Here is a 115,343-nt window from a genome sequence, read left to right on the forward strand (position 1 = left end):
GACCGGAAGATACCACTCCCATTCAGGTGATAACCGATGGCAGTGAACCTAATACCGCCAACTTTGCTCAGGGGTATGCTGAAGGTATCTGGCAAATCTGGCAGCGAAATCAGGCTATCGATCGAGGAGAGACGCCTCAGGGGTTAATCGATGTTCAGCTACGCTACTGGTTTAACCCTTCAGCCATTAGCCGCAATTTTATTATTCCCGGCGCTATCACCATTATTATGACGGTGATTGGCGCGATTCTCACCTCGTTGGTCATCGCCCGTGAATGGGAACGCGGTACCATGGAAGCACTACTTTCCACTCAGGTTACCCGGGGAGAGTTACTGCTATCCAAGCTAATTCCTTATTACTTCCTCGGTATGATTGCTATGGCACTGTGCGTGGTGGTGGCGGTACTGGTCATGGACGTGCCCTATCGGGGGTCATTACCGATCCTGTTTGGAATGAGCAGCCTGTTCCTTGCCAGCACGTTGGGTATGGGGCTACTAATATCGACCTTAACCCGCAACCAGTTTAACGCCGCGATGGTGGCGCTGAATGCCGCTTTTTTACCGGCGGTGATGCTATCCGGCTTCATATTTGAAATTGACAGCATGCCAGAGGTAGTACGAGCGGTAACCTATATCATTCCCGCCCGTTACTTTGTCAGCACCTTACAAACCCTGTTTCTGGCTGGAAATATTGGCCCCATTCTGTTTATTAATCTGCTGTTCCTGATTGCATCTGCGGTTTTCTTTATTGGGTTAACGGCACTGAAAACCAAACGGCGTCTGGACTAATCAATGATGCAAGATACTCTCATCATACTTCACCGCATGTTGTCACTGATCGCCAAAGAGCTACAGTCGCTGCTGCGCGATCCGCAAACCAGAGCCATTCTGGTACTGCCGGTATTGATGCAGGTGATTCTGTTTCCGTTTGCTGCTACGTTAGAAGTGACCAACGCCAGCATTGCTATCTACAGTGAGGATAACGGTAAATCTTCCATTGAGCTAACCCAGCGGATTGCCAAGGCCAAAGCCTTCAGTAATGTCATTCTGCTGCGCGGTTCGCAAGAAATAGAACCGACCATTAATCAGCAAAAAGCATTGTTGCTGGTACGCTTCCCGGCAGATTTTTCCCGCCGTATCGAATCGGGCCAAAATACACCGCTGCAAATTATTCTCGATGGCCGCCGCTCTAACAGCGCACAAATTGCTGCCAACTATATTCAACAGATTATTAAGCAATACCAATTAGAAATCAGTGCTGGAGTACCTAAACAGAACAATAGCCAATTAGTGATGCGAAACTGGTATAACCCAAACTTGGATTACAAATGGTTTGTAGTGCCATCGTTGATCGCCATGATTGTTACCATCGGCGTACTGATTGTGACCTCACTCTCCGTAGCCCGCGAGCGGGAACAGGGAACTCTGGAACAATTGTTAGTTTCTCCACTTACCACTTGGCAAATATTTATTGGTAAGGCCGTTCCAGCAATGATTGTGGCGATGTTTCAGGCCTCTATTGTGCTGATCATCGGGATCTTTTTCTATCAGATCCCCTTCGCCGGATCGCTAATGCTGTTTTACAGCACCATGCTGATTTACACCCTGTCACTGGTAGGTTTTGGCCTGCTGATCTCTTCGCTGTGCGCTACGCAACAACAAGCATTTATTGGCATGTTTGTATTTATGATGCCGGCCATTCTGCTATCCGGCTATGTAACACCGGTAGAGAATATGCCGGTGTGGCTACAAAACCTCACTTGGATTAACCCAATCCGCCACTTCACCGATATCACTAAGCAGATTTACCTGAAAGACGCCGATTTCTCGATTATTTGGGGAAGCCTGTGGCCGCTGTTGGTCATTACTGTTACCACGGGGAGCATGGCTTATTGGATGTTCAGGAGAAAGATTAGCTAACAGGTATTTGTAGAAGAGAGGTTTTTAACAAAGTTAATCATCGGGAGAGGCCGCCGCTGGGGTCGACTTGGCGCAAGCCAACGAAGTACCCCTAGGCGGACTAGGCCGATGCACTCCGTAGCTGAGTTATGGCCCAACCGACCGAGCACTACGCCAATATAAGCACCATGCCATTACGGCCGGAATATTCATCGAAGCTAATATCGATATTACTCTTCAACCAGCAACTGCCCGATATTCCCGCGATCCGCCAGTTCCAGATTCTGGCTATAGTACATAAACGGGAAATGCGGCGACGATGGTTGGTTAAACTTCACCAACAATTCAACTTTGCCTTCAACCCAAACGGTATCTTTCCAGCCACTGTCTTCCAGCGAAGGATTCGCGCCATTAACTGAGCTGACAAAAAACGAAGCACCCTGAACATGGAATGCCTGAGGTTTAGCGGTGCTGACAGTCCAGCGCTCCCAGGTGCCTAGCTTCACTTTAGTATCAATACGCAGTGGATCCCAAATAGCACCATTGATACCCGGAACATCACTGCCCAACACGAATTCGCGAGAACGGGCGATGCTACCGTCTAATACATCCACCGACTTCAGACTAGCTGGGAGCTTATCCGTTACCAGCGCCATTAGCCCCGTTGGTTTAATGGTCAACACCAGTGATGAATTCAGAATGCTCGATGGTTCAAAGAAGCTACGGAGTCGATCGACAATACTGGCAGAAAGCCCGGCAGAAATGGATACTTCGTCCCCTTTTGACATATCAATCAACACTTCTCGACGCTCACCCGGAGCCAAATTCAGTTGAGAAACAGCAACCGGAGCCGTCAACAGGCCGGTATCATTTGCAATCAGATGAAATGGCCGATTATCACTTAATGTCAGGGTATAGCGTCGGGAATTTGAGGCATTCAACAAACGTAATCTGACCCAGCCGCGGCCGACCTCAACATAAGGTCCACTAACGCCGTTGGTGAGTAAAGTATCACCCAAAAAACCCAACTCACTGGCACCACTATTGGAATATTCCGACTGACCAAAAGAACTAAAGCGCTTATCCTGCAGAATAACGGGAAAATCATTAACCCCATACTGATTAGGAATCGCCAAACCGCGACTAATATCATCTTCAATAATCCACATACCGGCTAGACCGTTGTAAATATCAGAAGCAATCTTATTTGGCGTAATCGCGTGATACCAGCAGGTTGCAGCCTGCTGACGAACAGGAATAATCGGGGCCCAATCCACACCCGGTGACATCATACGCGCTGCATTTCCCATTAAAGTACCAGGAACCTGAAGCCCGCTCACCGTTACAGCGGCCGGATCGCTTAAGCGATTACTGTAGACCATCTTAACGTCATCACCATTGCGAACCCGAACCGTGGGTCCTAAATAGCGGCCATTAAACCCTAAGGTACTCACTCGGGCACCGGAGATAAATTCCCAATGGGCACGTTGAAGAGAAAGATAAAGCGGCTGACCCTTGCGGGTTTCCAGCAGAGGAGGGACAGGCAATGCCACCTGAGGTGCTGCGGCAAACGCCGGAGAAACCATACTCGCACCCAACGTGGCACCCGTCGCCTGCAACAAGCGGCGGCGGCTAATTGGTATCATTTTGTTGTTAATCTTAGCAACCATTCAAACAACCTTCGTGTATAACAGCTAAAGGGACCAATCCCGATCCGCTTTGTATTGTCAGCGTCAAAAAATATCACGCTAATGTATTGGTATCACGTTATGCAAAACAAAATGGCAGGATCGTCGATTTGCACTGGCGATAAACGCCAGCACCCACATTACAATCACTGCCGTACAAATTACCAATAAGGGTAATAAACGTTATTAATGTTGACGGTCGGCTGCTTCACGTTCAGCAACTTCCTGATCCAGCAGAGCCAACTTTGCCGTCATGACGTCATGACAGTGTTGTGCCAGTTCGCGCACCTGATCTTTATCATAGCTGCTGGTATCAATAGGAGACATCATCTCTACAATCGCATGACCATTATTCCAACGGTTCAGCTTTATCTTACCACTAGTACTGGAAACGCAAATCGGCACAACCGGTACACCCGCAGCAATAGCCGCATGAAAAGCACCCGTTTTGAACGGCATTAAACCGCGCCCTCTGCTGCGTGTACCTTCCGGGAACATCCACACCGAGATATCACGTTTTTTCATCTGCTCAATAATTTGGTAAATGGTACCGCGAGATTTTGTTTTATTATTGCGATCAATCAAAATATTGCCAGTCAGCCAATAGAAGGGGCCAAAGAAAGGAACCCACAGCAGACTTTTTTTACCCACCGTCACCGTTCTTGGCTGTACGGCAGCAGCCGCCGTTACCATATCGTAATTATTCTGATGGTTGGCAATATAAATACAATTTCCGTCAGCTTTAACCTCTGGATTAACGCGCGTTTCCACCGTTAAGCCAAATACCGGTGCCAGACGACCAAACAGTCGACCGAAAGTATAGGAATGGCGAGGGTTGCGCGGGCTAAAAAGACAATATAACGAGCCAACCAGACAAACCAGAATGCAAAATGGAATAACAATCAAAGCACGCAGAATAACTAACATATAAACCTCATTCATTTATAGCCGATAAGTATACCGACTTATAAAGAAAACGCACTGATTCCAATAATAAGTCAAATGAGGGAATCGATTTTATTTCAATCACTCATAATGCAAAAAATCCTCCCTTTTGCTGAATCAGTATCTCACTATTCAGAGGAAACCCCGTTTAATCGCATCATCAGTGGGAAAACAGTGATTGCAGAAACGAAACAGGCTGCTCTGTAAACAGAGCAGCCTGAGTTTTCATCCATATTTCCGCAGCCAAATCACTCGGTGACCGGTGCCTCTTCAACTGGTGAAGGAGGGGTTTCAACATCAATATCATCGATACGTTGCAACCCTCGAGGTAACAGCGTTCCTTTACGTCCCCTTTCAGCGCGGAATTTCTGCAAATCTTCCGGCCGCAGTAGCAGCTTACGTTTACCTACGTGTAGCGTCACGGATGATTTCGCCGTCAGGATAAATAAATAAGCAATCCGATCTTCACCTGCGGCAGCCTGTGCCGAAGGAATAGAAATAATCTTATTACCTTTACCTTTCGACAACTGTGGCAAATCACCGACGGGGAACAGCAGCATTCTGCCAGCGGTAGTAATGGTTAACAGCAGATCGTCTTCACTGTTGACTTCCAGCGGCATTAGCACTTTGGCATTATCCGGCAGAGTAATCATCGTTTTACCGTTACGGTTACGAGCCACCAGATCTTCAAAGGTACAGATAAAACCATACCCAGCATCCGATGCCATCAGTAACTTCTGGTCGTCAGCGTGCATTAACACCTGCTCAACCGTTGCGCCCGGCGGCGGAGCGAGTTTGCCGGTCAACGGCTCACCTTGTCCACGCGCAGACGGTAACGTCAACGGATCCAGTGCATAGCTGCGTCCGGTTGAGTCAATAAACACCACTGGCTGATTACTCTTACCGCGAGCAGCGGCTTTGAAGCTGTCGCCAGCGCGATAGCTCAGCCCCGATGGCTCAATATCATGACCCTTGGCACTACGCACCCATCCCATATCAGAAAGAACAATGGTCACCGGCTCTGAAGGAACAATATCATGTTCGCTCATTGCTTTAGCTTCAGTACGTATCACCAGCGGTGAACGACGATCGTCACCGTAGGTTTGTGCATCCGCTAGAATCTCTTTCTTAATCAGCGAGCTCAGCTTACGATCGGAGCTCAACAGACCTTGTAGGTATTCGCGCTCTTTTTCCAGCTCGGCTTGCTCACCGCGAATATTCATCTCTTCCAGTTTGGCAAGATGACGCAGTTTCAATTCCAGAATCGCTTCGGCCTGAGTATCACTGATGTTAAAACGCTGCATCAATGCCGGCTTTGGCTCATCTTCGGTACGAATAATCTCGATCACTTCATCAATATTCAGGAAGGCCGCCAGTAACCCCTCCAAAATATGCAGGCGTTTCAGTACGCGCTCCAAACGGTGATTCAAACGACGAACCACCGTATTACGGCGGAAAATCAACCACTCCGACAGGATCTCAACCAGATTTTTCACCGCAGGGCGACCATCTAGACCCAGCATATTCAGGTTAACGCGGTAACTTTTTTCCAGATCGGTGGTGGCAAACAGATGATTCATCACCTGTTCCAGATCGATACGGTTAGAACGAGGGACTAACACTAGGCGAGTTGGATTCTCGTGATCTGACTCATCGCGCAGATCCTCCACCATCGGCAGCTTTTTCGCCCTCATCTGGCTGGCGATCTGTTCCATCACCTTAGCGCCAGAAGTTTGATGCGGAAGCGCAGTAATGACGATATCGCCATCCTCTCGCTTCCACACGGCTCGCATACGAATCGAACCTTTACCGCTCTGATAGATTTTTCTGATTTCATCCTGTGAGGTGATGATTTCAGCTTCTGTTGGATAGTCTGGCCCCTGAATTTCGGTCATCAGATTATCTAGCGTGGCGTTGGGGTTATCCAACAGCATCACTGCGGCATTAGCCACTTCACGCACGTTATGCGGAGGGATATCCGTTGCCATACCAACCGCAATACCGGTAGTCCCATTCAACAGAATGTTCGGCAAACGGGCAGGCAGCATTTTAGGCTCCTGCATCGTGCCGTCAAAATTTGGTACGTAGTCTACGGTTCCCTGACCCAGTTCACCCAACAGCAGTTCGGCATATTTAGACAGGCGAGATTCGGTATAACGCATGGCGGCGAACGACTTAGGATCGTCCGGTGCCCCCCAGTTTCCCTGACCGTCTACCAACGGGTAGCGATAGGAGAATGGCTGCGCCATCAATACCATCGCTTCATAACAGGCGCTGTCGCCGTGAGGATGATATTTACCCAGCACGTCACCCACGGTACGTGCCGATTTCTTAAACTTAGCCGCGGCATTCAGCCCCAGCTCAGACATTGCATAAACGATACGACGTTGTACTGGCTTCAACCCATCGCCAATAAAGGGCAATGCGCGATCCATAATGACGTACATTGAGTAGTTAAGGTACGCATTCTCAGTAAACTGGTGGAGCGGTTGGCGTTCCACACCGTCGTGAGTTATATCACTCATAGAATTACTCTTTCCTTTCCCGTTTTCATTTAAAGCATTGGCTAGACAAAAACGGGGTTCAGATACCGATATTAAACATCAAGTTCCACACGATCGCCTTTTTCCTGTAACCAGTTACGGCGATCTTCTGAACGTTTCTTCGCTAACAGCATATCCATCAGGGCCATAGTGGTTTCGCTGTCTTCAAGGGTTAGCTGAACCAAACGACGGGTATTTGGATCCATCGTGGTTTCACGCAGTTGTAGCGGGTTCATCTCACCCAACCCTTTAAAACGCTGTACGTTTGGTTTGCCTTTCTTGCGTTTTAGCTGCTCCAGCACGCCCTCTTTTTCCTGTTCATCCAGCGCGTAGTAAACTTCTTTTCCCAGATCGATACGGTACAGCGGCGGCATCGCCACGTAGACGTGTCCCTCTTCTACCATCTTACGGAAATGGCGAACAAACAGCGCGCAAATCAGGGTAGCAATATGCAGACCATCGGAGTCCGCATCCGCTAGGATACATACTTTGCCGTAGCGTAGTTGGCTGAGGTCGTCACTGTCTGGATCAATACCAATCGCCACCGAGATGTCATGAATTTCCTGAGAAGCCAGAACCTCATCGGAAGAGACTTCCCAAGTATTCAGAATCTTACCCTTCAGCGGCATAATCGCCTGAAATTCGCGGCTACGCGCCTGCTTGGCTGAACCGCCCGCAGAATCCCCTTCCACCAGAAACAGTTCGGTAACGCTTAAATCTTGTGATGAACAATCTGCCAGTTTGCCCGGCAAAGCAGGCCCACTAACCAGTTTTTTCCGCACCACTTTTTTTGCCGCCCGCATACGCTGCTGGGCGCTGAAAATGGCCAGTTCGGCTAACTGCTCCGCCGCCTGCACGTTTTGGTTCAGCCACAGGCTGAAGGCATCTTTAATAATGCCGGAAACAAACGCTGAACTTTGACGAGACGATAAACGCTCTTTGGTTTGACCGGCAAACTGCGGATCCTGCATTTTCAGGGAAAGAACGTAAGCGCAGCGATCCCAAATATCTTCCGCACTCAGCTTTACGCCACGAGGCAGCAGATTGCGGAATTCGCAAAATTCACGCATCGCATCCAGCAACCCCTGACGCAGGCCGTTAACGTGAGTCCCCCCCTGCATGGTTGGGATCAGGTTTACGTAGCTTTCGCTCAGTACTTCCCCCCCTTCCGGCAGCCATAACAGCGCCCAGTCCACCGCTTCAGTATCACCAGCAAAAGCACCGACAAAAGGTTTTTCTGGCAGTGTTATCAAGCCATTTACTGCTTCCATCAGGTAATCGGTCAAACCATCCTGATAGCACCAGCGCTGCTCGGTACCATTCACTTTATCGGTAAAGATAATCTCAACGCCAGGGCAGAGAACGGCTTTCGCCTTTAGCACGTGCACTAGGCGAGAGACAGAAAATCGTGGGCTGTCAAAAAAGCTAGGATCCGGCCAAAAGTGAACGCTGGTGCCGGTATTACGGCGACCACAGGTACCGATAACCGCCAGATCCTGCACTTTATCACCGTTTTCAAATGCAATGCTGTATACCTGCGCGTCACGACGCACCGTCACTTCCACACGGGTAGACAGGGCGTTAACTACCGAAATCCCTACTCCGTGTAGACCACCGGAAAACTGGTAGTTTTTGTTAGAGAACTTACCGCCTGCATGTAAGCGACACATGATAAGCTCAATCGCCGTTACGCCTTCTTCAGGATGAATGTCGACAGGCATACCGCGGCCGTCGTCGATCACTTCCAGCGACTGGTCTTCATACAAAATAACTTCAATTTTACTCGCGTGACCGGCTAACGCCTCATCAACGCTGTTATCAATAACTTCCTGCCCGAGATGATTCGGACGAGAGGTATCGGTGTACATGCCGGGACGGCGTCGTACTGGTTCAAGGCCGCTGAGCACCTCAATGGAATCAGCGTTATAACTGGATTGGCTCATTGTTTGGTTTCTGGATAAGTTTCAGGGCATAAAAACGATCATTGTTTATTATCGGTGTAAACCGGCTAACCTTCCATAGTATGGCAGGCCGAAGCTACTTATTTAGCATTTAGCCGCAGCAAGCCCTAAAAAATCAACAATCGGGGAAAAATAGTGATCAAAGCTGACAAAACTGTGGTTCCCACCGGACTCCACCGTTTGTCGACAAGAGGTGTAGTAAGTGACCGCCTGACGATAATCAAGCACTTCATCTCCAGTCTGTTGCAGTAGCCACAAAAGGTCCGGAGACTCCAGCGGTTCTATCTGCATTACTTTGAGGTCGTAAACATGACGTGACTCTACCACATATTGCTGTCCGGTGTAGGGATTCTGATACTCGCCAATATATTCCTGCAGCCACTCAAACGGTTTTACTGCTGGATTAACGACTACCGCAGGCAACATAAAACACTGAGATAACCAAGTAGCATAATAACCACCCAACGAGGAACCAACAATCCCCAGAGGCTCTCCCACACGGTCCAGTACGATTTGCTCCAGTAGCTCTGCCGCTTCCGCAGGAGAAGCCGGTATTTGTGGAATCAACACCTCAATATGCGGATGGTGCTCCGCCAACCAATGCTTAAAATTAACGGCTTTAGCAGACTGAGGTGAACTATTAAACCCATGTATATAAAGCAGAGTCGTCATCAATAACCATCCGAGTTCATGTCAGGACGGAATACATCGCCCTCAAGGCGGCATACCGTAGTTTCAATGGAACCATCAGAATAGAGATCGAGATAACGCCAGCCCGGCGCTAAGTCATCAATAGTAAAGTTAGTACAGTGGGGTTTAAATTGCACACAAGTAGAAGGAGATGCCAGAACCCGCCGTCCATGCCAGTCAAGATCGAGATCCTGATGGATATGTCCACACAACAAAGTTTTAGCCTGAGGATGTCTGTCGAGTACTTCCGCCAATATATGGGAATTACGTAGGCTATGTTGATCCAGCCAAGTACAACCCGAAGAGTGAGGATGGTGATGGAGCAAAATCAAAGCATGACGGTCGCTGTATTGTGTGAGTGAGCGATCAAGCCAGTGCAACTGATATTCACTCAGCTCACCGTGGGGTACACCTAACACCTGACTATCCAGTAAAATGATGTACCAGTCTTCGCCAAGCAGCACCTGCTTTGAAGGAAGTATCTGTGCCGCAGCCATAGCGTCAACCATCGCCGGCTGAAAATCATGATTCCCCGGCAACCACACGCATGGCGCAGGTAAAGTCGCAATACCTGTGGTAAAACGTTCATATGCGGCAAAGGAGCGATCCTGAGCCAAATCACCCGTTGCGACGATTAAATCGTAATCGTGCCCCCTTTCGGCGATGGCACGTAATACCGCCTGATAACTTTTCAGGGTATTCACCCCCAAAAGTGTTTCATCAGCACCAGCAAATAAGTGAGTATCAGTAATCTGCAAAACTCTCACTTTAGACCCACGCGCTAAAGGGAGTTGAAAAAGGCTTTCCAAGAGATTTCCTTCAAAAGGCTTAAGTTAGTAAGCTCCTGCTTTCTAAGTGTTTAACAAATTGGAACAGACATTGTTCCTTTCACCAGACAAAAGCGCAACCAGTCCGCCAAAAATTGGTTAATTTGGTGTTTTTCGTCACGCTGGTGTAATTTTTTATTAGGATAATCATAACTTGCTTTAAATCTAAAGATCTGTTGACTAGAACACACTTCTGCAACTAACGCGTCATGGTAAAGCCGCACATTTAAGCAGGGCATGCTCCAATAACTCACTTTAGGAAAAACTTGCTTAATAGAGACATAAGAGGTGTAACGGGTAGATTCAAGCGTTTCAATGCGATACACCGCTCCGGCAACTTGCAGTTCCACCTGACTTCCTGGCCTATCATCACGGGGAATCAGGCGTCGCAATTGAGCATAATTGACTTCCGTTAAGCGCATCATGGCAGGAAAATCTGGTACATATTTCTTTTTCATTTCACCCTGCCCATTGCTGTTTTTTATACGAAACCAATCCTAACACTCGATTTTAACATCATTTTTATCAGTACAATTATTCTATACTTCCGTCTCATATCAGGCGGCCTATTATTATTCGAGAACCACCCAGAAATAAAGAATCAATTAGTCAGGAAAAGTAAAGGGGAAGAGTTAACGTTTATCGCGTTCTGCCAAATATGCCTGGGAGTTATCAGGCATAATATAATAATGACATTGACGAAAAATACCGCGGTGTTACGTCCTTATAGCCACCATAATATTATGGTTAAATATGTTCGTAATTAACCTCACAATAAAAACCTTTCATATCGCTGCCGCCAGAAATCAGCCTGTAACTGATAATTTGGTCATTTGCTTTTCTGGAATAAAACGTAAAATTAGTGTGTTGCATCAGAGAAACAAACGACATGAAATGCATCTTAATAGTATGAATGTCAGGTTGTCTTAACATCACCTCAATGTAGTATTTGTTATCAATTACCTCATAGCTAAATTCAACGACCTTCTCATCCAGATGGAAAAAATCGTGAATTTCAGAATCAATCCACGGATCGGTAATTAGCTCAATGCTGTTAATAATATTATCAACAATCTTATTGGCCACAGAACACCCCCTCTCATAATTATTCCTTTTATATTAGCAGTATCCGAATAATTTAACAGGAAACCGCAGAATAAAATCTCTGCGGCATAAAATCACTGATTGCCCGATTGTTAATTCTGCCATTCGGTACGTAAAGCTTGATAATTTAGTTGTAACCACTGCAATGCAATAATTGCCGCCGCATTATCAATAATACCCTCGGTCACCCAATGGTAAGCCTGTTCGCGGCTGACGACATGAACACGAATGTCTTCATGTTCTTCCGCTAAACCATGAATGCCGCTGGCTTTCGAAGAATCAACTTCGCCCACCATAATTGACGATCGCTCGCTGGCTCCACCCGGGCTGGCTAAATAACTGAGAACCGGCTTACAGCGACCGATAACAATACCCGCCTCTTCTTGCGCTTCGCGACGCACCACTTCTTCAATATTTTCATCAGGTTCAATCATGCCGGCAACTAACTCTAACAGCCAGGGGCTATCGCTGGTTTCCAGCGCAGCAATACGGATTTGCTCGATCAATACTACCGCATCGCGAACCGCATCATAAGCCAGCAATACCCCGGCATGGCCGCGTTCAAAAATCTCTCTGACCACTTCACCGCTCATGCTGCCATCAAACATACGGTGGCGAAAACGGTACTCCGTCAATGAAAAAAAACCGCGAAAAAGTGGCTTTCGTGAAATAATTTCCACATCATCCTTACCTAACGTCACGGGCACAGATTGAGATAACTTCATTATTTCTTTCTCTTTTAGTCGATAAATGGTCTTATAGCGTCTATCAAGTTGGCTACGCCAGATAGCTCCAACAGATAAATGCCCAAAATAGGTAAATTTTCTGTAAAAAATGCCGAGATGGCACATAAAGCTACCTCTATTATAAGGAATACTCTGGTAGAATTTGCGACTATATTTAATATCTGACCGTAGCTATCAGTCAAAACAACATTACTGCTGTACAACAAGGACCGCCCATGAAAAAACTGCTTCCTTTGATTATTGGTCTTAGCCTAGTTGGCCTTAGCACTTCAAGCTATGCCGAAAATTTAATACAAGTTTACCAACAGGCTAAAAGCAATAACCCTGACTTACGTAAGTCAGAATCTGATCGTGATGCAGCCTACGAAAAAATTAGTGAATCCCGCGGTGCCCTGCTGCCTCAATTAGGATTAAATGCAGGTTATAATATTAACCGTGGTTATCGTGACAACAGCGGCAGTAAAAGTGATGTTACCAACGGTACTTTGCAATTAAGCCAAACTATTTTTGATATGTCTTTATGGCGTCAGCTTAATATCACTGAAAAGCAAGCCGGTGTTCAGGACGTTTCCTATCAGGCTCAACAGCAAACGCTGATTCTCGATACCGCTACCGCTTATTTTAATGTATTACGCAGTCTGGATATTCTTTCTACTACTGAAGCGCAGAAAGATGCACTTTATCGTCAGTTAGATCAGGCTCGTCAACGTTTTAACGTAGGCTTGGTTGCGGTTACTGATGTGCAAAACGCTCAGGCACAATATGACCAGACGCTAGCCGACGAAGTGACCGCCCGCAACAATCTGGAAAACTCTCTGGAAGTTCTTCGCCAGATTACCGGAATGTTCTATCCGGAACTGAGCTCGCTGGATACCGCTCGTTTCAGCACGAATCGTCCGAATAACGTTAACACGCTTCTACAGGAAGCAGAAAGTCGCAACCTGAACCTGTTAACTGCTCGACTGGCTCAGGATTTATCACGCGAACAGGTTAAACTGCAAGAAACGGGTCATATGCCAACCGTAGCATTTACCGCATCCAGTGGGTTATCAAACAATGACTATCGTGGTACCAGCACCATTGGCCCAGAAGATAGTATCAATGGTAACACTACCGCTGGCTTTACTTTGAGTTTCCCACTATTCAGTGGTGGTCAAACAAGTTCCCGTGTTAAGCAGGCGCAATATAATTATATTGGTGCCAGCGAAGCGCTAGAAAGTGCGCACCGCTCCGTAGTGCAGATCGTACGTTCTTCTTACAATAACGTTTCTGCGTCTATCAGCTCAGTAAATGCTTATAAACAAACTGTTGTTTCTGCCCAGAGTTCATTAGAAGCCACTCAGGCGGGTTATGATGTAGGTACTCGTACCATCGTGGACGTGTTAAACGCTACGACTACCTTATATAACGCTAAACAACAGCTTTCTAACGCACGCTATGATTATCTGATTAATCAGTTAAACATCAAATATGCGTTAGGCACATTGAACGAAAACGATTTGGATTTACTCAATAAAACGCTGGGTAAACCAAACTCGACGATTCCGGTCATTAACGTTAAAGAATAAACCTTTATTACCCCTCGTCGAACATCTCTGTTCCCCCGGACTCAGCGAGTCCGGGGGAATTTTTTATCTTCCTTTAGCGAAAATAGTGATTCAATACACACTTCTCTCGCCAAACACCAAAATTGTGGCTAGCGTGTCGATCTTTGCTTTAGTTTATCGCTTATTTCGCCTATCCTACAGGGTATACCTATAAAGGGATGTTTCCTGTCAAGTGCTACGTTTTCTACCAAATAGCCAATATATTTATGTTCTTTTTATCCTTCCTACCGTAATGAACATAGATAAGCCGTTTTTTTTCAAATTAGCAGCGCTGGCAGCAATATGATTTTTGTATTTTACTCTGGGACTGATAACTCATGAAACGCACTAAACATATCAACCGTGACTCTTTTCGTAAATCCTTCCGTACTTATCGTTTAGCTCCTGTTGCGCTGGCAATAAGTGCCGTATTGATGCTGTCGGGCTGTGAACAGGCTGATGAAAGTGTATCCCTGTTCCAGAATGCGGATGAATGTAAACAAAGTAACCCATCAATGGGCGAGCAGTGCACCATTGCTTATAATCAGGCTCTAGAAGAAGCCGCGAAAACTGCACCAAAATACGCAACGAAAGAAGATTGCATAGCTGAATTTGGCGAATCCCAATGTACTGAAGCACCTGTTCAGGCGGGTATGGCAGCCCAACCACAACAAAGCAGCATGTGGATGCCTTTGATGGCCGGCTATATGATGGGCCGTATGATGGGCGGCGGCTATGGTCAATCCCCACTGTTTACCTCTAAGGCAGCCGGCAGCCCGGCTAACGGCAAATTTGTTGACTCAACGGGCCGTAGCTATGGCAATGCAACCACTGGCAGAACCATGAAAGTGGATAAGAGTGCACTGGCACCTAAGCCAGCTACCACAACAACCGTTACCCGCGGTGGCTTTGGCGATTCGGTCGCTAAACAAAATAGCATGTCACGTAGCAGTGCATCTTCGAACAGTTCATCAACAAAAAGTCGTTCATTTGGTGGCTAAGGTTAATTTTTAATGATTCGTCAATCTATTACCGAACGCCCAAACTGGCGTGAAGTCGCTGCTGAATACGGGTTTCATTTTCACACTATGTATGGCGAACCCTACTGGTGTGAAGATGCCTACTACCAGTTCTCACTGGCTCAAATTGAAGAGCTAGAAAACACCACCGCAGAGTTGCACCAGATGTGCTTGCAGGTGGTAGAAAAAGTGGTTAACAGTGAAGAACTGTTGACCAAATTCCATATTCCTAAACACTGCTGGGATTTTGTTCGTACTTCATGGAAAACTCAGCAACCGTCACTCTATTCTCGCCTCGACTTGGCCTACGATGGTAAAAGTCCAGCCAAGTTGCTGGAGAACAATGCCGATACGCCGACCTCTCTGTATGAAACGGGCTTTTTCCAATGGATGTGGTTGGAAGACCAGGTTAATGCAGGTAATCTGCGTCACGATGCCGATCAATACAACAGCTTACAGGATAAGCTGATTGAACGTTTCTCCGCGCTGAAATCGCTACACGGTTTTAATCTGCTACATTTTGCCTGCTGCCAAGATACCGAAGAAGATCGTGGCACCGTACAGTATTTACAGGACTGTGCTAACGAGGCAGGTTTAGCCAATCAGTTTATGTTTATTGAAGAAATTGGCTTAGGGGAAAAAGGCCAATTTACTGATACCGACGATCGGGTTATCAGCAATCTGTTCAAACTCTATCCTTGGGAGTTTATGTTCCGGGAAATGTTCTCCACCAAGCTGACCGATGCTGGCGTTCGTTGGTTAGAGCCTGCATGGAAAAGCATTATTTCCAATAAAGCCCTGCTGCCTCTACTGTGGGAAATGTACCCAAATCATCCAAACCTGCTGCCGGCCTATTTCGCTGGAGAAGCGCATAATCTAAACCACTATGTTTCCAAACCGCTATTCTCGCGGGAAGGTGCCAACATTCAGATTATCGAAAACGGTCAGGAAGTCTGTAAAGTCGATGGGCCTTACGGCGAAGAGGGAATGATCATCCAGCAATTCCACCCGTTACCGCGCTTTAATGACAGCTACACCCTAATTGGTAGCTGGCTGGTAGATGATGAGCCTTGCGGTATTGGCCTACGGGAAGATCATAGTTTAATAACGCAGGATCTTTCGCGGTATTATCCGCATATTATATTAGATTAGGCCCTTTGCTCTTGACCTTAAAGAGCACTGGAATTCAGCTGACTGCGCCGGTGCGTTAAGGCCGAACGAAGGAAGAAGGAAGTCGCTACAACGCGGTCTACCGCGTTGTACAGCGCTTGCGCTGGCCCGCAAGGGTGAATACATCATGAAATGATGTATTCATAGCGCGACCTGAATTCGTGTGCGAAGGCACGGGTGTGCAGAGGGTATTCGCCTTTAATACCCTCAGCTCGGCCGCCGCACGAAACTCAATTTGAACTCATTTCCTTTAGTGGACGAAACTAACCCCGGTTCTAATTAGCTATCCCACTTTAACCGACAACATACTCAACGATCCCATTACGATACCATCCACCGGTATGCTCACAGGTTCGTTATATTCCCGTGCTCCCAGCACATACAGCAACGGTAAATAGTGTTCTGGTGTCGGGCAGGCCAGATATGCATCCGGGTTATCGATAAAGTTAACTAATGGATGGTTATCCCCCTGCCAGCTCAAGTTATCGCGTACAAAACTGTCGAAGCGTTCAGCCCAATCAAAAGGCTGCTGGTTACCCTGCCATCTTGCCATTCGCAGATTGTGTACCACGTTACCGCTGGCAACAATCATGACGCCTTCACGGCGTAAAGCAGATAATTTTTTCCCCAGTTGGTAGTGATAAGCAGCCGGCTGTGTGGCATCAATACTTAACTGAACCACCGGAATGTCAGCATCAGGGTACATTTTGATTAATACACCCCACGAGCCATGATCCAATCCCCATTCGGTCATATCGGCAATAACAGGAACCGGTGCCAGTAATTGTTGAACTCGTGCCGCCAGTTCAGGTGAACCTTCTGCTGGATATTGAGTATCAAATAGCGCCTGCGGGAAACCACCAAAGTCATGGATAGTTTTGGGATGATCCATTGCCGTAACTGCCGTTCCACGGGTATACCAATGGGCCGAAACCGCAAGAATCACTTTAGGACGCGGTAAGCTATTACCCAAATTGCGCCATGCTTGAGTATAACTATTTTCTTCCAGTACGTTCATCGGGCTACCGTGCCCCAAAAACAGGGCAGGCATTACGTTGCTGTTCATTATTCTTCCTCTGTTTTTAGTTCAGGTTGATTATCCTGATAGCTGATGCTATTTACTTAAGGGAGATTAACCGAATCAGAACCTCAATTCGGGATTAAAATTAATTGTTCGTTATGATGGATTTGTGTTGTAACAATAGGTGATATCTTAAGCTTTATCCTGTTGTTTAAAAGAGGATAAGCCTGACAGATACCGTCAAAAAAATTGAATAACCACCAATTTATTCGCCCTATTAAATAAATTGCTATTGTATATTCGATATTTCCATCAGGTTTGCTATCATCGCTGATGATAATCATTCTCATATAAGGAATTCTATGTCAGTTCCATTAATTCTTACTGTACTTGCCGGAGGCTCTACCTTTATAGGTGCTTTTCTGGGGATAATTGGTCAAAAACCATCAAATCGCGTACTGGCGTTCGCACTAGGTTTTGCCGCTGGTATTATGCTGTTAATCTCCCTGATGGAAATGCTGCCCGCGTCACTCAATACGCCAGGAATGTCACCGGTATTGGGGTACAGCATGTTTATTATTGGACTACTTGGCTACTTCCTACTGGACCGCATGCTGCCCCATCAACATGCTCACGATCTGACACCCGGTAAAATACCCTCTCGTAATCTGAAACGTACTGCCATTTTGCTAACCTTAGGCATCAGCCTACACAACTTTCCTGAAGGTATCGCCACCTTCGTGACCGCCAGTACTAATTGGGAACTGGGTTTAGGAATTGCGCTAGCGGTCGCGATTCATAATATTCCTGAAGGTTTAGCGGTGGCGGGTCCGGTGTATGCTGCTACGGGCTCAAAGCGCACGGCATTGATCTGGGCGGGTCTTTCTGGCGTTGCTGAAATTATTGGTGGCCTGTTTGCCTTCTTGTTACTTGGTCCGAACGTTTCGCCGATAATTATGGCTTCGATTATGTCGGCAGTTGCTGGGATTATGGTAGCGCTATCGGTTGATGAACTGATGCCGTTAGCCAAAGAGATAGATCCCAATAATAATCCAAGTTACGGTATTCTTTGTGGTATGTCAGTGATGGGATTGAGCTTAATGATGTTGCAGTTGTGGACTGTTGGGTAATTTATTCTTTTTTGGGTTTTTTATTAGCATCTGAGGATATTCCGGCCGTAAAAGCAATGTGCTTATATCACCTTAGTACCCGGCCGGGGAGCATCTGTATTTAGCCTCTGAGTGCGTCGGGCCAAGCCCGATGATCAATTCCATCAGTCATAATAGAAGCCGCATTAGCGGCTCAGACTGCTGACCAACCTAATAAATTAGCACCTGTAAATATTCCGGCCGTAAAAACGATATTGCCCAAATCACCTTCGTGCTGGGCCGGAAGATCGTCTGTACTTAGCTGTTGAGTACGGAGGGCCTGGCCGGGTTAGGGGCAGGGTGAAACACCGTAAGGTGTTTCACCCTGCGGGCCAGCGCAAGCGCCAAGTCGACCCCAACACCCGTCCCTCCCGTCGATTAGCTATCTTAAGAGCTAAACTGAACTAGCAGACTTTGTCATCAGTCATAATAAAAGCCGCTAATGCGGCTTTTATTATCAATATAACAATCAGCTGGCTTTTCTGGCCTGCTGCTCAATATACATCACCAGATCTTCAATAGTGACCACCGGCATATTATGTTGTTTACCAAACTCAATAACCTGTGGTGCATTTGCCATGCTGCCATCGTCGTTGGTAAGTTCACAGAGTACACCTGCTGGTTTAAATCCAGCCAGAGTAACTAAATCGATTGTCGCTTCAGTATGACCACGACGAGTTAATACACCACCGGTACGGGCACATAATGGAAAAACGTGGCCCGGGCTGTGCAGGCTGTTGGCCGTTGCGCCATCAGCAATAGCGGCACGAATCGTGGTAATACGGTCAGATGCAGAAACGCCGGTTGTCACCCCTTCAGCCGCTTCGATAGTGACGGTAAACGCCGTCTGATAGCGGCTAGAGTTAGCCGGAACCATCATCGGTAGATCCAGCTGTTCACGGGTTTGTTCGTTGATACACAGACAAACGATACCACTGCCATGACGAATGGTCAGTGCCATTTGCTCAACGGTCATGGTTTCAGCGGCAAAAATCATGTCGCCTTCGTTTTCACGGTTTTCATCGTCAAGTACCATAACGCCACGACCGTCGCGCAATGCATCCAGCGCAAGTTCAACGCGAGCAATTGGGGTACCGTATTCGGAAAGTAATGTCTGATTCATGGTAAAATAACCTCTTAATTAATATGGATTACCAGAATCAGGGCAGCTTAGGAAGCAGGCGAAAAGCCTAAAATAACGTAAGGCGAGCGAATGCCCGACCATTGTCATTACTCTCTCCCATCCGGACTATAACCGTCGGCCCCGGAATTACACCGGATCTGCTGACCTTGAAGCTAACTTTCATCAGATTCAAGCGCTCGCGGGCTTTCATCTCGCCATCAGGCTTAATGATTTACCGCCGGTGGGGATTTCCACCCCGCCCTGAGAATAAGCGTGTTCACTATAACGCTTATTAATATCAGCGGCAATATGGACAGGGCAATCTTAGCCTCTGAATTTGACAGACCCAAGACACACCACTATCAAATGTTTATACTCTGCAAAACAAGCGGTAAACTAAAGGCTATCTCTTAATCAATGGGATTAAATAAGATGCCATCAACCCTCAAAGGTAGACCAATGATCGACCCGAAAAAAATTGAACAGATAGCCAAACAAATTCACGAGTCAATGCCAAAAGGTATCCGCGAACTGGGCGATGAAGTCGAGAAAAAGATCCGTCAGGGGCTGCAAAATCAGTTGGCAAAACTGGATGTCGTCAGCCGTGAAGAGTTTGATATTCAGACTCAGGTTCTGCTAAGAACCCGCGAAAAGCTGAATGCACTGGAAAAGCGGCTGGCCGAGTTGGAAGCCAGAGGCAATCAAGAATAGTCGTGATTTCTGAGCGCATTAGTGAAATCTCTCGTCTTCACTAATGCGTATAACGCTATTCTGCAGGCACTTCTGAAGCGTGTTTTCTCCGTGGCAGTATTAACCACAATAGGGCAAACATCACTACGGCATACAGCGTTTTCCAGCCAATCATCATCAGTAATAAAACACACAGCGCAGTACCGATAAACGACATCACTCTGGCGCTTCCCTTCAACAGGCGGCAACCTGACAGCATGCAAAGCAAATAGATGAACACAAAGATGCCATTGGCATAAACGATCAGTTCATCCAGCGCCAGAGAGAAATAGTCCGCCGCCAATGATGAAGCCAGGCAGCACAACAAAACTAACGACAATGCATTCAGCGGTGAGCGAGAGCGGGAAAGTTGTGCGACCCAAGCTTTGGGTTTCTGCTCATAAGTTTGCGACCACACCAGACGCGCAAAGCTTTGAGTATAAATATTCAAACTGGCAAAGCACGCCAGATAGCCAATAATACAAGCCACCCATAGCGCATGTTGACCAAATAGTTGAACCACGATTGAGGGCAAAGAAACTGATGCTGCCATCTCCCCACCGTAAGAATGAAATGCCAATACCGCAGCGGTACAACTCCAATAAACGCCACCAGCAACCAGCATTCCAATCAGCAAAGCGCGGGGAAAGTCACGTTCTGGGTTGCGAAACTCTGCGGCCAGATGGGCAAAAGCCTCCAAGCCAACAAAGCACCAGAACATCACCGCCAATGCACTAAACATCGGGCTGGCTGATAATGAACTCAGCGCTGGCCATTGGATGGAACCCGGCGTAATTTCTCCTTTCCACCAGATAGCCACCACCATCGCCACAATCAGACCCGCGATGATCACCTGCACATTGGCACTGGAACCGGCGCTACGCATTCCCAACAATAGAATAGCGAGCAAGGTTCCCAACTGAACCAACAACAAACCTGAATGCTCCAGCCCAAATGCTGCCTGCCAAAAACCTGACGCTATTTGTAATGCTGCGGGTAACCCCACTGGAATCACGGATAAAAACAGCCAACCGGTTACCCTCGCCATATGAGGGCCAAATGCCAGACTGACAAAATGTGCCGCACCACCAGCGTTAGGGAAATAACGCCCCAACGCGGCAAACGCGATAGCAATAGGGAAAACCAGAATAATTAGAACAGGCCAGGCCCACAGGCTGCCAGAATCAGCTATCTGCGCGGCCAATGCAGGCACCGCAAATACGCCCGTTCCCAGCAACGATGTTGAGAGTAATCCAACGCCCTGAACTAACCCCAGTTCCTGCTTTAATCCACTCATTGAGGTTAATTATCCGCGTTCCATGATAGTTTTAATGATATTGCTGGTTGAACAGCCATCTTCAAAATTCAGAACGCGCACATCACCACCTGCCGCCCAAACTTCTTTACTGCCGGCAATGTCTTCCGGCTTATAGTCACCACCTTTAACCAACAGGTCAGGCAGAATCTCGGCAATCAGCCGCTGAGGCGTATCTTCTTCAAAAGAAACCACCCAATCCACTGCCTCTAATGCTCCCAGCACAATCATACGTTGCGCCAGAGGGTTCACTGGGCGAGTTTCCCCTTTTAAACGACGGGTGGAAGCATCACTGTTAACCGCCACAATCAAGCGATCCCCCAATTTCCGAGCGTTCGCCAGATAAGAAACGTGACCGGCGTGCAAAATGTCAAAGCAGCCATTGGTCATCACCACTTTTTCACCGCGTTGGCGAGCATGGGCAACTGCTTGTTTCAACTGTTCTTCATTCATCACGCCAAAACCGGTATCTGCTCTGCCACGGATGGCATTTTCCAGCTCAATAGGTGATACCGTTGATGTTCCCAGTTTACCAACTACCACACCGGCTGCGGCATTGGCCATAAAGCAAGCTTCTTCCAGCGTCAGGCCAGCAGCCAGACTCACCGCCAGCACACCAATTACCGTATCACCGGCACCGGTAACATCATAGACTTCCTGCGCCAGAGTCGGCATATGGAAAGGATCTTTGCCCGGCTGTAACAGTGTCATACCGTTTTCTGAGCGAGTGATCAGCAATGCACTGAACTCAAATCGTTCAATAAGTGCCATACCGCGGCTAACCAATTCATCTTCGCTTTTGCACTGGCCTACGACGGCTTCAAACTCTGTCAGATTAGGCGTTAACAGCGTAGCACCACGATAACGCTCAAAATCAGTACCTTTTGGATCGATCAGAACCGGAACACCCGCTACACGTCCCAGCTCAATCAGTGACTGAACCGAAGCCAGCGCGCCTTTAGCATAATCAGACAGCACCAGCGCCCCTAGACGAGGCAAAGCTTGCTGTACTCGATCCAAAATCGGTTGAGAATCGACGTTCTCAAAACCTTCTTCAAAATCAAGGCGCAATAGCTGTTGATTGCGGGAAAGCACACGCAGCTTGGTAATTGTTGGATGAGAAGCAACCGCCACAAAATCACACTTAACGTTGACTTCACTCAGTTTGCTGTTTAATACACGTGCAGGTTCATCTATTCCAGTCAAACCAACTAAATGAGAAACACCGCACAGAGAGGCGATATTCATTGCGACGTTTGCCGCGCCTCCGGGACGATCTTCTACCGTATTGACCTTAACCACCGGCACCGGAGCCTCAGGTGATATTCTGCTGGTTGGCCCATGCCAATAGCGATCGAGCATAACATCACCGACAACCATTACGCTGGCACGGCTAAAATCAGGCAACATGACTTTCATCCCATACTCCATAAACGAGGACAGCATATATTGTTAGGCAGTTTATCATAATCACATCGTAAAATAGGAATGAGATAAAAATACCGTTAAACTGATATAAACGCCGTTAAACTATTGGACAATAATTTTCTAATTCGATTTGTTATGCCAAAAAATCAAATACTCCCGGAATTTACCCGTCAATTGTTACATCCACGCTACTGGCTGCTCTGGTTCGGTATCGCTTTTTTATACCTGATTGTTTTGCTGCCCTACCCTTGGATTAGTAGCCTAGGGCGCGGTTTAGGTCGCTTTGCTATGCGTTTTATGACACGCAGAAAAATGATCTCACGCCGCAATATTGAGCTTTGCTTTCCGAATATGACTGAGGCGCAGCATGAAGCCTGGATGATTAAAAACTTTGAAGCGACCGGATTAGCGGTATTTGAAACAGGCATGGCCTGGTTCTGGCCCAATTGGCGTATCGAAAAGTGGTGTAAGATTCAGGGAATTGACCATCTGGATGTGGGTATCTCGGAGAAACGTGGAGTATTGGTGATTGGTATACACTTCCTAACCCTTGAGCTCGGTGCGCGAATTATTGGTATACATCGCCCCGGCGTGGGGGTATATCGCCCTCATGACAACAAACTCATGGACTGGCTACAAACCTGGGGAAGACTACGTTCCAATAAATTTATGCTCGACCGTCGCGATGTAAAAGGCATGATTCGCTCACTCAAAAAAGGCGAGCTGGTTTGGTACGCGCCGGACCACGATTATGGCCCGCGCAACAGCGTTTTTGCCCCTTTCTTTGCGGTGGAAAAAGCGGCCACCACGATTGGCACCTCAATTTTAGCCCGTATGGCCAATCCGCTGTTGGTTCCGTTTATCCCTAAACGGAATGATGATAATCAGGGATATACCTTGATTGTCCAGCCTCCATTAGAAGGCTTCCCAACGGATGATGAAATTGCAGCCGCCATCTTTATGAATCAGGTGATTGAGCAGCAAATCCTGCTGGCCCCAGAGCAATATATGTGGCTACATCGCCGGTTCAAGACCCGTCCATCGGGTGAAGCATCTTTATATCAATAAGTTATCGCTCTCAGCGAAATCGGTACTGAGAGCGATATATTTACTCGGCTAACCACTTACGCCAGCTCTGGTTAACCTGCACCCTTTCCTGCTCAAACCTTCCAGTTGGTACTTGCCCTGATTTGTCCTGTAATGCCAGACGATGGATCTCATCACGCATCGTGACATACGCTTTAGTTAAGGCCATCGCTTCCTGCTCGTCCATAATCTGATAGTTACCCATCAGTTCAAAAATCCTGACGTTATCAGACCAATGCGTGAGCCGAGGTTGTTGATGTGCATAACGCAGCACCAAATACTGAGCGATAAACTCAATATCCGTAATCCCCCCCTCATCGGTTTTCAAATCAAATAAATCAGCATTTTTATTACCGAGGTGACCACGCATTTTTTCCCGCATCTCGCGCACTTCTTGTTTTAGCTGTTGTTCATTGCGTTCAAGGCAAAGTATTTCATGACGAGCGTGGTCAAACTCTTTATGCAAATGGGGATCGCTGTAAACAATGCGAGTACGTACTAACGCCTGATGCTCCCATGTCCATGCTTCATTACGCTGATAGTCTTCAAACGCACTGATAGTACTGACTAGCAGGCCTGATTCTCCGGATGGCCGTAGGCGAGCGTCTACCTCATACAAAATACCGGAAGCCATGCGCGCACTAAAAAGATGCATAATCCGCTGCCCTAGGCGTAAATAAAACTGGCGGCCATCAATACTGCGTTCGCCGTCAGTGGCGACGTTTTCCGGGCAATCCACCAGAAACACCAGATCCAAATCGGAAGTGTAGCCCAACTCAATACCCCCCAGTTTGCCATAGGCCACTACGGCAAAACCGCGACCTTCACGATCGTATAAATGGGATGGCTGACCGTAGCGCGCTGTCATCTGGAACCATGCCTGCTGAACCACCGCCTCAATAATCGCTTCAGCCAGATAAGTTAAGTGGTCACTTACTTTCATCACCGGCAGTGCCCCGGCAATATCAGCAGCGGCAATACGTAACAAATGAGTCTGCTTAAATTGACGTAATGCTTCCAGACGCTGCTCTTCATCCTCTTCAGGCACTCGCAGTAAAAACTGACGCAGTTCATCACGATAGGCACTCAGCGGAACCGTTTGATACAGCGAGTTAATATCCAACAGCTCATCTAGCAGAATAGGATAGTGAGCCAGCTTACTGGCCACCATCGGTGACGCAGCACAAAGCCGGATAAGGTGAGTCATGGCGGAGGGATACTCCACCAGCAGTTCCAAATAGGTAGTACGAGTGACAATGCTCAGGATTAAATGGGTAAGACGCGGTAATACGCTATCAGCGTCCTCGCGCTGACATACTTCAGACAACAACCTTGGCATCAGTTTATCGAGTACATCGCGACCTCGCTGACCAATCGACCGTTTATCAATATCATGGCGAAATTCTGCCAAATGTTCTCTCACACGCTGTCGTGGCTCTTCACCTAATTGAGGCATCAATTGAGAGAGTTCACAGGCATCCAGATCGTCCAGCCATAGCGGGCTGTAACATAAGCTGTCGGAATCTTCTTCTGCATCTGGCGTATCATCACCAATAAGATTGGCAAAAATCTCTCTGACGGAAGCCATATGTTGCCCCAATTGTGACAGCATGGCTTCCCAACTAGCGCTCCCCATACCGGCCGCCAGACGAGCTTGATCCAAAGGATCCACGGGCAGTGTTTGCGTTTGCTGATCGGCTATCGCCTGCAACAAGTTTTCCAGTCGACGCAGGTAGAGATAACTCGTACTCAGGATGTCTGCCTGCTCTTGGGTTAATAAATCCAAATCAGCGATGACCTTGAGCGTAGGCAGCAGAGAATTATCCTGTAAGCTAGGCTCACGCCCGCCGCGAATCAGTTGAAATACCTGAGTAATAAACTCAATTTCACGAATGCCACCAGCTCCCAGCTTGATATTATCTGCCAGACCCCGACGGCGAACTTCTCGGGCGATCATCCCCTTCATATTACGCAATGACTGGATCACGCTGAAATCAATATAGCGACGGAAGACAAAGGGTCGCAGCATCTGCTTTAGCTCTTCACTGTAGCTATCCTGTCGGTCGCCCATAATTCGCGCTTTTACCATGGCGTAGCGTTCCCAATCTCGCCCCTGCTCCTGATAATAATCTTCCAGAGCGCTAAAACTGAACACCAATGGTCCGCTATCACCAAAGGGGCGTAAGCGCATATCTACCCGATAAACAAAACCTTCCTGAGTAATCTGATCCAACGCTTTAATCAGCCGCTGCCCCAATCGAGTAAAAAACTGGGCGTTATCTAACTGGCGGCGGCCACCCTGAGTTTCTCCATTTTCTGGATAGGCAAAAATCAGGTCAATATCCGATGAAAAATTAAGTTCTCCCCCCCCAACTTGCCCATACCTAAAATAAACAACGGCTGCGGATTTCCACTACGGTTGGTTGGCGTTCCCCACTCCCGACAACAAAGGTCGTACAACCAGTCGCGGGCGGCGATAATCAGCGTTTCCGCTAATATGCTTAACTGACTCAAGGTTTGTTCAGTATCACACCGTTTTAAACTCTGCGCCCAAGAGATGCGAATCATCATTTTACGCCGAAACAGACGCAGAACCTGCAACAAATGAGTCTCATCAGTGACGTCAGCCAGAACCACCTGAAGCCATTGCTGATAGTATTCAGCATCTGTAGCACAAGGCGGATGTTGATGAAGCTCATTCCACCACTCAGGATGCTGAAGTAAGCCCTCACTGACAAAATCGCTGAGGGCTAACGCTACGCCATCCTCTAGGCTAAACTGAACCGTTTGAGCCAAACATTCAGCCAACTCAGACTGACGTTTAATCCGGAGTGCTTCAAGTAGTGGAAAATGAGACAACATAGGGTGTCCTTACAGAAGGTAATTAGGCTGCGGGTTATACATGTTGAGAACTGTTTAGCCAGAACAGTGGGTATTCCATCGCATTGCGGCGCAGTGTGTCACGATCGCCTTGGGCCTGGAACAGTTTCTGCCAGACGTCAATATAAGGCAGTGACAGTTCGTCATCATAAGCCCCAGAAAGCAGATAGAAATTGATAATCTGACGTTCCAAACGCGGCTGCTGGTCGTTATATCCCTCATTACTTAATGACTTATTGAACGCCTCTTTCAACTCCGACTTACAGCGGGACAACATAATATCGGCAAAACGCTTAAATGAACCGGCCAGCTTTTGCTTTCCTTTATCATCGACAAAAATACGCCACCCTTTATTCATCACCCAAGCCATCAGCGCCAACTTCAGTTGCAAATATTCCGGCTGATAACAAATGGATTCCGCCTGTTGAGTCACTTCGAGCTGCTGCTCCAGTTCGGTTAAACGTTCACGTAGTGGGGCCGTGGCTTTGCGAGGGATAATTCCACCAAACAACGCCAAAATTTGGCGTATTGCCGTTAGACTATGGATAACCGCCGACTGGGCCAGTGGTTCGCCTGCAAACCAGCAGGCTTCATTATGCTGCCAGTAAGCAAATACCCACTCCAATGCGCCTTCTAACCCTTGCTCAACCGTAGCCCGTTCGTGCACGGTCAACACGTTCATCGGCGTAACCGCTATGGAGGTATCACCGTTTAACAAACGGTATCCCCGTGCCGCTTTACTTTGGCTACCTAAACGCAACCCTTTTACGCTGGTTAATTGCTGAGCCAAGGTCAACATATCCGCCGCATTACCTTGCTTCAGCTCCATCTCCAGTTCGCTAATCGCTTCACTGGCGTCGCCCGCTGTAATATGGCCTTGGTCGATAGCAATCTCTATCAGGCTTTGCTGAAACTTAACCAGCCAGCTCTGGCGTTTGAAATCCGTAGTAAAGAGCGGTTGTAGCTTTGTTAGTATGGCTGATACATCAACGTCAGTAGGCCAAACGTCGGCCGGTAATAAAGAGATGTCCAACTTGTCGGAAGGTAATGGAATATTATGTTCGGCCCGGTGAGCCACACCACCAACAGTATTGCCTGCAGATTTTAACGTCATCTCCCAAGCGTCATTACAACCTCTGACGCGCAGCCCAATACGATGACCACGCAATACACCGTCTGCCGTATCGTAATAGGTATTTGATAACTGCTGGACCCCACCACCTTCGACACTCAGTCGGGAGATAACTTCAGGTAAATTCGCAACGGCTTCGGAAGTGGCAATAAATTTAAGCTCAATCTCAACGGTCATAATGGTTTCCGCAATTAAAAAAACAAAACAATAACAAATGATAATAATTATGCGAGCAATGCAGTAATTTACGCCATCGGAAGGGTAAAAAACCACCTGATTCGTTCTCTTTGTTGGGTTACAACATAGGTTTTACATTGCACACTCTCTCCGAAGGCTCTACTATCGTCACATAAGTCACTTTTCTAACCAGATAAAACATACTGACAATGCTAAAATTAAGAACAATTTCTATCGCTTTACTCGCATCGCTGAGTGTTGCTTCTTTTACCGTTGCGGCTGATACCAGATACATTTCTGATAATCTGAATACCTATCTGCGCGGCGGCCCATCAGATAACTATCGCCTTACGGGCACCATTAATGCTGGCGAGAAGGTTGAACTACTCGCGGTTAATGATGGTACCAAATATGGTCAAATTCAGGACAGCAAAGGTCGTACCGCTTGGATCCCTATGGATCAACTGAGCACCGATCCAAGCCTGAGTGAAAGGGTTCCGGTCCTTGAACAACAGGTCAAAGATCTGACAGATAAATTGACCAATATTGATGATAGCTGGAATAAGCGCACTGCCGATATGCAGGAAAAAGTTGCCAATAGTGATGGCATCATCAATGGGTTAAAGCAGGAAAATCAGCAGTTAAAAGATGAACTAACCGCTGCCCGCAAAAAGGTCAATGACATTAGCCTACAGATGGATGATAAACAACGTACTATTATTCAACAATGGTTTATGTATGGTGGTGGTGTTGCTGGTGTGGGCTTAATTCTAGGCCTGTTATTACCTTACTTGTTTCCGCGCCGTAAAAAAGATCGCTGGATGAACTAATCTGTAGCGAATACGTTTGTTAAGCTGTTCATCAACGCTGGCGCTGTTTGGCCAGCGTTTTATTTATATACTTTTTAAATCAATGAAGTTTCTGGAGAGCGTGTGAAAACCTATCTTGTTGGCGGAGCCGTCCGCGATCAACTACTGGGATTACCCGTACATGAGCATGACTGGGTGGTGGTTGGTGCCACGCCTGAGCATATGCTGGCGTTAGGCTATCAGCAGGTAGGAAAGGATTTTCCAGTATTTCTCCATCCACAAACTCACGATGAGCACGCGCTGGCACGTACCGAGCGTAAATCAGGCTCCGGCTACACCGGTTTTACCTGCTACGCCGCCCCGGATGTCACCCTAGAACAGGATTTACTGCGTCGCGATCTCACTATCAATGCCATTGCACAAGATGACGACGGTACCCTTATCGACCCTTATCATGGTCAACGGGATCTGGAACAGCGCATTTTACGTCATGTATCCATCGCTTTTAGCGAAGATCCTTTACGAGTGTTGAGAATCGCTCGCTTTGCTGCTCGCTATGCCAATCTTGGTTTTACCATCGCACCAGAAACCTGGCAGTTGATGAAAGAGATTGTCAACAGCGGTGAAATAGCTCACCTAACGGCAGAACGCGTATGGAAAGAGACGGAAAAAGCACTGTCCACCCGCAGTCCTCAGGTGTTTTTTGAAGTACTAAGAGAGTGCGGTGCCTTAGCGGTGCTGTTTCCTGAAATTAATAATCTGTTTGGCGTTCCAGCCCCAGAAAAATGGCATCCAGAAATCGATACCGGCATACACGTTTTAATGGTGCTGGAGATGGCTGCAAGCCTGAGTGATGAGATTGATGTACGTTTCTCTGCCTTACTGCATGATGTAGGCAAAGGCGTTACGCCAGAAGCGCTTTGGCCTCATCATCACGGTCATGGTTTAGCCGGTATAACGCTGGTAGAGGAAATTTGCCAGCGCTATAAAATTCCTAATGCTACTCGCGAGCTGGCCAGTCTGGTCTCCGAGTTCCACGATCGGATCCACGCCATATACCAACTGCGACCGGATACTATTTTAAACATGCTGAATGCCATTGACGTCTGGCGTAAGCCACATCGACTGGAACAGATGCTGTTGGTCAGCGAAGCAGATTTCCGTGGTCGTGCAGGCTGGCAACAAAAAGCCTATCCACAGGCAAGTTATCTCAGACAGGCTTTTGAAGTGGTTAATGGCGTATCGGTTAAAGATATTATCGACCAAGGCTTCACCGGTGCCGATATTAAAGATCAGCTCAATAAACGCCGCTTAGAAACACTCACCGAATGGAAAGAGAATCAGCCGCAAAGTTAATTATTCTGCCAATCTGATTTGTTCGGTTTTGCATTTTAATATAGTCAATTGTCGGGATGGGCTCCCGTGGGGGTCGACTTGACGTAAGCCAAGTACAGGCGGTTTTCCGGTCGTGCACAAAACCAATATAAGCACCTTAGATTTTACGACCGGAATATACATTGAGGCCAATTTATCTGGCTTGTCAGCAATCTGAGGCACTGATTAATAACAATCAGTGCCTTTTTTATTTATCGTGCTCCTGAAACTTAAATCAGAAGAACACCAGATAAATAACGCCAGCCACAAAGAAACGATAGATAGCGAATGGAATAAATGAGATGCGCTTAATGACGCTCAGGAAAGTTTTAATCGCCAGTAATGCCACAACAAACGCCGTGAAAAAACCGACAGCAAACATCGGTAAATCATCCAAAACCAGCAGGCCAATGCTTTTGTACATCACTAATACTGTAGCACCCAGCATCATCGGCACGGCCAGAATGAAGGAGAACTCTGATGCCGCATAACGACTTACACCAATCAGCATTCCACCGGAGATAGTCGCACCTGAACGGGAAAATCCTGGCCATAAAGCCAGACACTGAAAACAACCGATAATGAAAGCCTGACGATAAGTCATATCGTCTAGCCCTTCCACGCGCGGGACTTTAGGCTTAAGCATTTCAGCAGCAATAAGCAACAAACCACCGGCAATCAGGGCATACATGACGGTTTTAGCGCCAAACAAATGTTCTTTAATAATATCATGCAGCGCAAAACCAATAATAACCGCCGGTAACATACCCAAAATAATATGTACCAGACTCAGTCGCCCCTTGCCTCTCCCTTCATGGGGAACCTCGCCAAAATGGATGCCAATCAGACCAAACAGGCGACGCCAAAATACCACGACTACCGCAAGAATGGACCCCAACTGAATGACCACTTCAAATGTAGATGCCGTATCGCCAGAAAAACCCAACAGCTCACCAACAATAATCATATGGCCCGTTGAAGAAACCGGCAGAAACTCGGTCAGCCCCTCAACAACACCGAGAATAAATGCCACGACCAACGAGTGAAAACCATCCATCAATAGATCCCTTGCAATATAAAGAAAATACTTGTACCTGATTATCAGGCCATAATTTTAAGAACCCGCACAGCTCAGACAAAAATCAACCCACTTAGTTTCGTCCTACCCCACCTAGTTCTTTCAGGCTAAACGTGAACCGCGTTCAATGATCACACCAACTTGCTTCGCTGCTGCCACCGCTCCCGGTTTGCTCACCTTTATCCTAATCCATGGGATGGAAAAACGCTGCATTAATAAATCAGCAACTTCTTCCGCTACCCGTTCAACTAAGGCAAAACGCTCGTTTTCGACCTTTCCAATCACGGCTTCACTGACATCCGCATAGCTCAGACAGTCACAAACGTTGTCACTGGAGGCAGCTTTACGATTATCCCAACCCATTTCGATATCGAAAATAAGCTTCTGTCGAATCGTCTGTTCCCAGTCATAAACCCCGATGGTTGTAATAACGCTGAGCTGTTCTATAAATACGATATCCATAACACCACTCTCAGTTTTTCAATTAAGACGTACCACTTCAGGTAGAATATGCGTATTATCCACGTTAGTAGAGAGTAAAACGACAATTATTAGATGGAATCGAGCTTATGAGTGCTATCGCGCTTGGCATGATCGTTATCGCCTATCTATGTGGTTCAATATCCAGTGCAGTGTTGGTTTGTCGTCTCGCCAAACTGCCCGACCCACGAGAGCATGGTTCCGGTAATCCCGGTGCTACCAATGTTCTGCGTGTAGGTGGGAAAGCTGCGGCCGTAGCCGTGTTAATTTTCGATGTGCTAAAAGGCATGCTTCCTGTTTGGGTCGCTTACAAGCTGAATCTTTCCCCTATTTATCTCGGTTTAATCGCCATCGCAGCCTGTCTGGGGCATATCTACCCAATTTTCTTTCACTTTCGTGGGGGGAAAGGTGTGGCAACAGCATTTGGTGCTATTGCGCCTATTGGCTGGGATCTAACCGGATTAATGACGGGCACTTGGCTGCTGACCGTATTGCTTAGCGGCTATTCCTCCTTAGGCGCGATTATCAGTGCGCTTATTGCGCCGTTTTATACTTGGTGGTTTAAACCGCAGTTCACCTTTCCGGTAGCGATGCTATCTTGTCTGGTTTTGATTCGTCATCATGACAATATTCAGCGGTTATGGCGCGGTCAAGAAGGGAAAATATGGGCGCGGTTTAAAAAGAAAAAGACCGAAGAAAAACCACCTGAAGACCATTCAATTTAACTCGGTGTGAGTTTCGTCCACCAATCGTTCAGTGTCTAAATTAACGTCAACATAAGTACCGAGCCGAGACATTCATTAAAGCGAATGCCCCGGTACTGGCTAGCAAGTTACAAACTCACCGGTGGCAACTGATCCAGCGGCCACCGTGGGCGAACCGAGACTTCTAGTCCAGTGGCTTCACCGGCTTTCAGCCGAACCATTCCTGCATAAGCGATCATTGCACCATTATCGGTACAGAACTCTGGACGTGCATAAAATACTTCGCCTTTGCGCTGTTCCATGATGTCTGACATTTTGCTACGCAGCGTGCGGTTGGCGCTGACACCGCCTGCCATCACCAGTCGGCTAAATCCGGTGGCATCCAGTGCCCGGCGGCATTTAATGGCCAGCGTATCCACCACAGCATCTTCAAACGCTCTGGCGATATCGGCTTTGGTTTGCTCGTCATCACCGGATTGGCGAATAGTATTCGCAGCAAAGGTTTTAAGGCCGGAGAAACTAAAATCAAGACCAGGGCGATCGGTCATTGGACGAGGGAAAATAAAACGCCCAGCAACACCCTGTTGCGCCATTTTAGACAACATCGGCCCTCCCGGATAATCCAACCCCAGCAATTTAGCCGTTTTATCAAAGGCTTCTCCGGCAGCATCGTCTATCGATTCACCCAACAACGCATACTGACCAATGCCCGTAACGCTGATTAACTGGGTATGTCCACCCGAAACCAGCAGAGCAACAAAGGGAAACGCCGGCGGATTATCTTCCAGCATTGGCGCTAACAGATGCCCTTCCATATGATGAACCGCTACCGCAGGAACATTCCACGCCAGCGCCAAAGAGCGCCCGATGGTTGCACCAACCAACAGCGCCCCAACCAGACCCGGTCCGGCGGTATAAGCGATGCCGTCAATATCGGCGGCGGTTAAATTCGCCTGCTTGAGCGCGGCCTGAATCAGAGGAACGGTTTTACGCACGTGATCGCGAGAGGCCAGTTCCGGCACTACACCGCCGTAATCCGCATGCAGTTTAACCTGACTGTAGAGTTGATCCGCTAACAAACCCTGACGATCGTCATAAATCGCCACACCGGTTTCATCGCATGATGTTTCAATACCTAATATACGCATAACCTGCCAAACAGCCTCTGAATTCATGATCTGTGCGCCTGCAACGGCGTTGCGGACACACAACTTGTGTTGCGTTAAATAATAACACAGACGATAAGTTGAAAATAAAGAATCACTCACTTCAATAAAAATGCTACTGAATATCACTAATTAGCAGCAGCCACTAACATATTTCGATAAACTAGGCGCAAAGTCGCTTGCAGCACACCGGAAACTCTGGGTATGCTTCGCGTTTCTTTTGTCCATCCAATGAACACCAAACAACTTGATTGAGATAGAAATGACTAAAGCTCAAAGTGTTAAACGTGGAATCCATTCCCTGGCATTGTTGAGTGCACTGGTACTTGCCGGCTGTAGCTCAACCGATCCTAACTTGAATCTTCCTTCGCCAGCAAAAACGGCAGGATCACCAGAGCAGGAAATCAAACAGGTTTATAAAACAAGCCCCCAGAATGGCCCTGAAGTATTGATTTCTGCCGCAGAAAATAACGGTAGCTACAATAATATGCGCCGTGCACTAGCACGAACGAGCCTGCCAGGAAAAGAGAGCATTCAGCTATCTGAATGGGTAAATTTCTTCTCTTATGATTATCCACAGCCACAAGGACGAATTCCTTTTGCAGCCAACGGTGAAATCGCCGTTACTCCATGGAACCCAAATACCCGATTACTCCGCGTAGCAGTCAAAGCCGGTGAGGCTCAACCTAGCGCTGAACGTCGCTCAGCAAATCTAGTGGTGTTAGTGGGGGGTGACGACGCCGATCTGCCACTGATCAAGTCCAGCCTGACTCATCTGGTTAATCAATTAACCCCCCAGGATACCTTGACGCTGATGACTGCCACTGGCGATAAAGGCGTGCTGCTGGAACCAACCACTGGCGAGGACAAAGGCAAAATGCTGTCTGCCATTTCCAGCTTAAACAGTGGAAAAGCCATTCAGGATAGCTCCCGCCTGACAGAAGCTTATACGTTGGCGAAAGATCACTATATTACTGACGGTATCAACCGCGTCATTCTAGTCGGTAACAGCACTTATAATGCAGGTTTAAGCACCGCGCAGGATGCCAGCGACTTCTTCGCTAATCATCCTGCCTCACAAATTTCACTGACTACGTTAGGCTTCGCTGCCAGCCAATTTAGTCCATCTTCACTGGCTGAAGTGGCTTACGCTGGTAACGGTGTTCATCAGTACATCGACAATGAGCGCGATAGCAACAAAGTTTGGGATGAGCAGCTAAGCTCAACGCAAACGCCTGTCGCGAAAGAGTTCTCTATGAAAGTCGAGTTTAACCCAACCTATATCAAGGCTTACCGCCTGTTGGGTTATCAGGCACCATCAGAAGAGAGTAGCAATACGGCGAATAGCGGTGTTGTGGTTACCGGACAAACGCTGACTGCCCTGTACGAAATCATTCCTGCAGACAGTACAGAAGAGTGGAGTGCTGAACAGTTTGGCCCAATCAGTACGCCATCAGCCAACAGTTCCCTGCGTCAAACTAAAGAGATTGCCATGATGCATCTGCGCTATAAAACGCCAAATGCTCAAAGTACTCCTCAACGTATTGAGTTGCCGGTTCCTGAATCACAAATGAACAATACACTGGATAACAGCAGTAAAGATTTTCGTTTCGCCGCTGCGGTTGCCGCATTTGCCCAGCAGTTAAAAGATAACGGTGCATCAACTGGCGCATTCACGCTGGACGATACTCTGAAACTGGCGAACGAAGGTCGCGGTGCCGATAAATACGATCTGCGCTCAGAATTTATTCAGTTGGTTGGAAATGCCCAAAATGAGCTACCAAAAAGCTCTCCCGTGAAAGGTCAGGGCAAATAAGCGTTAAAGAGTAAACATTTGATAGCTGAAAGCCCCTGTTACGGATAGATAAAAATAATGGGGACTTTCAGCGCACTAACGTGATGGTAGCAGTTTATACAATGATGACGGGCTGTTTTCTGCCGAATACCGATGAATGAATCGGTAACAGGACTTTACAAGCAGCACCTATTCGCAGTAGAATTCCGCACCATTTTGAATATGGCTGGCAACAGCGCCAGCAGCAAAACCGATTTCTATTGAGGTGAAAGGCACATGCCGGTAATTAAAGTACGTGAAAACGAGCCATTTGACGTAGCATTACGTCGTTTCAAGCGTTCATGCGAAAAAGCAGGTATCCTTGCTGAAGTTCGTAGCCGTGAATTCTACGAAAAACCAACTACTGAACGTAAACGCGCTAAAGCTTCTGCTGTGAAACGTCACGCGAAGAAATTAGCTCGTGAAAACGCACGCCGCACCCGCCTGTATTAATACCTTCGGTTAACGCCGAGCGCGCGATTAATGCGCAGGTTGGTCGTGTAGCTAAAGCTAGTAATAGCTGACTGCATATAAGTATGCCGTGCTTTCCGGAAGGAATGCGCGGCTTATTCTCATTTATGGATTTACGAATTGAGGCTTAATGGCAGGACGAATCCCACGTGTATTTATCAATGACTTGCTGGCCCGTACGGACATCGTCGATCTTATAGATGCCCGTGTGAAGCTTAAAAAGCAAGGCAAAAATTATCACGCCTGTTGCCCGTTCCATAATGAGAAAACACCCTCTTTCACCGTTAACGGTGAAAAACAGTTTTATCACTGCTTCGGTTGCGGGGCACATGGTAATGCAATTGATTTCTTAATGAACTTTGACCGTTTGGAGTTCGTTGAAAGTGTTGAAGAGCTGGCGACCATGCACGGTCTGGAAATTCCTTACGAATCCGGAACCGGTATCAGCCAGTTAGAAAAGCACCAAAGACAAAGTCTGTACCAACTGATGGAGCCGTTAGCCAAGTTCTATCAGGAATCCTTAAACCAACCTCAGTCTCAGGATGCGCGAAATTATCTGGCGCAGCGTGGTTTAAGTGACGACATTATTCAGCGTTTCGCCATTGGCTTTGCCCCTTCCGGGTGGGATATCGTTCTGAAACGTTTTGGTCGCTCACCGGAGAACCGCGAATCACTCAATGATGCCGGTATGTTGGTGACCAACGATAACGGGCGAACCTATGACCGTTTTCGCGAACGGATCATGTTCCCAATCCGCGATAAGCGCGGTCGGGTTATTGCTTTTGGTGGAAGAATTTTGGGTAGTGGAACACCTAAATATCTTAACTCGCCGGAAACAGAAATTTTCCATAAAGGCCGCCAGCTATATGGTCTTTATGAAGCACAGCTTAATCGGAATCAGCTCGATAAGCTGTTGGTGGTTGAAGGCTATATGGATGTGGTGGCACTGGCACAGTTTGGCATTGATTATGCTGTTGCCTCACTGGGTACATCCACCACGGCAGAACATATTCAGTTAATGTTCCGCTGTACGGATAACGTTATCTGCTGTTATGACGGCGATAATGCCGGTCGAGAGGCCGCATGGCGTGCGTTAGAAACCGCCCTACCTTACCTGACCGATGGCCGCCAACTGCGGTTTATGTTTTTACCCGACGGCGAAGATCCGGATACACTGGTACGAAAAGAGGGTAAAGAGGCTTTTCAGCAGCGTTTAGAACAAGCCCAGCCTCTTTCAATGTTTTTATTTGATACACTTATGCCGCAGGTCGACCTGAGTTCACCGGATGGGCGTGCTAAACTGAGTACATTAGCGTTACCGCTTATCAGTAAGGTGCCCGGCGAAACATTCCGTTTATATTTACGCCAGCAGCTCGGTCAAAAACTGGGCATTCTGGATGACAGTCAGTTAGATAAGCTGATGCCGAAACAAATTGAAACGGAACAAAGCTATCAGGCACCTCAGCTAAAACGCACAACTATGCGTATACTGATAGGCTTGTTGATTCAGCGTCCTTATCTGGCAACACTGGTCCCGTCAGTACAAGGGTTAGAACAAACCAATCTGCCGGGAGTACCGCTGTTTATTGAACTGGTTAAAACCTGTCTGGCTCAGCCGGGGTTAACGACCGGACAACTTTTAGAGCTGTATCGCGGAAATAATTACAGTCAACAACTTGAAACTTTAGCAACATGGAACCACATGATTGTAGAAGATATGGTTGAAGAAACATTTCTTGATACGTTAGCTAAACTGTATGACTCAGTATTAGAGCAACGTCAGGAAGAACTGATTGCCCGTGAAAGAACCCACGGTTTGAACGCGGAAGAACGTAAAGAAGTCGCAGCGCTGAACATGGCGTTGGCTAAAAAGAAGTAGTTTAATAGATTTAACAGAATTAACGGCTTAAGTGCCGCTCATTGCGGGTAAAAAATCCTGCGTATAGCTGTTTAAAAAGGCAACAGCTGATAAACATAGCCCGACTACCTTATGATTACCGGCTTAGCCGATAAAATTTAATACTCTGAAGTGTGGATACCGTCTTATGGAGCAAAACCCGCAGTCACAGCTTAAACTTCTTGTTACCCTAGGCAAGGAGCAAGGCTACCTGACCTACGCTCAGGTCAATGACCATCTGCCTGAAGATATCATCGATTCAGATCAAATCGAAGATATCATCCAGATGATCAATGATATGGGTATTCAGGTAATGGAAATAGCACCTGATGCCGATGATCTAATGCTCGCAGAAAACACCGCAGACACCGATGAAGATGCAGCGGAAGCCGCAGCACAAGTGCTCTCCAGCGTTGAATCTGAAATCGGTCGTACAACAGATCCGGTACGCATGTATATGCGTGAAATGGGTACCGTTGAACTGTTAACCCGCGAAGGCGAGATCGACATTGCAAAACGCATAGAAGAAGGTATCAATCAGGTTCAGTGTTCTGTTGCAGAATACCCTGAAGCGATCACCTATCTGCTGGAACAATACGACCGCGTTGAAACTGGCGAAACCCGACTGTCTGACATTATCACCGCATTTATCGATCCTAATGCAGATGACACCATTGGTCCTGCGGCAACACATGTAGGCTCAGAGTTATCCAGCGAAGAGCAGGATGATGACGACGATGATGATGAAGACTCCGATGATTCCGATGCTGACGAAGATATCGGTATCGATCCTGAACTTGCCCGTGAAAAATTCAACGACCTGCGCCTGCAATATGACGCAACCCGCAAAGCCATTAAAGAGTTTGGCCGCAGCAACCCACAGGCAATTGAAGAGATCGTAAAACTGTCGGAAGTCTTCAAACAGTTCCGTTTAGTGCCAAAACAGTTTGATTATCTAGTCAACAACATGCGTCAAATGATGGATCGCGTCCGTACTCAGGAACGTCTGATCCTTAAGTTGTGCGTTGAGCAGAGCAAAATGCCGAAGAAAAACTTCGTCACGCTGTTTGCCAGTAATGAAACAACAATGGACTGGTTTAGCAGCGCTCTGGCGATGGGTAAACCATGGTCTGAAAAACTGAAAGATGTCAGTGAAGAAGTGGAACGCTGCATCCAGAAGTTACAGTTAATTGAAGATGAGACTGGCTTAACCATCGAGCAGGTTAAAGATATCAACCGTCGCATGTCTATCGGTGAAGCGAAAGCTCGCCGTGCGAAGAAAGAGATGGTTGAAGCAAACTTACGTCTGGTTATCTCTATCGCTAAAAAATACACCAACCGTGGCTTGCAGTTCTTGGATTTGATTCAGGAAGGTAATATCGGCCTGATGAAAGCGGTAGATAAGTTTGAATATCGTCGTGGTTATAAGTTCTCAACTTATGCCACCTGGTGGATCCGTCAAGCGATCACCCGCTCAATTGCCGATCAGGCGCGTACCATCCGTATTCCGGTGCATATGATTGAGACGATTAACAAGCTTAACCGTATCTCTCGCCAGATGCTGCAAGAAATGGGTCGTGAACCACTGCCAGAAGAGCTGGCAGAACGTATGCTGATGCCAGAAGACAAAATCCGTAAAGTGCTGAAGATCGCCAAAGAGCCAATCTCAATGGAAACGCCTATCGGCGACGATGAAGATTCGCATTTAGGGGATTTTATCGAGGACACTACCCTCGAGCTGCCGCTGGATTCTGCCACCTCTGAAAGCCTGCGTTCAGCAACCCACGACGTGCTTGCCGGTCTGACCGCTCGTGAAGCGAAAGTACTGCGTATGCGTTTTGGTATTGATATGAATACTGACCATACGTTAGAAGAAGTGGGTAAACAGTTCGATGTTACCCGTGAGCGTATTCGTCAGATCGAAGCGAAAGCATTACGTAAGTTACGTCACCCAAGCCGCTCAGAAGTACTGCGCAGCTTCTTGGATGATTAATCCTTGCGTTGATAAAGAGTAAACAAGAAAACCCCAGCGATCTGGGGTTTTCTTGTTTTCAGACTGAGTTTTTATTTTAAGAGGAGATATTTATGCAACAGGGAAACTATTCACTTCAGGCATTACAGGATGCGGTGAAGTCAGGTTCTCGGTTTAAGTATCTTTATTTTTGGGGGCATCAACCCTCCGCCAATGGCGTTATTACTGCCTCCTGTTTTAGCCAGTGGTGGCCCTCCCCTTTTGTGGTTGACGGCGTCACCTATGCAACCGCAGAGCATTGGATGATGGCAAGTAAAGCCCGGTTATTTGGCGATGAGCTAATTATTCCCCAGATTTTAAGCGCCAGAACGCCAGCACAAGCCAAAAGTCTGGGCAGGCAGGTAAAGGACTTCGATCAAGAAAGATGGCAAGCACGCTGTTTTGAGTTGGTTTGTGAAGGTAACTGGCATAAGTTCAGCCAGCATTCCAATCTGGGTGAATTCCTGCTCAATACCAAACAGCAGGTTCTGGTTGAAGCCAGCCCGGTGGACAAAATTTGGGGCATTGGTCTGGCACAAGATGATCCGCGCGCGGCAAATCCTTTGTTGTGGGATGGCGAGAATTTGTTGGGGTTTGCCTTGATGGAAGTTCGTGGGCGATTGATGGCCGGTGTCTAATTTAACCATTGAGCCAACTGCATAATCAAAAACACCCGCTACACAATCTCTAACGCCATCGCCAGTTCACGATAGCTCTCGGTCAGTTGTTCCAGCGTTGCACGATTCAGGCCGCTGGGATTGGGTAATATCCAAACCTGCGTTTGCCCTATGGTCATATCTTGCTTGCCCCATGGGGCATTGCGTATACCGAATGCTTGATGGAAGGCCTGTTTACCCAATATCGCTACGGCGCGAGGCTGATAGCATTCGAGCTTCTCAATAAGTAACGTCGCCCCTTGTTGCAGTTCCTGACTGGAAAGCTCCGCGGCCTGTACCGTTGGCCGAGCCACCAGAGCGGTTAGCCCACATTGGCTTTCTAAGATTCTGCGATCTTCTTCGGGTGTTAACAACGTTTTGGTAAAGCCCGCCTGATAAATCACCCGCCAAAATCGATTGGTTCGATTAGCAAAATGAAAGCCGCTGGCTGAAGCGTTTAGCCCCGGATTGATACCGCAGAAAATCACCTGTAGTCCTGACTGTAAAATATCGTTAAGCATTGCTGTTTCACCTGATATCAATTAATTATCGGATATACGCTACCAGCAAGCGCCACGCTCTACAACTGTGCATAAAACCAACGTTCACACCACGTAACTATGGACTAAACAATAATGTTTACCGTATAATCGCCGCCACTTGGCCCCTTAGCTCAGTGGTTAGAGCAGGCGACTCATAATCGCTTGGTCCCCCGTTCAAACCGGGGAGGGGCCACCAGACAAAACAAGGAGTTAGATGAGAAATCATCTAACTCCTTGTTCTTTGGACTCAGTCTGGATCAGCAATTTGAAGATGTTTTTGAAACATATCAGAGAGATGACAACTGAAGAATCCGCACTAGGTCTACGGGTATCCATTGCCACCACCATCAAAACTCACTTAAGCGCCTCCACAGAAAGACATTCCGTCGCAATCAGTCTGAACGACGCCTCCTAATCAGAGCCGTTCAGGATTAAATTTTGGGAATTACATACTTAGCTAGCCGATAATGTGGCTAGCTAAGTTCTGGTTAAATTAAACCAAATCTTTCTGAGTTCTTGGCCCTCGGTTCTGTATCCAATATACAGAATTTATATATTTTCTGAGCCGTTCAGTAAACTTTCGGGTATCTACCAGATAGTTAGGATATGCAGTTTTCAAACTTTTAACATCATCAATACCTACTAATAATGCATTATTATTGGGATCGTTTTCTTCTTGGCCATAACGCTCAATTGCAGTTTTTTCATCATCTTTTGAATATAGTTCGATAGCAACTCTTCCTTTAATACCATCAATAATTAATAAAGCATATCCGTTATTAAATGCTTTAATACTAATATCTTTATTAGAAAAAACAGCATTAAATGATGCCAATTTATTATAAGCATTTAATGAGGTATCTAATTTGTTTAGTGTCTCTTTATAAATAGCTTTTTGAATATTACTTAAATGAATAAATCCGTCTTCTTCTGCTAAAAATTCACTCATTATAAAAAAGAATTCGCTCCACCCCTTTGAGGTAGCAACCGGATTCGTTTTTATTGTTTGTTTTTCACATAGATCAACTACTTCTACAGTAGTTGCCCAAAGGTGTTGAAGTTTTGTTCTTAGTTGTACTTCAATAAAGAAACCTTTCCAATCATGAGATTCTTTCTTGCTATAACATTTATATATTCTATGGATTCCTCGGTATCCCGTTTGTTTTGGGGATTCAATATAATCTTTTGTCCTAACTGTTTCATGGATAGTACGGCTTTCACTTAATGACCGATTCAATTCTATTAGTTCTTTTTTATTATTAACTATTACTCTACATCCACCAATATCTTGCATTCTTTTAAGATTAATAGAATTTGTTGAATTTCCATCTAATGTCGCACGTTGAAGCTTATGAATTATTGTTGGTAATCGTTTTAACCTTCTGGCAATAGTTGCGTCTGGAGTTACTTTTCTGGCATGTTTCCATACTAAGTTTTTAATAATCATAAGTGGATATAGATGGGCTGCGCGATAGTTTCTAATAACCTCAATAGCCCAGTCAGTATCTCCTGATGATTTTCTAAGTATTTCCCCAGACTTTTCCACCTGACCCTTTGAAAAGATAAGCTTTATTTTTCCACTTTGATATTGCTCATTTCCCATTCGCGTGTTCACTTTGTATTCAATTATTGACCACATGCGATATTACCTTTTTTTCAAAATAATTACAGTTCAAATTCAATTTACTGTTTAAATATACAGCAAATCAATCAAAACTACAACTTAAAGTTGTTTTCACTGTAAATCTCTATACAAAGAAATGAAACATAACTAGCCAATTAAAAGAACTTTACTATCCATTCTACTTATTTATAATGGCAGCCAATTTACTTTGCAATGGATTGGGTGCTATGGATACTTTAAACCTAGAGGGTTTCTTTGAAAAATTCCCCACAGAGGAGGCTGCCCGCCTATATTTTGAGCATCAGCGTTGGGGGGATAATAAGACTTGTCCTTATTGTGGTAGTCATTTTATATATGAGTGTAATAACCACAAACCCATGCCATACCGCTGCAAAGACTGCCGTAAACACTTCAGTGTAAGAACCAAATCCGTACTAGCCGAATCCAGATTACCACTTAGAAAATGGCTCTTGGCTATTTATCTTCTTGGTACATCCCGCAAAGGCATATCTTCTGTTCACTTAGCCAAACAACTTGGCATTACCCAAAAATCTGCTTGGTATTTAACCCATCGCTTAAGACAAACATGGTTGTCTGTTGCTGACAGAAATGACGATGATGATAATAACAACAGCATGTTAGATGGTGATGTGGAAGTAGACGAAACTTTCATTGGCGGTAAAGAAAAGAATAAACACAGCAATAAGAAACTAAGGTGTGGCCGTGGTGCTGCGGGCAAAATGGTGGTTATTGGGGCCAAGCAGCGCAACGGCAATGTGGTTGCCAAACATGTGCTAAATACTAATGCCAAAACTCTAAAGAGCTTTATAAGCGATAATATAGCCTATGGCGCAACCGTCCATACAGACAACTTTCCAGGCTATAATGGATTAAAGGGCTATAGCCACTACGTTGTTAATCACTCTGGTGGTGAGTACGTAAGAGACAATGCACATACTAACAGCATAGAGAGCTTTTGGGCTGTACTGAAGCGTGGATACAAAGGTGTTTATCACTATATGAGTACCAAGCATCTACAACGTTATGTTAATGAGTTCGTATTCAGGCATAATACTGCCTCTTTGGGTACAATAGATTTCATCAACACCGTAATTTCAAGAATGCTGGGCAAACGGTTAACATATAAGGAGCTAATCAGTGGCTAAAGATAGAATCATAGAACCTATCAATGATAGCTTCGAAAACATCGTTGCCAGCCTGTTTAAGGCTCCTGTTCCTAGCAAACGTCTTCCAAAAGCAGCTAAACACTGCAATCTACAAGAGATGTTCGGACTAGATATTGATTGCTATGTGCTGAATGATGAAGCTGAAACTGTTGTTGTTAGCCAAAAAGGCATTGGCATAATATTAGGGTTTGAAGATTATTCCAACAATATTGATACCCTGTTTGCGTATGAACCCGAATTCCTCAAAGATCTTCAATCACCAATTACCTTCAAATCTGATACAGAAACACTAAAAGGCTATGATGCATCGCTCTTAATTGATGCTTGTATTCTGGTCATGGAAGAGAATAAAGAGTCTTTTAGCGGTAGAAACAACACTCAAAAACCCGCACTACAAATCATTCAAAAGACTGCTAAAACCGGCATCAATAACTTTATATATCAATTAGCTAGAATTGCTTCAGATTGAGATACTTTATTCTCACCAGAGCTGTAATGTGCTGTTTTGTATAAATCAATAAACATAATAGGATGCTCAGAGGACTTGTTTTCTTCAGTATCAACTAGTTGCATATCATATCTTGCGTAGAAGGATATAGCATTTTGCTTTGCATCTGTTATCAGAAACCTACAGCCTACTTTAGGCATGATGGCATCTTTAACTAGGTATAATGCATATTCTAAAAGCAAAGAACCAATTCCTTGCCCCCTATATCTGGAGTCGACAGCCAATCTAGCAATTTTAATTGCAGGGTATGGAGTATAACGTTTCGCTCTTTCACATTCGCCAAAATCATAATCAATATCGATCTCACTACAAGTTAATGTAATATAACCAATTATTGAATAAGGGAATGTTATAGGTTCTTTGTTTTTGTCTGTCCGCTCGTTATCATCAATAACGACATAGGTCTGAGCGATGAAGTTATTTTTAAAATCTATAGAGTCTTGCTGAAGAAATGTTTTGAGTGGTTGATATTGAGCATCACCTGTTTTGAAGGTAGAACATCTGTGAATATCTGAAATAGGAATGATTACTAATTCAGGATCAGATTGTACATTCGCATCCATTTATACAACCTGAACCCTATTTTTGATTGTTAAGAAATTTATCCATTTTTTCTTGTGTTTGGCGACCACGCGCTATAGCTGCTTTAACCTTATCACTAGGTTTAGTGGTGTCCATTTGCTTTATAAATTGCTTAGCATCTTCACCAGAAAGAATGGTGCGCCCAAAAGGACTACTGACTATTGCCATGATGCCTTCCTCATAATATATAAGTACAAATCAATATCAACCTGTTGATACTTATGGTTTTTTAACAACTTAAACCAATCAACATTAGGTTTATTATACAAGCTTAACTGTAAACTACAAGTTTACAGACCCTAATATTATGGTTAAATATTATCAATATTGGCTAGATACATATCGTAAAACAGCACAAACACATATAACTTACTACTTTTAGTTGTTGTTTAAAAGTTATTACAACTTCAGATTTACTTCATAGAGGCTAATTAATTAAAAGTACAATTTTTGTAACTACTATAGAGCTTAAATCCTGCACGGCTAGTAAATAATATTTCCGGCTAGTTAAGTATATACCCCCCTAAATTTTTTATCCTCTCATTCTTATGAATGAGAGGATGATTTAATTCAGATGCTATACTCATATTTAATGGATAGATGTCACTTCACAGCGTTAAAACAATCAGAATAGAAAAGTAATTTCATATAAAAACCAATGGGGCGCTGGTGCTTTAATACATATACATTGCACTTTCATCCAATGTGGGGGTCTATATGTTCTCTTTTCGTGTTTTTTTGATTGTAATTTCCTTTATTTCAATAACTGCTTGCACAACTCAGAAGGCATTACAGGAGACGGGGAAGGAAATTGATAATGGCAATTATGGCGTTGCCACTTGGTATACTCTAACATTACCTATTGTTATGGTTTATGACGTTTTTACTCTTGGTGGAACTTCAGATGTTAACACCGGGATCAGCGACTTATCCTCTGCGGCATCAGCTATATCCCCTAATTCAGATGCCGCGAATACACTGTCTTCAATGGCTACTGTCAATACTTCCAGTAATCCTGAAGTTATGCAGTCAGTGAGCTCCGCCATGGTTAGCAAATCACAGAGTAATAATCCCGTTGCTTCTGGTAGTAATGCGAATTGTGATAATTCCACTCCTGATAGGTTTGCCCGCTGCTGTAACGCATTGAAAGGAAGTATGTTCCCTCCCCATCAAGATTCGGATGGAACTATGGGCTACGGATGTAAATTAGAAGATGGGAGTCGAAGAGGATGCACGTACAGAGGTGGCGCTTTAATTCAGTGCACCGTTGCTGATTAAGTTGAATCGGGATTATAAAGATATATCAGAGTTTCAGGGTTGTTGAGACTGGAATGACTTTTTTGTACCAGAGATAGAATGGTGCCAGGCTATTATTGCCTATCGAATTCCTCCAATTATTATATAATTCGCGCCATCAACATATTGCTTGTAATGGACATTAAACAGGAGCCTGACAAATGGAAGATCAAATTCTGAACGTGATGAAAGAAGCCGGTAAACCAATTTCTGCGGGAGAAGTGGAAAAACTATCCGGATTAGACCGTAAAGAGATCGATAAAGCGTTTAAAGTGATGAAAGAGAAGGGAAGCATTGTTTCTCCTGTGCGTTGCAAGTGGGAGCCGGCGCAGAAGTAAGTTGAGCCAATAAACAGATTTAAAAACAAATTATATTATTAAGCCCGCAAATTGCGGGCTTTTCACTAAATCCACATCCTTACCCACAACTCTCCCGCAAAATCCGCAAAATCGTCTCCGCCCCACTTCGATTAGGGTTGATACGAATCATCCGTTTTTCCAGCGAAGCGTCGGACTGGCGGAAAGTGCCAGACACGCGGTAGAACAGCGGCGGGATCTCAAACCGTGATTCGGCACCCACCGGGTAAGGTAGCGCTCCCAGAGTCTGAGCTTTTGCCAATACTTGTGCCGCAATCGGCTCATGAAATTCAACCAACAGTACTTTAGACTGCGCATTAGCAATAAAAGCCTGTTTTACCGATTGCACTTCTCCCTGATTCAACCGGGAGACTACTTCATCATTCACCATTGCCTGTACTGCATGGGTCACAGGGGCAAACACCATACCACGCAGCACTTCCATTGCCTGAAAACCCTGAATTTGGCTGCCGCCAGAATACATGCTGCCACGAACCTGCTCGATTCGTGCTTTATCGCCGGTAATCACACCTACACCGGGAGGGCCAAGCAATTTGAAACAGGAAAACGTCGATAGCGTCGCACCCAGCTCGCAACCAATATGCTCCACCTTCATTACTGCATAATTATCATCAATCAGTGTAGGGAGCTGATAACGATTAGCCAAAGCAATCACTTCGCCTAAATCATAGCTATCGTCCATTTTCTGGCGCGTATGCTGTATCAAGCAGGCAACGGGCTTATGGGTGGCAATCGCGTCTTTAACCGCATCCAGATGGTTAAAATCGGCTTTAACAATCTTAATACCCATCTGGTCAATAGAGACCTGTGTCGTTGGGTAAACGGGTGCATCATGCACCAGTAGCGTTTCCCCCGGTTTGGTCAACGTGGCGAGACCGGCGCGCAAAGCCCCAGTCCCTGCCCCGCTAACCAACGCCGCGGCTTCAGCGTTAAAAAAGTCAGCGATAACCTGCTCTACCCGATGCGTAATCAGAGGTTGATTCAGGCCCGGCACCAGCCCCAGATCGCCCTGAGTTAAAAAATCACTGCCGGGAAAATGACGGCAGATAATATCCACCAGTCGAAACTGTTTTTGCTGCGCCTGAAGCATCGTCATACTTTGCAAAGGGTAGGTTTTCATCTTTTTTACCTTAAATATTTACAGGTCAGCCTCAGCCTAATCCCATGATATAAATAATATTCGCCAAAATACCCACCAGAATGGTAGCAATCGGACCAATCGCCATCTCAACCAGTGGACGTTTTGATGTCTTATTCAGCAGATAGATACCCGCAACGACCATAAAGCCCATGCCTGGTAAAATCGCGTTTGATGCAATCATGCCGCCAACCAGCAGTGATATTTCCAGCATTCGGGTGATCGCCGTTCGGATGTGATCGCCACAGGCTTTAACCCCAGGGTATTTATCCAACCAGATAGCAATCTTCGCCAACAGCATGATTTCCATCAGCATAATCACACAACCTGCGATGAAGGCTATCCACGGGTTGTTCGTTGCCAGACCTGCAACGAAAACAAACTTCATCCCATCTGGGCTATATACCCCAGTGGCAATGGCTGTCGTTCCCACTAGCGGTACAAAGCTGATAGCGCGAGCTAGTGCAACCAGTAGCGCACCATTTTGCTCTCCCTGAGCCATTAATTGCAGCGATACCGGGCCTTCAGCTAACAGGCTAAAAGACATGGTTGCAGCAACAGCGGTTAAGCCACCGCTCAGCACCAATAGCCATTTGTTTTTCTGAATACGTGCAATACGGGAAGAAAACAGACCAACCAACATCTCATTGGCCCCTTTCTGATCGCTGCCCGTATTTTCCGGTGGACGTTGCTTCATAGCAAAGTAGAACATGGCGATCATCGCAATCAGTAGAGCGGAACCGTTCGGATCCAGCTTAACTGGCTTCTCAATAAAGCCGCCAAAGCTTAAAGTACCAATGGATTGAGTTGCCAAATAACCAATTAGCGTGGCAATTAATACCCAAATTCCTTTGCGGTAACCATATTGATAGCCCACCACCACCGCCGGGAACAGAGAAAAACAGACCACGATTGGATCGCCAACTTTGCTCAAGTTGCTCATAAAGTTAACCGGCAACATGGCAAACAGTTCCACCACTGATTTCAGACCAGTTAATAGCGCAACCGCATAAAACGCACCAATAATGCCGGATAAAACGAAACCTTTTTTACTGTTTGAACACCAGACCCCGATAACATCCGTACCCAATAACAAGCTGTGTACCAGAATGATAGGAGCCGTCAGCGAAAAAGGAATACCAAAACCAATAATCAGGCCAAAGCTTAAGGCAAAGCTGGTAGCGGCTAGCGCTTTGCGGCTCATACGCCCTTCTAAATGTTCTGGAATCAGCGGTCGTAATCCATCATGGAAAACCGCAATCCCCCGATTTGCCATCATCGCAGAAATCGCACCTATCGCGGCCAAAAGCCCGGCCTTAACGGGATCGACTTCAATAAGCCGCATCAAAAATTCCTGTACCATAACAATTTCCTTGATTAGGAGTAGATAGCCGCAATAATGACAGGAACAACGACATCAATGTCTTGTCCCGTAAATCCGAAAGCACTTTTACCGCCTTTTACATGAGCGATAATCTCTTCATCAGATAGAATCTTTCCCGGCATCCCAACGGTGACACAGCGGTCCATACCGGCAATCGCGATAGCCATAGCTAACGCACCGCCGCCGCCGGTATTACAGGCCCCAAGATAATAATCTACTGTTCCGCTTTTAAGCGCCATTGCCGCTTCAATATCGTTCATCACCACGACAGACGTGGCTTTATCACCCGCTAATGTACGGATACTTTCTGCAATCTTTTCTTTTTCAATCTGTCCACCGACTACAAATTTCATGGTCTTATCCTTATGTTCTATTCTTGGCTGTAATTAAAAAAAGCAGCCGGGTTATGACGCAACATGAGGTCTATCTCCCGCTGGGTAAAGTCTGCTTTTTGCAACATGGGTACAAACGTTGTTAAAAGGTAATCAAAACCGATACCGCCATTGCCTTTCAGATGTGAACGGCGGGTGATATCCATGGAAAGCATGACGCGATCAAGCATGCCCCGAGCCTTGATGGACTGAAGCATCTCAATCCGCTTGCTGTCAGGGTAGTAATCATTCTTGCCAATCGTGTCGAACTGCACCCAAGCACCACCATCAAGCAAAGGCAAGATGGTATCCAGATTGTCTTTCAGGTCACAATGACCAATGACAATATGTTGGGGATCAACACCAAACACCTTCAGCAGGATTAATTGTTCACGTCCCATTGTGCTGAGTGTGGTATGGGTGGAAATAGGCCGCCCCGTAGCGTGATGGGCAAGGGCTGCCGCTTCAAAGACTTTACGTTCATCATCAGTGATCTGATCAAGGCTGGAACCAATTTCAGCAATCACTCCCGCTTTGAGCGAAGTGCCATCAATGCCTTGTTCAATTTCATCAATCATTTCCCGCGCAATGGTTTCAGCACTCATGGCCTGCAACGAGGACGGGTAAAACTTCTGCTGATAGTATCCCGTTGAAGCAACAACATTTATTTTGCTTTCAGCCATGATATCCAGCATAAATTGAGCATCGCGGCCCATATAACGATTGGTCACTTCAACGATATTACGCACGCCAAGGGCGTACAGCTGTTTCATTTCATCTACCAGCAGTTGAAACTGGTCGAGGCGACAGTCGATATTGTTTTTAGCCCCAGAGAGATCGATATGCAAATGCTCATGCGCGTAGGTATAGCCTGAAGCATCAATATAGTTTTCTGTGCTCATCCGTTACTCCTGAACCTTAAGCAGCGGCAGAAACGACGTCCCGTTCTGCGGCGCTGGCGCATGGAAAAAATCACATACCGTTGCACCCACATCAGACAGGGTAGCTCGATGGCCGATCTGAACACCCGTTACCCCCGGTCGATAAACCAGCAGCGGGACTTTCTCCCGGGTATGCTTACTGTGCCCTATGGTAGGGTCATTGCCATGATCCGCCATCACCACCAGACAATCTTCCGGCGTCATGATTTTCAAGATATCGGGCAGATTGTTATCCACCACGGTCAGACAATCGGCGTAGCGCTCCACATTTTGAGCATGCCCTGACAAATCTGTTTCCTGAATATTGGTACAGATAAACCGATCGCCCGGCTGTCTCATCGCATCCAGCGTAATGTCCATAATGGTTTGCGAATCAACCAGATTGATATGATTGATACCATGAGAGTTTTCGACAATATCGGCGACCTTACCGATCAGCGTGGTCGGAATATGGCAACTATGCAGTTTTTCCGGTACTTGTACTTGGCTGTCCACACCATAACCCATATGAACAACCTCAAAACCCTTATCGTAGGCCCCTGATTTCGGTGCATTAATACCAATATAGATACCGAGTTTTTCTTCTGCTGCATCGATGATCTGCTGGCTTGATACCAGTAACCCACCAAAAGCAATAACGCGATCGACGCTGACACAATCTCGCACAATACGTCCGATCTTTTTTACCTGCTCAAAAGAGATTTCAGACAGGTTGGCGGTGATATTAAAGACCTGACCAAGATCTGCCTCCAGATTATCTCCTATGGCAACATGCTGATTAACCAATAAATACTGCAGCGTATCGCCAATGCGTTCTACCTGATAATCAGCCGCAAGCAGCGCCTTCTCTACCGTACCCATCACCTCAGAAAAAGGGATCCTTAATGGAGTCTTCGGTTTCGTTCCAAGAATCTCCTGATGCCCCATAAAAGTATCACCACCTTCATGTTGCAAATCGGCAGTACCAAAATTGGCATCAGCACTCGGTTGCATCACATTGGCACTAAATCCAAGCGCGTTTATAATTCCCAGCTTTTCTAACACGGGCAAACGCAAGTCAGGTTTGGCCTGTAAAATATGTGCGCAGGTATTGGCCCCAATATCTTGTGGGCGAACCTGCGGCACATCATCCATAGTGCCAACACCAAAACTATCAATCACCAATACCAAAAACTTAGCCATAGAAAGCCCCCTGTTTAAGCATCCCCTGACTGGTATAAATACCATCCAGCACAGGTCGCCCGGTTTGAATACCAGAAACTAAAGCAACGTCGCTGCGGGTAACAAAAATCTGGGTGCGGAAACACATGACAACACCACTACCCACTGGATAGTGACCTTCAAGAGGAATGTGATAGTCAATGCTTGAATCATCCAGAGGTAATATCGAGGCTGTTTGAACCGTCGATGAAGAAGAAGAAAAAACCAGCCCCTTACTGGCGTGACCCCGACGGTAATAGCCGCCGCCAAAGCAATAGCTGATGCCTGAAAACTGGTGGGATACTTCCGTGATATACACCATAGCAATTCTTTCAGGCTCAGTACCAGCATGGTTAGCGGGAATAGTGCCGGTCAACGCATGTCCCGGTTCGGTATGAGTAATGCCATACTCAGCCAACAGCGGTAAGGTGCTACAACTTGTAGCCGACGGTGCATTGAGTTGCTGAATTCCAACCCCCATATCAGTGAGCCGGTTATAAGCAGTCAGCAGCGTTTGCAGATTTGGTGTCGGCAAGGTGCTCTGCTGCTTATCGTCCCACAACAGGCAGGGGAAGTGTGTAAGCCCGGTAAGTTTGATACCCGGCATCATTTGTATCTGCTGAACAATATTGTCCAGATCGTTTAGCATAAATCCCGCTTCCTGACCGGGATAAAGCTGGTCGCTCTCGGCGATCATCTTAATCATCACGGGCTGGACCACACCGATAGATTGCGCCACCTTACTAATCTGCTGCGCTTTTTCAAGGGAAAAAACGGTTATCACCTGAGGATGCAACCGGAGCATTTTTTCCACCAGCGCATCCGGGATTTGTACCAGATGCCCGACATGACAGAGGGGAACCTGATGCTCACTTAAAACTTCCGCTTCCCTGAAGTCTACTGCAACGACTCCCCGATAACCCAACTCAATTAGCCGCTGGGCAAGGGTTGGGTTACGTCCTATCTGTTTAGTCATCAGGTAGAGCTCAATACCGTAGTCATTTGCGGTTTTAAGCAGCTTACTCCCATTTTCCAGCACCTGATCCACATCGATAACATAGGTATCAGGTAAAATAGCACCCTGACGCCAGAGCGTTATCGCAGCCTCAATCAGTTGGGGATTCTGTTTTTTAAGTGCATCAACAAACATATCTTTCCCTTAAATACGCGCTTTACCCCTCAAATATTCAAATAAATGAATATTTGAGGGGTAAAAATTAGCGATCGTTCGCAGCCAACATCAGGCTATAGAGATTAACCAACAAATATCCCTCTTCCGATGGATCGATGGTCAGAGGGAAATGCCGAAGTAATGCATTATGAATAACCAACAATGACGGATATTGCTCAGATTGCTGAACCTCTTCCAAAACCTCATTATCAATCGGGGTAATACTTTCACCACGACGAGAACGCATTAAAGCGCTGGCCATGTGGGTCAATGCCATATTCCCCTGTGAATGACGTATCGAAATGTTCCACTGCTGTTCAAGCTCGCTAATCACATTTAGCATGCCATCATGAATCTCTTGATCAATGACACCACCTTGTAAAAGAATGGCTAACCGCTGCTCCATATCACTTCTCTTTTAAATTTTATATCAATAAGTTGGCTCAATCTGTCCAATAACGACCTGTTGCTGGTGCTGCAATAGGGCATCACGATTGAGCATAGTATTTACCAACTGCTGAATCTGCTTATCATCTTTACGCGTTAAAATGACCGCTTCAGATGCTTTATAGCAAGACTTAATGCCTGACAGCACACTTGTCGTCAGGCCAAGGGCCTCTAACGTCTTTCCCTGCCCCACATTCCAGATAGCCGCATCAATGTAGCCACTGACAATCTTGTTTAAACATTCGTGGTAAGAGACTTCCACAAATTCAATATCTCTGCCGCCAACCCATTCTTCCGTCATTATTTTTTGGTCGGCGGAAGTACTGTCTATTCCAATACGTCTGATACTTTTTTCCCGACCTTGGCGAAAAATCAACTTATGCTGCTCAGCATAGCTCTGTTGCCCCAGCGCTAAAGCAATATAAATATTACCCTGTTTTACATGTTGCTCTGCGGCCAGCCGGGAAGTGACTGCTAAGTCGTAAATTCCATTTTCCAGACACGCCACGCGAATATCGGCTCCCCGCATGTGAGCAAAATAGAACGGCATATCAATAAACTGGGCTTTTAAACCGCTGGCAAGCCCTTCATAAACCCGAGCATAGGGCAATGGCATAGCACAAACCACATTATCGATATTGGCAAACTGCAATAGCTGCTTGTGATCGATAGCATCGATAAAGCTCCCGTTACGGCCACGCCGCACCACTTTCAGAGCCCCGAAACTTTCCAAATCTTTCAGCGCTGATTGCATCAATCCAACGGATAACTCGCACTCTCTAGCAAGTTCATCAATGGTTTTCAGGCGACTTCCCGATTGCAATGCCAGCAGATAACGGGCTAAGAAGGATTGAGCGATCCCCTCTTTTTTAATAAATGTTTTACTCATAGATCCCTTAACCCATTCCGCTACGCTATATCTTCATAAATTTGAAGATATCATGCAATGTAAGAAATAATAAAAAGAGATTGTTATCACAATAGAGCAGAATTTGAATATTTAATTCTAAATAACACATTATTTTACATGGTGTTATAAAATAATTATTTTTATGATGAAGATAAATAATCTGATATTTACCCGCTTGTCATACGTTGACTCGATTCAGAGTCACGGCAACACCGTAAGAGTAAAAATCCAAAGGCATAATTTGCAATTTATCTTCCTTAGAGCAGGCTATCGAGCAATCCGCACACGCTACATTACCACCATTTCCAACGCCTTTACCGGACAAACAAAGACACACTCACCGCAGCCGTCACACAGTTCAGTTTGAATAACCGGTGAGCGACCGCTTTGCCACTGGATGGCTTTTTTATCACAGCACCCAGAGCAGCTATCACAATACATATAACTATTCTGACAGGCATGATTCAATTTCGGGCGGGCATTAATATTAAAGGTACCGCTTTGCAGCGCACCTAGGCTACAGGCCTGAATACAACGATCGCAACGGGTGCAATAATTAGAGATAAAATCGAGCTCGGGCAGAGAAGTATTCCGTACAATCAAAAACTCGGGGCAAGCGGAAGCACAATCACCACAACCGGTACAGGCCTGTTGGAAAATTACCTCATCAATCGCCCCCGGAGGGCGAATCACTTCGGCTTTTTGGTGATGAATCACGACGGATGAATCAGGGACAGTCTGAGCACCTCTAAACAAGCCACGCAGCAATCCCCGTCGGCTAACGGTTCGATGCTCCATGTAAGCTTTGTAAAAGCGCTCATCCTTCATCAGAGATAAAGCGCTTTTGCTTCAACAGACAAATTGAGCTGTTGTCTAAGGGTTTGCAGATAAAGCATGGTCATTTCTGCCAGCTGTGGATAAAAGTCATGCTCAGTTGCACTCGACTGTACCAGCACCAGATAGCGTTCTCCCCACGGCAACAAATGTTCACTCAGCAATTGTTGTGCCGCCGCCGGTTTATCTGACTCCAATAAATAAGCAAACGCCATTAACATCAGGCCAAACTGATCTTCCGGTTCAGGATTATCGGTATTTATCGCCATTCCCTGCTGAGCAAGAAACTGACGATAATGTCGAGTGGACTCTCCCATTAATAGATTTTCCTGATCCAGATAGACAGAGCCCCAAGGAGGTGCGGGCATCATACCTACACCTTCAAACAACATTGAATAATCATACATCAACATGTCTGCTTCGAACTCGACCAGATGTTCAGCTTGTTGACGGACCGACTCTGGCTGTGGCCAAGGAAATAGCGGCACTAATTCGGGTAATACCGTAATCAACGCTGCCTGAGGGGGATAATAAAAACAAGCCCCGATAACTCGGGGGATCGTGGTGTTCAGTAACATAACAAGATGGCCTTTTAAGGTGTTTCACAACAGACTGACCGGAAAACCGGTCAGTCTGAGATGATTACATGGCTATTGACCACAAATTATAAAATGCGATGCGAGAAGCCAACTCTCCGACTATCACACCAGCAGAACACAGGGCCATAGCAGAAGCTAGGCCTTTATGCTTAATCAATACAACTACCGCAATCAGCACCGCCAGAGCCAGACAGAATGTCTGAATACCCCAGAACAGCGTCTGTTGAGAAGAAAGCGCAGGTTCCACCTGATTAACAAAACTCAGGTAGCCCGGTTTAACCACCAGACTAACAACGGCACCAATCAACAGCACTATCGCACCAACCTTACGTACCCCAGCTAAAACTGCACAGGCACCGCCGCCAACCAGCACGGTAAGCCACATTTGCTGCGCCGTATAACCCGAGTTCCAGCTACTAACCGTTTGTAGTTGATACACTTTGGTAATTGACCAGACAAAAGCCAGTCCCGCCAGAATAGTCACAATGTTCAATACGTTGGCGATCCCTGCATTTTTCTTGATGTAGCTGAAGAAAAGCGTACAGCACGCCAGAGCAAAGAAACCGCCGCATAATGCGATCTCGTTACTCATTGGCGAACGTCCGATGCCAGCCATCACATTAAACATGCGGAAAATCTGTCCTAGATGGAAAATACTGCAGACCAGACCAATCGCCATCAACACCAACGCCAACAGGTTGGCACGTCTGAGTTGTTCCCAATCGCTTAATTTGAGCTGAAAGCTGATATAAGCCAATAAAAACAGCCCTACCGCGCTTTGCCCAAGTACGGTAAAAAATACCAGTGGTAATTCATGCATCTTACACCTCCGCCGGATTCTGAATATGACCGGATGTATCACCGCAAGGTTTTGCATCCCGATGGGCTTTAATCACCAAATTCGGTGAGGTCAGCGATGGATCCGGTAATGGTGCGATCGCATTTTGATAACCATACTTCTCATGCAAGACACTGATTTCATCAAAATCCAGCGCCCGTTGTGGACATGAACCGACACATACTGGCTTCAGACCCTGAGCGACTCGCTCATAGCATCCATCGCACTTGGCCATCACTTTCTTCGACTCATCAAACTGCGGCGCACCGTAAGGACAGCGCATTTCGCAATAGCGGCAGCCCACGCAGATATCCTGGTTGACCACAACTAAACCATCTTCCGCACGCTTATGCATCGCACCGGTTGGACAACCGGCAACACAGGTTGGCTTAGAACAGTGGTTACAAGCAATCGACAGATAGTAGTTAAAGACGTTTTGCGTCCACAGGTTATCCTGTTTAGACCAAGTACCGCCGCCAAACTCATAAACCCGACGCAATTTTGGCCCCAGTTGCAAATCCTTTTCGTCTTTACAACTGACCTGACAGGTTTTACATCCCGTGCACTTGGAGCTATCTACAAAAAATCCATACTGTTTCATCACGGTCTCCTTATGCGCGTTTTACTTCAACGAGGTTGGTATGTTGAGGGTTGCCCTTGGCCAATGGAGACGGCCGCTGGGTGGTCAGCGTGTTAATACATCCGCCCACATCAACTCCCTGTTCGTTGGTATTACGCCATGCTCCCTGCGGTACACCGATAACCCCTGGTAGAATGCGCTCGGTCACTTTGACAGCAATACGAATACGACCGCGATCGTTAAATACTTCCGCCATATCACCGTGATTCAGCTTACGAGCCCGTGCATCGATAGGGTTCATCCACATCATGTGAGGCACCGCTTCACGCAACATAGCCACCGTATAGTAAGAAGAGTGCACACGACCTTTATCATGGAAACCGGTCATCTGCAGCGGATACAGCTCTTGTACCGCTTTATCGCTAACCCCTTCAAACGTTGGGCAATACTCAGGCACAGCAGGAATACGATCTCCTTCAGCCAGATCCCAAGTGGAACCGATAGTTGCCAAAGCCTCTGAGTAAATTTCAATTTTACCCGACGGCGTTTTTAACGGATTAGCATGAGGGTCATCACGGTAATCTTTCAGCGCAATGGATTTAGAGCTGTCCGCCAGAACGCGAGCGACAATGCCCTTATCATTAGTTTGTGCAAACTCAGGTAAGGTCGTATCTTTTTCGCGCATTTGGTTGTAGCAATATTCAATCCACTGCTCGTGAGTGCGCCCTTCGGTAAACTGATCGCGGATACCCAGCTTTTGTGCCACTTCCGCCAGAACATCATAAGACTGACGACATTCCCAAAGCGGCTCAATGGTATTTTGCAAACGGATACAATAGTTATAAGCACCGCTGGCATAGGAGTTATTGATCAGATCGTTTGACTCGACTGATGTGACATCCGGCAGCAACAGGTCCGCATATTTAGCACTGGCCGTCATGTGGGTTTCCCACACCAAAATAAACTCACACATTGATTCATCTTTCAGAATTTCATGGGTTTTATTGGCGTCAGAATGCTGGTTCATCATTATGTTGCTGGCATAGTTCCACAGAAACTTAATGTTGGTTGTCAGCTTATCTTTATTTTAACATGTGCATTTTTCGCGGTCATTTCGGTTCCGCGGGTAATGCCATCGGTCCACATAAAGCAAGGAATAGCGGTTTTAACCGGGTTAGGAATCGTAAACCCTGGTACAGAATACGCGACATTTCCACCCCATGAGCCACTGTTAGTGCCGGAGCGTCCAATGTGCCCGGTCATTAAAGGGATCATCATGATAGAACGGGAAGCTTGCTCTCCATTCGCGGTACGTTGCAGCCCCCAGCCTTGAGAGATCCACGCAGCTTTAGCTGAGCCAATTTCACGAGCCAGTTGAATAATTCGGGTTGGTGAAATACCGGTGATCGCACTCGCCCATTCAGGAGTCTTGGCGATATTGTCAGGGCCATTACCTAACAAATAATCTTTGTAAGAACCATTTTTTGGTGCCGATTCAGGCAGAGTGCTGTCATCCCAACCAACACAATAGGTTTTCAAAAACTCTTCGTTGGTGAGGTTCTCTTTGATCAGGGTATAACCAATGGCGGCTACCAGTGCGCTGTCGGTTCCCGGATAGATAGGGATCCATTCCGCACCCAGTGTGGTAACGCTGTCGGTCATGCGAGGGTCGATAATGATCACTCGCGCATGGCTTTGTTTCAGAGCGTTCAACGTTTCATAAAACTGACCGCCGCCAGACATCCGGGTTTCCGCCAAATTATGCCCAAACATCACCACCAGATCGGAGTTTTTAATTTCCGACAACAACGTTTCAGGCAAACCACCGTACACATACGGCATGACGGCGTTGATTTGCGCCGTAGAGTAAGTTCCGTGCTGATCGAGGAACCCACCGTATAAACTGAGCATACGTTTACAGGCGCTACGACCTTGCAGGTTCGCCCCTGTTGAGCCGGAACCATACTGATAATAGATTGCCTCATTACCATATTTTTCAACGGTATGTTTAATCTTATCCGCTAAAATGGTTGTCGCTTCATCCCAGCTAATACGTTTGAATTTACCCTCACCCCGAGCTCCTGTGCGTAGCATAGGATACTTAACGCGATCGGGATTATAGGTTTTCCAGCGCACCGAACGGCCGCGCAGACACGGACGAATTTGATGCTCTCCATAAGTGGAGTCATCAAAATAGGTTTCGCTGGAGATTTTGGTAATAATGCCATCTTTAACATGCACCTTCAGTGGGCAACGGCTACCGCAGTTGACTAGACAAGCGCTGTATTTAATGGTTTCTGCTGAAGCCGCTTCGGGAGCTGCAACTGCCGTGGTACTAAATGGCAAAGTGATTGAACCCGCCACTGCAGCTGCACCTGAGGCAGCCACGGAAGTTTTGATAAACTCCCGCCGCGACACCCCACCAAGGCGCGCTATTTTTTTGCTCTGCATCGACATTACCCTCATGGTAACAATAAAAAAACATTAGAACGTTTATTATTATGGAGAGTAATAATACGATTACTTGAGAAAACACTTTACTGATCTACATCAATAGCATCCCCCAAATTGATTATCCTGTCTCATTATGGATATTGATTCAGTCAATCAAACTAACATTAACAAACAAATTTGAGAGTAAATATGAATAAATCATTCAATTTATTTTGAATATGTAAAATTAATATCTATAAAGCAGGAAAAATAAGATTTACCCACTTTTGAGAAAAGGACAATGCAATTATGCATAAACATCATTAATCAGGGCTGGAAAAATATTTCTCCAGCCCTACCGCTTAATTAATCAAGAAAAAGGCATATCGAAAGACAACCTCAGCCAAAATGACTAGCATACAACCAAATGACAACATAATAGGCTGACGATAAATAACTTTCTGACGCCCTAAACAAAGCGCAAATAACATGACCAACAAACCCAATAACGCAGTTATCCATGCGCTCCAGCGCAAGAGTGGTGAATGTTCAAAAAACGATATCGCGTCATAAGGGAAAGTTACTACGCCATTCGATGATAAACGCTGTATCTCATCAAGATAATCAGGCAACACCAGCAGACGCCCTATCAGGCTAATCCCAATCAGTAATACCGCCACGCAAACCATCTTAAATGACAGCCCATCACTGACTTTGCCTTTACTTTTGAGCGTAATAAGCAATGTCGCGATACAGGCTCCCAGCGTTATCAGTGTACCGATAAAAGTAAATTGAGTATTCAGATGTGCCCAAGTCACTACCTGTGTATGGCGGTAAACTTCCCCCATGCAATATATATCAGCAATACCCAGCAATGCCGCCAGTGCCAGCAGAGTACGAGATACACGTTTAGTCATTAAAGTACGTAATGCGATCAGGCAGATAGCACCAAAGAATGCGCCGGTAAAAATAATCTCACGGCTCAACCATGACGTTGCCGCATGGCGCAATGAGTTGAAAGCATTCATCGGGTAACCAAGGTGTGCAACAGAACATAGTAGCCCGATAGCGGCCATTAGGCAGATAATCACTAAGACGGGTTTCATCATGTGGTAACCCACAGAAACCCCTGATTCATGATTGATCCAACAGGCATACAGTGCCGAAAACAACGTTGCGCCAACGGCAGCTTGGGTCAGGAGAGTAAAGATGATTAATGGCCACTCATGCATGATTGGTTACTCCCTCTTCAGCACCAGAATGCGCTTTAATCACCAAATTCGGCTTAGTTATTGCTGAAGAAGGTAATCCACGAACCTCACTCAGCACCCCATATTGTTTACGTAGCTCTTCAATTGGCCCAAACTTTATTGCCCCCAACGGACACGTTGCCACACACACCGGTGGCTCTCCCTGAGCCTGCAGGTCAACGCAGAAGTCGCACTTTGACATCTGTCCGGTCTGTTTATTCATTTGGGGAGCGCCGTAAGGGCATGACCACGAACAGTATCCACAGCCAATACATTTATCAGTATTCACCCTGACAATGCCATCCCCCTCTCGCTTATGCATTGCCGTTGTCGGGCAATTTTTCACGCAGGCAGGATCATCACAATGATTACAGGCAATGGAGAGGTTATACGAATAGACATTATTCTGGTAAGCACCGCTGCCGTTATCGATAAAGCCCCCACCCGTTAGGGAATATATTCGACGAAAACGACGACCAACTTCGAGGTCATTTTTATCTTTGCAGGCAACCTGGCAGGCTTTACAACTAGAACACAGCGAAGAATCAATAAAGAAACCTAGCTGCTTATCACTGACCGGTTTGAATTCCACGAAATTAGTCATGCTTTTTTCACCTCAACCAGTAGTGTCTGATGAGAGTTTCCCTTCGCCAACGCGGTCATACGGGTTGAAGTCAATACGTTAGCGCACCCTCCCCGATCCACGCCATCTTTATCAGGATTCCACCAAGCCCCAGAACGCATAGCAACAACGCCCGGCATAATGCGCGATGTAATCTCAACAGGAACCCGACTCACCCCCCTATCGTTATAGATTTGTACTTCATCGCCCTGAACAATTTGCCTGTTTTTCGCATCTTGTGGATTTATCCAGAGCGTTTGCGGCTCCACTTCCTGCAACCACGGATTGGCATACTGAGTCGAATTGGCGCGGTGTTTACCTTTCCAGGTAATCAACTGCAAAGGGTACTTTTCAATCAGTTTATCTTCTGGACCTTCAGTAGCAGGAACATAGTGAGATAACGCCGGAATTTCCGGATTCTGCATGTCATACAATCGTTTAGAGAAAATCTCTATTTTGCCTGATGGCGTTGTAAACGGGTTATTTTGTGGATCAGTGATATTTTTTTCAAAGGCAACATGAGGCGCACTTTTAAACAAATGTTGACGTTGTACCTGCAACTGCTCAAAAGTTGGCAGATTTTCTTCCGGCCTAGTTACACGTGTTTGCTCAACAATATATTCAACCCACTGCTTCTCATCACGCCCTTCGCTGAATGCCGCCTCAACACCCATTTTAGCGGCTACTTCACGCAACCACTCATAATCTGAGCGACGTTCAAAATCAGGTTCAATCACTTTTTCGGACAGCATAAAATAGCTGCCGGTTCCCCAGGTTTCCCCGATGTTCCAGCGTTCCATAAAGCTGGTTTCCGGCAAAAGTAAATCGGCGTATTTAGCACTTGGCGTAAGAAACAGGTCGCTAGCGACAATGAATTCGACCTTAGATTCATCTTCCAATAATTTGATGGTTTTATTGATATCTGGATTCTGGTTAGCCAAGTAATTACCTGCTAACGAAAATATCATTTTAATATTGGTATCCAGTTTATCCGCATTTTTTAAACCATCTTCCGGTCTGACTTTTGAGGCATCTTCCACTGCCTGCATCCAGTTCATAATCGAGATAGTGGCCTTTACCGGATTTTGCGGCTGAACAATACCCGTCATAAATTTGCGGCTGGCAATACCGCCATAGCCTCCTGCCCAGCCCCCTTTAACCCCAACATTACCCGTAATGGTCGCCAGCAAGGTTGAGGCTCTGGCCGTGCGTTCACCACAGATGTGTCGTTGTGGCCCCCATCCCTGTATTAATGCAGCAGGTTTGGTCGTAGCGTAGTCTCGAGCCAGTTGACGTATAGTTTGAGCCGGAACTTTGGTGATTTTTTCTGCCCACTCGGGCGTTTTTACCACGCCGTCTTTTACGCCCGTCAGGTAAGCAACCAGCGATTCATTCGCTGGAACCCCTTCAGGCATATTCTGTTCATCAAAGCCTAAAGTATGGCGTTCAATAAACGCTTTATCGTGTAAATTCTCTGTCACGATGACATACATCATCGCATCCATCATCGCGTTATCAGTGGTTGGCAGTAGAGGGATCCATTGATCGGCATAGCTGGTGGCCGTATCAGAATAACGGGGATCAACCACGATAAAACGTGTCCCGTTTTCCTTCATCTTTTTATAGAAATAGTTAGTATGACCAAAAATCGTTTCTGTCGGATTGTGCCCCCACAAAATAACCAATTTGGTTTCTGACAGTGTATCCAGCGAACTGCCGGAAGCCGCCACGCCATAGGTATAAGGCGTGGCGGCCGCCGTATTGCCCATACTGACAGAATGATAATAACCAAGATAGCCACCGGTGAGATTCAACAGCCGCTTTAGCATCTTATCGCCAGAGAAAGAACCGCCAGAAACGCCAGTTGCTACATGAGCAAAACGCGCAGCCGGCCCATATGTATCGCCAATACGTTTCATTTGCTCAGCAATCAGGGTGGTGGCCTCATCCCAGCTAATGCGCTTAAACTTGCCTTCGCCACGTTTACCTACGCGCAGCATCGGGTATTTCAGGCGGTTAGGATGGTAAACGAACTGCCGATATGCCCGCCCGCGAACGCAGGCTCTCATTACCGGCATTTGCTCATCAAGTGCACTATCTGGACGCGTGCTTATGCGAGTAACAGTGCCTTGGCTAAGGTGTACCCGTACATCACACTTACCGCCACAATCAAAGGTACTGCAAGTCTGAACAATACGTTCTTCTCTACGCGCCACAGAAGGGGATACCAGCGCTTTCGATGTCGCATTCGCTATTTTAGAAGAGATGAAAGGTAACGCGATCAACGCGCCCCCAGCTTGTAAAAGTCGTCGCCGATTTACGGTAAAGTCACCTTTCTCTGACTCTCTGGTTTCATTAGGCTTATATTTCATTGATTAAATCGCTCACATAAATAAAAGCGATTATAAAAATACTAATAAAGAGTTATATTGATAATTATCAAGTGAGGAATATCCATATAACTATATTTTTAAGAAAAACAAAATGATATCTAGAATAATTATTCTTAACACCCCATTAAAACCTCAATCACCGAAGCTAAAATAACCGATTGGTTTAATGATGAAAAATAAAAAACTGAAATAAAAAAATATAAGTATATTGAGAAATTAGAACGTACCAATTATTAGATAGATATTATTCAATATAAACCGAATACATTGATATTTACCCTACCAAAATACAACACATCAGCACAAAATTATCCTTTACGCTAATATCAAATCATCGGTGTTTATTAAAATAATCGGCAATGGCTCCACGGGTGAATACCCTTCTTTGCTTCGGCAGGAAATCCCTGTTTATCAGGAGTATGATTAGTGATACTTTCTATCCATGTCCATTCGCTGTGAGAATAACTATGCCGCTACTTGAACATCTGATTGAAGGTATCCAGCGAAAAAAAGAGGACATTTTGTTGCAATACGGCAAGGTTCCAAACGATAAGATGCTAATTGTGATACGTAAAGACGATATGCACGAACTGTTTAAAATGCGCTACAGCAATAAAAACTCGCCCTATCTCAGCGTTACCTCTGGCTACATGCTTAAACTGATGGATATCAAAATCGTTACCGCTCCCGAAGAGGTGCTGAAGGGAAAGCTCTTTCTTCTCACGCTGATTGTTTAAAATACATCCACTTTTGCCAGAACGTTTTCATCTGATTTGGGGTCATCTATATAGCTGGGAAATTCTGGTGACAGAAAAATCGCAGAGCAAATAAAACCTAATGGCTATGCGGGCAAAACGAATAAATCAGCATCAAGGGATATTCCAGCCGTAGTAACAATATGCGTGCATCAACATGATATTCGGCAGAAAATCCATTAGTACTTAGCTTTGGAGTACGTCGGGCCACGCCCGACGATTAGCTATTTTAATCAAAAAGTGTGTTATTTATTTGCCTTTAGGTACCATTAATTCCCGAGCCAACCTCAGCACAACCAGTGCTAATCCGGCGACCCCCGCTATCAATAGTCCCCACAATAACCAAGTCTGCCACTGCTGTGCGCGTTCTACCTGAGAGGTTGCCGTGAGGCGTTCTTCTCCGCCCAGCACCATGATATTTCGGGGATCAGCCGGTGGCAGCCCCTGTAATCCATTTGGAGGCATCTCAGAGGCGGGGATGAATTGATTTACACCAATGGTCGCTGCCGGTGCCTGATTCGCCCCCCATGCCAGCAGATACGGCGGATTACCCTGCCCGTTAAACAGCACATCCACCTGCTCTCGCTGGGCAACCACTTTAGGTACCGTATCTCCCCAATTGCCGTTTACCGCTTTAACGCGAATTCCCTGAACTAACAGACTGTTCATCACCAAAGGCTCTGAAGTGCGAAATCCGGTATCGCCATGAATTTGATAGACCACCGTTGTGGTTAATGGATGCCATTTATCCTGCTCGCTACTGCGGTATTCAACATTCACTGGCAACACGGTATTACTCTGTTCAGGCACGATAGAAAGGGATGACAGAGGCTGGGGGCGTTGTAGCTGATATATCGCTTCCGTTTTCGATACCATTTCAGGCTTAAACGTCAGCTCGATAGTTTCAACCGCCGTACGTCGGGTTATAACCACTCCCTGTGCCTTGGAAATAGCTGGAATCGCTATCTTCTCATCACTATTAACCACCAATAGCCAATAGCGAGTGCGCCGACTACTGTAATTATCATCAATATCAATGTTATTCAGCAGCAGGCGGTCGGTACCTGAGGTTAAATCCATTAGCGGTGCATTATCCGCCTGTTTACGCCAGTCCTTCAGATCGCTGCTGCTATACAGTGTGACTTTCGCCTGCCAGTTCGTACTGTTTTGAGCCCAGTCCAGAATAATTTGGTTAAACCCAACATCTTCAGGCTTATCTTTATCCTGATTCAGCTCTAACAGGTAAGTCGCTTCCGGCTTGCGTTCACCATCCTGATAGAGTTTAACCTCAACACCGCTGGCCGATTTAAAAGTGAATGTTTCCCCGTCGTCCCGCTGATTTTCAGCAGGTTTATTTACCGACATCTGCATCGGGAAAATACGTAATGGGATGTTTCTTTGTTCGGTCGTGTCATTGTCTACTGGTGATAAAGCGAAAGTGACCGCCTGCCCCGAACTGTTAAACACCCGGACATCCCGCAAATCAGGATAGACCGTTTCAACATAGACCTCTTCCGGCAACGTTAAGCGATAAAAAGGGGATGGTGTTGAAACTTCCAGTTCTGCCCCCTTATAAAAATCCTTTGGCGTTAACTCAGCGTCATCAGCCTGAGCCAGCGGTAACACCGATAGGCACAAGCCACAGAGCGCTGCACGTAAAGTGAAGGGGGATTTTTTTATTTTTATTAACGACATCATGCCTTTGGCTCCTGCTTAAGGGGCTGACGGGGAGGTAACGGGGAAAAATATCCCACGACTAACAACAAGACTGCAACACCCAGGAATGCGATGGCACGGGCTAAACCACCGCCTTTAGCGCTATCCACCAGGAATAATTTAAAGATCACCACGCTCAGCAAAGCGGCACCAATGAACCAGATAACCCGCCGCCCGGTACGCGCGGATAAAACCATACAAATCAGAGCAATAAGCGTCCAGACGATAGCGAAAGTGGTATGAATCAGACGTGAGGCCCACAGGGCATCAAACCACCAGACGATATCCGCATAGTAAGCCAGTGCCCGCAGCAGAATGCCATTGAACCACCAGAACGCTAGCCCTCCGCCGACCAACGGAATGATGGAGTCCAACTGAATGGCATATGGTTTTAAAATAACGCTAATACGGCGGATCCAGACAATCAGCATTAAAATACCGAACATCGCCGCCTCTTCCAGTGGGTTAACCAATGGTATATAGCGCCAGTTCACCATCTGCCCATCCATCATATTACCGGTGAGTAACATGGCACCTGCTGCGACCATCAGTGGAATGGTGCCCAGCCAATAGACATCGGCATGCGCCTTAATCGGCCAGTACTGACGACGATCGGCGAACCACAGCAGCAGAATAACCAGTGATAAACTGCACATTTGCAGATAGAAGCGCCATTCGTTCATTCCCCATGTCATCTGGGCAGTACGCCAATAGACCTCACTTCCTGCCCAAGCTAATACCAGCCAGAAGATAACCAAATGAGCCAGTCTTTCGGCATTACCTTTCAACAGTTGAGGGGCATCGCGATGTAGCAGGAAGAGTGCCGTAGCAACGACCGCCAGCCAAATCAGGTTCCATAATCCTAACGAAGTTGGCAGCGGGTCATCGCTAAGTTGCAGGAACAGCGCCATCATCGCCGCTGGCCATAACAACCAAACGGCTTGTTTTAACTCAAGCCATGCTAAACGACGTCCCGCAATACGCCATACCCAGACCGAGAGGCTAAGCCCTAACAGGGCGAGCAACATTGGTGCCAGACTATAAGTTCGGGTATAAAATGCTAACGGCAGTTCTATCAGCCACCAGCACCAGAGCATAATTCCAACCGCCAACATCGCCATACTGATCGCCTTCCAGCCATCAGACTCTGGCTTGAAGTGACGCCATAAGGCACCACCGGTAATAAAGCACAGAAACAGTACAGGTAAAACAAACAGTAAAGAGATATCCCAACGATAATCCTGATAGGCCACCAACTGAGCACCCAGTGCCAGTATCAGCAAAGCGCTGCCGCTCCAGCTCAAACGACGCTGATGTTGCAGCAGGCCAAACCACAGAATACCTAGACCTTCCAGCGCCCACGCCAACGAAGTCCATTGAGCAGAAAGCGCCAGCGGAATAGCTAGGGTAACAAAGCTTCCCCCCAATGCCAGATATCCCAAGGCGATGCGTTTACCTTCCTGTGGGAAACGACGCAGCGAGCCCCACGTGATCACCAGATAAATCAGACCAAAGCCCAGTGCAGAGAACGCCGGACCAAATGGCCACTGTTTGGTCATCGCGTATTGCAGAGCAAAACCAATCAGCGGAGGGCCAAACAGTAAGGTTCCGTCTATCGCCATATGCTGCTGAAGTCGGTTTTTTACCGCAAACAGCTCGGCCAGCAGGCTAAACAGAATCAGATTAGCAATTAGAAATAGCTGGCAGGAGAGGTAATCTTCTGGCTGATAATGTTCCACACCCCACATGATGGCCACGCCAAAGGTGAAGACAAAACCCAGTAAATTAAGCACCCGCCACGACTGCCAAATGCTGATAAACAAAATGCCGCTGGAAATGAGTAAATAATAAGAGAACAACCCAATATGGTTAGCGCTACCGGTAGAAAGCAGAATGGGTGACAGATAACCACCGATACTGGCGAGCATGGCAAGGCTCAATGCCCGTTGCAATACAGCCAGCGCCACACTGGCGGCACAAATCACCAGCATCAATACAAAGGCAAAAGTGTGTGGTAACAGTTGGTAAAGCCGGAAAGCAGCAAATACCGTAAGATACAACGCCCCCACCGCACCGCCCTGCAATATCAAAGCATATAAAGGTTGCTTATGGCGTAAGCGCCATCCTAACGCTAACAACACCACACTGATCAGCGCAGAGCTGGCAAGTCGTAGTTCAATCGGGAACATATCCCGCTCAATGGTATATTTCAACAGGTAGGCAATGCCAAAAAACAGCAGCAGAATACCCAATTTTGCTACCGGGTTGCCTTTTACCAGCCAAGAAATGATGCCAGAAAAAATATCGGAACCTTCACTTTGGGCTGGTGATACTGGCGGAGTTTGGTGTAGAACCGGTTTTGGTGTAGTGACGGGTTTCACCGCCGTAACATTCACAGATGATGTCTGAGTCGTGGCCTGTTTCGCAGCGGAAGCAGAAATCACCGCAACGGGTTCAGATGGTTTTGCCGGAGGATTGACTGGCTCAAAATCGCTTTTTGCTGCCATTGCCGGTGACGCAGCCATTTTATCGGTTAATGGTGGAGTAACCTGCTCTGATAATTGTTGTGATACGGCAGGTTGAACCCTCGCCTCCTGAACATCAGACGGCCTGACTGGAATATATTCCAAGTGGTTAAGTTGTTTCTGTAACGACTCAACCTGCTTTTTTAGCTGATTTACTTCATCTCTGGCATGGCGGCTGCGGCTCATCGCCACCAGCGCCATTATTGGCGCTGCCAATACAGCGATAAGAATGATAACACCAAGAAATATCAACTCATCCATTATCGATTCATCCTGAATAAAGGGAGAAGCCAGTTTCACAGGAATACGCTTTATCGTCTACTGTAGAACAACAAATTATTACCTTACATCACCGTTTCTCTTCTGCTATAGCGCTAAATGACGCCATTACTCATCGACAGAATGGTTAAAACCACCTTCTGGCACCCCTTTTCGCCAGTAATTCACCAGATAGTACTCATCACGTTGTAGCTTCATTTTATCTTTAATCGCACGGCGTAGCCCTTTCGCCAAATCACACTCCATTCCTCCCCAGATCAGCGGAGAAAAACCGTCAGGAATTTGAACCGAAGCAACCGCATCAATCAGCTTACTCTCCTGATCTGGATGCCGAACTAACCAAATGATTTCCATTCCTGCTGGCCCACGTAATGGGAGCAAATCAGCTTTTGAAGGTACTTCAATAATGGCTTTTCCTTTAGCATTCGCAGGTAAAACCTGTTCTAGGGTGTAGCCAATCGCAGGCAATGCCGATATATCACCCGCCAGTACCAGCCATTGATCGCGGTAAGACAAACGTGCACCGGGTCCCCAGATGCCTATTTTATCACCGGCTTTAGCCTGTTTAGCCCATTCGGAAGCAACACCACCATCATGACAGACCAGATCAATGGTCAATTGATGTAATTGAGCATCATAATCACGCAGACTATAGGTTCTTACCGTTGGACGTTCGCCCTGTTCTGGCCATACTAAACGCCCTTTTAAGGCATCATATTCAGGCCAAAGCAGACAAGCTGCATTGGCTGGTGGAATAAAGAGTTTCAGATGAGGGCCAATCAGGCTAGCATCCATATCTAAGTCGACCAACTCCTCGCCACCCAGAATCACCCGACGGATATTTTCCGTCAGCCGATAGGACTCAATAACATGCAGTTCCCGCTGACCTTCAGCGCGTTTAGGTGGACAAGAGGAGGACATAGGACAGACCCTTAAGATTGGCAACGATCGTTTCAATTAACGCCACCAATAATAAATGATTCCTATTATCATTTAAAGTATCAGAAAGAATCTTTAATTGACGATAGCCGTTCCATCGCCAGCGTTTTATAAGTACTCAAGGAGGAGCAAAGGGCTTTCTATTCTCTGCGCTTAGATAAACTCACCAACACCAGCGCCATCACCACACAAACAATACCGGCAGCTTCAGGGCCGTTAGGACGTTCACCCAATAACCACCATGACAAAAGCGCACTACAAACGGGAACAGCCAAGGTACCTAACCCAGCAATAGAGGCAGGTAAATGTTTCAGAATAAACATCCAAAGCACCCAAGCAACCGCCGTTCCCAGCACCGCGTTATACAGTAATCCACCCCAAAGATAAGGATGCCAGATAATCGGTTTTGAAGGGATAATCAGGGCGATAACCGTTAACGCAATAGCCCCCATCGCCATCTGCCAAGTGGTTAACGATAGCAGGTCCGTAGGTGTACGAAGATACAAGCGTTTAGCAATAATCACACTCGCGCCCCAGCAGAAACCAGAGAATATCGCTAATATGGAGGCCAGCATCGACCCATTATTATTCCACGGCTGCAAAATCAGAATCATGCCGCAAACGGCGATTGCCGTAGCCAAATACTGCAATTTAACCAACCGCTCATTTAAGAACAGCCCCGCCAGTAAAATAACCCAAAACGGCATGGTATACGCCAGAATAGCCACCTTACCAGCTCCGCCAGTGATCAGCGCCCATTGGGAAAAGCCAACCATTCCGACCGTCTGTAACACACCAATAATAAATGTAGTGCCCAAGGGAGGGGCTTCATTCCTCGATTACGTAGTTTAAGCACCAGTAATAACAGAACCGCTCCTAGTGCACAGCGCATAGCGGCGAAATCAAACGGGCCGATATAAACCAGCACGGTTTTCATCACGATCCAACTGTAACTCCAGATACAAGTGAGGAAAACTAAAGCAATAACGGCAGAAAGATTGAGTTTCAAGATGGTTACACCATAGGGATAGATCGCAACACCGGTTCAATATGTAGACGATAAGTCAGCAATGAACGATTAAGCAATCATACGATCGAGGTAAATGTATTATCGGCTAAAGCCGGGGGAAGGCAAGTAAAGAAACAGATCCAAAAATTTACCGTCAGAATCCTGCAAGTTCAGCGATTAAACACACTAAAAGCAGCATGACTAACACTATGTAGATGCTGTCAGACCCTTTATGCTGTGGCGATAAAGTCCCATTTATGTCTATAAGCTAATTTTGAGTCGACCGTTCTAAACAGCTCTGATAAATTTTTTGCTTCTCAGGGCTCAGATTAATCTGTTATAACTATCAATCTGGATACAGAAGCAGACATATTTTGTTCTGGATATCTTTCACCCAATGGAGCTAATAATGCCTTCTCATAAAGAACTCGCTAACGCTATTCGCGCCCTCAGTATGGACGCTGTACAAAAGGCCAAATCAGGCCATCCCGGAGCCCCGATGGGCATGGCCGATATCGCGGAAGTTCTGTGGCGCGGTTTCCTCAAACACAATCCAACCAATCCTCAGTGGGCTAACCGCGACCGCTTCGTGCTGTCTAACGGTCACGGCTCCATGCTGATTTATAGCCTGTTGCACCTGAGCGGTTATGACCTGACTATCGATGATTTAAAACAGTTCCGTCAGTTGCATTCCCGCACCCCAGGCCACCCAGAATATGGCTATGCCCCGGGTGTGGAGACCACCACCGGTCCGTTGGGTCAGGGTATCTGTAACGCCGTGGGAATGGCGATTGCCGAGCGCACGCTGTCTGCCCAATTCAACCGCCCGGGTCACGACATCGTTGACCATTATACTTACACCTTCATGGGTGACGGCTGCATGATGGAAGGGGTTTCTCACGAAGCCTGTTCACTGGCCGGTACTCTAAAACTGGGCAAGCTGATTGCCTTCTATGATGACAACGGTATCTCCATTGACGGCCACGTTGAAGGCTGGTTCACCGATGACACCGCGATGCGTTTTGAAGCCTACGGCTGGCACGTTATTCGCGGTATCGATGGTCATGATGCCGAAGCCATCCGCAAAGCGGTAGAGCAGGCGCAGAAAGAAACCGGTAAGCCTTCACTGCTGATGTGCAAAACCATCATTGGTTTTGGTTCCCCCAACAAAGCGGGGACTCACGACAGCCATGGTGCACCATTAGGCGATGCGGAAGTGGCAGCGACTCGTGAAGCGTTGGGCTGGAAATACGAGCCGTTTGTTATTCCTCAGGAAATCTATAGCGCATGGGATGCCAAATCTGCCGGTCAGACGGCGGAAGCGGCGTGGGACAAACAGTTTGCGGCCTATCGTTCAGCGCATCCTGAATTGGCGGCCGAGTTTACCCGTCGCGTCAGCGGTCAGTTACCGACTCAGTGGCAGGCCGAATCTCAGAAGTTTATCGAACATTTACAGGCTAACCCAGCCAATATTGCCAGCCGTAAGGCATCACAAAATGCGTTGGAAGCCTTTGGTAAACTCCTGCCGGAGTTTCTGGGCGGCTCCGCTGACTTGGCACCCAGTAACCTAACCATCTGGTCCGGTTCAAAGTCGATAGTGGATGACTTAGCGGGCAACTATATTCATTACGGCGTGCGCGAATTCGGGATGTCGGCGATGATGAACGGTATCGCCCTGCACGGTGGTTTTGTGCCTTACGGCGCGACGTTCCTGATGTTTATGGAATATGCCCGTAACGCGTTACGTATGGCCGCGCTGATGAAAATTCGCAGCGTATTCGTGTATACCCACGACTCCATCGGTCTGGGTGAAGATGGCCCAACTCACCAGCCGGTGGAGCAAATGGCCAGCCTGCGCCTGACGCCAAACATGAGCACTTGGCGTCCGTGTGACCAAGTTGAATCCGCGATTGCGTGGAAGTCAGCGATTGAGCGCTTAGATGGCCCAAGCGCGCTGATTTTCTCCCGTCAGAACCTGACTCAACAACCGCGTACCGCAGAACAACTGGCTAACGTAGCGCGTGGGGGTTATGTGCTGAAAGACTGTGCCGGAACGCCAGAGTTAATATTGATGGCGACCGGTTCAGAAGTGAGCTTGGCGGTGGATGCGGCAGACAAACTGGCAGGCGAAGGCCGCAACGTTCGCGTGGTTTCGATACCTTGTACCGAAGTGTTTGACCGTCAGGATGCGGTTTACCGCGAGTCGGTCCTGCCATCAGGCGTGACGGCGCGAGTGGCCGTAGAAGCGGGAATTGCGGACTTCTGGTTCAAATACACCGGCCTAAACGGTCGTATTATCGGTATGCACAGCTTCGGCGAATCCGCACCGGCAGAACAACTGTTTGTTGAGTTCGGCTTTACGGTCGATAACGTGGTGGCGAATGCCCGTGAGTTACTGAAGTAAGAAACGTCCCCGACCTTCTCATCGAGCACGGGAATTCAGCCGACAACTGAGAGAGGGTCGCACGCCAAACATGGAGGTTTGGCGTGGCGCGGAGACGTTCGCCTTTTAACGCTTCTTCCTCAGCCACTCGCACCGATATTACCCCAGACACGATACTGTTAGTGGGTGAAACCTGCGCTATATTAGCCACTATTGAAGTTAATCAGCATAATCAAGCGCGTTGTACCTATTCCATTTCTCGCTATACTAATAATCGGTGATGGCGTTCCACCATTAATCCTTCGGTTATAAACCACTTAATACTAAAGGTTGATGATACCTGACAAAGATGACTCCACGATGGCGGTCTGTGTTTCAGGTGCTTTTGTTACCCACCAGTACCCCAAGATCCATTCAAATCCAATAAATTAAACTAAACCTATGCTGCTATTGGCATGCATTCCAGGAGAAGAAAATGAGCTATGGCATAACGTTATTTATCGTTGCGTTTGGTGGGGCTATTGGGGCTATGAGTCGCTTTCAGATTACTAACTGGTTTATGCCATGGTTTGGTAATAGCTTCCCCTACGCTACCCTTGCCGTCAACGTCATCGGCTCTTTCATTATGGGGGCTCTGATGTCAGCCCTGACTCACGGCACATTGATTTCTCCTCACTGGCGTCCTCTGATTGGTGTCGGTTTTTTAGGGGCGCTAACCACCTTCTCCACCTTTTCGTTTGATACGCTGGTGTTATTCACCCAAGGAGAGTGGTTAAAAGCTGCGCTAAATATTATCGCTAATGTGTTGCTCTGCCTGTTTGCTGTCGCGATTGGTTATCAATTATTGATAAAAGCACAGTGAATTAGTCAGTTTTTGGTCTTCGTCAATAATCATACTTTCAGAGCGTGATAATCTCCGGCCTGTTTTTCTGTAAAGATGTTAAAATAATCCTTAGAAATAGCGGAAATCCTGATTTTTTGCTGTTTCGGCATAGTGAACTTTGTTAGAGTGGCAACGTTGTTTTCTCCCTGTTTATGGATGAAAGAGAAAAATCAGCGGCATCAGCAAATACACCAACACATGTTGACTAAACTGATATCAGAAGCCCGTCTATTCCAAAGGCTTCACCAATTTAGCTGTAGATTACTTAGCGTCAAAAGAAGTCTGTCGATATTCAGGGCACACGCCAGATACCAGCCTTACTTTAGCAACAGAGATCTCTAGCAAACCATTTAATCCCCGGGGACATATTCCGGTTACACCGATGTTTAGGAATACGAAATGGATGTAATACACACGCTCTGGCAAGCGCTCTGGCACCACGATATAGTCATGCTAACTAATCCGTCCCTTGCTTGGACTCTATACGGCATACTTTTCACTATTTTGTTGCTGGAAAATGGGGTTCTTCCCGCTGCATTTTTACCGGGTGATAGCCTATTGCTGCTAGTGGGTGTTTTAGTCGCTAAAGGCGCGATCAATTATCCGCTGGCGATCGTGATTCTTACCGCGGGTGCCAGTATCGGCAGTTGGATTGGCTTCCTACAGGGGCGATGGCTCGGTAATACCGCGTTGGTACAAAACTGGCTTTCCCATATTCCCCCTCACTATCATCAACGTGCCCATAATCTGTTCCATCGCCACGGTCTAGCGGCGCTGTTTATCGGTCGTTTTCTAGCTTTTGTCCGTACTCTATTACCTACTCTGGCTGGCGTCTCTGGCCTAGACAGCAAACGCTTCCAGTTCTTCAGTTGGATGAGCGGTTTCCTGTGGGTCATTATTTTGACCAGTCTGGGTTATGCCTTGGGCAGTACCAAAATTTTCGATCGCTATGAAAATGAATTAATGAAAGGCTTGGTGTTATTACCTATCGTACTGCTGGTTGCCGGTTTGATTGGTTCGATTATCGTTATCTGGCGTAAAAAACGCGCTCATAACGCCAATAAGAGCCTTTAATCATCCCCGAATCTTTTATCGAATAGCCAAATTCTCAGCCGAAATGCTTCACCATTTCGGCTTTTATTTTGTTGATTCTCGGGTAAAACTTGACCTTTCCCCGGGACTTACGCCCTTTCATTTCCTGACAAAACAATACAATTTTCCCTTTTAATAACATTGAATAATGGTCTATGGTTAATATTACATTTCGCTCATATTTTAAGGAGTAGACCCAATGGCACAGCAAAAAGAAAGTACTTCAGAACAACTTCGTGAAGAGCTCGAAACACTGGCAAATACGTTGGAAGAGATCCTACACTCCTCTGGCGATAAACCTAAAGCTGAACTGGACAAAATACGCGCCAAAGCTGAAGGCCTGCTAAAAGATACTCGTACCCGCTTAACTGAAACCCGCGGCAAAATTGTTGACCAAACCAAAGAAATCGCTGATAAAGCCGACAGCTATGTGCATGAAAAACCATGGGCTGGCGTCGGTATCGGTGCGGCAGTTGGTGTGGTGCTTGGCGTACTGTTAACTCGTCGTTAATCATGTCAAATAGCACATCTGTTCAGGGCCCCGGCAAGGGTGCCCTGGCCACTATCCAGCGAATTGCTACCTTACTGCATCGAATGGTACAAACCCGTCTGGAACTGATTGCCGTAGAGTTAGAAGAAGAAAAGGCCAATCTATTTCAATTATTAATGATGGTTGGCCTGACGCTGATCTTTACTGGTTTCTGCCTGATGGGACTGTTTATTCTAGTCTGTCTGGCCATCGATCCTGCCTACCGAGTGCTCGCGTTATCACTGATTACCGGAACGCTGTTTCTTCTAGCCGTGATCACCGGGGTCTGGGCCATGGTCCGGGTTAAACGTTCTACCTTTCTGAAAGAAACCCGTAATCAGTTGAAGCTGGACCGTATCCTACTTGAGGATGAGAAGTGAATAAGCAGCAACGGGAACGCAAAAAAAACCTGCTGCTGCAAGACATTGCTCGTCAGCGATCAGATTTAGCGCAGAGTCGCCAAGCTTGGCTGGAACAAACACAGCCTTTTGATCGGGGTTGGCTAGCGCTGACTCAATACCCTATCATTACTGCCACTAGCCTTGGTGTCGCGGTGGTGTATGGTTTACGCCATCCTCGCAAGCTAATACTTTGGGGTCGTCGTGCTCTCGGTATCTGGAGTACCGTGAATTTCGTCAAAAATAGTCTAAACTCGAAATAACCTTTTCTATTCGGATTTTCCCCTTCTGTTTCATACCGCGGATTAATTCAACAATATTTCTGAGCCTTTGCTTACGAAATTAACATTATCAATTTATGATGTATATAATTTCATTATATATCATAAGCATTATGCATAATAAGTTATTCAAATTTTTTGAAAAAATTATGCAATACTTCTCGCTAACAAGTTTTTATCCCCTGAACTAGGATAAGCACATCGAAACAAAGCAATGTTTGTATGTAACTATTACGGGCAAACAAAGTCATTATTAAACTGTGTTCAGGAGTTAGAGTAGAAATGAATAATTTAAATAACGTTGCATTACTAATCGCCCGTATTTTAATGCCCATTCTGTTTATTGTGGCGGGTTACGGTAAGTTAGGCGCTTACGCCGGAACACAGCAATATATGCAAGCCATGGGCGTTCCTGGCTTCCTGCTACCGCTGACAATTTTACTTGAACTGGGTGGTGGCCTGGCGGTGTTGTTTGGTTTACTGACGCGTACCACCGCAATTTTCACCGCACTGTTCACCCTGTTAACCGCCTTTATTTTTCACACCAACTTTGCTGAAGGCGTTAACCAGTTAATGTTTATGAAAAATCTGACTATTGCTGGTGGTTATATCTTACTGGCGGTAAGCGGCCCGGGTGCATTCAGCATCGATAGACTGCTAAACAAAAAATGGTAATCCACCGATAACCGACAAGCTGCGCTCTAAAGGCGCAGCCTTTTACTTTTTATCTTTTCATACAGTTAAACATATCAAAAAACTCTTACGCTCAAGATTGAGCTACACCTGCTATAACCAACTTATCTGCGGAGGTAAACATGGGACAGCTAGTTAATGGAATCTGGCAGGATGTTTGGTATGACACTCAATCAAGTAACGGTCATTTTAAACGAACCATTCCTCAGTTTCGCCACTGGGTCACTGCCGATGGTCAATCTGGGCCAACCGGAGAAAGTGGTTTTAAGGCCGAAGCGGGTCGTTATCATCTGTATGTTTCCCTCGCCTGCCCTTGGGCTCATCGGACGTTACTGATGCGTAAGCTAAAGGGGCTGGAGCACATGATTTCGGTTTCAGTGGTACATCCTCTGATGCTGGAACACGGTTGGACCTTTGCCACCGATTTTGAAGCAACAACCGGCGATAAGCTTTTTGGACTGGATTACCTGTATCAACTCTATCTGAAAGCCATTCCTGACTATACCGGTCGAGTAACCGTACCCGTACTGTGGGATACGCAAAATAACACCATTGTCAGCAATGAATCTTCAGAAATTATTCGTATGTTTAACAGCGCATTCGATATTCTAGGAGCAGCGCCGGTAGATTATTACCCGGAACCACTGCGTGAAGAAATCGATCGGTTAAACGATTGGATCTATCCAAATATTAACAATGGTGTTTACAAAGCAGGTTTTGCCACCCAACAGGATGTTTACAGTGAGGAAGTCGCTAATGTTTTCAATGCGCTGGATAAACTGGAAGAGAGGCTTAGCGCACAACGCTATCTGACAGGCAACCAGCTAACCGAAGCCGACCTACGGCTGTGGACCTCCTTAGTTCGCTTCGATCCGGTCTATGTCACCCACTTTAAGTGTGATTATCAGCGGATCAGTGATTATCCGAATTTGTATGGTTTTCTGCGGGATATCTACCAGCTTCCCGGCATTCATGAGACGGTTAACTTCCCACATATCCGCAACCACTATTATCGTAGCCATAAAACCATTAACCCAACCGGAGTTATCTCCATCGGGCCGAGACAAGATCTCAATGCTCCACACCATCGCGATCGGCGTTTTGGTGAATAGGTAAGGATAAAATGATGAGTAATCAACAATATCGAGCTATCCGCCAGGTATTTCCAGCAATGGCGACTCAGGACGGTGCAGGGGTTAGCCTCAAACGCGCCTTAGGACAGAGTGACAGCCAGAGAATGGATCCCTATCTGATGATGGATGTGTTCTTTTCCAACGATCCGCAAGACTATATCGCCGGCTTCCCTGACCATCCACACCGCGGTTTTGAAACCATTACCTATATGCTGGAAGGCAATATGCTGCACGAAGACCATGTAGGTCATCGTGGTGAACTGAAAACCGGCGGTATCCAGTGGATGACCGCAGGCCGGGGGATCATTCACTCTGAAATGCCACAGCAGGTCGATGGCGAAATGCGGGGTTTCCAGATTTGGCTGAACCTACCGGCTACCGACAAAATGAAAGATCCCCACTATCAGAACTTCGATGCGGAACAACTGCCGAATATATCGCTGCTGGAAGAGGGGCAAATCATTCTGATTGCCGGTTCGCTGACGCTAGACGGAGATACCTACACCAGCCCGGTGCAGGCTCATGCTACCCAACCGCTAATTGCAGATATTCGTCTGGAGCCTAATGGTGAAGTGCATATTCCGGTTCCGAGTGGGCTTAACGCCCTGCTCTATCTGTTTGAAGGTAAGATTCAGGTAGGGAATGAAGCTCTAGAATTTGACCAGACGGCTATCCTTACCGATGGTGATATGCTGCATTTAAAAGCGGGTATTCTGGGCGGACGCGCCATGCTATTGGCGGGTAAACCATTAAATGAACCCGTGGTACAGTATGGTCCTTTTGTAATGAACACCGTCGATGAAATTAAACAGGCGATAAATGACTATAACAGCGGAAAATTTGCCACTTAGTCGAATGGCATACGTATGTTTTGGGTGAAAGCGAACCGCAAGCTTTCACCCTTTTGACTTGTTAGGCTTTGTCGGAGAGGGGTAGAAAAGCTGAACTGCAGTGCACGACGCAGGTCATGATGTCACCGAGCGGGGAATAAATGAATGTTTGCTGCAATCAGGCTGAAAACAGTTTAGGTATTTCACGCAGTAACCAAGCTTTTGCTTTACCTATTTGATCCCGACGCCAAGCCATGATGATCTCCACTTCACTCCCCGGATCGCTACCAATGACTTTCAGCCTGCCATTTTTCAAATCGTCCTGAATCATATTAACGGGCATGGTAGCGATGCCCAAACCTGCCAGCAATGCTTTATGTTTATCTTCCAAGGAACTGACGGTTAAGCGGTGCTGTTTCTCCAACACTTTTACCGTCAAAATCGGGCGTTCTTTTGCGGTATCGGCAATCGCAATACCGCGATATTTCAGCCGAGTACTTTCATCTAGCGGATTCTGCTCCTGATGAATGGGATGATCTGGCGCAGCCACATACAAACTGGTGATGTTATACAGACGAACCGAGTTAATTTCAGAAGATTGTCGCAGATAGTCAGACGGCCCGATCACAATATCCGCTTTCCCCTGCTCCAACCGTTCCCAAGCACCGGCCAGTACCTCGGTAGTAATCGCGATTTGAGTATCCGACTTTTCAGCCAGTCGGTTAACCAATGGGAACAGGCTCCAAGCGGGAACCAACACTTCAGTAACAATGGTTATATTGGTTTCCCAACCGCGAGACAGGGCTTCCGCATCAGACGTCAGTTTATCTGCCGCCTCCAGCAGAATACGCCCCCGTTCCAGCAACAAACGACCGACGGGGGTAAACTTGGTGCGATGGCCAGAACGGTCGAACAGCACCACGTCCAGCTCTTCCTCTAGCTTTTGCATGGTATAGCTTAACGCTGAAGGAACCCGACCAAGCTCTTCTGCTGCCGCAGCAAAGCTACGACGCCGTTCAATCGCGTCCATGACTCTTAATGCTTCGAGTGTTAGTGCCCTGTCTTTATTCATAATAATCGCTGAATGATTGGCCGGATTGTTGATAACAATATTGTGTTTCAGACTAACCCGCGAATCGAGAATCGTCCAGTGGCAATCAATGTGACGGCCTGCTTTTTATGTCATATCTCACATCAATATAAATAGAATAAATTATCTGGCACTAACGCGTACCGATAAACATCGCCTCGCCATATTCTTATTTCTGATAATTAAATATCAGGCGAACAAATAATGCCGACTGCGGTAGCTAATATCTCTCAATATCCTCAGCAATAAAGTTGTTATATCGGGCTATCTAACCGGACGGTTTAGCACTTTATGCTAAGGGAATATTATGTATGAATTACATATTAAGGTAGAATCCAGTGCCCGCGCAGAGACGATATTTACGCTAATTCCATCCGAGAAAAAGCGCCAGAATCAAGCCGATGCCCTTTGCAGCACAATGACCCGATGACATTTTACTAGTCTGATTATTCAGGCTATTTTTCGTGATGCCTCGCGTTAACTCGTGTTCTAAATAGTGACAATGACAACGATATATTTGATATGAAGAAACAATCGATTATTACCCTGATATTTATAATTATTGTTATTGCGTTGGCAATATTATTCCGCGCACATAACCAATATATTTTACTTCAGGGAGAAGTAGATGCTCCAGAGGTATTAATCACCTCTAAAGCCAAAGGTCGTGTGGTCGAACGTTATTTGGAACGCGGTGACGACGTCAAAGCCGGTAAGCTATTAATGAAGCTGGACAGCCCAGAGCTGGATGCCCAGGTCAAATCCCTAGAGGCCGCCAGAGATCAGGCTAAAGCCCGTCTAGAAGAGTCAATGCACGGCACTCGAGAAGAAAGTATCCGTAACCTGAAAGCGTCACTGGCACAGGCCGAAGCGGTCTATCAGAATGCAGAAAAAGATTATCGCCGTAATCAGAGCATGGCACCTAAGGGCTATGTCTCTGCCACTATGCTGGACGCCTCACTCAAAGCCAAGGAAACCGGGTTTCATCAAGTGAATGCGGCTCGAGCACTGTTGGATGAAGCTCAACATGGCGATCGTAGCGAACAAAAAGATGCCTTTGTTGCAGCCCTTCATCAGGCTGAAGAAAATCTGACTCAAATAAAAGTTCAGCAGGACGAGCTACAGGTTAAAGCCCCGGTAGACGGCGAAATTGGTACCATTCCCGCAGAACAAGGGGAATTACTCAACGCGGCCAGCCCTCTGTTAACCATTATTCGCCTGCCGGATGCCTATTTTGTCTATAACCTGCGTGAAGATATTTTGGCTAACGTGCATAAGGGCGACAAAGTTATGTTGCAGGTACCGGCGTTAAAAAATCAGCAAATTGAAGCAGAAGTACGCTTTATTTCACCCATGGGCGATTTCGCAACCAAACGGGCTACCCGCGCGACCGGCGATTTTGATTTAAAAACTTTCGAAGTGCGACTCTATCCGGTTAAACCGGTTGAAGGGCTGCGTCCGGGGATGAGCGCATTATGGAAATGGGAAGATTAAAAGCTGGCTGGCGCTGCTTTAACCGCTCATTTAACGTAGAAGCCAGAGCTGGCTTTCACAGCATGGTGCTCCACTGGTTAACGTGGATCTTTCCTCTACTGCTGTTTACGGTTATCAGCGCTAACTTCTCCGCCGGAACCATGCTGGATCTACCGGTTGCTGCGGTAGATAACGACCACAGTACCCTATCCAGACGAATTATCCGCGACCTGAATGCGGGTTCTCACGCCCAAATAATCCAGTATAACGACCTGCAACAGGCACAGGTGGATCTGCGTTCAGCTAAGGTTTATGCCTTGCTGTACATTCCCCATAATTTTGAAGCGGATGTATTAGCCGCCCGTCAACCAATCTCAGCGCTTTATTATAATGGCCTGTTTTATGGGGCTGGTCTTTACTCTACTCAAGACTTTCCCGGCCTGACGTCAGAAGTGAATCAAACCTATTCACAAATTATCGCTACGGCTATTGGCCGTCCGCTACCCCCACTGGCACAAGTCAGCCTTTCTTATGAGAGCCTGTTTAACGCCAGCGGTAACTTTATTTACTACCAGCTGTTTGCCTCGACCATCCATATTCTCCAACTGTTTGTGGTCACCTGTACCATTTATGTTTTGAGCCGGCGTAAAGTATTACTCAATGCCCGTCCCTTCAGTCTGGCGCTAATAGGTAAGCTGGCCCCTTACACCATTATTTACACCCTATTACTGATGGTACAAATTGCCACCTTGGTTACTTATTCAGGAGCCAGAATCAATGGAAATCCACTATTTATGCTGGCTATTGGCTTCTTCTATATTATGGCTGCACAAAGTATCGGCCTACTGCTGTTTACCTTTACCAAAGATATTATTACTGCCTATACGTTGATTGGTCTGCTGGTGGGTATCGCCATGACTTACTCAGGTACCGCTGTGCCCGAGCTGTCCATGCCGCTTATTGCTCAGATCATTGCCAACATTGAACCGCTGACCCATGCCCTATATGCCCTGTTTGACGTATTTTTACGTGGCGTTCCGGCATCATCACTGATTGATGTCTGTGTACTGTTGCTGGTTTATCCACTGCTCACTGCATTTTTGGTGAGAAAACGCTTACCTAAGCGCCTGCAAAACGGGGACATTCGATAATGATGAAAGCCTATTTCCACGGCTTTATGATGATCATGAGCCGCATGCTGGAAAAACCGGTGTGGATGCTATTGCTCTGTTCACTGTGCATCATGAGTCTGGTTTACGTTAACCATTCAGTTTGGGATCTGCCGGTCGCCGTGGTCGATCTGGACCACAGTTCCGCCAGCCGTATGGTAACCCGCAGCCTCGATGCTAGCGCCAAAATTGCGGTGCAAAACTACATCTCCATTGAAGAAGCGCAACAGGATTTAGTAGCCCGTAAGCTGTTTGCCGTGGTGGTGCTGCCACACAATATGGAAAAGCGCATCCTGCATGGAGAAAACGTCACGATTCCTGCCTATGGCGACGCCACCAACCGGCTGGCTAACGGACAGATCGAGCAGGATGTGATCAGCGCCTATCGCGCCATGACGCTGTCTTATAATAGTGAAATTCTGCTGAACAATGGGTTTACCCCGGTTCAGATTCAACGCATTCTCTCGCCAATCAAGGCTCAGAGTATTGATGTATTTAATCCCGGAATCAGTTTTGCGGCCATCACCTTCCCCGGCCTGATGGTGATGATGTTACAACACACGCTGCTAATTGCCGCTACGCGCACCAGTATTGTGTTACACACCTTACCGCAGGGAAAACCGCCACTGCCGGTTTATTTGGGGTGCCTATCGGCACTGATCCCCATTTGGCTGTTTTTATCGGTCATTTTATTTGTGATCTGGCCAATGCTGTTGGGCTATCGACAGACCGCCACCATACCCGAAATTCTGGTACTTACCTTCCCGTTTATTCTAGCAACCTTAGGTTTTGCCAAGCTGATTACGGAATGTTTACGTAGCATTGAGCTAATTTACCTAACGTTAGCTATGGTCACTACGCCGGTGTTCTATATTTCCGGTACTATCTGGCCGCTACAATTGATGCCTAAATGGGTGTGGTTTATTTCTCATCTGCTGCCATCAACCTGGGCAACCAATGCCATTGCCAGCGTTAACCAGATGGGGCTTTCCATTACAGAAGTGGGCGGTGACGTAGTGATGATGTTGGTACTGGGTGCAAGCTATGCCACGCTGGGCTGGCTGGTGGGTACGCTAAGAGATGGTCACCTAAGGCGCTTTATGACTAACCTGAGGCATGGTTTGCACAAAAAATCGTAATCCCAGCCGATGCCGGGATGACATGTAATCTACTTAATGGCTTGCAAATTAAGCACTGCCGGATCCTGTTCATCCACCGACACGGTGACGCTGTGTTGGGAATCTTGACCAATATAGGGTTCGGCAGCCACCAGCATATACGGGAACATATAGCGTAAATCGCCGTTATCATTATTGCTGACAATCAGCACATCCCACAGCGGTTTTACCGTTTTATCTTTACGATAGATACCGGCATCAATGGACTGTAAGCGGATCAACTTTCTGTACACTATGGATTGATAAACCATCGGTTCATAAGCCGGATACCCCAGCATTGGATAAGGATAATAACCAAAGCGAGAACCGTAGAACGGCCCAACTCGTGGGTACACTGGCGTATTCACAATCTCAGTACGAACCTGCGGCTCACTAACCCGATAGCTTAGAGAGATCAACACTTCGGCATCCTGTTGATGGGTTACCTGCACATAGCCTTGTTGATTCAACACCGCGGCCACCTGACGCGCATATTCTGCGAAATTCAGATCGTCATTAACCGACTGATATCGTTCTGAAACTAAGGCAAATTTTTTATACTGGACTGCCGCATCTTTCGCCTTAATAGCACTGACCTGAACATACTCCGTATGGGCACAGCCAGAAAGCGCGCCAACCAACAACAGGGTGAAGACCATTTTCCAGTTCATAGACAGGCTCCCGACAGATAGATGACTAAAACGTCTTTGTTTATTATGACAACAAAACAGAGAAATGAATCATTGCATCCAATGTGTTATTGGCGTTTTATTAATTATAAAAATCAACACCACAGCTAAAGACACCGTTCTTTGATGAAGAAACAATAAGATTTGCGTGAGCATTTTATTATGATATTAATGATCACTCAAATTTCTATTTATTAATCAAGGTTCTTACAATGGAACGAAAGACTACAGGAATATCTTCCGCATTCAGTATAGTTTCATGGATTGCACTTCTTGGTGGAGTAGCTGTATATCTGCTTGGCTTATGGAATGCACAAATGGAACTCAATGAAAAAGGATATTACTTTTCTGTTCTGATTCTAGGCTTATTTGCTGCAATCTCCCTACAAAAAACAGTTCGTGATAAATTAGAATCTATCCCAACCACTAATCTGTATTACTCAATGTGTGTTATTGCGTTTATCATCTCTGTATTGCTGCTCGCGATCGGGTTGTGGAATGCTACATTACTGCTCAGTGAAAAAGGCTTCTACGGACTTGCGTTCTTTCTTAGTTTATTTGGCGCCATCGCGGTACAGAAGAATGTACGTGATACCGAAAACCAACCGGTAGAACATAGTTTCTTTAACGAAACAGAAGAAAAAGAATAATATTGAATCCTGCCATTATGGATAGCTCCAGAGGTTATCCATAATGGTCAATACTGCGCGTATCGTTTCGTTTAGTTGCAATATCAAACCTTAGATTTGAATAATCATTTCATTACATTATTCAGCTCCCCTATCGTTAACCACTACTCTCTTCCAGAATGGCGGTTACTTATTTTCTCATCGGTTCCTTCTGTTTTTGCTTGTTTTTTGTTCCCTTGATATTGAAATTGTCTATTTTCTCGCCATACCCACACAATAGGGTTATCATGCCAATTCCCTTCGAAAATTATGGTCTACACTTTAGCTTATCGGAGAGCTATTACGTTCCCTTTCCGTCATTTCCGAGGTGGTGAGACCTGGATAATTTCTCTTTTATTAAGACATAATCAAAAAAGCAGGCGAGCAATGAAAAATTCAAACGATCCATCGGCGAAACGCCGCAAATGGAGTGTGCTATGGATATTAATCATAGGCATTATTCTTGGTGCGGTTTTATTGGGCGGCTCTGCATATGTAATGCATAAAACCAGCGATACCGCATTCTGCGTATCCTGTCATACCATGCAGCAGCCATTGGCGGAGTATCAGGGCAGCGTACACTTTCAGAATACTAAAGGTATTCGGGCTGAATGTTCTGATTGTCATGTTCCTCATCAACCGGTCGATTATCTTCTGACCAAAGTCGCAGCCTTAAAAGATGTTTACGGTGAAATGACCGGAAAAATCGATACGCCAGAAAAATATAACGCCCACAAGCTGGAGATGGCCCAAAAAGTCTGGAAAGAGTTTGAAGCCAATAACTCAGCCACCTGCCGCTCCTGTCATAGCTTCGATGCCATGGATATCGTTGCCCAAAAACCAGAAGCCCGTATACAGCATCCGGTTGCTATTAAAGAAGGACAAACCTGTATCAGTTGTCATAAAGGGGTCGCCCATATCCTGCCAGATATGAGTTCTCTTGCCGCTGCCAGTGCTTCCGAACTGTCTGACGCTGCCGCGAAAACGCCGGAAAGCGCCACTAAGCTCTACACCATTGGAACTCAGCCTTTCTACTTACAACCTGGTGAGCAACATAATGCCGGTAACCTGATGCCATCTACCGAAGTGAGCGTTGTCAAACGTGATGGCGATCGCGTACTGGTTAACGTCACCGGCTGGCAGCAGGACGGAGTGAATGAGGTGCTGTATGCCGCAGAGGGTAAACGTATTCTCAGCGTATTACTGGGTGATGAAGCCCGTACCAGCCTGAAAACACAAAGCTCCGTAACTGACCCGGAAACCGGTTTGGTATGGCATCAGGCGGCCATTCAGGTTTGGGTAGCTAAAAACCAGTTAATCGACGATCAGGAAAAAATCTGGCAGTACGCCTCTACCATGATGTCCACCAACTGCACAGGCTGTCACGGTTTAACTGCGCTCGACCGTTTCAATGCCAACCAGTGGATTGGGGTCGTGAAAGGAATGGCGCCGAGAACGTCTCTGACCGAGGAACAATTACGCCTGTTGACCCAATACGTTCAGAAACATGCCAGCGATATGCAAAGCGCTCAACCGGCTAAATCTTAAGGAATAAAAGAAATGAAAAAATATGATTCTGAAGATCGCCACATTGATGAGCTGTCCGTGTTTGAACAACAGCCGCTGAAACTCAGCCGCCGCCGCTTTTTACTGGGTACCAGCGCCATGGCGGCGGTCCCGCTACTGAGTGGTTTGTGGCCGAAATCGGCTCTGGCAGAAGCTATCAGTCAGGCCTTACCGCAGTTTGTTGTTTTGCGTCAGGCCCAAAAAGGTATTCTCACTGCAGCCCACTGGGGCGCATTTGAAGCCATCGTAGAAAATGGCAAGATGGTTGGCGTTCAGCCGGTGAGTGATGATCCCTACCCTAATGAGCTGGTCACTATGGCTCCGTATCAGGTTCATGCCAAAAACCGTATCAAATACCCGATGGTACGTAAAAGCTGGCTGGAACATGGCCCAGGCAGCCACCCGGAACTACGCGGTAGCGATGAATGGGTGCGGGTGAGTTGGGACAAAGCGCTGGATTTAGTCAGTGGACAAATTGCTCGCCTGCAAAAAGAGTTTGGTCCACAGTCAATCTATGCCGGTTCTTACGGCTGGAAAAGCGTCGGGCTGCTTCACAACGCACGAACATTACTACAGCGCTTGATGAACCTGAGCGGTGGCTTCTTGGGTTATGCCGGTGACTACTCAACCGGTGCAGCGCAAGTGATCATGACCCACGTTGTGGGTTCAATGGAGGTGTATGAGCAGCAGACCGCCTGGCCAAATGTGATTGAAAACACCCAACTGGTTGTCATGTGGGGCTGTAACCCAATGGTGACCCTGAAGAACAGTTGGAACGTACCGGATCACTACGGTCAGACAGGATTCGAAGCGCTGAAAAAGAAAGGCACCCGCATTATCAGTATCGATCCGGTGCATAACGACAGTGCTAAATTTGTTAATGCCGAGTGGATTGCGCCTCATCCTTATACCGACAGCGCCATGTTGTTGGGTATTGCCCACACGCTACTGACGGAAAAATTGCACAATCCGGACTTTATCAAAACCTATACCGTTGGTTTCGATAAGTTTGAGCAATACCTGATGGGAAAAACCGATGGTGAAGAAAAAACCGCCGAGTGGGCTGAAGCCATTTGCGGTATTAAAGCGGATACCTTACGTCAGTTAGCCCGCGATATGGCTAAAAACCGCACCATGATTATGGGAGGTTGGGGCATACAACGCCAGCATCATGGTGAACAGCCTCACTGGATGCTGGTGACTGTCGCCTCTATGCTGGGGCAAATTGGGTTGCCAGGTGGCGGCTTTGGCTTTAGCTATCACTACTCTTCCGGCGGTAGCCCAACGGCTAAAGGCGGTATTGTGGCGGGTATCTCTGCGGGTAAAGCACCAAAGAACTCACCGACGCCTATTCCGGTAGCGCGCATTGCCGAGTGTTTAACCAGCCCTGGAAAAACCGTTGATTTCAACGGCAATAAGGTGACCTATCCCGAAGTAAAAATGATCTATGTTTCCGGTGGTAACCCATTCCACCAGCATCAGGATACCAATAACCTGCGTAAAGCCTACGGTCATGCAGAAACGGTCGTGGTGAATGAACCTTACTGGACCGCCACCGCGAAACATGCAGATATTGTACTACCGGTTACCACCAGCTACGAGCGTAACGACTTGGAGATGGGCGGCGACTACTCTCAACTGTATGTGTTCCCAATGCATCAATGCGTACCGCCACAGTTTGAGGCACGCAATGACTTCGATATTTTTGCCGGTTTAGCCGAACGACTGGGGGTACACGATGCCTTTACCGCAGGAAAAGACGAAACCCAGTGGCTGAAAGGCATGTATGACGATATGAAACTGCAAGCCCGCAATGCCCGGGTTGCCCTACCGCCGTTTGATATGTTCTGGGCCTCCAACAACTACGTGCGCTTCCCGGTGCCGGAAGCCAATACTCAATGGGTGCGTTTTGCCGATTTCCGGGAAAATCCACTGTTGAATCCTCTGGGTACGCCATCGGGTAAGATTGAGATCTTCTCTGATACCATCGCCAAAATGAATTATTCGGACTGTAAAGGCTATCCAAGCTGGATGCCGCCGCACGAGTGGTATAAAGCGGAAATAGCGGAAAAGTATCCACTCTCCCTCAATACCGCCCATGCCACCAATCGGCTGCATTCCCAGTTGGATAACACCCCGCTGCGCGATAAGCATGCGGTAGCCGATCGAGAAGCCATCATGATTAATCCGCAGGACGCCGAGAAACGCGGCATCAAAAATGGCGATCTGGTTCGAGCATTTAACGACCGAGGGCAAATTCTGGTGGGGGCTATCGTCAGTGAAGATATCCGCAGTGGTGTAGTCCGTATCAGTGAAGGAGCCTGGTTCGATCCGGCTAATCCTGATGAGGATAAATCCTTGTGTAAAAACGGTAACGTCAACTGCCTGACCTTTGATATTGGTTCATCCAGTTTGGCACAAGGTAACTGCGGTCAAATGGCCCAGTTAGACATTGAGAAATATACCGGGCCGGTGCTTAAAAATACCGCTCATGATGTACCGACGGGGGCATAGTCGGATACAGATTGACTAAATTTATCGCTGTGGAAACACCGGGGGAAAAGCCCGGTGTTTTTTTATCTATTTTTAGCCGCTGAAATAAAGGTAAGGTAGAAATAGTAGTTCATAATCTACTCACTCTAAAACCCTCATTTAGAATTCGCAACAATATCAAATACAAAGAATGATACAATTTATATCTAGTCCAATTTTATCAAGAGACTACTAGTTCTGGATATATGACTTCCGACTTATACTCGCTCTTAATTTCTAGTAAGTAACATTCATTTTTTTATTGACGCTAATAAAAAATGCTCATGTTAAAACGTATGCTTGAATACCGTTATATCGCAACACATCAGTCATCAATCAGTAAATTATATTTGCTAATATCTCAGGAAAGTAAATATAAAAATCAGCCCCACCATTCGTTGTAGTGAAATACTCTTATATTCATACATGCAATAAATATGTTTTATCAAACTATGGAGATCAGAATGGAAATTTCTAGTGAAAGATTAGTCGGGCTAAATGTTTTAATGATACATGCTGATACTCCTCAACCTACGGCGATAAACCGTGCAGTCCAAACGCTTGTTTTAGATTTAAACAAGCGAGGAATCAATGTTACCTGTTCGGGTGACTTTGATGATGCCTGTTCAATAGTGCTTGCTGATTCAACCATTCAGTGTGTTGTGATGAACTGGATGTTACAAAACGACGATGAAAACAATCAGAAAGCCAGAGATATGATAAAAAGTATTCGTTCTCGCAACACGGATATCCCGATTTTCTTAATGATAGAACGTAATAACTCTACACACTTAACGGCTGATGTTATGCGTCAAACAGATGAGTTGATTTGGTTACTTGAAGATACGGCTTTCTTTATTTCTGGCCGTATTTATTCAGCTATTTTACGTTACCGCGAAAGCATTGCGCCACCGTTAACCAAAGCAATTATGGGGTTTGCTGAAAAGTATGAATATTCATGGCATACACCTGGGCATACGGGTGGGACCGCTTTTCTAAAATCCCCCGTAGGCCGGGTTTTTCATGACTATTTTGGTGAAAACCTATTACGTTCTGATTTATCTATTTCTGTTGGTGAGTTGGGCTCTTTACTTGACCACAGTGGCCCAATTGGAGAAAGCGAAAAATTCTGTGCTAAGGTATTTGGTGCCGATCGCGCTTATACCGTGACGAATGGTTCTTCCATGTCTAACCGCGTCATTCTGATGTCTTCTGTGGCACGTAATGACTATGCGCTATGTGACCGTAATGCCCATAAATCAACAGAACAAGCGCTCACCATGACCGGGGTTATTCCAACCTATTTAATACCATCCCGCAATAATTTGGGCATGATTGGGCCAATTTATGCCCAGCATTTGCATGAAAGTGCGGTCAAAGAATCAATCAAGAATAATCCGTTAGCGAATGATAAAAATAAGAAAGCAACACATGTCATTATCACTAACTCAACCTATGATGGATTAATTTACCATGTACCCACCGTCATCGATTTACTGGATGCCAGTGTAGACCGCATCCACTTTGATGAAGCATGGTACGGTTATGCGCGCTTCAATCCAATCTATCACGATCACTTTGGTATGTTCGGCGATCCAAAAGATTATCCGAAAGATAAACCAACTATTTTTACGACGACCTCAACACATAAGCTGTTAGCTGCGTTGTCTCAGGCTTCATTAATTGGTGTACGTGATGGGCGTAATCCGGTGCCGCATGAGCGTTTTAATGAATCTTATATGATGCACGCCTCAACCTCGCCTCTTTATCCTATTATTATGTCTAATGAAGTATCCGCAAAAATGATGAGTGGAGTCAGTGGGTTAGCGCTAACTACAGAATCTATTACTGAAGCGGTCAGTTTCAGAAAGGCCGTTCGAAAAATTAAACGTCAGGCACACAAAGAGCAAGATTGGTTTTTCTCAACCTGGAATGCTGATTATGTGACAGACCCTAGCACTGGCGAACGCATCGCATTTGAAGATGCCCCTGATGAATTACTGGTGACGAATACCTCCTGCTGGAAGCTGAATCCTCAGGATAGCTGGCACGGATTTAAAGGTATTGAAGATAACTACTGCATGCTCGACCCGATCAAAGTTTCCGTAGTGATGCCCGGCGTGGCTAACGATGGTTCAATGGAGGAGTTTGGCATTCCGGCAACGTTAGTCACGGCATTTTTAAGCCAACGTGGCATTCAGGTTGAAAAAACAACCGACTTTACCATCCTATTTTTATTCTCATTAGGCGTAACCAGAGGAAAATACGGTACGCTAGTCAATGCGCTATTACGCTTTAAAGAAGCCTACGATAACAACATCTTAGTCAGTGAAGTATTGTATGCGCATAACAGTGACACGCCAGCATGTTATGCAAATATGGGGCTAAAAACTTTATCGGACGCTATGTTTAGCATGATGAAAGATAGCCAGACTCTGGCAATACAAGCACAAGCGTTTTCTACCCTTCCACAACCCGTCATGACGCCTGCAGATGCCTATGTGAAATTAGTGCATAACGAAATTGATTCCGTTCGCATTGATGACTTACACGGCCGTGTTTTGGCCACCGGCGTAGTTCCTTATCCACCAGGAATCCCGATGATAATGCCTGGCGAAAGCGCCGGCGGTAAAGATAGCCCTTATATCCGTTACTTACAGATATTGCAGGAATGGGATCGGAGGTTTCCTGATTTTACTCATGATATTCACGGTGTCGAAAATATTGATGGCGACTATTTTGTTCAGTGCCTTAAAGCGTAGTGCGAAATAAAAAGATAGTGCGAATTATTATGGAGATAGATTTATTATGAGTGTTAAAAAGATGGGTGTTGTTCAGTTAACCATGTTAACTGCAATTAATATGCTAGGTTCGGGTATCATTCTTCTACCGACTAAGCTGGCAGATGTAGGTAATATTTCCATCGTTTCATGGTTAATTACTGCAACGGGTTCGATAGCATTAGCTTGGGCATTTGCTTGCTGTGGAACAATAAGCAATAAACCCGGAGGTATGGGAGGCTATGCTGAATATGCTTTCGGCAAAGCCGGTAATTATATCGCCAACTATACCTATGGCGTGGCCATTGTTATTGGTAACGTGGCCATTGCGATTACGGCTGTGGGCTATATCAACGGGTTATTTCATATCAACCCCAATCCACTACAAATCGGCATGATGACGATTGGATTACTTTGGTTAACGACCATTGCTAACTTTGGTGGTGCAAGTATCACAGGTAAGCTGGGGGGAATTACCGTTTGGGGAGTCATTGCTCCCGTTGTCGTGATTTCAACCATTGGCTGGTTCTGGTTTGATCCGAAAATTTACGCGGCTGGCTGGAACCCGCACCATAAAACGCTGCTTGAAGCAGCAGGATCGTCGGTTGCTATCACACTGTGGGCCTTTTTAGGGCTGGAATCAGCCTGTGCTAACTGTGATGCAGTAGATAATCCACAAAAAAACGTTCCGATCGCAGTGTTGTTTGGCACCATAGGCTCAGCGATTATCTATATCGTCTCAACTAATGTTATTGGCGGTATTGTTCCTAATATGCAGTTAGCGAACTCTGATGCACCTTTTGGTCTGGCATTCGCGATGATGTTTACCCCTGAAGTGGGTAATATCATTACCGGATTAATGGTAATAGCTTGTATTGGATCGCTATTAGGTTGGCAATTTACTACCGCTCAAGTATTCAAAAGTGCCGCTGATGTCGGCTACTTCATGAAAGTATTCTCAAAATCCACTAAATCCGGTACGCCAATAGTCGGGATGATAATATTGCTCTTTGTTCAATCGATTCTGAGCTGGTTTTCTATCCCGCTTAGCAAAGATGGAACTCGTCTTGGCTGGTTAACCCAAACCGATATCTCTAATCCGGGAGTCTCTGCACAATTTTCGGCAATCGTCGATTTATCGGTAGTAACGAATCTTATTCCTTATATTCTGTCTATGGCCGCGTTAGTGACCATTCAGGCTATTGCACACACACCAAAACATAAGGCATTGATTAACAATGCTATCGCTCTAGTCGGCGCGGCATACAGTTATTATGCGCTGGTCAACTCAGGCGATCAGGCACTTATGTATGGTGGTGTTGCAACAATATTAGGATTCACCTTTTATGGTGCCGTCAGTGCACGATTTGTTAAAGATGAACAACTCTTACACCCTGATCATATTATTTCCGGTTCCGAAGAAGTTCCCGCCGTACCTTATGATAATAAGTAACTTTAGGGCATAATAAGCTATTCAAGAAGGAACACTAACGTGTTCCTTCTTTTCTTTTTAAGATGGACTAAACGGGTTTTAATATTAATTGTCTTAACTCACTGCGCTATCGAATCAAAACAATAGAAGTAATTTAAATTGAGCTATACCGTTGAATTAATCTGCGTTCCCCTACCCGAACCAGACGAACAGGCTTGGGAGAAAATCTTTCAGCTCAGAGAAGTGTATTATGGTGATGGATGAAAGAGAAAAATCTCCTATCCTTCTAGAACTGCATAAAGTATTAACCGCTCGTTACCCCTGCTTATGTGATTGTAGTGATGATGAAGTTGATGACTGCCCTTCGGCTGATGGCCCAATGATCAATAATTTCAATCATGATATGGGAATGCTCGCCATCTCGTTCTCGCGGGTTGATGAAGTTGTGCCATTTATCATTGAGGCGGCTCTTGCACTCAATATTATTGTTGCTGATGCTCAAACCAATGAGATACATCGCGTTCCCCCCATCAAAAAAGACACCAAAAACCCTGGTATAAATTTTAGTAATCTCTGATACAAAAACACCCCAGCGTTGAATCCAACATATGGGGTGTAGCCAATTGCATAACAACGTAAAATAATGCCGATAACACAACCTAATCCTGATGGTTCTTTACACCACCACTCTCGCTATAAGTTCGGCATCAAAACGCGTGTCGTTATTTAACTGGGGCAGGAGCTGGTACCACGTCGTCAGGCGTTGGTTGCACATTCGAAGCAAAAGTAAATTTTTGATATTTATTCTGAAAAGCCTGTTTGGCGGCTTTACTGGTCATTTTTTTCTCTAAAACTTGCACCTTATACTGGTTAGCCGTTGCCATGATTTTGATGGTTCCGTTACCCTGACTCACCTTATCATCCGCATTAACTAGTGAATTCATGCAATCAACATAGCCGACAAAAGCATCAGCGGTCGGATTCATTTCATCACATCGCATATGATATTTCGTCAAAATTGAGTATTTAGATGCACACCCTGCTACAGCCAACACAATCAATGCTAAAAGAGATAATTTTTTCATTATGATTCCTTGAAATCCATTTATATAAATAACATCACTAAAATGAGTTAATTTATTGTTTTAGTTAAATAAGCCATAGTTAAGCTTTCCATAATTACGCCGCTATATTAAATTTATTTAACTTATTATCAATAATAACCTGAAAAGAAAAAGGCACTTTATGCGGAATGATTACAAGCTGATATGACACGGCAATGGATGCACAGTCAATTAGGGGAGCCAGAGAAATCTTTGCCACCTAGGAAAAGGCTAAACAAAGATGTAGGTTGGACAGAACTTTATACTCTTTTAGACTTTCATATACCACTGAGTATGCAGGTATCATATGACCTCCAAGAGAGAGCTAAATCAGTTACATTCCTACCAACTTCAGAAGTTCGGTGGTAATTTCTTAGACACAGAGAAAAGCTTACTAATTATCAATCAAGATCAGCCTGAGAATTTCTGACTGGTCTTTTTTTATATAAGGCTTCATCCCCTATCAATTACCTATAAAGAACGTTTTGACTAAAACAACAACGGTTGATGTACCCCACCCTGTATCCCATTCTCTGAGATACGAGAGAAAACACATCAACCGCTTGTTTTAAAAGATATTGGAGTCGGCCGTTAAGCCGGGTTCTGTCGTGGACAGTCATTCATCTAGGCCAGCAATCGCTCACTGGCTCAAGCAGCCTACCCGGGTTCAGTACGGGCCGTACCATGTGAACCCCTATTTGGCCTTGCTCCGGGTGGAGTTTACCGTGCCACGGTCTGTTGCCAGCCGCGCGGTGCGCTCTTACCGCACCCTTTCACCCTTACCTGATCCCACTTGCGTGGGCCATCGGCGGTTTGCTCTCTGTTGCACTGGTCGTAGGCTCGCGCCTCCCAGGCGTTACCTGGCACCCTGCCCTATGGAGCCCGGACTTTCCTCCCTTCCACCCGTCTCCCCAAAGGGACTACGGTGAAACGGCGACTGTCTGGCCGACTCCGGCGCGGAGTATACCTGTGATAGCCACAATAAGCCAGAACGCAAACCAACACTCTTTGACAGAATCCTGCTGAAGACGACCAAAAAGCTACTCGTCCTCTTCTTCACCCTGCTGTTGATCCAGCGCATAACGATATAGCGCATTTTTCTTTACGCCATGAATTTCAGCAGCCAGAGCCGCCGCCTTTTTCAACGGTAACTCTTTTTGTAACAGCGCCAGCGTACGCAACGACTCCGCAGAAAGCTCACTCTCATCTTCTGCTTTATAGCCTTCAACAATTAATACCATTTCACCTTTACGGCGCACTTCATCGGCTTTGACCCAAGCCAATAATTCACCCACCGGTGCACCATTAATGTTTTCCCAGGTTTTAGTTAGTTCCCGAGCCAATACCACATAGCGCTGCGGCCCCCAAACGGTAACCATGTCCTGTAGGCTATCCAACAGGCGGTGTGTCGACTCGTAGAAGATCAGCGTTCGGGGTTCTGTTTCCAGATCGCGCAGTACATCACAACGCGCTTTAGTTTTAGCCGGTAAAAAACCTTCGTAACAAAAACGATCGGAAGGAAGCCCCGCTGCCGACATGGCCGTAATCGCCGCGCAAGCCCCCGGTAATGGGATAACCCGGATATTTTCTTCTCGACAGAGACGTACTAAATGATAGCCTGGGTCGTTAATTAATGGCGTACCCGCATCAGAAACAAGCGCTATACTGTGTCCATCTTTCAATTTTGTGATTAAAATGTCTGCCTTAAATTGCTCATTGTGATCGTGCAGTGCAAAAAGTTGTGCATTAATGGCAAAATGCTGTAGCAGCAGACCCGTGTGTCGGGTATCTTCTGCCGCAATGAGGGAGACACTACCCAGTACATCCAGTGCTCTTTGAGTAATATCACCAAGGTTACCGATAGGTGTAGGCACCACATAAAGGGTTGAGGGTAAAATAGCGACTTGATTGTGTTGACTCATGGTTTCATCCGGGTGGCCGTTTAACATTAACGATCTTAAAATTACGAATAAATTGGATACAGCATGCGTTTAATTACATACCTGCGTACTAAGGCAAGCCAGGCTCTGCCAGTGGTACTGGCTGCGCTGTTTTTGGTAGGATGCCAAAGTTTAAATAACTCACCAAACAGTATTCGGGGTGAGCTCACTCAGCAATCATCCTATTACCTGCAACAGGCCGCTGAAAGCCAAGGCGATATTCAGGCAAACTGGAAACTGTTAGCCGTTCGGGCGCTGATTATGGAAAATAACACCAAACAAGCGCTGAATACACTGCAAGAATTACCGGAGATGCTGCCAATTGCTCAGGATCAGGAGCGGCTTCTTCTTCGTGCCGAGCTTGCTGCAAAGCAACAGGATAGCAAAGGTATGTTCCAGTGGCTAAAAAACATTGATTCGAACAGCTTATCTAAAGTGCAGAAAGCCCGCTACTATCGCGTAGAAATACAGGCAAATCAGGGCCGTGACCCCGTTGCTCAACTACGCGCCAATATTAGCTTGGAACCACTGGTCGCAGAAGATGAAAAGCAAAAGGTTATCGACCAGACTTGGAACCTGCTAAACCGGTTTACCATGCCGATGCTCACCTCACTGAATGTTGATGCAAATGAAAATACGCTGAGTGAATGGCTCGAATTACTGCAAACCTATCAGAATAATAGAGCCGACAACAATATGCTTCAGTCTGCGGTTAAAGACTGGCAGGGTCGCTATAGCAGCCATCCAGCATCCAAAATGTTACCGGCACCACTGGCTCGTGCATTAGGTTTACAAAAGGGTGAGGCTTCTACTACTACTACCACCACCACCAATATTGCACTATTGCTACCGCTGACGGGGTCAAATAACAAGTTCAGCCCGGCAATTCAGGCTGGCTTTAACACAGCGAAATCACTGAGTAGCACAGGTGCTGGCACACCGGTCAAAGTTTATGATACCAACAGTAAGCCTATAGCAGACCTTCTGGTTCAAGCAGAGCAAGAGGGTGCATCCATTATCGTTGGGCCATTAATCAAGACTGACGTAGAAAAACTGGCTCAGTCGCCATCAATGCTAAATATGCTGGCGTTGAACCAACCGGAAAAACTATCAGATCGTCCAAACATTTGTTACTTCGCTCTGTCACCAGAAGATGAAGCCGCTGATGCCGCTCGTCATATCAACGCTCAGGGTAAAACCGCCCCGCTGGTTATCGCACCGAGCGGAAATCTGGGGGATCGCGTCGCCCGCGCCTTTGCCGATCAATGGAGTCAGTTTGGCGGTAATACTGCGCGCGTTCAGTTCTTTTCTAACCAAGCAGCGCTCAGAGAAGCGCTAAGTGGCGGTCGTGGAATGAGTGCCGATGGTCAACCAATTACGCTGTCATCTGGTGTAACCGGCACCGCCAGCGACCCGGTAGATGCTATCTATATCGTCGCCACTCAACCTGAACTGGCATTAATTAAGCCGATGCTGGATATATCCAAAGCCTCTAAATCCGCAGGATTATACGCAAGCTCTCGTAGCTATCAGGCGGGTGCTGGTCCAGATTTCCGCTTTGAAATGGAAGGCCTACAGTTCAGTGAAACGCCAATGCTGGCAGGACTTTCTCCGGCAGTTTTACAGGCAGCAAGTAAATACAACAGTGACTATACTCAATCTCGCCTTTACGGTATGGGAGCAGATGCTTGGGAACTTGCGAGCCATTTCTCAGAAATTAGTCAGTCACCTGACTTCAAACTTACGGGTTCCACAGGCATACTCAGTGCAGACTCTAACTGTGTGGTTCACCGTCAACTATCATGGATACAATACCGCCAGGGACAACTGGTCCCGGTAAAATAACACACTATCAGGTTGGTACGCGCTATGAAGCCATAGCGCGTCGCCATCTAGAACGATCGGGTTTATGCTTTGTCACCGCTAACGTTAAGTTTCGCGGTGGCGAACTGGACTTGATTATGCAGGACGGTGATATTCTGGTATTTGTAGAAGTGCGCTATCGACAGAATTCACGCTTTGGTCACGCCACCGATTCTATTACTTGGCATAAACGGCAACGCTTGCTTTATGCAGCTTCCCGCTGGCTAGCACAACAACAATTATGTCTGGAAACAACAAACTGTCGGTTCGATGTTTTAGCCATTACTGGAAATCAGTTACAATGGTTGCCGAACGCGTTCAATGCCGATGGTGATACTTAAGCCCTCTTCGGCCTAACAAGCAAAACGAAAGCAGAACTTATACTATGTTAGAAAGAATCAAAGGCTGTTTTACCGAAAGCATCCAAACACAAATTGCAGCGGCTGAAGCCCTGCCAGACTCCATATCCCGTGCGGCAATAAGTATCGTTCAATCTTTACTTAATGGAAACAAAGTGCTGACCTGTGGGAATGGCGCTTCCGCCGCGAATGCTCAGCACTTTGCTGCCACGCTAATCCATCGTTTTGAGACTGAGCGCCCCAGCTTACCTGCTTTAGCCCTAAGTGCAGATACTATCACCCTCACTGCCATTAATAATGGTGGCGTAAAAGATGAAGGTTATGCTAAACAGGTACGTGCTTTGGGACAAGCCGGTGATATCTTAGTGGCGATCTCAAGCCGTGGTAACAGCCGTGATATCATCAAAGCCGTTGAAGCCGCTGTAACCCGGGATATGACCATTGTCGCTCTCACAGGTTCAGATGGCGGTGAATTAGCGGGTTTACTGGGCCTGCAGGATGTTGAAATCCGCATTCCCTCACACCGGACGGCTCGCATACAAGAAATGCATATGCTAATTATCAACTGCCTTTGCGATCTTATTGATTACACACTATTCCCTCACCAGGATGACTGAAGGAGCTTTTTGAATGAAAATCCGTAACCTTACTGTGTTGGCTATGTTACTAAGTACCACCATGCTAAGCGGCTGTGTGGCTGTCGTTGCCGGTGGTGCTGCTATGGCCACTAAAACAGCTACCGACCCACGAACAGTAGGAACGCAGGTAGATGACGTGACATTAGAAGCACGCGTCAGCAATGCGATCGCGAAAGATCAAGAGATTAAGCAAGAAGCCCGTATCGTCACGACTGCCTATCACGGTAGCGTTCTGTTAACCGGCCAAACACCAAAAGCCGAGCTGGCTGAACGCGCTAAAAATATCGCGGTGGGCGTAGACGGCGCAGAAGAAGTTCATAACGCCGTTCGCGTAGGTAAACCGGTTGAAATCAGTACTGCATCAAGCGATAGTTGGATCACGACCAAAATTCGCTCACAGCTGCTGACCAGCGATAAAGTGAAATCCAGCAACGTGAAAGTGGTGACTGAAAATGGTGAAGTATTCCTATTAGGTCTAGTGACTGAAGCTCAAGGCCAGGAAGCAGCAAAAGTGGCCAGTGAAGTGAGCGGTGTTAAACAGGTCATTACCGTATTCCAATACGTTAAATAGTAACCAGACCCTATATTATTTAGTTTGATCATCATAAAAGGCCACTGCCGGTATCCATCTCCTTTGTGGCCTTTGATTCAATTCTCCTGAATACCTGACAATATAAAAAGCACAACGTCCGGTCTCCTTAGTTCAACTTCACAACAAAATCTATAATTAGGGTAAGTACGCTGCTTTTCATCCCGGTTTCCTGTGAAATTTGCCATTTCTTGCTTATGCTTAAGTTGATCATAGCTGAACGAAGTAAGGCATAAAATGAATTCAGATGACAACAAAATGCGTTATATCCAGATACGCGATAATAAGCCGCAGGAACACATTGATAAGTTAATAGAGATTTTAACGCCGCTGGCCTCTTTTAAATCCTATAAGCAGTATCGAAATATTCAGCTCAACAATAAAAATGAACCCCTTTGTGTGTTACTAACAGAAGGTGGGGCATCCGTATGTCGGCATAAAGATGGCATGGTAATCACCAATGCTTACGCTCCGACTATCTTGGGATTAACTGCGTTGGGTATTATGCAAAGTCATTACTTTTTACGTACTGAAACCGACGTTACGTTGGGAATGTTACCGGTAGAAGTGGCACTGGAGAGCATAACTCAGCACAATGCATTGATGGACTTAATGTACTTGCAAGCCTACTTCATTCATAGCCTCACAGAGCGGGAATACGCTCTGCCTGGCATAACCATTTATGAATCTATCTGTTTGCACCTATTACAACTGATGCATGAACCCGATGAAATACGTCAAAATACCAGTGCTTACACTTACATTCAGGAGCGGACCAATTTTTCCCGTAGCCGTATTATGAACATTCTTTCTGCACTAAAGCAGGGGGAATACATCAAAATGGAAAATGGAAAATTACAGTTCGTTGGCAAACTACCAGAACGGTTCTAAAAAATTATCTTTCTTTCAGCTTTTGATAACGCTGCCATACCCGATAAGCATATTTCATTCTCAGATCGTGACGTTTTTCACCCATCCCGGCATTGTAGGCACCTACGGCTTCCCAGGTGTAACCATATTGACCAATCATTTCCGATAAAATAGAAGCCCCTACCAATACGGAAATACAGGGATCGTTTACCAGCACATGTTCATCAACGCCTAATTTCTTCAAGCGAGAAAAGTGTGAACTGTTTATTTGCATCAACCCAACGTCATAGCTGCCATTGTTGTTGGAATTATAGGCATCAGCCTTCATCCCCGACTCAACTTGAGCGATCGCATTCAACAAACGAGGGTCAATATTGAAGTAACCGGCGGCCTCATCCCAGCAAGTAGCATAACTTGTGGTACTGATTGCCATAAATGCAAAGAAAGCTGTGATTTTCATTATGGGCTCTCCGGTACAGGGCTTTACTATTTACCCGCTATCGCCAACCCTGACGATAACGGGTCTTGGTCAATAGTTAACGTTTATCCCAAGCGTCTTTCCAGTTAACGCCCTTACCCGGCTCATAAGACCATGCCGCTTGGCTACACCAGCCAGAATACGGGAATGGTTTACACTCATAAATGTTGCCATCTTTCCCTAACACACGAGTCCCTGCCGTATATTTACTGATATCTTTCGGATAATCATATTGATAATCCCCTGACGGTGTTGGTGTTGGCACAGCGACAGGATTGATCTGTAACGCCGTATTGACCGTTGCACTCAGGTTATTTTGATCGATAACCCGTGCCGTCAGTTGATAGCTCTGCACGGTAGTGACTGATGGTGCTGTAATCGTCAGCGTATTAGTACCTTGCCCGGTAACCTGAGTCAGTTCACTCGGGATAGTCCAACTCCAAGTTAGCTGATTACCCGTACTATCAGGATCGGTTGCCGTTGCCGTGATCACAACTTGACTACCACTCTGTACTTGCCAGCTAGGTGCCAATGTTATCGTTGGTGCGATAGGTTGCGCTGCGTTAACCACGGAAACGGTGGTATCTGCATAAGCACTGTGCTCTGGATCTTTAACCGTCAGACGGAACTTATAAGTTGCGTGCTGTATCGGTTGCTCAATATTAAAGGTCGCTGTCACCGCATCGGCCCCCTTCAGGGTAACCGCTGGCCCACCGATCTGCTCCCATTGATAAGTCAGTGCATCACCGTCCTGATCGCTGGAGCCAGAGCCATCCAGAGTAATCGCCTGCGTTCCATCGACCGTCTGGCTGATGCCCGCATTAGCAACCGGAGGCACATTTCCGGTAACCGGAGGAACAGGCTGACCATCACTGGCCGTAGTGAATGGGGCAAAGACTTTACTGTAGGCATATATTGGTGCCTGTTGTGCTGTCATCCCGCTATTCTCTGGCCCGACGTATCCAGCAGTACCTGGCTGGTCACGGAACATGGACCAAATACCAATCATGCCGATGTTACGATCTTTCGCCTGTTGGTAAACCACATTTGCATCAGACAGATAGAACACCTCCCCCTGAACATCGTTATAGCCGATCATTGGTGTTGTACCTAACATCGCATTCACCGCAGCATCGTCTTTATTAGGCCAAATAGCTTTCACTTGCGTAAACAGATTATCCACCGCCGATGTGGCGCACTTAGCATGAATATTCTGACCTTCGGTACCGGCTGACTGACAAATGCTATTACCGTAGTCCATACTCATCACGTTAATACCCGCCAGATCGACACCTTTGGCTTTGGCATCGTTCAGCACATAAATCCCTTCCTGAGTTAAGCCGGTTGGCAGAATCGGTAAGGTATACCAAATCCCCACTTTACGACCTTCTTGACGCCAGCGATCTTGTACTTTTTTTACCGCTTCGTTGCGTCGTTGGATCGACTCGCTATCAGCAACCCAGTTACCTTCAATGTCAAAATCCAGAACGTTAAGATTGAGGTTATCAACAATGTCGTAGTACTGCTTCTGCAAGTCATCTACGTTTTTACAAGCGGCTGCCAGCGGGGTATTGTTTGCCCCACCAATAGAGACCATCACGTCACCACCGGCGTCACGCAGCTCTTTAATCTTTCTGTATTGGGTATAGTCGTTAATGTTATAGGCCGTACCCCATGTTGGCAGACAGGTATTGCCATCTTTAGCCACAATAAAGGCTAAGGTGTAGTGGGTAATATTTTGACTCTTCGCCAACGAGGCCATATCTGGAATGCTGTTTAGGGTAAAGTCCACATAAGGGGCATAAACATGTTTTGGCCATGCCGCATTTGGCTTACCGACCCGCTCTTTAGTCCCGGTCCAATCAATGAAAATCTCCCACAGGGTTTTATCATCAGGTTTCACTTTATGAACCTGAGATTGAGCAACATAAGGTACGTTTTGATATTTAACCAATGTCCCTGCTGCGTAGGTGGTTTCGAGATTTAGCGTTGGTGCCTTAGACAGGTCCTGATCGGTGAAGTTAGTCAGCGGACCTAATGGTGCCCATGGTCGGCCGTTATTGCCGTTCGGGCTTTGGTTATCAACACTGGATGGATTATTGCCGACGGTATAGAACAAAGCCTGATAGCCCTGTCCATTAACAATAACGATATCTCCAGCATTATAAATTTTATCAGAAACCCATGCTGGCGCGGCTGTATATGCCTTCCAAGGATTAGGTTTTCCTGGTTCAAAAGTATGTGCCGTAATGTCCGCTGTTGCCTTATAGGTGGCACCCGCAGCAGCAACTACGCTTCCCTTGGTATAGGCTTGCGCACTATCAAAGTCAGGGGAGACGACTGCGCCAGCGCCGTTAGAGACATCACAGGTTGTCGGATTGCCATGCTGTTTTATTTCCGGTTCGGTAGCTGCCCGAACAAAACGCCATGCATTACTGTCAGGATTCTGAATTGAGCTGGCAGGACAATCACTTGCCCCTACCCACCAAGCATTGGCGTAGACATTACCGGAATATATGACCTGAAAATTATCACTTCCTTCCTGACCGCTCCAGGCTTCCAGTGCCATAGCCGACGAAGCCATGCCACATAAGCCCAACACCATAAATGCTTTCGATAGCATCTTCATCTTCATAATAAAAGCTCCGATTAAGAATGATTCTTTAGCCATTGGTAAAACAGCCATTGGGTAATGGCGTGCAATACTTTTGGTATTGCACGCCTCATGACTCAACGATTATTTACAATCAGAAGCGCCCTGTTTAACCCAAACATCGCCTTTACCTGGTTCATCACCCTTAGTCCACCATTTGGCTTTCCACTCGGAGCCATTGAAGGAGGTTGTTTCACCACCGTTATAAACGAGGTCTGCACGCCATGACAGTTTGACTTTACTGACCAGTTCCCACTGATCGGCGCCAAAGCCAGGCTGGTTGTTTTGCGTCCAGTATTTTGCTTTCCATACCAGATTATTGTAGCTCACAGTTTCGCCACCGTTGTAAACCTTAGAGGCTGACCACGCTGGTTGGCTTGCTGCTGCCGGATCGACAGGGTTAGAACAGCTACCTGTTGCTCCACCGCCGCTACCGCCACCAGAGGTACCATCATCCGGGTTCGGAGTTGGTGTTGGTTCTGGCTCTGGTTCAGGAGTTGGTTCCGGAGCCGGAGGAGGCGTTACGGTAACGCGAGTACTGGCTTGAGTACTGGTTTTACCATCACTAACCATCACAGATACGTTATAGGTCGTGTTAGAAGCAACAGTTGGTCCAGTAACCGACAGATCGCCGGTATTGGTTGCGCCCGGAGAAAGTTCTCCCGGTACTGTCCATTGATAGGTCAGCGTATCACCATCTGGATCGCCCGCTTGTGCATGCAGTTCAAGGGATTCACCAGACACAATAGTAACGCTATCAGTCAGGTTAACCACCGGTGCCTGATTTGGCTTAGGCGCTTTGTTCACTACTTTAACTTCAATAGTGTTACTCAGGCCTTTGTTATCAGTCACTTTCAGCTGGAACACATAGGTTTGATCCGTTGTGGCTGCTGGTGCGCTAAACTTGGCTTTTGCGGTATTGGCATTGCTTAACGTCACAGTCGGGCCAGAAATTCTGCTCCACTGATAAGTTAATGCACCACCTTCTGGATCCATAGAAGCAGAACCATCCAGAGTAACCTGTACCGGTCCCGTTACGTTTTGATCCGTCGCTGTTGCTACCGGAGGCTGATTAACCGGTGCTGGAGGTGTAACTTCACCGCCGCCGCCAGAACTGGTACCCAGCAAGCTTTCGTTCATTGCATTCAGGATATCGCCGTTATCAGCATCAATTTCCCAAGCAAACAGACCACCCAGACCTTTATCCAGAACGTATTGCCCTTTCGCTTTAACCGAACGTTCATCATCATAAGTGATCAGATCGCCCGTTGAAGCGTTGAACACATAAGGTGCTTCGGCAGTCGCATCATAGGTATAGGTCCAGCCAGATCCTTTGTACTCATTAACGATCTGACGATAGTCAACAACACCCGCTTCCCATGTACCTTTAACCTTATTGGTTGCGGTACCGGTAAACGGATTGCCTGCAGTGTAACCATGTACTCCGGTCCAACCACGACCATACATTGCTGCACCTACCACCAGTTTTTTCGGATCGACACCCTGAGCCAGCATGGCTTTCAGGCCGTTATCCACGGTGTAATTTGTGTCAGGCTTCCAAGATGGTGCATAAAGCGCAGTCTGGTGACCCAGATCGTTCATGCTCCAACCACCATAGAAGTCATAGCTCATCATGAAAATGTGATCCATGTACTGTTGGGCAGTACCATAATCAACATTCGCAATCTTATCGCCACCCACACCAATCGCAGAGGTTAGTTCATAAGTACGACCTGTTTCAGCGCTCAGGCTACTCAACATCGCACGTAATTCACGCATCAACGCTGTATAGGTTGCTTTATCTTCTGGACTACCCAAGGCGGCATTTTCACCACCACCACCAGGGAATTCCCAGTCGATATCAACACCGTCAAAGAATTTCCAAGTTTTCAGGAAATCTTTAACCGATGCGACAAAACGGTCACGCTTAGTTTTATCACCGAACTTGAAGAATGGGTCAGAAAGCGTCCAGCCACCAATGGAAGGCAATACTTTCAGATTTGGATAGGCTTGTTTCAACGCCATTAACTGACCAAAGTTACCTTTGTAGGGGTCGTCCCAAGCAGTAACGCCGGTTTGTGGTTTTTGAATTGCAGCCCAAGGGTCATGAATGGCTACCTCAAAATCCTGACGACCAGCACAAGAACGCTTCAATGCTTCAAAGCTGTTACCACCTTCGATGGTTTTCAAGCTATCGTTGATGCCCTCACCGCCACAGATAGGAATAAACCCGTACAAAATATGGTTTAGGTTAGCAGCGGGAATTTTATCTACCGGGAATTCGCGGCCATAAACACCCCATTCAGCAAAGTAGGCACCGACGACTTTATCGGTATGTTTACTGAAGGCTTTATTTTTTTCTTTCAACGCTGGCGCTAATGGCAGCAGATGGCTACCGTCAGTATCAGCAACAATCACTAACTTGCTGTCACTTTTGGTACAACCACTGTCATTACAGATTTCAACTTGTTCCTGATAACGTCCGCCTTTTTTTACCGCAAACGTCGCTTTTCCTGTATTGCTTCCGGCAGAACCACTCCAGACTTCCTTACCGTCAAACAACACTTTAGCAGTTTTTCCAGTATCGCCACTCCAGATATTCCACGCGACCGTAACGGTAGCGCTATCGTGAACCTTGACCAAATCCTTGTAAGCAGCGGCGCTCTGATCGACTTCGACAATGGCAAACTTGTCATTACCACTATCTAATGACGGTTTGCCAGGGACAGCTGCCCATGCGGGAGCGGCCAGGGTGGCAATAAGCAATGCCAGAATATTGGGCTTCATTAATTTCATTTATGAATACCTTTATCAATAAAATAAATACCTTGCCTTATGCTGAAATAAAACCACAAAAAGCACTCATTAAACCTTGAAAAATTGTGAACAGTAGACTCCTCTTAATTTTAAAGACCTGAATTGACTCCTCTGAAATTAATTCAATACGAATTTTCTCATAATAAATAGTCAGATATACTCCCTTCATTATCATTACGAGACGTGATAACCATCAAAATACCTACCTTTCAATCACATGATAAATACAGCGTTACCTCGGAAAAATCCGAAGGAAAAGCAATGGCATATTCTGGTGAAAAAAAATTCAAACCTAAAAGCGTGTCAAAATACAAAAACCATAACACTCAACCTCCAGCTTAAATCTCATCAATCATCTAATACGTTAATTTACTAATACTCATTCATGACAAAAAATAGTTTTACCTTTCCTAAAACAATAGCAACGAATATCTATTTATTCCTGAAACTAAAAAAATAAAACCATTCTATTTATTAAGTTAAAGATATGTATGTGAATTATAAAATATAAATAGTATTGCTCCGGAAATACTTAAATAGGGACCAAAGGGGAATGGCATCTGTTTTCCTGCCCGCCACGTTTTCCAGCCACCGATGACCATGCCTAATAGTCCGGCAATCAGGCATAAAAAGGGTAACGCTTGCCATCCTAACCATGCCCCCAATGCCGCCAACAGCTTAAAATCACCATAACCCAGCCCCTCTTTTCCCGTCAGCCCCCAGAACAACCAGTAGAGCAACCACAAACACAGATAACCCGCAACTGCACCGTACACAGCATCCGCTAAATTAACCGCACCACCACAGGCATTGATCAGCAATCCCAGCCAAAGGAGCGGTTGTGTTAATGCATCCGGCAATAACATATGCCACCAATCAATCAGGCTAAGTGCCAGTAAAAAACTGACCAATATCCATGACGATAACAACCTCTCCGGTGACGGCATTAATATTGCCATCAGACAAAACAGCAACGCCGTCGCCACTTCTATCCATAATAATCGGGCGGGTATGGCAATTTTGCACTGACTGCAACGCCCGCGTAATGCTAACCAACTGACGATGGGAACATTCTCCCACCAGTGCAACACATGTAAGCATTGTGAACAATGAGAGCGAGGTAGGGCTAGGTTTAGCACCGGTTCCCCCTCTTGATGATTAAGCATCAAGGGTAAACGCTCTATCACCACGCCCAAAAAGCTCCCTACAATGGCACCTAACAAAGTACTTAGCAGGCATAACAGCCACAAATACTCTCCCCGCAGCAGAAAAAATAGCGGCTCTGCTGAACTCATCCTCTTGGCCCCCAAGCCAGCTTCAACTGAACCTTCACCCCTCCCACATTATCTGCCGGAGCCATGGTTATGGTTTCAATTCGAATACCTGAGGTGCTGTTTAACGTCGTCAGCCAACTTTTTAGCGAAGAAAAAGGTACATTATCAATGTTGATATCGGCATTGTTGGCAGCCACTTGTACCGGTGCCAATGTGATTTTTGCCTCAGCGGCGCTCTGTTCTATCGCCTGTTTAGGATCGTCGGCGATCAGTTGATAAGCGGGTAAATCACGCTCTTGTGCCTGCTCCTGCATCCAGCTAATGGTATCTTGGGAACGGGAGATAGACTGCCAGCCTTCCTGCACCGCGTTCTGTAAAGGGATCCACACGCCGTAAAACAGTAGCCCCCACAGCAGCGTGATGACACCCAAAACCATCAACACCCGTTCCCGCGGTGCTTTAGCATTAAAATAGGCGATTAGCTTCTCTTTCATTTTGCGACATCTCCCCCAATCAGAACGCCGGTATATGGCGGGTTTGTCGAGCCCGGCTGTAAAGTGAAACCAAAGATTGGCTGCGTTTGTGTAACAAACTCGGAGATCCGGTCTTTTTCCATTGAGCTGACATCCAACGTCAATGTTCCGCTTTTGCCATCATATTTCACCGTTCGAACTTCAATATCCGGATAAGCTTGCTTCATCATATCCAACTGACCTAATTGGGTAAAAAAGCCACTTTTTGCTTTATTAATACCCTTTTCAAAGTTGTATTTGAGATTGCTGGTCGGGACATTTCCGGGAAGATAGCGTTGATATACTTGCTGTGTTTCCTGAACCAGATCGTTCTGGCGGTTTTTAACGTTCCACAGCACGGCAAACTGAGGAAATAGACTCAGACAAAAAGCCAAAATCACAGAAAAGATCAGTGGTTTTTTCCAGCGCTTTAAGACCTCACTGCGGTTATCTGTCTGGCTAAACACACCGTGTAGTATATTTAACCGTTCCGCTCGCCAACGCTCCTGAATTAACAGTAACGGATGCTGCCACGGATTGGCTTCATCAGTGGCCATGCCTTCCGGTAAATCACCGTAGCTGCGCCTTGTGCCTTGCGGTAAGCGAGCCAGCAAATCAGATAGCAGAGGCGTTTCCACCACGCAGGCACCTGTGTCATAGCGCACCCACCACTGATCCTCTAGGGAAACAACCGTATGCCCTTCAGGGTTCTCCGGCAGCAACAAAGCATCCGGTAATGCCTGAATGACTTTAAGCCCGGCATTACCACAAGCATCCAACCACTCCTGCAATTTGGCACTGCGTACCGCAACGGTATCCAACTCTCCACCGGTACGGCGCATGACGGTCCAGTGCAAATCATCAATTTCACCCATCAATGAATCTTCTGCGATCCAAGTAAACTGCGGGGTTTGATGCAGCGCCCATTTTTTAGGTAACTTAAAACGGCGAAAAATAAGATCGCTGGTAGGAAGCAACAGGCAAACGGAATGTGATAATGGATGTGACCTCAATTGGGATAATTGATCCCAGCTGTCCAGACGCTCAGGTGCTGATGCTACCCCAGCCTGTAGAGCACACCACCAAACGGGCGCATCCGGCGTTGAACCTAATCTGATAAAAAGTGCCTGTTTCATTATAAATATCCCTACTACTCAATAGTTCGATATCGATGTAACCAGCGGCTAGCTTCTCTGGTCTCTTCATCAAGGTACAAATTATCAACAAATCGCAGCGTCAAATTGTCGGTACGCCCGGTGGTATACACGGTGAAAAAATGACTGTTCACGGTCATATAACTGTCAGCGGAAGTCTCTTTGCCCTTCACCGGAAACTGCTTTTCCACCTGAGCCCGAAACGCCTCAACAGATTCCCATCCGCCATCAGGTCGCTTACCAATCAACTGACTAGCGTCATCCACCGTCAGCTCTCCCAAAAATAATCCTGAAAGCAGTGAGGACTGCTGTTTAGTCAGTGAATTAATATTCACTTTGGTTTTCGTATTGGGTAATGCACATAGCAATTTGCTCAACTTGGCATAAGACTCCAATGGAAACCCCGGCAGCAATTTCAGTTCACTGATGGTATACATCATCTGTTTAGCGGGTACCCTTGGCGGTTGCAGAGACTTAAAGGCTTCCACCGCCGCACTGGCTTTAGCGTTATCACTGCCGCCATCAATACCTAAATAGACCGTCAATTCGTTAAACAGCGTTTCTGCCGTTGCCGCATTAATACCGGCGCTAGTCATCAGGTACTCCACCACTTTTTGTGTCATCGCCTTTTCCCCAGGAAGGGGGGAAACCGCGCTGTTGTCCGGCGCTAACAGGCTGTTTACGTTAAAACAGGTTTGTGCATCAAACACCTGACTGTCTAACTGATAATCTTCCGTTTTTACGCTTATTGGCTGAGCCCAGGACTGCTCCAGTGAGCTGGCCTTTTTACCGTCGGCCAAATCATCGCCCAAACGGTGAATGGCTAATTGCACTGCGGCATCAGAGTTCCATCGTAAAGTTTGCTGACCCAGTTGAAACTGAATCTTCTGTAAGTTGCGCGTAAACTGCTGGCTAATACGGGCGGCTAACACCGACATTAATACCAGTAGAATCAGTATCACTAATAGAGCAACACCTCGCTGACGCCGTTTAGATCCGCTATTCATTTAGCACCTCCGGCATCCGGCGTGCTATTGCCTTGCGCGGGTGGCACAGCGTCGCCCGGTTTATCCGCATCCGGTTTTTGCTCACCTGCCGCCGGCGCGTTTTCATCGGTCCCCTGAACGCTTGCTGTTCCGCCTTTCGGCCAGTTACCCGGCGTCATAAACACCCAACGCCATACCGTATCGTCTTCTAGCGTTAGCGTGAGTTCGATACCTTTAGGTATCATTTCGGCCTCATCCCACTGGGCTTGCCAAGCGGTATTAAAAAAGCGCCAATCCATCTTTTTTACCCGGTCGATCATGGGGATTTTGGTCCAATCCTTGACGTTGGCACCATCCAGTACCGAAGCGACCCCCCGATAGACCTGATTATCTTTCAGCCACCATGACACCCGGATCAGATCGGCACTTTGTGGATTTCCCAAGCTAACCACACTGTCCTGAGTCGTCAGAACCAATATGCCGTCTCTCAGTTCAAACGCCGCACTGCTACCAACCGGAGCCCGAGGCATCGCCTGCGAAAAATCACGTTCCAATCGGCTATAGGTCATTTGCAGTTGGTTAAACCGGGCCGATTGCGCATCCGACACGGCTGCATTGCTCATTGAACCGGTTAATATCTGCCACGCCATCATGCTGATCATGGCAAATATCACCAGCGCAATGATGACTTCCATCATGGTAAATCCCTGCTGGCGGGCGCGCTTTAAGGTGTTCATTTCGTCCCCCCTCCAGCGAAGCATCACGCAGTGTGACTAACGGATGCTCTTCCTCACCTTCGCGGAATACGATAACTTCATTCACTTTTACGCCGGATGGCGTCTGCGCCAATCGCGCTTGCCAATACCAAGTTTGCCCGCCAATCTCTTCATTACCACTGGGTTGATCGGTAAAAGTACGGCGGTTCAACTTCGCCTCGGCCATCTGATTTTCTGCCACCCAACTCGCCCGTAAAGTTTCTCCCAACCGTACGGTATAGTGGCTGCTGACGGTCACGGTATTCATCAGTGCTAACGCTGCGCAAGAGAAGATAGCCATGGCCACCATGACTTCCAGCAGTGTCATGCCTTGCTCATGGCGCATCTTTCTCATCTTTAGCCTCTTTCGCATCATTACCGTAGCCGTTTACCACCTCAACCGGAGATGCCCCTTGAGAAACAACAGAATAGACATCTTTTCTGTCTTCGCCCTCGAACATCAGTCTGAATAAACTGATCTCACCATCCGGTAAAAAATAATTTGTGGAGGGTCATTTAAACTCAGCGCCATTTTCTGCGGCTCTAGAGTGACGCGCAGATCTTCCGGAAACTCCCCTTTTGTGCTGATTCGACCCGCCACCAGCGGCTGCCACTGTAAGCTATCTTGTGCCCCTTCTCCGTTCCCTTTCAGAACCATCAGTTGATACCCCTGATAGGTGAGCGTCAGGCCAACAATACTTCCCTCCATGACAGCCTTACTTGACCCATAATCCACCAAGGTCTTGAACTGTTCGCCAAACACCCCCGGCCCGCTTTTTGAAGGTAATGTCATCACCACCGCGGTGGCGCTGATGGCAAAAATCACCAGCGTTAACATGACTTCAAGCAGCGTAAAACCTCGGGAGCGATGGCTGGACATTATTTTTGTCCCGGTTCTGCTTCAGTTTTCTTGTCTATGTCCCAGTTGCTGACGTCATCTGCGGTGTTTGCCTCACCGTCCGGGCCAACGGAGAACACGTCAATCGCTCCATGCTCACCCGGGCTAACAATCAGATAGTCATTGTTCCACGGGTCGGTTGGCAGACGACGAATATAGCCATCAGAACGATAATTTTTAGGTACTGGCTGAAGTTCAGGTTTGGTCACCAACGCTTTAAGACCTTGGTCAGTGGTTGGGTAACGGCCGTTATCCAACTTGTACATATCAAGGGTATTTTCCAAGGCAACAATATCGCTCACCGCTTTTTGCCGGTCCGCACGCTCTTTGTTTCCCATCAGGTTAGGGATAACCAGGCTGGCTAGAACGCCCAAAATAACGATAACCACCATGATTTCCATCAGGGTGAAACCCGACTGGCTTCGCGCGCTATTTTTATTAACAATTTGATTTTTCATGATATTTTTAACTCACCATGTTATTAAGTTGCAGGATTGGTTGTAAAATTGACATGACGATGAACAGCACTATCGTCGCCATGGTAATAACCAATGCGGGTTCAAAAACGGCTAACGTTAATGTAATTCGATGCTGAAGGGCCTTATCCTGTGTATCTGCGGCGCGCTCCATCAGCGGCCCCAGCTCACCACTTTGTTCTCCCGATGCCACCATATACAGCATCATCGGTGGAAATAGTTGTGTTTGTTCCAAAGAGGAGTTCAGTGTTGCCCCTTGACGAACCTTGTCGGCAGCCTCGGTGAGTATTTCTCTGGCATACAGATTCTCTATCCCGTCTACCGAGATATTCATGGCTTCTAAGAGTGGAACGCTACTGGCCTGCAAAATACTGAGGGTACGAATATAGCGAGCACTGTTAATCGCTCGCACCAGCTTGCTGATCGGTGCGGAGCGCACCAACCATTTATGATAGCGCAGGCGGTTTTTTCCTTTAGATACCCAAGTACGGAATCCAAACACCCCACCAATAATGGCGATGAGGATATAAAGCCCGTAGTCCTGTAAGAAGTCACTCACGGCGATCAGCGTCCGCGTAGTTACCGGCAACCCCTGTTTCATATGAGTAAACTGTTCAATAACCTGTGGTACAACCGCCACCAACAGAATACAAATAACCGTCGTCGCCACCACCGTTAGCGTGATGGGATAAACCATTGCCTGAGTCAGCTTGCTTTTCATTTGTTGACGCTGATCGTTGTAATCAGCCAGCTTGTCGAGCACTTCTCCCAGATGGCCGGTTTTTTCACCTGCTGTCACTAGCGTGCGGTATAGATTGTCAAACGCCTGGGGATAATTGCCTAAAGCATCAGATAGGGAGTAGCCTTCCACCACTTTGTCGTGAATGTCATCAATGACTTTCGCCATGACTTCGTCTTCTGTCTGGCGAGCGATAACTTTCAGCGCACTTTCTAATGGCAATGCGGCATTGGTCAGCGTTGATAGCTGGCGGGTAAACAGCGCCAGTGAATTACTGGAAATCTTGCGCGAAAAAAACGATTTTTTACTGCCCGACTCGGCTTTGGTCTCTTCTATGCTGATGGGCGTCATGCCCTGTTCACGCAACTGTTGGCGTGCCTGCTTTGGCGTTTCCGCCTGCAAGGTACCTTTTTGGGTTTTGCCGTTTGGCAGTGTTGCCCGCCATGCGTAATGTGCCATTATGCTTCTCCGGATTCGTTTTGTTCAGCGGTAACGCGCATCACCTCTTCAATGGAGGTTTCACCACTGATAACTTTTAATAATCCGTTCTGCCGCAGGCTTCGAGTATGCTTACGCAATATCTCATCCAGCGTCATTTCATCTAGATTGTCGTTAATGGCTCGACGTAGTTCGGTATTCATCACTAGGAATTCATGGATACCGGCTCGTCCCTGATAGCCGCTTTCACGACATTGCTCACAGCCAACAGCACGGTAAATCACATCAGGTGGTTGAGGTAAAAAGTTATACATTGCCTTTTCTCTTGGCGAGAGTTCGGAGGTCGTGCGGCAATGTTTACAAAGGCGGCGCACCAGACGTTGTGCAATAACCCCTAATAATGAAGAACCGATCAGAAACGATTCCAACCCCATGTCCCGTAAACGGGTAACCGCACCGCAGGCGCTGTTGGTGTGAAGGGTCGACATAACTAGGTGACCGGTTAGTGATGCCTGCACCGCAATTTGCGCCGTTTCGCTATCACGAATTTCCCCGATCATCACGACATCAGGGTCCTGACGTAAAATAGCGCGCAGGCCACGTGCGAACGTCATCTCTACACGAGGGTTAACCTGAGTTTGTCCAACGCCTTCCAGTTCATATTCAATCGGGTCTTCTACGGTGAGAATGTTGCGCTCAAAGCTGTTGAGGGAAGAGAGCACCGCATACAGAGAAGTACTCTTACCGGAACCTGTCGGTCCGGTCACTAGCAGGATACCGTGAGGTTTGGCAATCAACCCTTCAAGGTGCTCTCTGTCATCATCCGCCAAGCCCAACTGCCCCAGATCCATACGCATATTGTTTTTATCCAATAAAC

The 115,343-nt window shown here is 46.5% G+C and carries 104 protein-coding genes, 1 tRNA gene, 1 other RNA gene, 5 pseudogenes and 1 riboswitch (2 of these 112 running past the window's edge); of the genes and pseudogenes, 48 read left to right on the forward strand and 63 right to left on the reverse strand.

Annotated elements, in window-relative coordinates:
• A protein-coding gene (locus tag HYN51_RS12675) for an ABC transporter permease (RefSeq protein ID WP_108900362.1) crosses the window boundary here: on the forward strand, positions 1-788 show its 3' portion. Its footprint begins 385 nt before the window's first position; 788 of the gene's 1,173 nt are visible here — the last part of the coding sequence; its start codon lies beyond the left edge, outside the window; it ends in the stop codon at positions 786-788.
• A 6-nt stretch (positions 789-794) separates the two neighbouring features.
• Positions 795-1,919, forward strand: a complete 1,125-nt coding sequence (locus tag HYN51_RS12680) for an ABC transporter permease (RefSeq protein ID WP_407936350.1) — start codon at positions 795-797, stop codon at positions 1,917-1,919.
• 209 nt (positions 1,920-2,128) lie between these two features.
• Here the strand turns inward: HYN51_RS12680 and ftsP are convergent, their stop codons facing one another.
• The 9 genes from ftsP to nudF all read right to left on the reverse strand — a co-directional run bounded on the left by ftsP (position 2,129) and on the right by nudF (position 12,381).
• Entirely contained in the window at positions 2,129-3,541 is a 1,413-nt protein-coding gene (ftsP, locus tag HYN51_RS12685; RefSeq protein ID WP_108902060.1) for a cell division protein FtsP, read from the reverse strand.
• 231 nt (positions 3,542-3,772) lie between these two features.
• Positions 3,773-4,513: a 1-acylglycerol-3-phosphate O-acyltransferase gene (locus tag HYN51_RS12690; protein WP_108900363.1), complete on the reverse strand. Its 741-nt coding sequence runs from the start codon at positions 4,511-4,513 to the stop codon at positions 3,773-3,775.
• Positions 4,514-4,779: 266 nt separating this feature from the next.
• The gene (gene parC, locus HYN51_RS12695; RefSeq protein ID WP_108900364.1) at positions 4,780-7,056 is read right to left on the reverse strand and encodes a DNA topoisomerase IV subunit A; all 2,277 of its coding nucleotides are present in this window, start codon (positions 7,054-7,056) and stop codon (positions 4,780-4,782) included.
• Positions 7,057-7,127: 71 nt separating this feature from the next.
• Positions 7,128-9,017 (reverse strand): DNA topoisomerase IV subunit B, encoded by a 1,890-nt coding sequence (gene parE / locus HYN51_RS12700; protein ID WP_108900365.1) that lies wholly within the window; start codon positions 9,015-9,017, stop codon positions 7,128-7,130.
• Between the two features lie 102 nt (positions 9,018-9,119).
• A complete protein-coding gene (yqiA, locus tag HYN51_RS12705) occupies positions 9,120-9,707 on the reverse strand; it encodes an esterase YqiA (protein WP_192878403.1) in 588 nt (195 codons plus the stop codon).
• On the reverse strand, positions 9,707-10,534 hold the full coding sequence (gene cpdA / locus HYN51_RS12710) for a 3',5'-cyclic-AMP phosphodiesterase (protein ID WP_108900367.1): 828 nt from the start codon (positions 10,532-10,534) through the stop codon (positions 9,707-9,709). The genes yqiA and cpdA overlap by 1 nt, the downstream gene beginning before the upstream one ends.
• A gap of 50 nt (positions 10,535-10,584) precedes the next feature.
• Positions 10,585-11,010 (reverse strand): DUF1249 family protein, encoded by a 426-nt coding sequence (locus HYN51_RS12715; RefSeq protein WP_108900368.1) that lies wholly within the window; start codon positions 11,008-11,010, stop codon positions 10,585-10,587.
• Positions 11,011-11,299: 289 nt separating this feature from the next.
• On the reverse strand, positions 11,300-11,638 hold the full coding sequence (locus HYN51_RS12720; RefSeq protein ID WP_108900369.1) for a hypothetical protein: 339 nt from the start codon (positions 11,636-11,638) through the stop codon (positions 11,300-11,302).
• Positions 11,639-11,748: 110 nt separating this feature from the next.
• Positions 11,749-12,381, reverse strand: a complete 633-nt coding sequence (gene nudF / locus HYN51_RS12725; protein WP_108900370.1) for an ADP-ribose diphosphatase — start codon at positions 12,379-12,381, stop codon at positions 11,749-11,751.
• Between the two features lie 236 nt (positions 12,382-12,617).
• Between nudF and tolC the strand changes: the two genes are divergently transcribed.
• The 3 genes from tolC to HYN51_RS12740 all read left to right on the forward strand — a co-directional run bounded on the left by tolC (position 12,618) and on the right by HYN51_RS12740 (position 16,159).
• The gene (tolC, locus tag HYN51_RS12730; RefSeq protein ID WP_108900371.1) at positions 12,618-13,970 is read left to right on the forward strand and encodes an outer membrane channel protein TolC; all 1,353 of its coding nucleotides are present in this window, start codon (positions 12,618-12,620) and stop codon (positions 13,968-13,970) included.
• Between the two features lie 356 nt (positions 13,971-14,326).
• Positions 14,327-14,989 carry a DUF1190 family protein gene (locus HYN51_RS12735; RefSeq protein WP_108900372.1) on the forward strand — a complete coding sequence of 221 codons (663 nt, stop codon included), beginning with the start codon at positions 14,327-14,329 and terminating at the stop codon, positions 14,987-14,989.
• Between the two features lie 12 nt (positions 14,990-15,001).
• The gene (locus HYN51_RS12740; protein ID WP_108900373.1) at positions 15,002-16,159 is read left to right on the forward strand and encodes a glutathionylspermidine synthase family protein; all 1,158 of its coding nucleotides are present in this window, start codon (positions 15,002-15,004) and stop codon (positions 16,157-16,159) included.
• Between the two features lie 301 nt (positions 16,160-16,460).
• Here the strand turns inward: HYN51_RS12740 and ygiD are convergent, their stop codons facing one another.
• Positions 16,461-17,243 (reverse strand): 4,5-DOPA-extradiol-dioxygenase, encoded by a 783-nt coding sequence (gene ygiD / locus HYN51_RS12745; RefSeq protein WP_108900374.1) that lies wholly within the window; start codon positions 17,241-17,243, stop codon positions 16,461-16,463.
• A 317-nt stretch (positions 17,244-17,560) separates the two neighbouring features.
• Between ygiD and zupT the strand changes: the two genes are divergently transcribed.
• A complete protein-coding gene (zupT, locus tag HYN51_RS12755) occupies positions 17,561-18,328 on the forward strand; it encodes a zinc transporter ZupT (protein WP_108900376.1) in 768 nt (255 codons plus the stop codon).
• Between the two features lie 487 nt (positions 18,329-18,815).
• Here zupT and ribB read toward each other — a convergent pair whose 3' ends face one another.
• Positions 18,816-19,469 (reverse strand): 3,4-dihydroxy-2-butanone-4-phosphate synthase, encoded by a 654-nt coding sequence (gene ribB / locus HYN51_RS12760; RefSeq protein ID WP_108900377.1) that lies wholly within the window; start codon positions 19,467-19,469, stop codon positions 18,816-18,818.
• Between the two features lie 105 nt (positions 19,470-19,574).
• A riboswitch (FMN riboswitch) is annotated at positions 19,575-19,742 on the reverse strand.
• 186 nt (positions 19,743-19,928) lie between these two features.
• Here ribB and ubiK point away from each other — a divergent pair.
• The gene (gene ubiK / locus HYN51_RS12765; protein WP_108900378.1) at positions 19,929-20,180 is read left to right on the forward strand and encodes a ubiquinone biosynthesis accessory factor UbiK; all 252 of its coding nucleotides are present in this window, start codon (positions 19,929-19,931) and stop codon (positions 20,178-20,180) included.
• Positions 20,181-20,235: 55 nt separating this feature from the next.
• Here the strand turns inward: ubiK and yjeH are convergent, their stop codons facing one another.
• Together yjeH and hldE are read right to left on the reverse strand one after the other, a co-directional pair.
• Complete coding sequence (yjeH, locus tag HYN51_RS12770) at positions 20,236-21,495, reverse strand: L-methionine/branched-chain amino acid transporter (protein WP_108900379.1); 1,260 nt, start codon at positions 21,493-21,495, stop codon at positions 20,236-20,238.
• 9 nt (positions 21,496-21,504) lie between these two features.
• Positions 21,505-22,932 (reverse strand): bifunctional D-glycero-beta-D-manno-heptose-7-phosphate kinase/D-glycero-beta-D-manno-heptose 1-phosphate adenylyltransferase HldE, encoded by a 1,428-nt coding sequence (gene hldE, locus HYN51_RS12775; RefSeq protein WP_108900380.1) that lies wholly within the window; start codon positions 22,930-22,932, stop codon positions 21,505-21,507.
• A gap of 144 nt (positions 22,933-23,076) precedes the next feature.
• On the opposite strand from hldE, the gene HYN51_RS12780 reads away from it, so the two are divergent.
• Positions 23,077-24,009: a Kdo(2)-lipid IV(A) acyltransferase gene (locus HYN51_RS12780; RefSeq protein WP_108900381.1), complete on the forward strand. Its 933-nt coding sequence runs from the start codon at positions 23,077-23,079 to the stop codon at positions 24,007-24,009.
• A 40-nt stretch (positions 24,010-24,049) separates the two neighbouring features.
• Here HYN51_RS12780 and glnE read toward each other — a convergent pair.
• Together glnE and HYN51_RS12790 are read right to left on the reverse strand one after the other, a co-directional pair.
• A pseudogene (glnE, locus tag HYN51_RS12785) lies at positions 24,050-26,889 on the reverse strand (bifunctional [glutamate--ammonia ligase]-adenylyl-L-tyrosine phosphorylase/[glutamate--ammonia-ligase] adenylyltransferase).
• Positions 26,890-26,923: 34 nt separating this feature from the next.
• Entirely contained in the window at positions 26,924-28,216 is a 1,293-nt protein-coding gene (locus HYN51_RS12790) for a CYTH domain-containing protein (protein WP_108902061.1), read from the reverse strand.
• 209 nt (positions 28,217-28,425) lie between these two features.
• On the opposite strand from HYN51_RS12790, the gene HYN51_RS12795 reads away from it, so the two are divergent.
• Both HYN51_RS12795 and HYN51_RS12800 read left to right on the forward strand, forming a co-directional pair.
• A complete protein-coding gene (locus HYN51_RS12795) occupies positions 28,426-29,046 on the forward strand; it encodes a TIGR04211 family SH3 domain-containing protein (protein WP_108900382.1) in 621 nt (206 codons plus the stop codon).
• 102 nt (positions 29,047-29,148) lie between these two features.
• Positions 29,149-30,381, forward strand: a complete 1,233-nt coding sequence (locus HYN51_RS12800) for a multifunctional CCA addition/repair protein (protein ID WP_108900383.1) — start codon at positions 29,149-29,151, stop codon at positions 30,379-30,381.
• A gap of 253 nt (positions 30,382-30,634) precedes the next feature.
• Here HYN51_RS12800 and bacA read toward each other — a convergent pair whose 3' ends face one another.
• Together bacA and folB are read right to left on the reverse strand one after the other, a co-directional pair.
• Positions 30,635-31,456: an undecaprenyl-diphosphate phosphatase gene (bacA, locus tag HYN51_RS12805; RefSeq protein WP_108900384.1), complete on the reverse strand. Its 822-nt coding sequence runs from the start codon at positions 31,454-31,456 to the stop codon at positions 30,635-30,637.
• 123 nt (positions 31,457-31,579) lie between these two features.
• Entirely contained in the window at positions 31,580-31,939 is a 360-nt protein-coding gene (gene folB / locus HYN51_RS12810) for a bifunctional dihydroneopterin aldolase/7,8-dihydroneopterin epimerase (protein WP_108900385.1), read from the reverse strand.
• A gap of 107 nt (positions 31,940-32,046) precedes the next feature.
• Here folB and plsY point away from each other — a divergent pair, with 107 nt between their 5' ends.
• On the forward strand, positions 32,047-32,682 hold the full coding sequence (plsY, locus tag HYN51_RS12815) for a glycerol-3-phosphate 1-O-acyltransferase PlsY (protein WP_108900386.1): 636 nt from the start codon (positions 32,047-32,049) through the stop codon (positions 32,680-32,682).
• A gap of 107 nt (positions 32,683-32,789) precedes the next feature.
• Here the strand turns inward: plsY and tsaD are convergent, their stop codons facing one another.
• A complete protein-coding gene (gene tsaD, locus HYN51_RS12820) occupies positions 32,790-33,809 on the reverse strand; it encodes a tRNA (adenosine(37)-N6)-threonylcarbamoyltransferase complex transferase subunit TsaD (protein ID WP_108902062.1) in 1,020 nt (339 codons plus the stop codon).
• A 280-nt stretch (positions 33,810-34,089) separates the two neighbouring features.
• On the opposite strand from tsaD, the gene HYN51_RS12825 reads away from it, so the two are divergent.
• From HYN51_RS12825 to HYN51_RS12845, 5 genes are all read left to right on the forward strand, one after another.
• The gene (locus HYN51_RS12825; protein ID WP_108900387.1) at positions 34,090-35,643 is read left to right on the forward strand and encodes a vWA domain-containing protein; all 1,554 of its coding nucleotides are present in this window, start codon (positions 34,090-34,092) and stop codon (positions 35,641-35,643) included.
• 255 nt (positions 35,644-35,898) lie between these two features.
• A complete protein-coding gene (gene rpsU, locus HYN51_RS12830; protein WP_027275017.1) occupies positions 35,899-36,114 on the forward strand; it encodes a 30S ribosomal protein S21 in 216 nt (71 codons plus the stop codon).
• A 148-nt stretch (positions 36,115-36,262) separates the two neighbouring features.
• Complete coding sequence (dnaG, locus tag HYN51_RS12835) at positions 36,263-38,011, forward strand: DNA primase (RefSeq protein WP_108900388.1); 1,749 nt, start codon at positions 36,263-36,265, stop codon at positions 38,009-38,011.
• Positions 38,012-38,177: 166 nt separating this feature from the next.
• Positions 38,178-40,022, forward strand: coding sequence for an RNA polymerase sigma factor RpoD (gene rpoD / locus HYN51_RS12840; RefSeq protein ID WP_108900389.1), 1,845 nt, complete (start codon positions 38,178-38,180; stop codon positions 40,020-40,022).
• A 92-nt stretch (positions 40,023-40,114) separates the two neighbouring features.
• Entirely contained in the window at positions 40,115-40,678 is a 564-nt protein-coding gene (locus HYN51_RS12845) for an NADAR family protein (RefSeq protein ID WP_108900390.1), read from the forward strand.
• A gap of 38 nt (positions 40,679-40,716) precedes the next feature.
• Here the strand turns inward: HYN51_RS12845 and mug are convergent, their stop codons facing one another.
• Positions 40,717-41,217, reverse strand: a complete 501-nt coding sequence (mug, locus tag HYN51_RS12850; RefSeq protein WP_108900391.1) for a G/U mismatch-specific DNA glycosylase — start codon at positions 41,215-41,217, stop codon at positions 40,717-40,719.
• A 141-nt stretch (positions 41,218-41,358) separates the two neighbouring features.
• On the opposite strand from mug, the gene HYN51_RS12855 reads away from it, so the two are divergent.
• A tRNA-Ile gene (locus HYN51_RS12855) sits at positions 41,359-41,434 on the forward strand.
• A gap of 75 nt (positions 41,435-41,509) precedes the next feature.
• Positions 41,510-41,653, forward strand: a complete 144-nt coding sequence (locus HYN51_RS16485) for a hypothetical protein (RefSeq protein ID WP_192878404.1) — start codon at positions 41,510-41,512, stop codon at positions 41,651-41,653.
• A 78-nt stretch (positions 41,654-41,731) separates the two neighbouring features.
• Here the strand turns inward: HYN51_RS16485 and HYN51_RS12860 are convergent, their stop codons facing one another.
• Positions 41,732-42,841 (reverse strand): RelA/SpoT domain-containing protein, encoded by a 1,110-nt coding sequence (locus HYN51_RS12860; RefSeq protein WP_108902063.1) that lies wholly within the window; start codon positions 42,839-42,841, stop codon positions 41,732-41,734.
• Between the two features lie 239 nt (positions 42,842-43,080).
• On the opposite strand from HYN51_RS12860, the gene HYN51_RS12865 reads away from it, so the two are divergent.
• Positions 43,081-44,028 (forward strand): IS1595 family transposase, encoded by a 948-nt coding sequence (locus HYN51_RS12865; RefSeq protein WP_108902064.1) that lies wholly within the window; start codon positions 43,081-43,083, stop codon positions 44,026-44,028.
• Complete coding sequence (locus HYN51_RS12870) at positions 44,021-44,518, forward strand: hypothetical protein (RefSeq protein ID WP_108900392.1); 498 nt, start codon at positions 44,021-44,023, stop codon at positions 44,516-44,518. Before HYN51_RS12865 ends, HYN51_RS12870 begins: the two co-directional genes overlap by 8 nt.
• Here HYN51_RS12870 and HYN51_RS12875 read toward each other — a convergent pair.
• The 3 genes from HYN51_RS12875 to HYN51_RS16405 all read right to left on the reverse strand — a co-directional run bounded on the left by HYN51_RS12875 (position 44,491) and on the right by HYN51_RS16405 (position 46,251).
• Positions 44,491-45,120 carry a GNAT family N-acetyltransferase gene (locus HYN51_RS12875; protein WP_108900393.1) on the reverse strand — a complete coding sequence of 210 codons (630 nt, stop codon included), beginning with the start codon at positions 45,118-45,120 and terminating at the stop codon, positions 44,491-44,493. The two genes, HYN51_RS12870 and HYN51_RS12875, sit on opposite strands and share 28 nt — an antisense overlap.
• A 16-nt stretch (positions 45,121-45,136) precedes the next feature.
• On the reverse strand, positions 45,137-45,307 hold the full coding sequence (locus HYN51_RS16490; RefSeq protein WP_192878405.1) for a hypothetical protein: 171 nt from the start codon (positions 45,305-45,307) through the stop codon (positions 45,137-45,139).
• 704 nt (positions 45,308-46,011) lie between these two features.
• Positions 46,012-46,251, reverse strand: a complete 240-nt coding sequence (locus tag HYN51_RS16405) for a hypothetical protein (RefSeq protein WP_157953043.1) — start codon at positions 46,249-46,251, stop codon at positions 46,012-46,014.
• Positions 46,252-46,596: 345 nt separating this feature from the next.
• Here HYN51_RS16405 and HYN51_RS12885 point away from each other — a divergent pair, with 345 nt between their 5' ends.
• On the forward strand, positions 46,597-46,773 hold the full coding sequence (locus HYN51_RS12885; RefSeq protein ID WP_108900395.1) for a transcriptional regulator: 177 nt from the start codon (positions 46,597-46,599) through the stop codon (positions 46,771-46,773).
• Positions 46,774-46,852: 79 nt separating this feature from the next.
• Here HYN51_RS12885 and HYN51_RS12890 read toward each other — a convergent pair whose 3' ends face one another.
• The 16 genes and pseudogenes from HYN51_RS12890 to HYN51_RS12965 form a co-directional block, all read right to left on the reverse strand.
• Positions 46,853-47,932 (reverse strand): aminotransferase class I/II-fold pyridoxal phosphate-dependent enzyme, encoded by a 1,080-nt coding sequence (locus HYN51_RS12890; RefSeq protein WP_108900396.1) that lies wholly within the window; start codon positions 47,930-47,932, stop codon positions 46,853-46,855.
• A 31-nt stretch (positions 47,933-47,963) separates the two neighbouring features.
• On the reverse strand, positions 47,964-49,313 hold the full coding sequence (locus HYN51_RS12895) for a YhfT family protein (protein ID WP_192878407.1): 1,350 nt from the start codon (positions 49,311-49,313) through the stop codon (positions 47,964-47,966).
• Positions 49,314-49,327: 14 nt separating this feature from the next.
• Positions 49,328-49,687, reverse strand: coding sequence for a DUF2620 domain-containing protein (locus HYN51_RS12900; RefSeq protein ID WP_108900398.1), 360 nt, complete (start codon positions 49,685-49,687; stop codon positions 49,328-49,330).
• A 17-nt stretch (positions 49,688-49,704) separates the two neighbouring features.
• The gene (locus HYN51_RS12905; protein ID WP_108900399.1) at positions 49,705-50,607 is read right to left on the reverse strand and encodes a phosphotriesterase-related protein; all 903 of its coding nucleotides are present in this window, start codon (positions 50,605-50,607) and stop codon (positions 49,705-49,707) included.
• A gap of 3 nt (positions 50,608-50,610) precedes the next feature.
• Positions 50,611-51,828 carry a phosphopentomutase gene (locus HYN51_RS12910; RefSeq protein ID WP_108900400.1) on the reverse strand — a complete coding sequence of 406 codons (1,218 nt, stop codon included), beginning with the start codon at positions 51,826-51,828 and terminating at the stop codon, positions 50,611-50,613.
• Entirely contained in the window at positions 51,821-52,996 is a 1,176-nt protein-coding gene (locus HYN51_RS12915; protein WP_108900401.1) for a YhfX family PLP-dependent enzyme, read from the reverse strand. The genes HYN51_RS12910 and HYN51_RS12915 overlap by 8 nt, the downstream gene beginning before the upstream one ends.
• 67 nt (positions 52,997-53,063) lie before the next feature.
• On the reverse strand, positions 53,064-53,423 hold the full coding sequence (locus HYN51_RS12920) for a PRD domain-containing protein (RefSeq protein ID WP_108900402.1): 360 nt from the start codon (positions 53,421-53,423) through the stop codon (positions 53,064-53,066).
• A gap of 24 nt (positions 53,424-53,447) precedes the next feature.
• Complete coding sequence (gene yhfZ, locus HYN51_RS12925; RefSeq protein WP_108900403.1) at positions 53,448-54,353, reverse strand: GntR family transcriptional regulator YhfZ; 906 nt, start codon at positions 54,351-54,353, stop codon at positions 53,448-53,450.
• A 309-nt stretch (positions 54,354-54,662) separates the two neighbouring features.
• Entirely contained in the window at positions 54,663-55,202 is a 540-nt protein-coding gene (locus tag HYN51_RS12930) for a 4Fe-4S binding protein (protein WP_108900404.1), read from the reverse strand.
• Entirely contained in the window at positions 55,202-55,786 is a 585-nt protein-coding gene (locus HYN51_RS12935; protein ID WP_108900405.1) for a TorD/DmsD family molecular chaperone, read from the reverse strand. The genes HYN51_RS12930 and HYN51_RS12935 overlap by 1 nt, the downstream gene beginning before the upstream one ends.
• 64 nt (positions 55,787-55,850) lie before the next feature.
• Positions 55,851-56,627, reverse strand: coding sequence for a dimethyl sulfoxide reductase anchor subunit family protein (locus HYN51_RS12940; protein WP_108900406.1), 777 nt, complete (start codon positions 56,625-56,627; stop codon positions 55,851-55,853).
• Position 56,628: 1 nt separating this feature from the next.
• A complete protein-coding gene (locus HYN51_RS12945; RefSeq protein WP_108900407.1) occupies positions 56,629-57,246 on the reverse strand; it encodes a DMSO/selenate family reductase complex B subunit in 618 nt (205 codons plus the stop codon).
• Positions 57,247-57,256: 10 nt separating this feature from the next.
• A pseudogene (locus HYN51_RS12950) lies at positions 57,257-59,682 on the reverse strand (DMSO/selenate family reductase complex A subunit).
• A 338-nt stretch (positions 59,683-60,020) separates the two neighbouring features.
• On the reverse strand, positions 60,021-60,890 hold the full coding sequence (locus tag HYN51_RS12955) for a dimethyl sulfoxide reductase anchor subunit family protein (protein ID WP_108900408.1): 870 nt from the start codon (positions 60,888-60,890) through the stop codon (positions 60,021-60,023).
• Positions 60,883-61,512, reverse strand: a complete 630-nt coding sequence (locus HYN51_RS12960) for a DMSO/selenate family reductase complex B subunit (protein WP_108900409.1) — start codon at positions 61,510-61,512, stop codon at positions 60,883-60,885. Before HYN51_RS12960 ends, HYN51_RS12955 begins: the two co-directional genes overlap by 8 nt.
• Positions 61,509-63,902 carry a DMSO/selenate family reductase complex A subunit gene (locus HYN51_RS12965; protein ID WP_108900410.1) on the reverse strand — a complete coding sequence of 798 codons (2,394 nt, stop codon included), beginning with the start codon at positions 63,900-63,902 and terminating at the stop codon, positions 61,509-61,511. The genes HYN51_RS12960 and HYN51_RS12965 overlap by 4 nt, the downstream gene beginning before the upstream one ends.
• Before the next feature lie 488 nt (positions 63,903-64,390).
• Between HYN51_RS12965 and HYN51_RS12970 the strand changes: the two genes are divergently transcribed.
• Positions 64,391-64,660 (forward strand): hypothetical protein, encoded by a 270-nt coding sequence (locus HYN51_RS12970; RefSeq protein ID WP_157953044.1) that lies wholly within the window; start codon positions 64,391-64,393, stop codon positions 64,658-64,660.
• Between the two features lie 267 nt (positions 64,661-64,927).
• On the opposite strand, the gene HYN51_RS12975 is transcribed toward HYN51_RS12970, so the two are convergent.
• From HYN51_RS12975 to HYN51_RS16880, 5 genes and pseudogenes are all read right to left on the reverse strand, one after another.
• Complete coding sequence (locus HYN51_RS12975) at positions 64,928-66,376, reverse strand: DUF3999 domain-containing protein (protein ID WP_108900412.1); 1,449 nt, start codon at positions 66,374-66,376, stop codon at positions 64,928-64,930.
• Complete coding sequence (locus tag HYN51_RS12980) at positions 66,373-69,180, reverse strand: DUF2339 domain-containing protein (protein ID WP_108900413.1); 2,808 nt, start codon at positions 69,178-69,180, stop codon at positions 66,373-66,375. The genes HYN51_RS12975 and HYN51_RS12980 overlap by 4 nt, the downstream gene beginning before the upstream one ends.
• A 126-nt stretch (positions 69,181-69,306) precedes the next feature.
• On the reverse strand, positions 69,307-70,119 hold the full coding sequence (locus tag HYN51_RS12985; protein WP_108900414.1) for a siderophore-interacting protein: 813 nt from the start codon (positions 70,117-70,119) through the stop codon (positions 69,307-69,309).
• 158 nt (positions 70,120-70,277) lie between these two features.
• On the reverse strand, positions 70,278-70,751 hold the full coding sequence (locus HYN51_RS16875) for a DMT family transporter (RefSeq protein ID WP_456237236.1): 474 nt from the start codon (positions 70,749-70,751) through the stop codon (positions 70,278-70,280).
• A 45-nt stretch (positions 70,752-70,796) separates the two neighbouring features.
• Positions 70,797-71,074 (reverse strand): annotated as a pseudogene (locus tag HYN51_RS16880) (EamA family transporter); the annotation flags it as partial.
• Positions 71,075-71,555: 481 nt separating this feature from the next.
• Here HYN51_RS16880 and tkt point away from each other — a divergent pair.
• The 10 genes from tkt to HYN51_RS13035 all read left to right on the forward strand — a co-directional run bounded on the left by tkt (position 71,556) and on the right by HYN51_RS13035 (position 79,389).
• Positions 71,556-73,550 carry a transketolase gene (gene tkt, locus HYN51_RS12995; protein WP_108900415.1) on the forward strand — a complete coding sequence of 665 codons (1,995 nt, stop codon included), beginning with the start codon at positions 71,556-71,558 and terminating at the stop codon, positions 73,548-73,550.
• An 83-nt stretch (positions 73,551-73,633) separates the two neighbouring features.
• On the forward strand, positions 73,634-73,810 hold the full coding sequence (locus tag HYN51_RS16410; protein ID WP_157953045.1) for a hypothetical protein: 177 nt from the start codon (positions 73,634-73,636) through the stop codon (positions 73,808-73,810).
• A 194-nt stretch (positions 73,811-74,004) separates the two neighbouring features.
• A complete protein-coding gene (gene crcB, locus HYN51_RS13000) occupies positions 74,005-74,391 on the forward strand; it encodes a fluoride efflux transporter CrcB (RefSeq protein WP_108900416.1) in 387 nt (128 codons plus the stop codon).
• 420 nt (positions 74,392-74,811) lie between these two features.
• A complete protein-coding gene (locus HYN51_RS13005; RefSeq protein WP_108900417.1) occupies positions 74,812-75,486 on the forward strand; it encodes a DedA family protein in 675 nt (224 codons plus the stop codon).
• A 217-nt stretch (positions 75,487-75,703) separates the two neighbouring features.
• Entirely contained in the window at positions 75,704-76,015 is a 312-nt protein-coding gene (locus tag HYN51_RS13010; protein WP_108900418.1) for a DUF883 family protein, read from the forward strand.
• Positions 76,016-76,017: 2 nt separating this feature from the next.
• Positions 76,018-76,413, forward strand: coding sequence for a phage holin family protein (locus tag HYN51_RS13015; RefSeq protein ID WP_192878409.1), 396 nt, complete (start codon positions 76,018-76,020; stop codon positions 76,411-76,413).
• Positions 76,410-76,694, forward strand: coding sequence for a YqjK-like family protein (locus HYN51_RS13020; protein ID WP_108900419.1), 285 nt, complete (start codon positions 76,410-76,412; stop codon positions 76,692-76,694). Before HYN51_RS13015 ends, HYN51_RS13020 begins: the two co-directional genes overlap by 4 nt.
• 300 nt (positions 76,695-76,994) lie before the next feature.
• The gene (locus tag HYN51_RS13025; RefSeq protein ID WP_108900420.1) at positions 76,995-77,387 is read left to right on the forward strand and encodes a DoxX family protein; all 393 of its coding nucleotides are present in this window, start codon (positions 76,995-76,997) and stop codon (positions 77,385-77,387) included.
• A 140-nt stretch (positions 77,388-77,527) separates the two neighbouring features.
• Positions 77,528-78,517 (forward strand): glutathione S-transferase family protein, encoded by a 990-nt coding sequence (locus tag HYN51_RS13030; protein WP_108900421.1) that lies wholly within the window; start codon positions 77,528-77,530, stop codon positions 78,515-78,517.
• A gap of 14 nt (positions 78,518-78,531) precedes the next feature.
• The gene (locus tag HYN51_RS13035) at positions 78,532-79,389 is read left to right on the forward strand and encodes a pirin family protein (RefSeq protein ID WP_230513978.1); all 858 of its coding nucleotides are present in this window, start codon (positions 78,532-78,534) and stop codon (positions 79,387-79,389) included.
• A gap of 157 nt (positions 79,390-79,546) precedes the next feature.
• Here the strand turns inward: HYN51_RS13035 and HYN51_RS13040 are convergent, their stop codons facing one another.
• Positions 79,547-80,440 (reverse strand): LysR family transcriptional regulator, encoded by an 894-nt coding sequence (locus HYN51_RS13040; protein ID WP_108900422.1) that lies wholly within the window; start codon positions 80,438-80,440, stop codon positions 79,547-79,549.
• A 325-nt stretch (positions 80,441-80,765) separates the two neighbouring features.
• Here HYN51_RS13040 and HYN51_RS16720 point away from each other — a divergent pair, with 325 nt between their 5' ends.
• The 4 genes from HYN51_RS16720 to HYN51_RS13055 all read left to right on the forward strand — a co-directional run bounded on the left by HYN51_RS16720 (position 80,766) and on the right by HYN51_RS13055 (position 84,239).
• Positions 80,766-80,888, forward strand: a complete 123-nt coding sequence (locus tag HYN51_RS16720; RefSeq protein WP_268993523.1) for a hypothetical protein — start codon at positions 80,766-80,768, stop codon at positions 80,886-80,888.
• Positions 80,889-80,980: 92 nt separating this feature from the next.
• Complete coding sequence (locus HYN51_RS13045) at positions 80,981-81,952, forward strand: HlyD family secretion protein (RefSeq protein ID WP_108900423.1); 972 nt, start codon at positions 80,981-80,983, stop codon at positions 81,950-81,952.
• Positions 81,934-83,082, forward strand: coding sequence for an ABC transporter permease (locus HYN51_RS13050; protein WP_108900424.1), 1,149 nt, complete (start codon positions 81,934-81,936; stop codon positions 83,080-83,082). The genes HYN51_RS13045 and HYN51_RS13050 overlap by 19 nt, the downstream gene beginning before the upstream one ends.
• 2 nt (positions 83,083-83,084) lie before the next feature.
• A complete protein-coding gene (locus HYN51_RS13055; protein ID WP_108902067.1) occupies positions 83,085-84,239 on the forward strand; it encodes an ABC transporter permease in 1,155 nt (384 codons plus the stop codon).
• A 29-nt stretch (positions 84,240-84,268) separates the two neighbouring features.
• Here the strand turns inward: HYN51_RS13055 and HYN51_RS13060 are convergent, their stop codons facing one another.
• Complete coding sequence (locus tag HYN51_RS13060) at positions 84,269-84,928, reverse strand: DUF4136 domain-containing protein (RefSeq protein WP_108900425.1); 660 nt, start codon at positions 84,926-84,928, stop codon at positions 84,269-84,271.
• 230 nt (positions 84,929-85,158) lie between these two features.
• Between HYN51_RS13060 and yiaA the strand changes: the two genes are divergently transcribed.
• The 6 genes from yiaA (at position 85,159) to HYN51_RS13090 (ending at position 94,501) form a co-directional block, all read left to right on the forward strand.
• On the forward strand, positions 85,159-85,596 hold the full coding sequence (yiaA, locus tag HYN51_RS13065; RefSeq protein ID WP_108900426.1) for an inner membrane protein YiaA: 438 nt from the start codon (positions 85,159-85,161) through the stop codon (positions 85,594-85,596).
• Positions 85,597-86,001: 405 nt separating this feature from the next.
• The gene (locus tag HYN51_RS13070; protein ID WP_108900427.1) at positions 86,002-87,162 is read left to right on the forward strand and encodes a NapC/NirT family cytochrome c; all 1,161 of its coding nucleotides are present in this window, start codon (positions 86,002-86,004) and stop codon (positions 87,160-87,162) included.
• A gap of 51 nt (positions 87,163-87,213) precedes the next feature.
• On the forward strand, positions 87,214-89,694 hold the full coding sequence (torA, locus tag HYN51_RS13075; protein WP_108902068.1) for a trimethylamine-N-oxide reductase TorA: 2,481 nt from the start codon (positions 87,214-87,216) through the stop codon (positions 89,692-89,694).
• A gap of 482 nt (positions 89,695-90,176) precedes the next feature.
• Positions 90,177-92,474: an Orn/Lys/Arg family decarboxylase gene (locus HYN51_RS13080; RefSeq protein ID WP_108900428.1), complete on the forward strand. Its 2,298-nt coding sequence runs from the start codon at positions 90,177-90,179 to the stop codon at positions 92,472-92,474.
• Between the two features lie 46 nt (positions 92,475-92,520).
• The gene (gene potE, locus HYN51_RS13085) at positions 92,521-93,945 is read left to right on the forward strand and encodes a putrescine-ornithine antiporter (protein WP_108900429.1); all 1,425 of its coding nucleotides are present in this window, start codon (positions 92,521-92,523) and stop codon (positions 93,943-93,945) included.
• Between the two features lie 229 nt (positions 93,946-94,174).
• Positions 94,175-94,501: a hypothetical protein gene (locus tag HYN51_RS13090; RefSeq protein WP_108900430.1), complete on the forward strand. Its 327-nt coding sequence runs from the start codon at positions 94,175-94,177 to the stop codon at positions 94,499-94,501.
• Between the two features lie 145 nt (positions 94,502-94,646).
• Here the strand turns inward: HYN51_RS13090 and HYN51_RS13095 are convergent, their stop codons facing one another.
• Positions 94,647-95,009, reverse strand: a complete 363-nt coding sequence (locus HYN51_RS13095) for a hypothetical protein (protein ID WP_108900431.1) — start codon at positions 95,007-95,009, stop codon at positions 94,647-94,649.
• 183 nt (positions 95,010-95,192) lie between these two features.
• Between HYN51_RS13095 and HYN51_RS16645 the strand changes: the two are divergent.
• Positions 95,193-95,396, forward strand: a pseudogene (locus tag HYN51_RS16645) (DUF6392 family protein); the annotation flags it as partial.
• Positions 95,397-95,603: 207 nt separating this feature from the next.
• On the opposite strand, the gene rnpB reads toward HYN51_RS16645, so the two are convergent.
• An RNA gene (gene rnpB, locus HYN51_RS13105) (RNase P RNA component class A) lies at positions 95,604-95,980 on the reverse strand.
• 87 nt (positions 95,981-96,067) lie between these two features.
• A complete protein-coding gene (gene rsmI / locus HYN51_RS13110; RefSeq protein WP_108900432.1) occupies positions 96,068-96,949 on the reverse strand; it encodes a 16S rRNA (cytidine(1402)-2'-O)-methyltransferase in 882 nt (293 codons plus the stop codon).
• Positions 96,950-97,012: 63 nt separating this feature from the next.
• On the opposite strand from rsmI, the gene HYN51_RS13115 reads away from it, so the two are divergent.
• From HYN51_RS13115 to HYN51_RS13135, 5 genes are all read left to right on the forward strand, one after another.
• The gene (locus HYN51_RS13115) at positions 97,013-98,812 is read left to right on the forward strand and encodes a penicillin-binding protein activator (RefSeq protein ID WP_108900433.1); all 1,800 of its coding nucleotides are present in this window, start codon (positions 97,013-97,015) and stop codon (positions 98,810-98,812) included.
• Positions 98,770-99,171 carry a YraN family protein gene (locus tag HYN51_RS13120; RefSeq protein ID WP_108902069.1) on the forward strand — a complete coding sequence of 134 codons (402 nt, stop codon included), beginning with the start codon at positions 98,770-98,772 and terminating at the stop codon, positions 99,169-99,171. The genes HYN51_RS13115 and HYN51_RS13120 overlap by 43 nt, the downstream gene beginning before the upstream one ends.
• Before the next feature lie 44 nt (positions 99,172-99,215).
• Positions 99,216-99,806, forward strand: coding sequence for a DnaA initiator-associating protein DiaA (gene diaA, locus HYN51_RS13125; protein WP_108900434.1), 591 nt, complete (start codon positions 99,216-99,218; stop codon positions 99,804-99,806).
• A gap of 13 nt (positions 99,807-99,819) precedes the next feature.
• Entirely contained in the window at positions 99,820-100,398 is a 579-nt protein-coding gene (dolP, locus tag HYN51_RS13130) for a division/outer membrane stress-associated lipid-binding lipoprotein (RefSeq protein ID WP_108900435.1), read from the forward strand.
• 255 nt (positions 100,399-100,653) lie between these two features.
• Positions 100,654-101,307 carry a winged helix-turn-helix transcriptional regulator gene (locus HYN51_RS13135; RefSeq protein ID WP_108900436.1) on the forward strand — a complete coding sequence of 218 codons (654 nt, stop codon included), beginning with the start codon at positions 100,654-100,656 and terminating at the stop codon, positions 101,305-101,307.
• A 4-nt stretch (positions 101,308-101,311) separates the two neighbouring features.
• Here HYN51_RS13135 and iagB read toward each other — a convergent pair whose 3' ends face one another.
• From iagB to gspE, 14 genes and pseudogenes are all read right to left on the reverse strand, one after another.
• Complete coding sequence (gene iagB / locus HYN51_RS13140; RefSeq protein ID WP_108900437.1) at positions 101,312-101,746, reverse strand: type III secretion system invasion protein IagB; 435 nt, start codon at positions 101,744-101,746, stop codon at positions 101,312-101,314.
• A 76-nt stretch (positions 101,747-101,822) separates the two neighbouring features.
• Positions 101,823-104,399, reverse strand: coding sequence for a PKD domain-containing protein (locus HYN51_RS16750; RefSeq protein WP_108902070.1), 2,577 nt, complete (start codon positions 104,397-104,399; stop codon positions 101,823-101,825).
• A 102-nt stretch (positions 104,400-104,501) separates the two neighbouring features.
• Positions 104,502-107,213, reverse strand: a complete 2,712-nt coding sequence (locus HYN51_RS13150; RefSeq protein ID WP_108900438.1) for a glycosyl hydrolase family 18 protein — start codon at positions 107,211-107,213, stop codon at positions 104,502-104,504.
• Positions 107,214-107,713: 500 nt separating this feature from the next.
• Complete coding sequence (locus HYN51_RS13155) at positions 107,714-108,529, reverse strand: prepilin peptidase (protein ID WP_108900439.1); 816 nt, start codon at positions 108,527-108,529, stop codon at positions 107,714-107,716.
• Complete coding sequence (gspM, locus tag HYN51_RS13160; protein ID WP_108900440.1) at positions 108,526-109,002, reverse strand: type II secretion system protein GspM; 477 nt, start codon at positions 109,000-109,002, stop codon at positions 108,526-108,528. Before gspM ends, HYN51_RS13155 begins: the two co-directional genes overlap by 4 nt.
• Positions 108,999-110,156, reverse strand: a complete 1,158-nt coding sequence (gene gspL / locus HYN51_RS13165; protein WP_108900441.1) for a type II secretion system protein GspL — start codon at positions 110,154-110,156, stop codon at positions 108,999-109,001. Before gspL ends, gspM begins: the two co-directional genes overlap by 4 nt.
• A gap of 14 nt (positions 110,157-110,170) precedes the next feature.
• Positions 110,171-111,181, reverse strand: a complete 1,011-nt coding sequence (gspK, locus tag HYN51_RS13170; RefSeq protein ID WP_108900442.1) for a type II secretion system minor pseudopilin GspK — start codon at positions 111,179-111,181, stop codon at positions 110,171-110,173.
• Positions 111,178-111,897 (reverse strand): type II secretion system minor pseudopilin GspJ, encoded by a 720-nt coding sequence (gene gspJ, locus HYN51_RS13175; protein WP_192878411.1) that lies wholly within the window; start codon positions 111,895-111,897, stop codon positions 111,178-111,180. The genes gspK and gspJ overlap by 4 nt, the downstream gene beginning before the upstream one ends.
• A gap of 85 nt (positions 111,898-111,982) precedes the next feature.
• A pseudogene (gene gspI / locus HYN51_RS16830) lies at positions 111,983-112,291 on the reverse strand (type II secretion system minor pseudopilin GspI); the annotation flags it as partial.
• Positions 112,251-112,376, reverse strand: a complete 126-nt coding sequence (locus HYN51_RS16755; protein ID WP_329958618.1) for a hypothetical protein — start codon at positions 112,374-112,376, stop codon at positions 112,251-112,253. The pseudogene gspI and the gene HYN51_RS16755, both read right to left, overlap by 41 nt.
• A complete protein-coding gene (locus tag HYN51_RS13185) occupies positions 112,376-112,795 on the reverse strand; it encodes a prepilin-type N-terminal cleavage/methylation domain-containing protein (protein ID WP_329958619.1) in 420 nt (139 codons plus the stop codon). The genes HYN51_RS16755 and HYN51_RS13185 overlap by 1 nt, the downstream gene beginning before the upstream one ends.
• A complete protein-coding gene (gene gspG, locus HYN51_RS13190; RefSeq protein ID WP_108900444.1) occupies positions 112,795-113,271 on the reverse strand; it encodes a type II secretion system major pseudopilin GspG in 477 nt (158 codons plus the stop codon). The genes HYN51_RS13185 and gspG overlap by 1 nt, the downstream gene beginning before the upstream one ends.
• Before the next feature lie 7 nt (positions 113,272-113,278).
• On the reverse strand, positions 113,279-114,487 hold the full coding sequence (gspF, locus tag HYN51_RS13195; protein WP_108900445.1) for a type II secretion system inner membrane protein GspF: 1,209 nt from the start codon (positions 114,485-114,487) through the stop codon (positions 113,279-113,281).
• Positions 114,487-115,343: the 3' portion of a type II secretion system ATPase GspE gene (gene gspE, locus HYN51_RS13200; protein ID WP_108900446.1), read on the reverse strand. The gene runs 628 nt beyond the window's last position; 857 of the gene's 1,485 nt are visible here — the last part of the coding sequence; the start codon falls outside the window, past its right edge; it ends in the stop codon at positions 114,487-114,489. Before gspE ends, gspF begins: the two co-directional genes overlap by 1 nt.

This window comes from Limnobaculum parvum, from assembly GCF_003096015.2.
Classification (GTDB): Bacteria; Pseudomonadota; Gammaproteobacteria; order Enterobacterales; family Enterobacteriaceae; genus Limnobaculum; species Limnobaculum parvum.

Bases quoted from the DNA above. Each gene is read 5' to 3' on its own strand.
- HYN51_RS12970 (WP_157953044.1), top strand. From the start codon at position 64,391: ATGCCGCTACTTGAACATCTGATTGAAGGTATCCAGCGAAAAAAAGAG.
- HYN51_RS12875 (WP_108900393.1), bottom strand. From the start codon at position 45,120: ATGGATGCGAATGTACAATCTGATCCTGAATTAGTAATCATTCCTATT.
- HYN51_RS16490 (WP_192878405.1), bottom strand. From the start codon at position 45,307: ATGGCAATAGTCAGTAGTCCTTTTGGGCGCACCATTCTTTCTGGTGAA.
- HYN51_RS16750 (WP_108902070.1), bottom strand. From the start codon at position 104,399: ATGAAGATGAAGATGCTATCGAAAGCATTTATGGTGTTGGGCTTATGT.
- HYN51_RS13090 (WP_108900430.1), top strand. From the start codon at position 94,175: ATGGTGATGGATGAAAGAGAAAAATCTCCTATCCTTCTAGAACTGCAT.
- HYN51_RS16485 (WP_192878404.1), top strand. From the start codon at position 41,510: ATGTTTTTGAAACATATCAGAGAGATGACAACTGAAGAATCCGCACTA.
- iagB (WP_108900437.1), bottom strand. From the start codon at position 101,746: ATGAAAATCACAGCTTTCTTTGCATTTATGGCAATCAGTACCACAAGT.
- HYN51_RS12975 (WP_108900412.1), bottom strand. From the start codon at position 66,376: ATGATGTCGTTAATAAAAATAAAAAAATCCCCCTTCACTTTACGTGCA.
- HYN51_RS12940 (WP_108900406.1), bottom strand. From the start codon at position 56,627: ATGCATGAATTACCACTGGTATTTTTTACCGTACTTGGGCAAAGCGCG.
- bacA (WP_108900384.1), bottom strand. From the start codon at position 31,456: ATGGATGGTTTTCACTCGTTGGTCGTGGCATTTATTCTCGGTGTTGTT.
- dnaG (WP_108900388.1), top strand. From the start codon at position 36,263: ATGGCAGGACGAATCCCACGTGTATTTATCAATGACTTGCTGGCCCGT.
- HYN51_RS12930 (WP_108900404.1), bottom strand. From the start codon at position 55,202: ATGAAGGATGAGCGCTTTTACAAAGCTTACATGGAGCATCGAACCGTT.
- crcB (WP_108900416.1), top strand. From the start codon at position 74,005: ATGAGCTATGGCATAACGTTATTTATCGTTGCGTTTGGTGGGGCTATT.
- zupT (WP_108900376.1), top strand. From the start codon at position 17,561: ATGTCAGTTCCATTAATTCTTACTGTACTTGCCGGAGGCTCTACCTTT.
- HYN51_RS13095 (WP_108900431.1), bottom strand. From the start codon at position 95,009: ATGAAAAAATTATCTCTTTTAGCATTGATTGTGTTGGCTGTAGCAGGG.
- HYN51_RS12920 (WP_108900402.1), bottom strand. From the start codon at position 53,423: ATGGAGCAGCGGTTAGCCATTCTTTTACAAGGTGGTGTCATTGATCAA.
- ribB (WP_108900377.1), bottom strand. From the start codon at position 19,469: ATGAATCAGACATTACTTTCCGAATACGGTACCCCAATTGCTCGCGTT.
- HYN51_RS12845 (WP_108900390.1), top strand. From the start codon at position 40,115: ATGCAACAGGGAAACTATTCACTTCAGGCATTACAGGATGCGGTGAAG.
- gspM (WP_108900440.1), bottom strand. From the start codon at position 109,002: ATGAAAGAGAAGCTAATCGCCTATTTTAATGCTAAAGCACCGCGGGAA.
- rpsU (WP_027275017.1), top strand. From the start codon at position 35,899: ATGCCGGTAATTAAAGTACGTGAAAACGAGCCATTTGACGTAGCATTA.
- HYN51_RS12780 (WP_108900381.1), top strand. From the start codon at position 23,077: ATGCCAAAAAATCAAATACTCCCGGAATTTACCCGTCAATTGTTACAT.
- HYN51_RS12915 (WP_108900401.1), bottom strand. From the start codon at position 52,996: ATGTTTGTTGATGCACTTAAAAAACAGAATCCCCAACTGATTGAGGCT.
- yqiA (WP_192878403.1), bottom strand. From the start codon at position 9,707: ATGACGACTCTGCTTTATATACATGGGTTTAATAGTTCACCTCAGTCT.
- HYN51_RS13115 (WP_108900433.1), top strand. From the start codon at position 97,013: ATGCGTTTAATTACATACCTGCGTACTAAGGCAAGCCAGGCTCTGCCA.
- yhfZ (WP_108900403.1), bottom strand. From the start codon at position 54,353: ATGAGTAAAACATTTATTAAAAAAGAGGGGATCGCTCAATCCTTCTTA.
- HYN51_RS13185 (WP_329958619.1), bottom strand. From the start codon at position 112,795: ATGTCCAGCCATCGCTCCCGAGGTTTTACGCTGCTTGAAGTCATGTTA.
- HYN51_RS12900 (WP_108900398.1), bottom strand. From the start codon at position 49,687: ATGAAATTTGTAGTCGGTGGACAGATTGAAAAAGAAAAGATTGCAGAA.
- yiaA (WP_108900426.1), top strand. From the start codon at position 85,159: ATGGAACGAAAGACTACAGGAATATCTTCCGCATTCAGTATAGTTTCA.
- HYN51_RS13045 (WP_108900423.1), top strand. From the start codon at position 80,981: ATGAAGAAACAATCGATTATTACCCTGATATTTATAATTATTGTTATT.
- HYN51_RS12885 (WP_108900395.1), top strand. From the start codon at position 46,597: ATGGAAGATCAAATTCTGAACGTGATGAAAGAAGCCGGTAAACCAATT.
- HYN51_RS12985 (WP_108900414.1), bottom strand. From the start codon at position 70,119: ATGTCCTCCTCTTGTCCACCTAAACGCGCTGAAGGTCAGCGGGAACTG.
- HYN51_RS13035 (WP_230513978.1), top strand. From the start codon at position 78,532: ATGAGTAATCAACAATATCGAGCTATCCGCCAGGTATTTCCAGCAATG.
- HYN51_RS13040 (WP_108900422.1), bottom strand. From the start codon at position 80,440: ATGAATAAAGACAGGGCACTAACACTCGAAGCATTAAGAGTCATGGAC.
- nudF (WP_108900370.1), bottom strand. From the start codon at position 12,381: ATGAAGTTATCTCAATCTGTGCCCGTGACGTTAGGTAAGGATGATGTG.
- HYN51_RS12965 (WP_108900410.1), bottom strand. From the start codon at position 63,902: ATGAAATATAAGCCTAATGAAACCAGAGAGTCAGAGAAAGGTGACTTT.
- HYN51_RS13010 (WP_108900418.1), top strand. From the start codon at position 75,704: ATGGCACAGCAAAAAGAAAGTACTTCAGAACAACTTCGTGAAGAGCTC.
- rsmI (WP_108900432.1), bottom strand. From the start codon at position 96,949: ATGAGTCAACACAATCAAGTCGCTATTTTACCCTCAACCCTTTATGTG.
- HYN51_RS12790 (WP_108902061.1), bottom strand. From the start codon at position 28,216: ATGACCGTTGAGATTGAGCTTAAATTTATTGCCACTTCCGAAGCCGTT.
- HYN51_RS12945 (WP_108900407.1), bottom strand. From the start codon at position 57,246: ATGAAACAGTATGGATTTTTTGTAGATAGCTCCAAGTGCACGGGATGT.
- HYN51_RS13120 (WP_108902069.1), top strand. From the start codon at position 98,770: ATGGATACAATACCGCCAGGGACAACTGGTCCCGGTAAAATAACACAC.
- gspF (WP_108900445.1), bottom strand. From the start codon at position 114,487: ATGGCACATTACGCATGGCGGGCAACACTGCCAAACGGCAAAACCCAA.
- tkt (WP_108900415.1), top strand. From the start codon at position 71,556: ATGCCTTCTCATAAAGAACTCGCTAACGCTATTCGCGCCCTCAGTATG.
- HYN51_RS12905 (WP_108900399.1), bottom strand. From the start codon at position 50,607: ATGAGCACAGAAAACTATATTGATGCTTCAGGCTATACCTACGCGCAT.
- mug (WP_108900391.1), bottom strand. From the start codon at position 41,217: ATGCTTAACGATATTTTACAGTCAGGACTACAGGTGATTTTCTGCGGT.
- diaA (WP_108900434.1), top strand. From the start codon at position 99,216: ATGTTAGAAAGAATCAAAGGCTGTTTTACCGAAAGCATCCAAACACAA.
- tsaD (WP_108902062.1), bottom strand. From the start codon at position 33,809: ATGCGTATATTAGGTATTGAAACATCATGCGATGAAACCGGTGTGGCG.
- HYN51_RS13050 (WP_108900424.1), top strand. From the start codon at position 81,934: ATGGAAATGGGAAGATTAAAAGCTGGCTGGCGCTGCTTTAACCGCTCA.
- gspL (WP_108900441.1), bottom strand. From the start codon at position 110,156: ATGAAACAGGCACTTTTTATCAGATTAGGTTCAACGCCGGATGCGCCC.
- parC (WP_108900364.1), bottom strand. From the start codon at position 7,056: ATGAGTGATATAACTCACGACGGTGTGGAACGCCAACCGCTCCACCAG.
- HYN51_RS12910 (WP_108900400.1), bottom strand. From the start codon at position 51,828: ATGGCTAAGTTTTTGGTATTGGTGATTGATAGTTTTGGTGTTGGCACT.
- folB (WP_108900385.1), bottom strand. From the start codon at position 31,939: ATGGATATCGTATTTATAGAACAGCTCAGCGTTATTACAACCATCGGG.
- HYN51_RS13080 (WP_108900428.1), top strand. From the start codon at position 90,177: ATGGAAATTTCTAGTGAAAGATTAGTCGGGCTAAATGTTTTAATGATA.
- HYN51_RS12960 (WP_108900409.1), bottom strand. From the start codon at position 61,512: ATGACTAATTTCGTGGAATTCAAACCGGTCAGTGATAAGCAGCTAGGT.
- HYN51_RS13030 (WP_108900421.1), top strand. From the start codon at position 77,528: ATGGGACAGCTAGTTAATGGAATCTGGCAGGATGTTTGGTATGACACT.
- HYN51_RS12955 (WP_108900408.1), bottom strand. From the start codon at position 60,890: ATGCATGAGTGGCCATTAATCATCTTTACTCTCCTGACCCAAGCTGCC.
- parE (WP_108900365.1), bottom strand. From the start codon at position 9,017: ATGAGCCAATCCAGTTATAACGCTGATTCCATTGAGGTGCTCAGCGGC.
- HYN51_RS13015 (WP_192878409.1), top strand. From the start codon at position 76,018: ATGTCAAATAGCACATCTGTTCAGGGCCCCGGCAAGGGTGCCCTGGCC.
- gspG (WP_108900444.1), bottom strand. From the start codon at position 113,271: ATGAAAAATCAAATTGTTAATAAAAATAGCGCGCGAAGCCAGTCGGGT.
- gspJ (WP_192878411.1), bottom strand. From the start codon at position 111,897: ATGAACACCTTAAAGCGCGCCCGCCAGCAGGGATTTACCATGATGGAA.
- HYN51_RS16875 (WP_456237236.1), bottom strand. From the start codon at position 70,751: ATGATTCTGATTTTGCAGCCGTGGAATAATAATGGGTCGATGCTGGCC.
- HYN51_RS12935 (WP_108900405.1), bottom strand. From the start codon at position 55,786: ATGTTACTGAACACCACGATCCCCCGAGTTATCGGGGCTTGTTTTTAT.
- dolP (WP_108900435.1), top strand. From the start codon at position 99,820: ATGAAAATCCGTAACCTTACTGTGTTGGCTATGTTACTAAGTACCACC.
- gspK (WP_108900442.1), bottom strand. From the start codon at position 111,181: ATGAATAGCGGATCTAAACGGCGTCAGCGAGGTGTTGCTCTATTAGTG.
- HYN51_RS13155 (WP_108900439.1), bottom strand. From the start codon at position 108,529: ATGAGTTCAGCAGAGCCGCTATTTTTTCTGCTGCGGGGAGAGTATTTG.
- HYN51_RS12740 (WP_108900373.1), top strand. From the start codon at position 15,002: ATGATTCGTCAATCTATTACCGAACGCCCAAACTGGCGTGAAGTCGCT.
- HYN51_RS12715 (WP_108900368.1), bottom strand. From the start codon at position 11,010: ATGAAAAAGAAATATGTACCAGATTTTCCTGCCATGATGCGCTTAACG.
- HYN51_RS12895 (WP_192878407.1), bottom strand. From the start codon at position 49,313: ATGGTACAGGAATTTTTGATGCGGCTTATTGAAGTCGATCCCGTTAAG.
- HYN51_RS12795 (WP_108900382.1), top strand. From the start codon at position 28,426: ATGCTAAAATTAAGAACAATTTCTATCGCTTTACTCGCATCGCTGAGT.
- HYN51_RS12860 (WP_108902063.1), bottom strand. From the start codon at position 42,841: ATGGGAAATGAGCAATATCAAAGTGGAAAAATAAAGCTTATCTTTTCA.
- ubiK (WP_108900378.1), top strand. From the start codon at position 19,929: ATGATCGACCCGAAAAAAATTGAACAGATAGCCAAACAAATTCACGAG.
- tolC (WP_108900371.1), top strand. From the start codon at position 12,618: ATGAAAAAACTGCTTCCTTTGATTATTGGTCTTAGCCTAGTTGGCCTT.
- rpoD (WP_108900389.1), top strand. From the start codon at position 38,178: ATGGAGCAAAACCCGCAGTCACAGCTTAAACTTCTTGTTACCCTAGGC.
- HYN51_RS12890 (WP_108900396.1), bottom strand. From the start codon at position 47,932: ATGAAAACCTACCCTTTGCAAAGTATGACGATGCTTCAGGCGCAGCAA.
- yjeH (WP_108900379.1), bottom strand. From the start codon at position 21,495: ATGAGTGGATTAAAGCAGGAACTGGGGTTAGTTCAGGGCGTTGGATTA.
- HYN51_RS12980 (WP_108900413.1), bottom strand. From the start codon at position 69,180: ATGGATGAGTTGATATTTCTTGGTGTTATCATTCTTATCGCTGTATTG.
- HYN51_RS13070 (WP_108900427.1), top strand. From the start codon at position 86,002: ATGAAAAATTCAAACGATCCATCGGCGAAACGCCGCAAATGGAGTGTG.
- HYN51_RS13055 (WP_108902067.1), top strand. From the start codon at position 83,085: ATGAAAGCCTATTTCCACGGCTTTATGATGATCATGAGCCGCATGCTG.
- ygiD (WP_108900374.1), bottom strand. From the start codon at position 17,243: ATGAACAGCAACGTAATGCCTGCCCTGTTTTTGGGGCACGGTAGCCCG.
- HYN51_RS12680 (WP_407936350.1), top strand. From the start codon at position 795: ATGCAAGATACTCTCATCATACTTCACCGCATGTTGTCACTGATCGCC.
- HYN51_RS13005 (WP_108900417.1), top strand. From the start codon at position 74,812: ATGGATGTAATACACACGCTCTGGCAAGCGCTCTGGCACCACGATATA.
- HYN51_RS13060 (WP_108900425.1), bottom strand. From the start codon at position 84,928: ATGAACTGGAAAATGGTCTTCACCCTGTTGTTGGTTGGCGCGCTTTCT.
- HYN51_RS12690 (WP_108900363.1), bottom strand. From the start codon at position 4,513: ATGTTAGTTATTCTGCGTGCTTTGATTGTTATTCCATTTTGCATTCTG.
- plsY (WP_108900386.1), top strand. From the start codon at position 32,047: ATGAGTGCTATCGCGCTTGGCATGATCGTTATCGCCTATCTATGTGGT.
- HYN51_RS13135 (WP_108900436.1), top strand. From the start codon at position 100,654: ATGAATTCAGATGACAACAAAATGCGTTATATCCAGATACGCGATAAT.
- HYN51_RS16720 (WP_268993523.1), top strand. From the start codon at position 80,766: ATGTATGAATTACATATTAAGGTAGAATCCAGTGCCCGCGCAGAGACG.
- HYN51_RS13025 (WP_108900420.1), top strand. From the start codon at position 76,995: ATGAATAATTTAAATAACGTTGCATTACTAATCGCCCGTATTTTAATG.
- HYN51_RS13150 (WP_108900438.1), bottom strand. From the start codon at position 107,213: ATGAAATTAATGAAGCCCAATATTCTGGCATTGCTTATTGCCACCCTG.
- HYN51_RS12735 (WP_108900372.1), top strand. From the start codon at position 14,327: ATGAAACGCACTAAACATATCAACCGTGACTCTTTTCGTAAATCCTTC.
- HYN51_RS16755 (WP_329958618.1), bottom strand. From the start codon at position 112,376: ATGTTCGAGGGCGAAGACAGAAAAGATGTCTATTCTGTTGTTTCTCAA.
- potE (WP_108900429.1), top strand. From the start codon at position 92,521: ATGAGTGTTAAAAAGATGGGTGTTGTTCAGTTAACCATGTTAACTGCA.
- hldE (WP_108900380.1), bottom strand. From the start codon at position 22,932: ATGAAAGTCATGTTGCCTGATTTTAGCCGTGCCAGCGTAATGGTTGTC.
- HYN51_RS12825 (WP_108900387.1), top strand. From the start codon at position 34,090: ATGACTAAAGCTCAAAGTGTTAAACGTGGAATCCATTCCCTGGCATTG.